At 39.8% G+C, this 115,343-nt stretch carries 109 protein-coding genes (2 of these 109 cut by a window edge); 65 read left to right on the top strand and 44 right to left on the bottom strand.

Going from position 1 to position 115,343, the window contains the following annotated elements; translation table 11 throughout:
- From IV512_RS04400 to IV512_RS04370, 7 genes are all read left to right on the top strand, one after another.
- Positions 1 to 1,231, top strand: partial view of a regulatory iron-sulfur-containing complex subunit RicT gene (locus tag IV512_RS04400; RefSeq protein WP_209401014.1) — the 3' portion only. It extends 26 nt beyond the left edge of the window; only the last 1,231 of its 1,257 coding nucleotides appear in the window; its start codon lies beyond the left edge, outside the window; the stop codon is at positions 1,229 to 1,231.
- Positions 1,224 to 1,706 (top strand): gliding motility lipoprotein GldH, encoded by a 483-nt coding sequence (locus tag IV512_RS04395; RefSeq protein ID WP_209401011.1) that lies wholly within the window; start codon positions 1,224 to 1,226, stop codon positions 1,704 to 1,706. The genes IV512_RS04400 and IV512_RS04395 overlap by 8 nt, the downstream gene beginning before the upstream one ends.
- A 6-nt stretch (positions 1,707 to 1,712) precedes the next feature.
- The gene (locus IV512_RS04390; protein ID WP_209401008.1) at positions 1,713 to 4,064 is read left to right on the top strand and encodes a penicillin-binding protein 1A; all 2,352 of its coding nucleotides are present in this window, start codon (positions 1,713 to 1,715) and stop codon (positions 4,062 to 4,064) included.
- Between the two features lie 114 nt (positions 4,065 to 4,178).
- The gene (locus tag IV512_RS04385) at positions 4,179 to 4,880 is read left to right on the top strand and encodes a CoA transferase subunit A (protein WP_209401005.1); all 702 of its coding nucleotides are present in this window, start codon (positions 4,179 to 4,181) and stop codon (positions 4,878 to 4,880) included.
- 28 nt (positions 4,881 to 4,908) lie between these two features.
- Positions 4,909 to 5,262 (top strand): four helix bundle protein, encoded by a 354-nt coding sequence (locus tag IV512_RS04380; RefSeq protein ID WP_209401002.1) that lies wholly within the window; start codon positions 4,909 to 4,911, stop codon positions 5,260 to 5,262.
- Between the two features lie 41 nt (positions 5,263 to 5,303).
- Positions 5,304 to 5,957, top strand: a complete 654-nt coding sequence (locus IV512_RS04375; protein WP_209400999.1) for a CoA transferase subunit B — start codon at positions 5,304 to 5,306, stop codon at positions 5,955 to 5,957.
- 403 nt (positions 5,958 to 6,360) lie between these two features.
- Entirely contained in the window at positions 6,361 to 6,879 is a 519-nt protein-coding gene (locus IV512_RS04370; RefSeq protein WP_209400996.1) for an N-acetyltransferase, read from the top strand.
- A 4-nt stretch (positions 6,880 to 6,883) separates the two neighbouring features.
- Here IV512_RS04370 and IV512_RS04365 read toward each other — a convergent pair whose 3' ends face one another.
- Positions 6,884 to 8,041, bottom strand: coding sequence for a methionine aminotransferase (locus IV512_RS04365; RefSeq protein ID WP_209400994.1), 1,158 nt, complete (start codon positions 8,039 to 8,041; stop codon positions 6,884 to 6,886).
- A 94-nt stretch (positions 8,042 to 8,135) separates the two neighbouring features.
- On the opposite strand from IV512_RS04365, the gene IV512_RS04360 reads away from it, so the two are divergent.
- Positions 8,136 to 9,119, top strand: a complete 984-nt coding sequence (locus IV512_RS04360; RefSeq protein ID WP_209400992.1) for a ThuA domain-containing protein — start codon at positions 8,136 to 8,138, stop codon at positions 9,117 to 9,119.
- Between the two features lie 3 nt (positions 9,120 to 9,122).
- Positions 9,123 to 9,512, top strand: coding sequence for a DUF2721 domain-containing protein (locus IV512_RS04355; RefSeq protein WP_209400989.1), 390 nt, complete (start codon positions 9,123 to 9,125; stop codon positions 9,510 to 9,512).
- 223 nt (positions 9,513 to 9,735) lie between these two features.
- On the opposite strand, the gene IV512_RS04350 is transcribed toward IV512_RS04355, so the two are convergent.
- A complete protein-coding gene (locus IV512_RS04350) occupies positions 9,736 to 10,704 on the bottom strand; it encodes a succinylglutamate desuccinylase/aspartoacylase family protein (protein WP_209400987.1) in 969 nt (322 codons plus the stop codon).
- The gene (locus IV512_RS04345; RefSeq protein WP_209400985.1) at positions 10,695 to 11,588 is read right to left on the bottom strand and encodes a RimK family alpha-L-glutamate ligase; all 894 of its coding nucleotides are present in this window, start codon (positions 11,586 to 11,588) and stop codon (positions 10,695 to 10,697) included. The genes IV512_RS04350 and IV512_RS04345 overlap by 10 nt, the downstream gene beginning before the upstream one ends.
- A 307-nt stretch (positions 11,589 to 11,895) precedes the next feature.
- On the opposite strand from IV512_RS04345, the gene IV512_RS04340 reads away from it, so the two are divergent.
- The 3 genes from IV512_RS04340 (at position 11,896) to IV512_RS04330 (ending at position 15,391) form a co-directional block, all read left to right on the top strand.
- Positions 11,896 to 12,564 carry a succinate dehydrogenase cytochrome b subunit gene (locus tag IV512_RS04340; RefSeq protein WP_209400983.1) on the top strand — a complete coding sequence of 223 codons (669 nt, stop codon included), beginning with the start codon at positions 11,896 to 11,898 and terminating at the stop codon, positions 12,562 to 12,564.
- A 1-nt stretch (position 12,565) separates the two neighbouring features.
- Complete coding sequence (locus tag IV512_RS04335) at positions 12,566 to 14,569, top strand: fumarate reductase/succinate dehydrogenase flavoprotein subunit (protein ID WP_209400980.1); 2,004 nt, start codon at positions 12,566 to 12,568, stop codon at positions 14,567 to 14,569.
- A 75-nt stretch (positions 14,570 to 14,644) separates the two neighbouring features.
- Positions 14,645 to 15,391 (top strand): succinate dehydrogenase/fumarate reductase iron-sulfur subunit, encoded by a 747-nt coding sequence (locus IV512_RS04330; protein ID WP_100870402.1) that lies wholly within the window; start codon positions 14,645 to 14,647, stop codon positions 15,389 to 15,391.
- Between the two features lie 76 nt (positions 15,392 to 15,467).
- Here IV512_RS04330 and IV512_RS04325 read toward each other — a convergent pair whose 3' ends face one another.
- Positions 15,468 to 16,061: a hypothetical protein gene (locus IV512_RS04325; RefSeq protein ID WP_209400978.1), complete on the bottom strand. Its 594-nt coding sequence runs from the start codon at positions 16,059 to 16,061 to the stop codon at positions 15,468 to 15,470.
- A gap of 107 nt (positions 16,062 to 16,168) precedes the next feature.
- The gene (locus IV512_RS04320; protein ID WP_209400976.1) at positions 16,169 to 17,554 is read right to left on the bottom strand and encodes a P-loop NTPase fold protein; all 1,386 of its coding nucleotides are present in this window, start codon (positions 17,552 to 17,554) and stop codon (positions 16,169 to 16,171) included.
- 71 nt (positions 17,555 to 17,625) lie between these two features.
- Between IV512_RS04320 and IV512_RS04315 the strand changes: the two genes are divergently transcribed.
- Positions 17,626 to 18,117 (top strand): very short patch repair endonuclease, encoded by a 492-nt coding sequence (locus IV512_RS04315; RefSeq protein WP_209400974.1) that lies wholly within the window; start codon positions 17,626 to 17,628, stop codon positions 18,115 to 18,117.
- Between the two features lie 85 nt (positions 18,118 to 18,202).
- Positions 18,203 to 18,748, top strand: a complete 546-nt coding sequence (locus IV512_RS04310; protein WP_209400971.1) for a type 1 glutamine amidotransferase domain-containing protein — start codon at positions 18,203 to 18,205, stop codon at positions 18,746 to 18,748.
- 359 nt (positions 18,749 to 19,107) lie between these two features.
- Here the strand turns inward: IV512_RS04310 and IV512_RS04305 are convergent, their stop codons facing one another.
- Positions 19,108 to 21,954: a sialidase family protein gene (locus IV512_RS04305; protein WP_209400969.1), complete on the bottom strand. Its 2,847-nt coding sequence runs from the start codon at positions 21,952 to 21,954 to the stop codon at positions 19,108 to 19,110.
- A gap of 304 nt (positions 21,955 to 22,258) precedes the next feature.
- Here IV512_RS04305 and IV512_RS04300 point away from each other — a divergent pair, with 304 nt between their 5' ends.
- Positions 22,259 to 23,551, top strand: a complete 1,293-nt coding sequence (locus IV512_RS04300) for an aminopeptidase P family protein (RefSeq protein WP_209400968.1) — start codon at positions 22,259 to 22,261, stop codon at positions 23,549 to 23,551.
- A gap of 32 nt (positions 23,552 to 23,583) precedes the next feature.
- Positions 23,584 to 24,354, top strand: coding sequence for an exodeoxyribonuclease III (locus IV512_RS04295; RefSeq protein ID WP_209400967.1), 771 nt, complete (start codon positions 23,584 to 23,586; stop codon positions 24,352 to 24,354).
- A 23-nt stretch (positions 24,355 to 24,377) separates the two neighbouring features.
- Here IV512_RS04295 and brnQ read toward each other — a convergent pair whose 3' ends face one another.
- Complete coding sequence (gene brnQ / locus IV512_RS04290; protein WP_245224674.1) at positions 24,378 to 25,655, bottom strand: branched-chain amino acid transport system II carrier protein; 1,278 nt, start codon at positions 25,653 to 25,655, stop codon at positions 24,378 to 24,380.
- Positions 25,656 to 26,042: 387 nt separating this feature from the next.
- On the opposite strand from brnQ, the gene IV512_RS04285 reads away from it, so the two are divergent.
- Positions 26,043 to 26,261: a hypothetical protein gene (locus tag IV512_RS04285; protein WP_100870411.1), complete on the top strand. Its 219-nt coding sequence runs from the start codon at positions 26,043 to 26,045 to the stop codon at positions 26,259 to 26,261.
- A 204-nt stretch (positions 26,262 to 26,465) separates the two neighbouring features.
- On the opposite strand, the gene thiL is transcribed toward IV512_RS04285, so the two are convergent.
- On the bottom strand, positions 26,466 to 27,515 hold the full coding sequence (gene thiL, locus IV512_RS04280) for a thiamine-phosphate kinase (protein ID WP_209400965.1): 1,050 nt from the start codon (positions 27,513 to 27,515) through the stop codon (positions 26,466 to 26,468).
- A gap of 181 nt (positions 27,516 to 27,696) precedes the next feature.
- Here thiL and IV512_RS04275 point away from each other — a divergent pair, with 181 nt between their 5' ends.
- Genes IV512_RS04275 through IV512_RS04260 form a run of 4 tightly spaced genes read left to right on the top strand, consistent with a single transcriptional unit; the run spans position 27,697 to position 32,252 of the window.
- Complete coding sequence (locus IV512_RS04275) at positions 27,697 to 28,962, top strand: choice-of-anchor B family protein (protein ID WP_209400964.1); 1,266 nt, start codon at positions 27,697 to 27,699, stop codon at positions 28,960 to 28,962.
- 51 nt (positions 28,963 to 29,013) lie between these two features.
- A complete protein-coding gene (locus IV512_RS04270) occupies positions 29,014 to 30,363 on the top strand; it encodes a hypothetical protein (RefSeq protein WP_209400963.1) in 1,350 nt (449 codons plus the stop codon).
- A 31-nt stretch (positions 30,364 to 30,394) separates the two neighbouring features.
- Positions 30,395 to 31,168 (top strand): MbnP family protein, encoded by a 774-nt coding sequence (locus IV512_RS04265; RefSeq protein WP_209400961.1) that lies wholly within the window; start codon positions 30,395 to 30,397, stop codon positions 31,166 to 31,168.
- Between the two features lie 13 nt (positions 31,169 to 31,181).
- The gene (locus IV512_RS04260; protein WP_209400959.1) at positions 31,182 to 32,252 is read left to right on the top strand and encodes a cytochrome-c peroxidase; all 1,071 of its coding nucleotides are present in this window, start codon (positions 31,182 to 31,184) and stop codon (positions 32,250 to 32,252) included.
- 3 nt (positions 32,253 to 32,255) lie between these two features.
- Here IV512_RS04260 and IV512_RS04255 read toward each other — a convergent pair whose 3' ends face one another.
- Entirely contained in the window at positions 32,256 to 33,209 is a 954-nt protein-coding gene (locus IV512_RS04255) for a glycosyltransferase family 90 protein (protein ID WP_245224673.1), read from the bottom strand.
- Between the two features lie 199 nt (positions 33,210 to 33,408).
- Between IV512_RS04255 and IV512_RS04250 the strand changes: the two genes are divergently transcribed.
- The 10 genes from IV512_RS04250 (at position 33,409) to IV512_RS04205 (ending at position 41,873) form a co-directional block, all read left to right on the top strand.
- Positions 33,409 to 33,738, top strand: coding sequence for an iron-sulfur cluster assembly accessory protein (locus tag IV512_RS04250; protein WP_100870415.1), 330 nt, complete (start codon positions 33,409 to 33,411; stop codon positions 33,736 to 33,738).
- A gap of 9 nt (positions 33,739 to 33,747) precedes the next feature.
- Positions 33,748 to 35,193 carry a Fe-S cluster assembly protein SufB gene (sufB, locus tag IV512_RS04245; RefSeq protein ID WP_209400957.1) on the top strand — a complete coding sequence of 482 codons (1,446 nt, stop codon included), beginning with the start codon at positions 33,748 to 33,750 and terminating at the stop codon, positions 35,191 to 35,193.
- Between the two features lie 82 nt (positions 35,194 to 35,275).
- Positions 35,276 to 36,028 carry a Fe-S cluster assembly ATPase SufC gene (gene sufC, locus IV512_RS04240; RefSeq protein WP_209400955.1) on the top strand — a complete coding sequence of 251 codons (753 nt, stop codon included), beginning with the start codon at positions 35,276 to 35,278 and terminating at the stop codon, positions 36,026 to 36,028.
- 59 nt (positions 36,029 to 36,087) lie between these two features.
- Positions 36,088 to 37,404 carry a Fe-S cluster assembly protein SufD gene (gene sufD, locus IV512_RS04235; RefSeq protein ID WP_209400953.1) on the top strand — a complete coding sequence of 439 codons (1,317 nt, stop codon included), beginning with the start codon at positions 36,088 to 36,090 and terminating at the stop codon, positions 37,402 to 37,404.
- A 128-nt stretch (positions 37,405 to 37,532) separates the two neighbouring features.
- Positions 37,533 to 38,156: an outer membrane protein gene (locus IV512_RS04230; protein WP_209400951.1), complete on the top strand. Its 624-nt coding sequence runs from the start codon at positions 37,533 to 37,535 to the stop codon at positions 38,154 to 38,156.
- 75 nt (positions 38,157 to 38,231) lie between these two features.
- Positions 38,232 to 39,446 carry an aminotransferase class V-fold PLP-dependent enzyme gene (locus tag IV512_RS04225; RefSeq protein WP_209401884.1) on the top strand — a complete coding sequence of 405 codons (1,215 nt, stop codon included), beginning with the start codon at positions 38,232 to 38,234 and terminating at the stop codon, positions 39,444 to 39,446.
- A 75-nt stretch (positions 39,447 to 39,521) separates the two neighbouring features.
- Positions 39,522 to 39,944, top strand: a complete 423-nt coding sequence (locus IV512_RS04220; protein WP_209400949.1) for a SufE family protein — start codon at positions 39,522 to 39,524, stop codon at positions 39,942 to 39,944.
- 44 nt (positions 39,945 to 39,988) lie between these two features.
- A complete protein-coding gene (locus IV512_RS04215; RefSeq protein WP_100870422.1) occupies positions 39,989 to 40,321 on the top strand; it encodes a DUF59 domain-containing protein in 333 nt (110 codons plus the stop codon).
- A gap of 24 nt (positions 40,322 to 40,345) precedes the next feature.
- Positions 40,346 to 40,861, top strand: a complete 516-nt coding sequence (locus IV512_RS04210; RefSeq protein WP_209400947.1) for a DUF2480 family protein — start codon at positions 40,346 to 40,348, stop codon at positions 40,859 to 40,861.
- Between the two features lie 79 nt (positions 40,862 to 40,940).
- The gene (locus IV512_RS04205) at positions 40,941 to 41,873 is read left to right on the top strand and encodes a DUF3078 domain-containing protein (protein WP_209400944.1); all 933 of its coding nucleotides are present in this window, start codon (positions 40,941 to 40,943) and stop codon (positions 41,871 to 41,873) included.
- Between the two features lie 583 nt (positions 41,874 to 42,456).
- On the opposite strand, the gene hflX is transcribed toward IV512_RS04205, so the two are convergent.
- Complete coding sequence (gene hflX / locus IV512_RS04200; protein WP_209400942.1) at positions 42,457 to 43,668, bottom strand: GTPase HflX; 1,212 nt, start codon at positions 43,666 to 43,668, stop codon at positions 42,457 to 42,459.
- Positions 43,669 to 43,745: 77 nt separating this feature from the next.
- Between hflX and IV512_RS04195 the strand changes: the two genes are divergently transcribed.
- Complete coding sequence (locus IV512_RS04195) at positions 43,746 to 44,723, top strand: endonuclease (RefSeq protein ID WP_209400940.1); 978 nt, start codon at positions 43,746 to 43,748, stop codon at positions 44,721 to 44,723.
- A 25-nt stretch (positions 44,724 to 44,748) separates the two neighbouring features.
- Here IV512_RS04195 and IV512_RS04190 read toward each other — a convergent pair whose 3' ends face one another.
- The 15 genes from IV512_RS04190 to hemA all read right to left on the bottom strand — a co-directional run bounded on the left by IV512_RS04190 (position 44,749) and on the right by hemA (position 60,115).
- The gene (locus IV512_RS04190; RefSeq protein WP_209400939.1) at positions 44,749 to 45,222 is read right to left on the bottom strand and encodes an FKBP-type peptidyl-prolyl cis-trans isomerase; all 474 of its coding nucleotides are present in this window, start codon (positions 45,220 to 45,222) and stop codon (positions 44,749 to 44,751) included.
- A gap of 40 nt (positions 45,223 to 45,262) precedes the next feature.
- On the bottom strand, positions 45,263 to 45,976 hold the full coding sequence (locus IV512_RS04185; RefSeq protein WP_209400937.1) for a 3'-5' exonuclease: 714 nt from the start codon (positions 45,974 to 45,976) through the stop codon (positions 45,263 to 45,265).
- The gene (locus IV512_RS04180; protein ID WP_209400935.1) at positions 45,960 to 47,774 is read right to left on the bottom strand and encodes a DUF4153 domain-containing protein; all 1,815 of its coding nucleotides are present in this window, start codon (positions 47,772 to 47,774) and stop codon (positions 45,960 to 45,962) included. Before IV512_RS04180 ends, IV512_RS04185 begins: the two co-directional genes overlap by 17 nt.
- Before the next feature lie 242 nt (positions 47,775 to 48,016).
- The gene (locus tag IV512_RS04175) at positions 48,017 to 48,493 is read right to left on the bottom strand and encodes a methylated-DNA--[protein]-cysteine S-methyltransferase (protein ID WP_209400932.1); all 477 of its coding nucleotides are present in this window, start codon (positions 48,491 to 48,493) and stop codon (positions 48,017 to 48,019) included.
- Positions 48,494 to 49,615 (bottom strand): CNNM domain-containing protein, encoded by a 1,122-nt coding sequence (locus tag IV512_RS04170; RefSeq protein ID WP_209400930.1) that lies wholly within the window; start codon positions 49,613 to 49,615, stop codon positions 48,494 to 48,496.
- 51 nt (positions 49,616 to 49,666) lie between these two features.
- A complete protein-coding gene (locus IV512_RS04165; protein WP_209400928.1) occupies positions 49,667 to 50,998 on the bottom strand; it encodes a serine hydrolase in 1,332 nt (443 codons plus the stop codon).
- Positions 50,999 to 51,029: 31 nt separating this feature from the next.
- Entirely contained in the window at positions 51,030 to 52,019 is a 990-nt protein-coding gene (gene hemB, locus IV512_RS04160; protein WP_209400926.1) for a porphobilinogen synthase, read from the bottom strand.
- Positions 52,020 to 52,131: 112 nt separating this feature from the next.
- Positions 52,132 to 52,734: a hypothetical protein gene (locus tag IV512_RS04155; protein ID WP_209400924.1), complete on the bottom strand. Its 603-nt coding sequence runs from the start codon at positions 52,732 to 52,734 to the stop codon at positions 52,132 to 52,134.
- The gene (hemF, locus tag IV512_RS04150; RefSeq protein WP_209400922.1) at positions 52,725 to 53,627 is read right to left on the bottom strand and encodes an oxygen-dependent coproporphyrinogen oxidase; all 903 of its coding nucleotides are present in this window, start codon (positions 53,625 to 53,627) and stop codon (positions 52,725 to 52,727) included. Before hemF ends, IV512_RS04155 begins: the two co-directional genes overlap by 10 nt.
- The gene (locus IV512_RS04145) at positions 53,628 to 54,254 is read right to left on the bottom strand and encodes a hypothetical protein (RefSeq protein ID WP_209400920.1); all 627 of its coding nucleotides are present in this window, start codon (positions 54,252 to 54,254) and stop codon (positions 53,628 to 53,630) included.
- Positions 54,254 to 54,790: a GNAT family N-acetyltransferase gene (locus IV512_RS04140; RefSeq protein ID WP_209400918.1), complete on the bottom strand. Its 537-nt coding sequence runs from the start codon at positions 54,788 to 54,790 to the stop codon at positions 54,254 to 54,256. The genes IV512_RS04145 and IV512_RS04140 overlap by 1 nt, the downstream gene beginning before the upstream one ends.
- Before the next feature lie 3 nt (positions 54,791 to 54,793).
- Positions 54,794 to 56,146: a TrkH family potassium uptake protein gene (locus tag IV512_RS04135; protein ID WP_209400916.1), complete on the bottom strand. Its 1,353-nt coding sequence runs from the start codon at positions 56,144 to 56,146 to the stop codon at positions 54,794 to 54,796.
- A 9-nt stretch (positions 56,147 to 56,155) separates the two neighbouring features.
- Complete coding sequence (hemE, locus tag IV512_RS04130; protein ID WP_209400913.1) at positions 56,156 to 57,181, bottom strand: uroporphyrinogen decarboxylase; 1,026 nt, start codon at positions 57,179 to 57,181, stop codon at positions 56,156 to 56,158.
- Between the two features lie 106 nt (positions 57,182 to 57,287).
- Entirely contained in the window at positions 57,288 to 58,862 is a 1,575-nt protein-coding gene (gene hemC, locus IV512_RS04125; protein ID WP_209400911.1) for a hydroxymethylbilane synthase, read from the bottom strand.
- Entirely contained in the window at positions 58,859 to 60,115 is a 1,257-nt protein-coding gene (gene hemA / locus IV512_RS04120) for a glutamyl-tRNA reductase (protein WP_209400909.1), read from the bottom strand. Before hemA ends, hemC begins: the two co-directional genes overlap by 4 nt.
- A gap of 204 nt (positions 60,116 to 60,319) precedes the next feature.
- Here hemA and IV512_RS04115 point away from each other — a divergent pair, with 204 nt between their 5' ends.
- Both IV512_RS04115 and IV512_RS04110 read left to right on the top strand, forming a co-directional pair.
- Entirely contained in the window at positions 60,320 to 61,210 is an 891-nt protein-coding gene (locus IV512_RS04115; RefSeq protein ID WP_209400906.1) for a helix-turn-helix transcriptional regulator, read from the top strand.
- Positions 61,211 to 61,397: 187 nt separating this feature from the next.
- Positions 61,398 to 64,193, top strand: a complete 2,796-nt coding sequence (locus IV512_RS04110) for a fibronectin type III domain-containing protein (protein ID WP_209400904.1) — start codon at positions 61,398 to 61,400, stop codon at positions 64,191 to 64,193.
- A gap of 175 nt (positions 64,194 to 64,368) precedes the next feature.
- Here the strand turns inward: IV512_RS04110 and IV512_RS04105 are convergent, their stop codons facing one another.
- Complete coding sequence (locus IV512_RS04105; RefSeq protein ID WP_209400902.1) at positions 64,369 to 65,205, bottom strand: N-acetylmuramoyl-L-alanine amidase-like domain-containing protein; 837 nt, start codon at positions 65,203 to 65,205, stop codon at positions 64,369 to 64,371.
- A gap of 113 nt (positions 65,206 to 65,318) precedes the next feature.
- Positions 65,319 to 66,389, bottom strand: a complete 1,071-nt coding sequence (locus tag IV512_RS04100) for a mechanosensitive ion channel family protein (RefSeq protein WP_209400899.1) — start codon at positions 66,387 to 66,389, stop codon at positions 65,319 to 65,321.
- 220 nt (positions 66,390 to 66,609) lie between these two features.
- Here IV512_RS04100 and hemH point away from each other — a divergent pair, with 220 nt between their 5' ends.
- Positions 66,610 to 67,641, top strand: coding sequence for a ferrochelatase (hemH, locus tag IV512_RS04095; RefSeq protein WP_209400897.1), 1,032 nt, complete (start codon positions 66,610 to 66,612; stop codon positions 67,639 to 67,641).
- A 78-nt stretch (positions 67,642 to 67,719) separates the two neighbouring features.
- On the top strand, positions 67,720 to 69,105 hold the full coding sequence (locus tag IV512_RS04090; RefSeq protein ID WP_209400895.1) for an MATE family efflux transporter: 1,386 nt from the start codon (positions 67,720 to 67,722) through the stop codon (positions 69,103 to 69,105).
- On the opposite strand, the gene IV512_RS04085 is transcribed toward IV512_RS04090, so the two are convergent.
- From IV512_RS04085 to IV512_RS04065, 5 genes are all read right to left on the bottom strand, one after another.
- A complete protein-coding gene (locus IV512_RS04085) occupies positions 69,106 to 70,416 on the bottom strand; it encodes a dienelactone hydrolase family protein (RefSeq protein ID WP_209400893.1) in 1,311 nt (436 codons plus the stop codon). It abuts the gene before it with no gap.
- An 84-nt stretch (positions 70,417 to 70,500) separates the two neighbouring features.
- Positions 70,501 to 70,926 (bottom strand): nuclear transport factor 2 family protein, encoded by a 426-nt coding sequence (locus tag IV512_RS04080; RefSeq protein ID WP_209400891.1) that lies wholly within the window; start codon positions 70,924 to 70,926, stop codon positions 70,501 to 70,503.
- A 20-nt stretch (positions 70,927 to 70,946) separates the two neighbouring features.
- A complete protein-coding gene (locus IV512_RS04075; RefSeq protein WP_209400889.1) occupies positions 70,947 to 72,170 on the bottom strand; it encodes a sorbosone dehydrogenase family protein in 1,224 nt (407 codons plus the stop codon).
- A gap of 86 nt (positions 72,171 to 72,256) precedes the next feature.
- On the bottom strand, positions 72,257 to 73,270 hold the full coding sequence (locus IV512_RS04070) for an AraC family transcriptional regulator (RefSeq protein ID WP_209400886.1): 1,014 nt from the start codon (positions 73,268 to 73,270) through the stop codon (positions 72,257 to 72,259).
- A gap of 59 nt (positions 73,271 to 73,329) precedes the next feature.
- On the bottom strand, positions 73,330 to 74,136 hold the full coding sequence (locus tag IV512_RS04065) for an EcsC family protein (RefSeq protein ID WP_245224672.1): 807 nt from the start codon (positions 74,134 to 74,136) through the stop codon (positions 73,330 to 73,332).
- A 159-nt stretch (positions 74,137 to 74,295) separates the two neighbouring features.
- Here IV512_RS04065 and IV512_RS04060 point away from each other — a divergent pair, with 159 nt between their 5' ends.
- From IV512_RS04060 to IV512_RS04035, 6 genes are all read left to right on the top strand, one after another.
- Complete coding sequence (locus IV512_RS04060; RefSeq protein ID WP_209400882.1) at positions 74,296 to 74,847, top strand: CopD family protein; 552 nt, start codon at positions 74,296 to 74,298, stop codon at positions 74,845 to 74,847.
- A gap of 147 nt (positions 74,848 to 74,994) precedes the next feature.
- The gene (locus tag IV512_RS04055) at positions 74,995 to 76,407 is read left to right on the top strand and encodes a PAS domain-containing sensor histidine kinase (RefSeq protein WP_209400880.1); all 1,413 of its coding nucleotides are present in this window, start codon (positions 74,995 to 74,997) and stop codon (positions 76,405 to 76,407) included.
- Positions 76,408 to 76,452: 45 nt separating this feature from the next.
- A complete protein-coding gene (locus IV512_RS04050; protein WP_100870452.1) occupies positions 76,453 to 77,232 on the top strand; it encodes an enoyl-CoA hydratase/isomerase family protein in 780 nt (259 codons plus the stop codon).
- A gap of 22 nt (positions 77,233 to 77,254) precedes the next feature.
- Positions 77,255 to 78,805 (top strand): hypothetical protein, encoded by a 1,551-nt coding sequence (locus IV512_RS04045; RefSeq protein WP_209400878.1) that lies wholly within the window; start codon positions 77,255 to 77,257, stop codon positions 78,803 to 78,805.
- A gap of 58 nt (positions 78,806 to 78,863) precedes the next feature.
- Positions 78,864 to 79,937 (top strand): PA0069 family radical SAM protein, encoded by a 1,074-nt coding sequence (locus IV512_RS04040; protein WP_209400876.1) that lies wholly within the window; start codon positions 78,864 to 78,866, stop codon positions 79,935 to 79,937.
- 82 nt (positions 79,938 to 80,019) lie between these two features.
- Positions 80,020 to 80,574 (top strand): porin family protein, encoded by a 555-nt coding sequence (locus IV512_RS04035; RefSeq protein ID WP_209400875.1) that lies wholly within the window; start codon positions 80,020 to 80,022, stop codon positions 80,572 to 80,574.
- A gap of 80 nt (positions 80,575 to 80,654) precedes the next feature.
- Here IV512_RS04035 and IV512_RS04030 read toward each other — a convergent pair whose 3' ends face one another.
- From IV512_RS04030 to IV512_RS04015, 4 genes are all read right to left on the bottom strand, one after another.
- Positions 80,655 to 82,079, bottom strand: coding sequence for a Gfo/Idh/MocA family protein (locus IV512_RS04030; protein ID WP_209400874.1), 1,425 nt, complete (start codon positions 82,077 to 82,079; stop codon positions 80,655 to 80,657).
- 72 nt (positions 82,080 to 82,151) lie between these two features.
- On the bottom strand, positions 82,152 to 82,832 hold the full coding sequence (locus IV512_RS04025; RefSeq protein ID WP_209400873.1) for an HD domain-containing protein: 681 nt from the start codon (positions 82,830 to 82,832) through the stop codon (positions 82,152 to 82,154).
- Entirely contained in the window at positions 82,829 to 83,575 is a 747-nt protein-coding gene (locus IV512_RS04020; RefSeq protein WP_209400872.1) for a 1-acyl-sn-glycerol-3-phosphate acyltransferase, read from the bottom strand. Before IV512_RS04020 ends, IV512_RS04025 begins: the two co-directional genes overlap by 4 nt.
- Before the next feature lie 154 nt (positions 83,576 to 83,729).
- Complete coding sequence (locus IV512_RS04015; protein ID WP_209400871.1) at positions 83,730 to 84,143, bottom strand: BrxA/BrxB family bacilliredoxin; 414 nt, start codon at positions 84,141 to 84,143, stop codon at positions 83,730 to 83,732.
- Positions 84,144 to 84,314: 171 nt separating this feature from the next.
- On the opposite strand from IV512_RS04015, the gene IV512_RS04010 reads away from it, so the two are divergent.
- The 5 genes from IV512_RS04010 (at position 84,315) to IV512_RS03990 (ending at position 88,294) form a co-directional block, all read left to right on the top strand.
- Positions 84,315 to 84,671, top strand: a complete 357-nt coding sequence (locus tag IV512_RS04010; protein ID WP_209400868.1) for a hypothetical protein — start codon at positions 84,315 to 84,317, stop codon at positions 84,669 to 84,671.
- An 80-nt stretch (positions 84,672 to 84,751) separates the two neighbouring features.
- A complete protein-coding gene (locus IV512_RS04005; RefSeq protein ID WP_100870461.1) occupies positions 84,752 to 85,489 on the top strand; it encodes a TerB family tellurite resistance protein in 738 nt (245 codons plus the stop codon).
- A gap of 62 nt (positions 85,490 to 85,551) precedes the next feature.
- Positions 85,552 to 86,136, top strand: coding sequence for a HupE/UreJ family protein (locus tag IV512_RS04000; protein WP_209400866.1), 585 nt, complete (start codon positions 85,552 to 85,554; stop codon positions 86,134 to 86,136).
- Positions 86,137 to 86,220: 84 nt separating this feature from the next.
- On the top strand, positions 86,221 to 86,658 hold the full coding sequence (locus IV512_RS03995) for a dCMP deaminase family protein (protein WP_209400864.1): 438 nt from the start codon (positions 86,221 to 86,223) through the stop codon (positions 86,656 to 86,658).
- 10 nt (positions 86,659 to 86,668) lie between these two features.
- Complete coding sequence (locus IV512_RS03990; protein ID WP_209400862.1) at positions 86,669 to 88,294, top strand: S41 family peptidase; 1,626 nt, start codon at positions 86,669 to 86,671, stop codon at positions 88,292 to 88,294.
- Here IV512_RS03990 and IV512_RS03985 read toward each other — a convergent pair.
- Together IV512_RS03985 and IV512_RS03980 are read right to left on the bottom strand one after the other, a co-directional pair.
- Positions 88,291 to 88,494 (bottom strand): hypothetical protein, encoded by a 204-nt coding sequence (locus IV512_RS03985; RefSeq protein ID WP_209400860.1) that lies wholly within the window; start codon positions 88,492 to 88,494, stop codon positions 88,291 to 88,293. The two genes, IV512_RS03990 and IV512_RS03985, sit on opposite strands and share 4 nt — an antisense overlap.
- Before the next feature lie 18 nt (positions 88,495 to 88,512).
- Positions 88,513 to 89,091 (bottom strand): MarC family protein, encoded by a 579-nt coding sequence (locus tag IV512_RS03980; protein ID WP_100870466.1) that lies wholly within the window; start codon positions 89,089 to 89,091, stop codon positions 88,513 to 88,515.
- Between the two features lie 119 nt (positions 89,092 to 89,210).
- Between IV512_RS03980 and IV512_RS03975 the strand changes: the two genes are divergently transcribed.
- Complete coding sequence (locus tag IV512_RS03975; RefSeq protein WP_209400858.1) at positions 89,211 to 89,783, top strand: DUF3109 family protein; 573 nt, start codon at positions 89,211 to 89,213, stop codon at positions 89,781 to 89,783.
- Here the strand turns inward: IV512_RS03975 and IV512_RS03970 are convergent.
- Positions 89,773 to 91,638 carry a tetratricopeptide repeat protein gene (locus IV512_RS03970; RefSeq protein ID WP_245224671.1) on the bottom strand — a complete coding sequence of 622 codons (1,866 nt, stop codon included), beginning with the start codon at positions 91,636 to 91,638 and terminating at the stop codon, positions 89,773 to 89,775. The two genes, IV512_RS03975 and IV512_RS03970, sit on opposite strands and share 11 nt — an antisense overlap.
- Before the next feature lie 84 nt (positions 91,639 to 91,722).
- Positions 91,723 to 92,457 (bottom strand): LytTR family DNA-binding domain-containing protein, encoded by a 735-nt coding sequence (locus tag IV512_RS03965; RefSeq protein ID WP_209400856.1) that lies wholly within the window; start codon positions 92,455 to 92,457, stop codon positions 91,723 to 91,725.
- 356 nt (positions 92,458 to 92,813) lie between these two features.
- On the opposite strand from IV512_RS03965, the gene IV512_RS03960 reads away from it, so the two are divergent.
- The 9 genes from IV512_RS03960 (at position 92,814) to IV512_RS03920 (ending at position 104,099) form a co-directional block, all read left to right on the top strand.
- Positions 92,814 to 92,996 carry a hypothetical protein gene (locus IV512_RS03960; RefSeq protein WP_209400854.1) on the top strand — a complete coding sequence of 61 codons (183 nt, stop codon included), beginning with the start codon at positions 92,814 to 92,816 and terminating at the stop codon, positions 92,994 to 92,996.
- A 46-nt stretch (positions 92,997 to 93,042) separates the two neighbouring features.
- Complete coding sequence (locus IV512_RS03955; RefSeq protein ID WP_209400852.1) at positions 93,043 to 93,567, top strand: hypothetical protein; 525 nt, start codon at positions 93,043 to 93,045, stop codon at positions 93,565 to 93,567.
- An 863-nt stretch (positions 93,568 to 94,430) separates the two neighbouring features.
- Positions 94,431 to 94,778, top strand: a complete 348-nt coding sequence (locus tag IV512_RS03950; RefSeq protein ID WP_209400850.1) for a hypothetical protein — start codon at positions 94,431 to 94,433, stop codon at positions 94,776 to 94,778.
- Between the two features lie 115 nt (positions 94,779 to 94,893).
- The gene (locus IV512_RS03945) at positions 94,894 to 95,250 is read left to right on the top strand and encodes a DUF4870 domain-containing protein (protein ID WP_209400848.1); all 357 of its coding nucleotides are present in this window, start codon (positions 94,894 to 94,896) and stop codon (positions 95,248 to 95,250) included.
- Between the two features lie 281 nt (positions 95,251 to 95,531).
- Complete coding sequence (locus IV512_RS03940; protein ID WP_209400846.1) at positions 95,532 to 96,011, top strand: T9SS type A sorting domain-containing protein; 480 nt, start codon at positions 95,532 to 95,534, stop codon at positions 96,009 to 96,011.
- A 5-nt stretch (positions 96,012 to 96,016) separates the two neighbouring features.
- Positions 96,017 to 98,146, top strand: a complete 2,130-nt coding sequence (locus IV512_RS03935; protein ID WP_209400844.1) for a hypothetical protein — start codon at positions 96,017 to 96,019, stop codon at positions 98,144 to 98,146.
- 299 nt (positions 98,147 to 98,445) lie between these two features.
- Complete coding sequence (locus IV512_RS03930) at positions 98,446 to 99,432, top strand: ribonucleotide-diphosphate reductase subunit beta (RefSeq protein ID WP_209400842.1); 987 nt, start codon at positions 98,446 to 98,448, stop codon at positions 99,430 to 99,432.
- Positions 99,433 to 99,559: 127 nt separating this feature from the next.
- Positions 99,560 to 102,055: a ribonucleoside-diphosphate reductase subunit alpha gene (locus tag IV512_RS03925; RefSeq protein WP_209400840.1), complete on the top strand. Its 2,496-nt coding sequence runs from the start codon at positions 99,560 to 99,562 to the stop codon at positions 102,053 to 102,055.
- Between the two features lie 679 nt (positions 102,056 to 102,734).
- Positions 102,735 to 104,099, top strand: a complete 1,365-nt coding sequence (locus IV512_RS03920) for a TrpB-like pyridoxal phosphate-dependent enzyme (RefSeq protein WP_209400838.1) — start codon at positions 102,735 to 102,737, stop codon at positions 104,097 to 104,099.
- A gap of 67 nt (positions 104,100 to 104,166) precedes the next feature.
- On the opposite strand, the gene IV512_RS03915 is transcribed toward IV512_RS03920, so the two are convergent.
- The 3 genes from IV512_RS03915 to IV512_RS03905 form a co-directional block, all read right to left on the bottom strand.
- Positions 104,167 to 105,084 (bottom strand): hydroxypyruvate isomerase family protein, encoded by a 918-nt coding sequence (locus tag IV512_RS03915; RefSeq protein WP_209400835.1) that lies wholly within the window; start codon positions 105,082 to 105,084, stop codon positions 104,167 to 104,169.
- Positions 105,085 to 105,188: 104 nt separating this feature from the next.
- Positions 105,189 to 105,836, bottom strand: coding sequence for a gluconate 2-dehydrogenase subunit 3 family protein (locus IV512_RS03910; protein ID WP_209400833.1), 648 nt, complete (start codon positions 105,834 to 105,836; stop codon positions 105,189 to 105,191).
- Positions 105,836 to 107,545, bottom strand: coding sequence for a GMC oxidoreductase (locus tag IV512_RS03905; RefSeq protein ID WP_209400831.1), 1,710 nt, complete (start codon positions 107,543 to 107,545; stop codon positions 105,836 to 105,838). The genes IV512_RS03910 and IV512_RS03905 overlap by 1 nt, the downstream gene beginning before the upstream one ends.
- 140 nt (positions 107,546 to 107,685) lie before the next feature.
- Here IV512_RS03905 and IV512_RS03900 point away from each other — a divergent pair, with 140 nt between their 5' ends.
- From IV512_RS03900 to IV512_RS03890, 3 genes are all read left to right on the top strand, one after another.
- Positions 107,686 to 108,681: a sugar phosphate isomerase/epimerase gene (locus IV512_RS03900; protein WP_209400829.1), complete on the top strand. Its 996-nt coding sequence runs from the start codon at positions 107,686 to 107,688 to the stop codon at positions 108,679 to 108,681.
- A 33-nt stretch (positions 108,682 to 108,714) separates the two neighbouring features.
- A complete protein-coding gene (locus IV512_RS03895; protein ID WP_209400827.1) occupies positions 108,715 to 109,158 on the top strand; it encodes a DinB family protein in 444 nt (147 codons plus the stop codon).
- A gap of 392 nt (positions 109,159 to 109,550) precedes the next feature.
- The gene (locus IV512_RS03890) at positions 109,551 to 110,690 is read left to right on the top strand and encodes a Gfo/Idh/MocA family protein (RefSeq protein WP_209400825.1); all 1,140 of its coding nucleotides are present in this window, start codon (positions 109,551 to 109,553) and stop codon (positions 110,688 to 110,690) included.
- Between the two features lie 72 nt (positions 110,691 to 110,762).
- Here IV512_RS03890 and IV512_RS03885 read toward each other — a convergent pair whose 3' ends face one another.
- The gene (locus IV512_RS03885; protein WP_209400823.1) at positions 110,763 to 111,227 is read right to left on the bottom strand and encodes an ASCH domain-containing protein; all 465 of its coding nucleotides are present in this window, start codon (positions 111,225 to 111,227) and stop codon (positions 110,763 to 110,765) included.
- A gap of 352 nt (positions 111,228 to 111,579) precedes the next feature.
- Between IV512_RS03885 and IV512_RS03880 the strand changes: the two genes are divergently transcribed.
- The 5 genes from IV512_RS03880 to nadD form a co-directional block, all read left to right on the top strand.
- Positions 111,580 to 112,632 (top strand): sugar phosphate isomerase/epimerase, encoded by a 1,053-nt coding sequence (locus tag IV512_RS03880; protein WP_209400821.1) that lies wholly within the window; start codon positions 111,580 to 111,582, stop codon positions 112,630 to 112,632.
- Positions 112,633 to 112,706: 74 nt separating this feature from the next.
- Positions 112,707 to 113,459: a DUF1080 domain-containing protein gene (locus IV512_RS03875; RefSeq protein WP_209400818.1), complete on the top strand. Its 753-nt coding sequence runs from the start codon at positions 112,707 to 112,709 to the stop codon at positions 113,457 to 113,459.
- 164 nt (positions 113,460 to 113,623) lie between these two features.
- The gene (locus tag IV512_RS03870; protein WP_209400816.1) at positions 113,624 to 114,481 is read left to right on the top strand and encodes a YicC/YloC family endoribonuclease; all 858 of its coding nucleotides are present in this window, start codon (positions 113,624 to 113,626) and stop codon (positions 114,479 to 114,481) included.
- A 31-nt stretch (positions 114,482 to 114,512) separates the two neighbouring features.
- Positions 114,513 to 115,103, top strand: a complete 591-nt coding sequence (gmk, locus tag IV512_RS03865) for a guanylate kinase (protein WP_209400814.1) — start codon at positions 114,513 to 114,515, stop codon at positions 115,101 to 115,103.
- Positions 115,104 to 115,106: 3 nt separating this feature from the next.
- A protein-coding gene (gene nadD, locus IV512_RS03860) for a nicotinate (nicotinamide) nucleotide adenylyltransferase (protein ID WP_209400812.1) crosses the window boundary here: on the top strand, positions 115,107 to 115,343 show its start. The gene runs 348 nt beyond the window's last position; only the first 237 of its 585 coding nucleotides appear in the window; the start codon lies at positions 115,107 to 115,109; the stop codon falls past the right edge of the window.

The following is a 115,343-nucleotide window of genomic DNA, read 5'->3' as shown; positions in this document are numbered from 1 at the left end:
TAAGGACGGACAACCTCGTGGATGCAAGAATAACGGAACTTGTGGTACCGATGGTTGTAATAAATTAACGGTCTTTGATTGGCTTTCCAACATGTCGCTTCCTAGTGGCCAAAAACCTTTTGATTGTGTAGAAGTCCGTTTTAAGAACAGTCGAAAAGAGTTTTTTCGCAATACTGAAAATCTATCCCTTTCGATTGGAGATGTCGTAGCGACACAGGCCCAATCCGGTCACGATATCGGTATGGTCACTCTGGTCGGTGAATTGGTTAAGGTACAGATGAAACGCAAAAAGGTAGACTTCAAAGATGAAGCGCTTCCAAAGGTGTACCGTAAAGCGTCACAAGGTGATATCGATAAGTGGCAGAAATGTCGTGACAGAGAAGAAGAGATAAAAAAGCGGGCGCGTGAAATTGCCATTATTCTCAAACTTCAGATGAAAATTTCTGATGTTGAATTTCAAGGCGACGGGTCTAAGGCTACATTTTTTTACACCGCTGAAGAACGGGTCGATTTTAGACAGTTGATCAAAGATATGGCCAAAGCTTTCGGTATTCGTATCGAGATGCGACAAATTGGTTATCGTCAAGAAGCGCAGCGTTTGGGTGGTATCGGCTCGTGCGGTCGTGAACTTTGCTGCTCGACCTGGCTTACCGATTTCAGGTCTGTTTCTACCTCGGCAGCGCGATATCAGCAACTGTCTTTGAACCCACAGAAACTGGCCGGTCAATGCGGAAAGTTAAAATGTTGCCTCAACTATGAGCTAGATATGTACCTCGAAGCGTTAAAAGACTTTCCTTCCCAAGACACTAAGCTCTTTACCGAAAAAGGGCTGGCATTTTGCCAAAAGACCGATATTTTTAAAGAGATGCTTTGGTTTTCCTACAAAGATGACCCATCGAATTGGCATGTGTTATCGAAAGACCAAGTAATTGAAATTCTTCAAAAGAATAAGAAAAAAGAAAAAGTTGCCAGCTTAGAGGAATATACGGTCGATAACTTCGTTAAAGAAGAAAAGGTGTTCGAGAATGTCGTGGGTCAAGATAGTTTGACACGTTTTGATAGGCCCAAAAAGTCAAGAAATCGAAAGCGTAACCGCAATAAACAAAAAGCCAGTGCCAACAGTGGTAACGGTAGTGCCGATTCTAAAGTTCAGAACAACCAAAAGACTCAAAGCGGTCAACGAAATAAGAAAAGGAGAAACAACAATAAAAGGCGACAAAATAATGGGTAAATATTGGGGCGCTTTTTGTGCGACAGTCTTACTTTTTTCCTGCAACGATAATTTAATCAAATCAGAATTTCGAGCTACCGATGGCGGGGCTTGGAACAAAGATAGCATCTACCAATTTACTTTCGAAAAACTTGATACCGTTCAAAAGCACAACATGTTCATTACGGTTCGTAATGATGCTTCATTTCAATATAACAACTTATTTTTAATTGCCGAGCTTGAATTTCCGAACGGCGAAACCGTGAAAGATACCTTAGAGTATGAAATGGCATTGCCTGACGGCACTTGGCTGGGCAAGGGGTATGGTAGCATTAAAGAAAATAAATTATGGTATAGGGAAAACATCGTTTTCCCCGGCTCTGGCGTATATAATTTAAGTTTATCGCATGCCATGCGTAAGAATGGTAGCGTAAACGGTGTTGAAAACCTTAAGGGTATTACCGATGTGGGTTTCCAAATAGAAAAAAGTAATTAATAGAATATGGCAAAGGCTGCTAAAAAGAAAAAGCCGACTACAGGGTTTTTCAAATACATCAAATGGTTCTGGATCCTATTTGTGGGAGGTGTGCTTACCGTGGCACTTATTTTTCTACTGGCCTCTTGGGGGCTTTTGGGCATTGATATGCCAGAGTATGAATACCTCGAAAACCCGCAGACCAATTTAGCTACTGAAATTATTTCTTCTGACGGAAAGACTCTAGGTAAATTTTATTTGGATGATAACCGTACCCCGGTGCCTTACGATAGTCTTCCGAACAATTTGGTAAATGCTTTGATTGCCACTGAAGATGCACGTTTTTATAGCCATTCAGGTATTGATGCTTACGGATTTATGCGAGCACTTGCTTATTTAGGCAGTAAAGGTGGGGCAAGTACCATCACCCAACAGTTGGCAAGACAATTGTTTGTTGGTGTACGTTCGAAAAATAAAGTTGAGGCCATTCGTCAGAAAATCATGGAATGGGTTCTGGCAACTCGTCTAGAACGACAGTATACCAAAGAGGAAATTATTGCCATGTACCTTAATCAGTACGATTTTTTGAACAATGCAGATGGTATTCGGTCAGCGGCGAAAATCTATTTCGGAAAGGAACCTCAAGAGCTAAAGGTCGAAGAATCGGCAGTGCTGGTGGGCATGCTTAAAAATTCCTCTTATTTCAACCCGATTCGAAGAGAAGAATTGGTGACCAATCGTAGAAATACCGTGTTGGGCCAGATGGCGAAATATGATTATATCACCGAAAAGGAGAAAGATTCATTACAGGCATTGAAAATGGATATTAATTATAATCCGGAATCGCATAGAGAGGGTCTAGCAACTTATTTTAGAATGTATTTGCAGGGTTTTATGAACGATTGGATTTCTAAAAACCCAAAACCGGCACTAGAAGGTGGTCGTGACAAGTGGAGCCTTTGGTTAGACGGACTCAAAATTTACACTACTATCGATTCTCGCATGCAGGCCAATGCCGAAGATGCCGTACGTAAGCATATGACAAAACTTCAGGCTGAATTCTTCCATCAAAATACGCCCGATAGAAACCCTACCGCACCCTTTCTTGATTTGGATAAATCGGAGGTTAATTCCATTATGGAAAGGGCAATGAAGAGCTCCCCCCGATGGCGTAAAATGAAAGATGAGGGCAAATCGGAAAAAGATATACGGGCCTCGTTTACCAAAAAAACGGAGATGACCGTTTTTGATTGGAATAGTGACGGTCGTGAGCGCGATACGATTATGACACCTATGGATTCAATCCGTTATTATAAGACTTTTCTAAGGGCCGCCATGATGTCTATGGAGCCCCAGACAGGCCATGTAAAGGCATGGGTTGGCGGTATAGATTATCGACACTTTCAATATGATAATGTTATTCAAGGGTCACGACAAGCTGGTTCTACTTTTAAACCTTTTGTTTATGCCGCGGCAATTGACCAATTGCGGTTATCGCCCTGTGACGAATTGCCCGATACCCAGTACTGTATAGAGGCCCATAAACATGGTAACCCAGAGTCCTGGTGCCCAAAAAATGCTGTGGGGCAATATTCCGGTAAAATGTACACGCTAAAAGATGCCCTGGCGAATTCGGTCAATACGGTTACGGCACAGCTGATAGACAGAGTAGGCCCCCGATCCGTGGTGTCGATTGTGAAGAATTTAGGACTTACGAGAGAAATTCCTGAAGTACCATCCATTGCTCTAGGTACGCCAGATTTTAATGTATATGAAATGGTGGGGGCCTATGGTGCTTTTGCCAATCAGGGCGTATACGTTAAACCGGTCATGGTAACTCGAATAGAAGATAAGAATGGTACGGTGCTTTATGAGTACGTCCCTGAGACAAAAGATGTGTTGAGCAAAGATGTGGCTTACGCCATGGTCAATCTTATGGAGGGTGTTACCCATGGGGGCTCAGGCACCAGATTACGACATAGTTATCAAAAGAACGAAACGGAGTATAAAGAAATAATTACTGGTTACCCTTACGGTTTTACGAACCCTATTGCGGGTAAAACGGGTACTACTCAAAACCAAAGTGATGGTTGGTTCATGGGTATGGTGCCTAACCTTGTCACAGGTGTTTGGGTAGGTGGCGAAAATAGGTCTGTTCATTTTAAATCGATTACCTATGGTCAGGGTGCTTCTATGGCCTTGCCTATTTGGGGCCTTTATATGAAAAAGAATTACGAGAATGAAGATTTGGGTATTTCGGACGGTGCTTTCGAGAAACCTGAAAATCTTTCGATTAGGGTCGATTGTAGTATTGTTGAAGACGATAAAGAGGAAAATGATATAGAACCTGAAGATGATTTAGAGGATATTAATTTCTAAACCGACATTTTAAGGATAAAGTTTTAGTGCCCTTGGCTTTTTAAAAAAGTCAAGGGTTTTTTTGTGTAGAAAATTGTAAATTGATCACAACGTAAATCTTTCAAGGCAAACAGTATGATTTCAAAAAAGGTAGATGGTGTTCAAGTGGCTCTACAGGGCATAAAAGATAATATGACCTTTATGTTAGGTGGTTTTGGTCTCTGCGGAATTCCTGAAAATGCCATTGCTGAATTGGTAAGAATCGGTGTTAAAGAAATAACATGTATTTCTAATAATGCAGGAGTTGATGATTTTGGTTTAGGACTTCTGTTACAAAAACATCAAATTAAGAAAATGATATCTTCTTATGTGGGTGAAAATGAAGAATTTGAACGTCAGATGCTTAGTGGCGAATTGGAGGTCGAGTTGACTCCGCAAGGTACTTTGGCCGAAAAATGTAGGGCGGCCCAAGCTGGTTTCCCCGCATTTTATACCCCGGCGGGCTACGGTACCGAAGTGGCTATAAACAAGGAAACTAGGGAGTTCAATGGAAAAATGTACGTTTTAGAGGAAGCTTTTAAAGCCGATTTCTCTTTTGTAAAAGCTTGGAAAGGTGACGAAGCCGGTAATCTTATTTTTAAAGGAACAGCGAGAAACTTTAACCCTTGTATGTGCGGGGCGGCTAATATAACTGTTGCCGAAGTAGAAGAGCTGGTGCCTGCCGGAGAATTGGACCCCAATCAGATTCATGTGCCCGGTATTTTCGTACAACGAATATTTCAGGGTAAAAATTACGAGAAAAGAATTGAGCAGCGTACCGTTAGAGAAAGGTCATAATACAATTTGGAAATTACTCAATTTGAAGATGAGAAACGACAAAGAGAATTTAATTGTAAAATTGACTTTTGACTTAGCTCTTGAAGTCGTAACATTTTCAGAAAAAATTAGGGCTGATAATCGCTTTGAAATGGCCTCGCAAATTTTCAGAAGTGGAACTTCGATAGGTGCAAATATCAGAGAGGCTCAAAACGCAGAAAGTAAAAGAGACTTCATTCATAAATTTAAAATTTCAGCTAAAGAAGCAGATGAACTTAAGTATTGGCTTGAGATATGTAATTCTTCGGAGTTTTATCCAAATCCGAAAGAAAGCTTGATGAAGAATTTAAATTCTACGATTTTAATTATTTCGAAAATTATATCAACAAGTAAAAAATCTTAATTGTCATATTTTCAAATCAATCCATTTTCAAATAAACCATTATGTTAGATAAAAACGGAATTGCAAAACGAATTGCCAAAGAGGTAAAAGATGGCTATTACGTTAACTTAGGTATAGGCATACCCACGTTGGTGGCTAATTTTGTCAGAGACGATATCGATGTTGAATTTCAAAGTGAAAATGGTGTTTTGGGCATGGGCCCCTTCCCATTTGAGGGCGAAGAAGATGCTGATATTATTAATGCAGGAAAACAGACGATTACGACCTTGCCGGGCGCTTCTTTTTTCGACTCGGCAACCAGCTTTGGAATGATTCGGGGCAAGCATGTCGACCTAACAATTTTAGGTGCTATGGAAGTTGCTGAAAACGGTGACATTGCCAATTGGAAGATACCGGGAAAAATGGTCAAAGGTATGGGTGGCGCTATGGATTTAGTAGCATCCGCAGAAAATATCATAGTGGCTATGATGCACACCAACCGAGCGGGCCAATCAAAACTTCTAAAAAAATGTAGTTTGCCGCTTACGGGAGTGGGCTGCGTTACCAAGATTGTCACCAACCTTGCAGTACTTGAGGTTACAGCTGACGGATTTGTTCTAAAGGAACGTGCGCCGGGCATCACTGTCGAAGAAATTCAAGGGGCGACCGAAGGTACATTGATTATAGATGGTGATATACCTGAAATGGTCATTTGAAACCTTTCACATGGTTCCGAAAGAAAGGTTGGTCAATGTCGTACGTCGATAAAATTGGCCATTCATAATTTTCACAACATTTTAAAGTAGGTTCACAACAAGAATTTTATTCCTACGGGTATCAAGTGTACTTTTATATTGTTATTAATTGCAAAGACCACGAGTCCCGAACCGAATCATATTTTTGAACTAAACCTACAGACTATGGAAGCCCAAATGAACCAAACACAAGAAGATATTCAAGTGTACCGAAACGAATTCTTTAGCGGAATCGTTATGCTGACCAAAAAGTTATTTATGCTATAATACCTTTTTGAAAAATATTTAAAAAAGAGCAACTTCCCCAAAGGTTGCTCTTTTTTGTTGGTCCATTTCTTTAAATTTAGGGTTACAATACCCTAATATGGCGCTATCGCTTGAAATATGCACTTCCGACCAGCTTAAAATCTTAGCTGATATTTCTAGAAAAACGTTTGTTGATGCTTTTGAGAAGCAAAACAATCCGGAAGATTTCAAAGCCTATGTAAATTCGGCATTCTCGGAAGAAGTGCTTGCCAAAGAGTTGTCAAATAACGATTCTACTTTCTTTTTTGTCTATAAGGATGATAAGCTCGCCGGATATATTAAAATAAATGAAGATCAGGCGCAGACCGATATAAAAGATCCAGAAGCTCTTGAGCTTGAACGCATCTATATTTTAGAAGCTTTTCAGGGTCAAAAAATTGGGAGGTGGTTGCTCGAGAAGGTGAAGAACCTAGCTTTAGAAAAAAGAAAAGGTTTTATTTGGCTCGGGGTTTGGGAAAAGAACACTGACGCCATTAAGTTCTATCAAAACTATGGCTTTTCAAAGTTCGGCACACACCCGTATATTATAGGTAGTGATAAGCAAACCGATTGGTTGATGCGCTACAAATTAGATTGAAACATTACAGCTGACATAAAATTTCAGCGGCCTTTTCTAAAGTTTCCCGTTTTTTGGCAAAACAAAAACGCAAGACCCCATCCTGGCGATTATTCATATTAAAAGACGAAATAGGAATACAGGCCAATTTATTTTCCGTTATCAAACGCAGGGCGAGGTCTTCATCTTTTTCATTTGATATTTCGGTATAGTCTAACAACTGAAAATAAGTGCCTTCAGAAGGCTTGAACTTAAACCTTGAAGTTTTTAGCGAACTCAAAAAGAAATCTCGTTTTTCTTGGTAAAAGTCGTTGAGCTGCATATAATGTTCTTCATTTTTCAGATATTCTGCCATGGCCCTTTGGGTGGGATGGTCTACACAAAAGACTGCAAATTGATGGGTTTTTCTAAACTCGTGCATCAAATCTTTAGGGGCAGCACAATATCCCATTTTCCAACCCGTAACATGAAAGGTCTTGCCGAAAGAAGCACAAATAAAACTACGTTGGGCCAAGTCGTCAAAACGTGAGGCACTTTGGTGTTCACATCCGTCAAAAACAATATGCTCATAAACCTCGTCACTTACCAAAAGTATGTTCGTATCTCGTAAAATCTCCTGTAATTGAAGCATATCGTCTTTTGTAATAATTTTTCCGCTTGGGTTGTGTGGGGTATTTAAAACTACCATGCGTGTTTTTGAGGTTATTTTGTTCCGAAATTCCTCCCAATCAACCTTATAATTATTAGCATTCAATTGAACATACACCGCTTTGCCTCCATTAAGTGCGATGGCCGGCTCATAGCAGTCATAAGCAGGTTTTATCACAATAACTTCATCACCAGGGTGAACGAAAGCGGTAATTGCGGTAAAGATGGCCTGAGTGGCGCCTACGGTAACCGTTATTTCATTTACCGGATCATAACTTCGGCCGTGCAATTGTTCTATTTTTTCTGAGATAACCTCTCTTAGGCCATAATAACCTTGCATGGCAGCATATTGATTGTGGCCTTGCTTCATGGCTTGTGTAACCAACCGCATCAGTTTTGGGTCTGCTTCAAAATTTGGGAAGCCCTGCGAGAGATCAATGGCCTTATGTTTTCTTGCCAAGTTGCCCACGGTGGTGAAAATGGTGGTTTTGACATCGGGAAGTTTCGATTTTGATTGTAAAATTTGAGGTATCATTTTTTGTATTTGTAGTAAGCATCAATTTACAACAATGTTGAAGATAGTTTTTACTTCATCTGAATCACTTATATTTATAAAACAAAATCAAATTATGAGAACACTTAAAATTATATTCTCGCTTATATCGACACTCTTATTGAGCGTGCCTTCTTTTTCCCAATCAAATAAAAATATGTCGAAAGATAAGATAAAGACCTTGATCGTAGATGGTCAAAACAACCATGAGCACTGGCCTAAAATCACGTATATGTTGAAGATGGAAATGGAGAAGTCAGGTCTCTTTACCGTAGATGTAGAAAGGTCTGCTTTTACTTGGAAGGGAGAAGAATTTCTTTCTGATTATGCCATAGTAGGAATGGATAAGACAGAGGCGATGAAAGACCCCAAGGCCGACCCAGATTATAGTCCTGACTTTTCAGCATATGACTTGGTAATCTGCAATTTTGGATGGAATGCAGCCCCATGGCCTGAGAAGACCAAGAAAGATTTTGAAAAGTTCATAAAAAAAGGCGGGGGACTCGTAGTTTTTCATGCAGCGGATAACTCCTTTCCTGAGTGGAAGGCGTACAATCAAATGATCGGCATCGGTGGATGGGGCGACCGAACCGAGAAAGACGGCCCTTATGTGTATTATGATGATAATGGTAAACTAATTAGAGATAATAGTGCCGGAAAGGCGGGTTCACATGGCCCTCAACACGAATACCAAATTCAAATTCGTAATTCGAACCACCCGATTACCAAAGGCATGCCTGAAAAATGGCTTCAAACCAAGGATGAGCTGTATGACAGGTTACGAGGTCCAGCTGAAAATATGGAAGTATTGGCCACCGCTTATTCTGCGGAAGAGCAAAAAGGTACAGGAAGGCATGAGCCGGCATTAATGGTATTGAATTATGGTAATGGACGTATTTTTCACAACATTATGGGCCATGCCGATTACTCGGTTGAAAGTGTAGGTTTTATGACTAGTATGCTTCGAGGTTCAGAATGGGCGGCTACGGGTAAGGTAACTCAAGAAATACCAGAAAACTTTCCAACGGCTGACAAATCGAGTTCAGTAAAATTCGATTAAACAATGGAGCTCACGCTAAGCATACCTGCATTACTCTTCCCGGCAATTTCATTGACAATGCTGGCCTATAATGCTAGATATTTGGCCATAGCGGCATTGATTCGGCAACTGCACCAGAAATATCAAGAAACGGAATCTGCTGCAATAGCCCTTCAAGTTAAACAGCTTCGAAAACGTTTATCCATTATTAAAAATATGCAGGCCACCGCCATCTTCAGTTTTCTGCTGGCGGTTATTACCATGTCATTAATTTACATAGAACTCACTTTTTGGGCCAACCTGGTTTTTGGTATTAGCCTTCTTGCGCTAATGGTATCTTTGATACTTTCATTGATTGAAGTTCAGCTATCTACAAGGGCTCTTTCCATTCAATTGGAGAATATGGAAAGTTAAAGCTAAGTTTTTTGAGCTTTTTTGAAAACAGACCAGCTGGTCTGTTTGATTGCAACTGGGGTGATTGGCTCAATTCTTTTCTCTAGATTATCGAAGTCATAAATCAGGTAAACAGCAAATATTAGCGGCTTATCAATTGTCATGAATCTGAAACCGACCGCCTGGTCGGTTTATTTCTTGGTTGACAATGATAATTGTTGGGGCTAAGGGTTTTAAAAATGCCTCAATTTCGCATGCCTACATGAAATAGAGCTTCCCCTTGGTTGATTACAGCTTGGTGGTTAATGCAGAAAACCACTCCGTCGAACGGAGCTTTAATATTCTTTGTTCGCCTGCCAAAAGTGTCTGAGACAATACCAATAATTTGTCCCTTTTTGATTTCACTTCCGTTCGTGATTTTGGGAATGAACATTCCGGCGGTGGGTGCACGAAGCCATTTTCTATTCTGAAGACGAACAGAAACTTGACCATTGAACTTCTCATTATCCGAAGGGGGCAACATTTCAAAATGCTCGAGAACATTTAAAATGCCTTTTGTGCCCTCTAAAATCGAGTAATCATCAAAACGCATACTTTCACCTGCCTCGTACACAATCATGGGTTTGTTCATTCTATAAGCTGCATTACGAAACGAACCCTTAATTAAGGATGAAGGAAAAGAAATTGGGGCATTGAAAATTTCCGCCAATCGGGCGCTATTTTCATCTTCTTCGGTAAAACGTATCTGCGGGTAATTGTGCCGTTGACCTCCTCCCGTATGTAAATCGATGCCCATATCGACATGCGGAAGTATTTCTGAAGTATAATGATAGGCTATGCGACTCGCCATCGACCCAGATTTGGTGCCCGGAAAACTGCGGTTCACATCTTTACCGTCAGGTACATCTCTAGAGAAATGTATAAATCCGAATATATTGAGAATGGGTACCGCTATAACTGCGCCTTTTATAATATTGAGTTGTTTTTCGGCTAGCAGGCGACGAACAATTTCAATTCCGTTAATTTCATCACCGTGCAGCCCTGCCTGTATTAAAATGGTAGGCCCTGGTTTTTTTGAATTGAATACATACACCGGTATGTCGATCATCGTTCCGGTTGGTAAACGATCAATGCCGATTTGCACCAATTTGTGTTGCCCGGGTTTTACCGTTGTTCCACCGATGGTAATATTTTTGTTGGTTTCTACTTCCATCTTCTTTTGCTACAATTGCGCTCTAAGTATAGAATAATTTCTTTGGCTACATTAACCCCCGTCGCAGCTTCGATACCCCGCAGGCCTGGTGATGCATTGACCTCGATAAGTAACGGGCCTTTTTTAGAACGAATTAAATCTATACCTGCCACACCAAGACCAATGTGTTTGGCGGCACCAAGGGCTATTTCTTTTTCTTTTTTTGACAATTTCACTTTTTCGGTAGTACCTCCACGGTGCACATTAGATCTAAATTCTTCGAGGGCACTGGTACGCTTCATGCTCGCCACTATTTTATCGCCAACGACCAAAATACGAATGTCTTCACCGTTGCTTTCCTCAATATATTTCTGAAGAAGAATGCTGGTGTCCATTTTATAGAAAGTATCGATAATCGATTTCGCCGATTTTTTCGATTCGGCAAGTATAACCCCGAGTCCGTGGGTGCCCTCCTGAATTTTAATAATGACCGGTGTACCCCCTAAAATCTCGATTTGCTCCTCGATGTTATGAGGGTTGATCGAGAAAAGGGTTTCGGGTACGGGTATGCCTTTTTGCGACATGATTTGAAGGGTACGCACTTTATTTCGTGCCCTTGCGATACTTAGAGATCGTGCTGCACTGAAAACCCCGTTAATTTCAAATTGCTTGACTATAGCGACCCCATGACGTGTAACTTTCGCACCTATTCTGGGAATAATGGCGTCAAATTCGTTGGTGATATTCTCTTCCCTTAGATAGATTTCAGGCTTAGGGCCTCCGAGCTTTACCGAGCATTGGGTATGGTCGATTTGCTCTATGTAATGACCAAGGTTCTTGGCCTCTTCGGCTATCCGTTGTGTAGAATAAACACTATTACTTACCGATAGTAAGCCAATATCCATCGTGCTGAAAGGGGTTTAAGTTTTCGAATGCTAAAAATACAACTTGTTAAGAAAGTTATGCTAAAAAATTGAGGAGCTTGTTTTTAGCTTTACAACTCACTGATAATGAATATGATTTTGTGTTTTTGGATTTATCTGGTTCAAGAAAAACCGGGTCAGATATTGATTTTGGAATCCGAAGTTCAAACAAGATATTCCACTTCCTTAAAATGGGTCTAAATACTTGAGTAAAGAGTTGTAAAGTTTGTTAAAGCCAAGCCTATACCCTAATTTTGTAGACCGTCTAAAAACTAATTGATACATTATAATGAGCGGATTGATAAAATCTTCGATAGCCCGAAAAGTCGTAATGGCCTTATCGGGTCTTTTTTTGGTCTTCTTTCTGGCCCAACACTTTACCATTAACATAACTTCTGTTATAGCTCCCGACACTTTCAATGAGTGGTCACATTTTATGGGTTATAATGGGTTAGTGCAGTTTATTCTTCAGCCGATATTGATTGCTGGGGTTATTGTGCATTTTGTTATGGGTATTGCTTTAGAGATTAAAAACAACAAGGCTAGGGCGATCAAGTACAAGAAATACAGTGGTGGCGCCAATGCCTCTTGGATGTCGAGAAACATGATCATTACCGGTCTTGTCGTTTTGGCATTTCTTGGTCTTCATTTTTATGATTTTTGGATCCATGAAATGGATTATAAATACATAGCTGGCAATGCCGAGGACCCAACGCGATATTATCAGGAAACCGTAGAAAAGTTTGAGCCTTTCTGGCGTACTGTTATCTATGTTATATCTTTTGTGTTGTTGTCTTTGCACCTGTGGCATGGCTTTGCCTCTTCTTTTCAGAGTATGGGGGTGAACAACAAATACACTCCGGCAATACAGACTTTTACTAAAATCTACGCGATAGGTATTCCTTTGGGGTTCATATTTATTGCAGTTTACCATCATCTTAACCCAATAACACATTAATATGGGCATATTGGATTCTAAAGTTCCATCAGGGCCGTTAGCCGAAAAATGGACTAAGCATAAGAACAAAATCAACCTGGTTAACCCTGCCAACAAGCGTAATATAGATATTATCGTTGTAGGTACAGGTCTTGCAGGGGGTTCGGCCGCAGCAACTTTGGCCGAGCTGGGTTATAATGTAAAAACATTCTGTTATCAAGATTCTCCTCGTAGGGCACACTCCATTGCAGCTCAAGGTGGTATCAACGCAGCAAAAAATTACCAAGGTGATGGCGATAGCGCCTACCGCCTTTTTTACGATACGATCAAAGGGGGCGATTATCGCTCACGTGAGGCTAACGTTCACCGTTTGGCTGAAGAATCGGCAAATATCATTGACCAATGTGTAGCACAAGGTGTTCCTTTTGCAAGAGATTACGGGGGTCTTTTAGATAACCGTTCGTTCGGAGGGGTTTTGGTATCTAGAACATTCTATGCCAAAGGCCAGACAGGGCAACAATTGCTATTGGGTGCTTACTCAGCTATGAACCGACAGATCAATAGAGGTAAGATCAAGCCTTACAACCGTCATGAAATGATGGATATGGTTTTGGTGGATGGAAAAGCCAGAGGTATTATTGCCCGTAATTTGGTTACCGGTGAAATCGAACGACATTCGGCACATGCCGTAGTTTTGGCTACTGGCGGTTACGGAAATGTGTTCTTTCTGTCAACCAACGCTATGGGAAGTAATGTAATGGCGGCCTGGAGAGCGCATCGAAGGGGAGCTTTCTTTGCTAACCCATGCTTTACACAAATTCACCCTACATGCATTCCGGTTTCAGGAGATCATCAATCTAAATTGACCTTGATGTCTGAGTCGTTGCGTAATGATGGGCGTATTTGGGTACCAAAGAGAATTGAAGATGCACAAGCCATTCGTGAAGGAAAATTAAAGCCTACCCAGTTAAAAGAAGAGGATAGAGATTACTACTTGGAAAGACGTTACCCAGCGTTCGGAAACTTGGTGCCGCGTGATGTTGCATCGAGAGCCGCAAAAGAACGTTGTGATGCCGGTTTCGGAGTAAACAAAACAGGAGAAGCCGTTTATTTGGATTTTGCTTCTGCAGTTCAACGTTACGGTAAAGAAGAAGCCTTGACCAGAGGCATGAAAAATGGCGATAGCAAAACTATCACCCAATTAGGTAAAGACATTATCGAAGCCAAATACGGAAACCTTTTTCAGATGTACGAGAAAATCGTAGATGAGAATCCGTATGAGACGCCAATGATGATTTACCCAGCTGTGCACTATACGATGGGCGGTCTTTGGGTAGATTACAACTTACAGACGACCATTGAGGGTTGCTACTGCGCCGGTGAGGCGAATTTTAGCGACCATGGTGCGAACCGTTTAGGGGCTTCTGCATTAATGCAAGGTCTGGCAGATGGGTATTTCGTGCTTCCGTATACTATTGGTGATTACCTCTCGAACGATATTAGAACCGGTGCTATCTCTACAGATTCGCCCGAGTTTGAATATGCTGAGAAAGAAGTAAAAGACCGTATCAATAAACTAATGTCCGCAAAGGGGCAGCATTCCGTTGATTATTACCATAAGAAATTGGGTAAAATTATGTGGGATAAATGCGGAATGGCAAGAAACGCCCAAGGTCTTGAAGAAGCGATTGTAGAAATATCTGCTTTAAGGGCTGATTTCTGGGAGAATGTAAAAATTCCCGGTGGTACAGATGGTATGAACGCCGAGTTGGAAAAAGCGGGTCGAGTGGCCGATTTCTTGGAGTTGGGTGAACTTTTTGCTAAAGATGCATTGACCAGACAAGAATCGTGTGGAGGCCATTTCAGGGAAGAATACCAAACCGAAGAAGGTGAGGCCCTTCGTGACGATGAGAACTTTAAGTTCGTTTCGGCATGGGAATACAAGGGAGAGCCAAAAGACGCTGTTCTTCACAAAGAAGATTTGGTCTACGAGAATATTGAATTAAAAACAAGAAGTTATAAGTAGTTTATAGTTGAAGGTTTATGGTCACTGTCGAAAGCAGTTTACTATTAACAGTCAACCCCAACTAAAATAAAAACTATGAAATTAAACTTAAAAATATGGCGTCAGAAAGATGCCAACACCAAAGGGGAAATGGTCGATTACACTATTAACGGTGTAGAAGGAGATATGTCTTTTTTGGAAATGTTAGACGTGCTTAATGAAGACCTTATAAACAAGGGTAAAGAACCGGTACAGTTCGATCATGACTGTCGTGAGGGTATCTGCGGGTCTTGTTCGTTACAAATCAACGGTGAGCCGCACGGTCCAGACCGATTGGTGACCACTTGTCAGTTGCACATGAGAAAATTCAACGATGGCGATACTATCGTAATCGAACCTTTTAGAGCGACCGCTTTTCCGGTTATCAAAGATTTGGTGGTCGACCGTACCGCTTTTGACAGAATTCAGCAAGCAGGGGGTTATATATCGGTGAATACCTCTGGTAATACTGTTGATGCCAATGCAACACCGATAGAAAAAGATAAGGCTGATGATTCTTTCTATGCCGCTACGTGTATCGGTTGCGGAGCCTGTGTTGCAGCTTGTAAGAATGCCAGTGCGATGTTGTTTACATCTGCTAAGGTTTCTCAGTTCGCATTGCTTCCCCAAGGTAGGGTCGAGGCTACAGAACGTGTTGAGAATATGGTTCGTCAAATGGATTTGGAAGGTTTTGGAAACTGTACCAATACCGGTGCCTGTGAGGTTGAGTGCCCTAAAGGTATTTCATTGGAGAACATTGCACGTATGAATCGCGAATATCTTAGCGCTACCGTAAAAGGATAATTTATTCTAAGCAATGAGACTCAAATCGAGTTATCTTTCCTTTTAATTGAGATAAAATCAATCCCAAGCTCTTTATTTAGAGTTTGGGATTTGTATTTTGGTCTTTTTCTCTTATATAGATATAAATAAATTGCTCAATACATTCTTCAATTTTATTTATTCCATTATCTGAAAACGTATTCATTTTCTTGACTTTTGTTATCAAATCTGGATAGTATATTTCTGTCTTTTCATATAATAAATCTAAATTTAATAAGGATTTCATGTAGTTATAATTCTCCCTGTCAATAGAGCCAAATCCTTTGTTTATATAATGGATAGGAAAATACTGGAGCAAAGCTCCCAAAACCTCTTTCTTTGATATTGAGTTAGAAATATACTGTTCAAATTCTTCTCTATCGTAATCGCTCCAAACTGACATGACCATTTTATTTTCGGGAGCATATGGGACGAAGAATGGAAGCTCCTCATGTCTTGATTTGACCTTTTCAATTATTAATTTTTCCAATTCATTCTTGTGCGAGTAATCGCTAAAATTTCTAGTGAAATAACATAATTCTTTATAATCCAGTTGGCCTGCTAAGTTATTTATTTGCTCCTCAACTGGATACTTATTTAAATATTCTCCGACCAATTCAATAATTCGAATTTTTAAATCATCACCGAACATATCCTTTTCAAGAGTTTCAAATATGCCTTTATTTTTAAACCAGAACTGAAAAAAATTATCCTTATTAGAAATTTCAGAATCGTAAATAATACTTTTTATTTTATCCTCTAGAAAGTAGATACTAAATTCTTTAATAAGTTTTTTTGCTCGACTAATGCTGTTTCAAAGTCATTTTCATTAATAGCTTTTATAAATGTAACAAGTATGTTTTTAGAGATTTTTCCTACCATGTGATACGAAAAATATTTATCGTAGTGTTCTTTATGATTTATTCTAAGTTCTTTATTTAGCTTTTCAGATTCAATATCTCTACCCCCAATTGTCCCTTGGTTTTTGGGAAATAAGTATTCGATTATTTCAGTTTTTGAGGAAAAGTCTATTTTGTCCGATAAATCTTTATAGTATATTCTATGAGTGATATTGTAGATGCCTTTACTGAAATTTTGAATTTTGAGTTTTTCATATATTTCATCTTGAGTTACTTTCAAATACTCAACTAGAAATAAATCATTAAGATTCACTTCGTTGCCAATTGAGAATGCGGAAACGAAAAAACTGTTCAAGACTCTTATTATCTCTCTTGGACTTATAAATGACACTAAATTGAAACTTTTATGTAGAATTTCTTGGAACTCCTGCTCCTTAGAGTGGTTCATTCCGTAATTTAGTAAGGTTCTGACCTTATTTAATTTATGCTGAAAGAATACTTTTAAATCCGACTTTTCAACTTTTGGTAGGTAAATTGGAATATTAACAATTTTTTCAAGAAATTTTTCGCCGTCAATTTTGTTGTCCCCAAACCGATTTTTAATTGCTTTGGATACCTGCTCTTTATCTAGAGCCACAATATAGATGACATTCTTAAAGTCTGCATTCAATTTTATAATCTTTAATACTCTATAAATTTCTTCTCTGTCCAACCTATCTATATCGTCAATGGTAATTACGATTTTAAAGTCGGCTTGGGATAGCAACTGATTAATTTCTGTTTTTAATTCTTCGATACCCTGATTTTCACCAATTAAGTCTTCACCCATTAACCTAAGTATTTCTCCGGGCTCAAATGTCACTTCGGTATTGTAAGATTTTGGAATACCTATGGTGGCAGAAAGTTTTACTGCCTTCATATACCGGCTCATGGATTTTATAAACTGACCAGCCTTTTTTAGAGAATTTTCTTGCGATGCCTTTAATTTTTTAGATAACCCTTCGAAGAATTCAAACAAGATTTCATCTTCTGAATTATATCTCCACGGGTTAAAGTGGAATTTCATAATTCCTTTACCTTTTCCTTTAGGAAATAAATCTAAGTTGCGATTGATCAAATTTAAATAAGAAGTTTTTCCATAACCCCAACTACCGTATATGCCAATTATTAAGTTTTCCTCGATATCTGAAGTGTTTTGAATGAGTTTTTGAACTTTTTTCGCATGATGTTTATAGTTAAGTAAATCATCATCATCTTTTTCAATTGGTAAATCGGGTAAATTCATTAAAATAGGTAGATTATAGTTAATTAACTGAATTCATCTTTGAAGAATTTGTTTTAAAGTTACAGTATTATATGAGAAAGTTAATTAAGCCAAAAGAGTATTCCGAAGAACGTATAAAGGTTCCCCGTTTCAACGAAGAATCGGGCTTCTACACCACTCCAAAACGTTCTAAGATTATGAGCAAGATACGCGGCAAAAACACCAAGCCTGAGCTTGCCTTTCGAAAAGCTCTGTATGCCGCGGGTTACCGGTATCGAATAGACTATAAAAAACTTATTGGCAAACCCGACATCCTCTTTAAAAAGTATAAGACTGCCATTTTCATAGACGGTGAATATTGGCATGGACATAATTGGGATGAACGAAAACCCAAAATAAAAACGAACCGTGAATTTTGGATTGCCAAAATCGAACGAAACATGCAACGTGACAGCGAAGTAAATAAAGAACTGGAACGTTTGGGCTATAAAGTTTTTCGATTTTGGGAAACGGAAATCAAAAAGGAACTTGGCCGTTGTCTAGCTGAAGTTACCGAATACCTTCAATCTCTTCAAACGAGCTAAGATCTCCCTGAATTCCGTCAATTGAAGCGTTCGATTGGTGGTATATTGCGAATGAATCAATTAATAATCATTTAAAAATATATATATGAAGAAGGTAGCAATATTAGCCACAAACGGATTTGAAGAAAGTGAATTGAAGTCACCTAAAGAGGCGATGGAGAAAGAAGGCTTTCAAGTAGATGTCGTGAGTTTTGAGGCTGGTGAAATAAAAGGATGGGCCGATGGAAATTGGTCAAATTCTTATAAAGTAGATAAAACATTAAATCAAGTAAGCGCATCTGATTACAATGCATTAATGTTACCGGGTGGGGTTATCAATCCTGATTTGGTAAGACGTGAAGAAAAGGCACTAACTTTTGTTCGTGATTTCTTCAAGCAAGAAAAACCGGTAGCCGCTATATGCCATGCACCACAAATTTTAATTAGCGCAGGTGTAGTGGAAGGTAGAAAACTAACTTCATTCAAGTCTATTAAAGATGACTTGGTTAATGCCGGTGCTAATTGGGTAGACCAAGAAGTAGTAGTAGACCAAGGTTTCGTAACCAGTAGAAACCCTGATGATTTACCTGCATTCAATAGCAAGTTAATCGAAGAGGTAAAAGAAGGTAAGCATGAAGAGCAACATGCATAATACTTAAAGAACCAAATCGAAAAAATCCTGATAAACATATCAGGATTTTTTTTTGCCCTATGATTTTGTAGGCAATTCATCGATAAAATTGACCCCTTGTATTTTTCACCACAGTAAAGGATCGGTTCACAACAATAATTTAGAAAGTTGAAATGAGCAGCGTAGATTTACATTGTAATTAAGTGATAGTGTTGACCCCAAATCGCCCCTTGAACTTGACCGAAAAAATTTCGACCCCAAATCGAAAATTCTACCTACAAAATATTACACCGACCCCAATCGGTAACCAAATTAACAGTGTACCTACTTAACAAGAAAAGCCCTTTTATAGGGCTTTTTTGTATTTGTTCGTCTTCATGTTATTTAATGATGAATTCTTTTTCCATTTTATCGTCACCTGAAATACGAACAAGATAATCCCCTTTCGGTAAATAGGTCTTGCCGTCTTTAGCGGTTTTAAGTTTTACTTTGTTTTTCTTAAGATAGGCAGCTTTTCCAGCTTTTGAAAAAGCTAGATCATAAGAAAGAATGTTCATGCCTTTATCAGCTTTGATTTCAGTGCTACTTACGATTATGCCATTTTTGGTTTGAATTTCCGCAGATATAGATTGTTCTTTTTTACTGTAAAAGAACACATCGAGCCCAGGTGTACTGGGCTTGCTCCATGGGCTGGGGGCGTTGCCCCAATCTTTTGAGTGTGTAACGTCATCCAACTCGAAAACAACAAGATTCTTATCGAGAATATCAGTAGTTATTTGTTGTAAATATTTGATATCTGCTTGGTAGATGCTTCTGCCATGTGTGCCCACAAGTAAGTGTTTTGCTTCTGGCTGAATAGCCAAGTCGTGTACGGCAACATTGGGCATACCACTTTGAAAAGCCTCCCAAGAAGAACCTTGGTTAAAGGAGAGGTAAAGTCCGTTATCGGTACCTACGAACAAGAGATTTTCATTGACAGGGTCTTCTATTATCGTATTAACGGGTGAAGCAGGAATATTTCCAGCAATGCTCTGCCAAGTTTTTCCGTAGTCGTCACTTTTATAGAGATAGGTAGTAAAATCGTCCCAGCGATATCCATTTAAAGCTAGATAAACCCGTTCTTTTTTATGTTTTGATGCAATCACCCTACTCACCCAGTTATTTTTTGGTAGCGAAGACGAAATAAGCTGCCAATCAGCCCCCCCATTTTGCGAAATATGCACCAGCCCGTCATCACTTCCGGTATACAAAAGTCCGAATTTTAAGGGTGATTCTGAAATGGTCGTGAGGGTACCATAGGCGACATTGCCTTTTTTACCACCCTGGGTTAGATCATCTGAAATAGTTTCCCAATCGTCACCTTTATTTAAAGAGCGATGTAATTTGTTGCTACCTAGATAGAGAATATCTTGATTGTGCGTAGAAAGTGATATAGGGGTCTGCCAATTGAAACGAAAGGGTTTTTCACCAAGGTTATGCTTGGGTTGAATGTATTTTTTCTTGTTGTTTTTTCTATCCAATCGATAATAATTTCCGAATTGGTACCCCGTATACACTGTATGGTGGTCTCTGTTATCGATTTCTATTTGCATGCCGTCACCACCCATGATTGATTTCCAGGGGTATTCGCCCATTTGGTGCCAACTGCGGTCTTCTTTGGCGTTGTGAGCACCTTCCCAGACACCGTTATCTTGCAAGCCACCATAAACATGATAAGGCTCTTGACGGTCTACGTTGATGGCATAAAACTGACCGACGCTCGGTGAGTTGTTTTTTATCCATGTTTCTCCATCATCGTAGGTGATATTCACGCCACCATCGTTACCATTGATCAAATGGACGGGCATTTTTGGGTTTATCCATAGGGCATGGTGGTCGGCGTGTACGTTTTCTTGACTTATAGAGGTAAAGGTTTTTCCGCTATTTGCAGATTTTAACAAGGGCACACCACCTACATATACTTTTTCGCTATCGTTAGGGTCTACTCGAATTTCACCAAAATAATAGCCATAGCTGTAGTAGAGCGCATCGATATAATCGGTATTTTGCTTTGCCCAACTGGTGCCGCCATTATCACTGCGATACACCTCGGCGCCTATGACAGGGGTATCGAAAAGCATCGAGTTGGCATCTTCAAGGTGTTTTGCCAAATCTATAGGTTTGGCCACGTTACTTCGTATAAGTTGTTTGACATTTTCAGCTCGATATTTTTCTTGGAAACCGTTCTTTTTAAGGAATGCATTCAATTTTTTATCCTCTAGTTCGAGAAATTCAGACGTTGACATTTTCTTAAAGTCAGAAGCGGAAAGAATCTCAGGGTCTTTATCTTTTTCTTCGGATGCTTCGCGACGGTCTTGATTATCGTGCAAGGCGTAGACGATGTTCTCGTCATAAACGGCCAGACCAATACGACCTACGCCGTAACCTGTGGGGAAACCACTGCCCTCTGTTGAAATCTTCTTCCACGTACTACCGCCATCGACACTTTTGTAAATGCCAGACCCGAATCCACTACCTAGAAAATCCCAAGCCTTTCGGTCTTTTTCCCAAGCAGCGGCGTACATAATATCAAAGTTTTTTGGGGCATGCGCCACATCGATTATTCCGGTATCGAAATTAATAAAAAGTGTTTTTTTCCAAGTTTTGCCTCCATCCGTAGTTTTATAAATGCCTCGTTCGTCATTAGAAGAGTAAAGATGGCCTGTAGCACCCACTACTACTTCGTTAGGGTTTTCTGGGTTGATTACGATACGACCGATATGATGCGAGTCCATTAGCCCCATATGCATCCACAATTTGCCCTTGTCAATCGATTTTAAAACGCCGATGCCGGCGTATGAAGACCGTGAAGCGTTGTTTTCGCCAGTACCGACCCAAATAGTGCCCGTGGGCCAGTCGACCGCAATATCCCCTAAATTTTGGGTTTGAGACTGGTCCATTACCGGAGTGAAAGAAGTACCATTATTCTTGGTGTACCAGAGTCCGCCAGAGGCATAGGCCACATAAAATTCAATGGTATTTTCGGGGTTTACATCTAAATCGACCACCCGACCGCTCATAACCGTCGGCCCGATATTTTTTAGGGGAATATTCTTCACCAAAGATTCAGTTTCCATACGCTGCTTCTGAAGCAGTGCACTTTTCACCTGTTCGGTACCGGTGGGTACAATTTGAGAGGTTCCTGTAAAATAAAGGGAGAGAACAAGAAAAAAAGAAAGGTACTTCATGGTGCCTGGTGTTGGACTTTTAACAGAGGAAAGTTAATAATTCTTAGCGTGGCAATTTAAAATTAACAGCCTGCATAATTGCGCATCAACTTAATATTTTGTTAATTTATGCCATACTAAAGTTACGCTCACTCAAACTACAAGAGTAACATAACCAACTTTAATTGAGGAAGAGGCCTAGAAATGGGTCTCTTTCTTTTTGTTCTTAATTTGGCGAGGAAGCCAATCGTTTCTTAGGATTATAGCCTATACCGCACGACTATTTTTAGTAGAATCGCTATTTTTGAAAAAACGAAGAAACTAGATGAAATACGAGCAGATCAGTAATACACTTTTCACTAAAAACCGTAAAAAATTTATGGCTCAAATGCAGCCGAAAAGCATAGCGGTATTTAACTCTAACGACATATACCCCATAGGTGCAGATAGCGTTCTGCCTTTTGAACAGCACAGAGATATATTTTATTTAAGTGGGGCCGACCAAGAAGAGACACGCTTGCTTCTTTTTCCTGATTCCATCATTAAAAAACATCGAGAAATACTTTTTGTTCGTGAAACGAACGACCACATTGCCATTTGGGAAGGGGAAAAATTGACCAAAGAAAAGGCGACCGAAGTCTCAGGTATAGAAACCATTTATTGGCTTCAAGATTTCGACAAGGTCTTTTTTGATTTAATGACCGAGGCAGAAACTATTTACTTTAACACGAACGAGCATTACCGTCAGGCAGTGGAGACCCAGACGCGTGAGGATCGTTTTATTTTGGATTGCAAGAGCAAATTTCCGGCGCATAAGGTTGCCAAGAGCAATCCGATTTTACAAAAGATTCGTGGTGTTAAAGAACCCGAAGAAATAGAATTGATGCAAACCGCCTGTAATATTACAGAAAAGGGTTTTAGACGGGTACTTGAATTTGTCGAGCCTGGGGTTTGGGAACATGAGATAGAAGCCGAACTGTTACATCAGTTTGTACGAAATCGCTCGAAGGGTTTTGCCTATCCACCGATTATTGCCGCGGGTAACAATGCTAACGTTTTGCATTACCTGGAAAACAACAAACAATGCGAAGCAGGAGATTTGATTTTGATGGATACTGCTGCCGAATACGCAAATTACTCTAGTGATTTGACCCGAACCATTCCCGTGAGCGGAAAATTCAACAAACGCCAGAAAGAGGTGTATGAGGCGGTGCTACGCGTGAAAGACGAAGCCACCAAAATGTTGGTGCCAGGCACCATTTGGGCCGATTATCATGTAGAGTGCGGTAAACTGATGACCTCTGAGCTTTTGGGTCTCGGACTTCTAGATAAGGCCGATGTTCAAAATGAAGATAAAAATTGGCCCGCCTATAAAAAGTACTTTATGCACGGCACTAGCCACCATATCGGGTTGAACACCCATGATTATGGCGAATTGAAAAAGCCCATGGAACCTAATATGGTATTTACCGTTGAACCGGGTATTTATATTCCCGAAGAGAAAATGGGAGTGCGTTTAGAAGATGATGTAGTCATTCAAGAAACAGGAGAGCCATTCAATCTCATGGCCAATATTCCTATTAAAGTAGAGGAAATTGAAGAGTTGATGAATCAATAACCATCATTGCAATAAATTTTAAAATTACTATCATGAAAATAGTTTCTTGGAATGTGAACGGAATTCGTGCTTCCATAAAGAAAGGTTTTGGGGAAGTGGTTTCCAACTTTGATGCGGATGTCTTTTGTGTTCAAGAGACCAAAGCTCAAGACGACCAAGTTTCGGAAGCGTTAAAGGAAATCACTGGCTACGAAGTTTTTAGTAACAGTGCCGAAAGAAAGGGGTATTCCGGTACGGGAATTCTATCAAAGAAAAAACCACTTTCATTCTTTGCCAATATTGGCGTTGAAGACCATGATGTCGAAGGCAGGGTTACTTGTGCAGAGTATGATGCTTTTTATTTGGTGAACGTATATGTGCCCAACAGTGGTAACGGACTCAAAAGGTTGGATTACCGTTCGGTGTGGGACAAAGACTTTACCAATTATTTGTTGAACCTGCAAAAAAAGAAACCGCTTATAGTTACGGGTGATTTTAATGTGGCGCATACGGCGAACGATTTGGCGAACCCGAAATCGAATTACAATAAAACATCTGGTTTTACCCAGGTGGAAATCGATGGTCTAGATCATATGCTTCATACTTTGAACTTGGTAGATAGTTTTAGAACCTTGCACCCCGATGAATTTGACAAATACACTTTTTGGAGTATGCGTGGGGGTGCGAGATCCCGAAATGTGGGTTGGCGTATCGATTATTTTTTGGTGAGTGAATCGCTTTGGCCTAAAGTAAAGTCGGCAGAAATTCATGACCAGGTTATGGGTAGTGACCATTGCCCTATTAGTATGGAAATTGATATTTAGATGATGAATTATTCCGACAGGGATTAGTTTTTAGAACTGTATTTTATAAAGAAATTAGAAATAACAAAAACTACCCCTGCCGGTAAAACCCATCCTAAGCTGAACTTGCTTAGAGGAATATAGCCTTGAAGGCTAATTAAAGATTCTTGGAGCCCTAAACTGCCCAAAAAGTCAGGAATGCTAAAAATAATGGTGGTCAAGACCACGGCTTTAAATACTTTCGAAGAAGCATATTTTTCAGGTACTACATTTAAAAGAATCAAGATAATGGTAATTGGGTAAATGAACATTAACGCGGGTAGCGCCACAGCAATGATGTAGGCAACATCAAATTGCCCCATTAGAACCCCAAGCACACATCCTATTAATGCGGTAATTATAAATACGTTTTTTGAATTTTCAAACCGCGATTGTAAAAAGTCCGATGTGCCGGTAACAATGCCTACGGCAGTAGTGAAACAGGCCAGGCTTACCAATACACTTAAAAATAGCTGCCCTGCATTGCCCAAAGTTTCTATACTAATTCCATTCAATAAAGCCGTACGAGTACTATCGGCCTCGAACATACTATGAGTAATCGCACCGGTAAAAATGAGTCCGGCATAGAGTAAGAAGAGGCCAGAACCGGCTAAGAATCCGGCTCGTCTAATCAGTAGCTTTTTTTCTGCATAAGTCGCATTTTTCTTTTTCAAGTTGATGGAAATAATAATAACCCCGCCTACCACCACGGCACCTATGGCATCAAAAGTTTGGTACCCCTCAAGTATACCTTTTGAAAACGGACTAGCCATAGTCACGTTACCATAATCGAACTCAAAAGAAAAAGCGGCTATTATTATGATGCCTAGCAGAATGAGAATGATTGCAGGGGTGAGTGCCTTACCTAGAATGTTCAATAGTTTTGATCGATTGATGACGAAAACAAAAACCAGCGTAAAATAGATTACACTCGTTAACCACGACGGCGAATCAAAAATGGGAGCAATGGCCATTTCATGGGTGACCGATGCCGTACGTGGTGAGGGAAGGCTAACTGAGATAATATAAATCAGCGATGAGTAGACCAAGCTAAAGGTAGGGGAGACTTTCTTGCCAAAGTCGAAAATAGTGCCCTGTAATTTGGCATGGGCCAGTATACCTAATATAGGAATCAAGACCGCAGAAACACAAAAGCCTAATGCGACCAACCACCAAAGGTTTCCCGATTGAAAACCTAACAATGGGGGGAGAATCAAATTTCCGGCTCCGAAAAATAAAGAAAAAAGGGCAAAGGTTGTGACAAGGGTCTCTTTTGCTTTCAATTTGTAAGGTCTAGTTTGGGCATCATCCATACTTAAAAGAAAAATAGCAATTCAACAAATTACCATTAAAAGGGTTGTTATTCATCGAATTCGATGAACTGCCTCAAGAATGGAATATGGGCAGTTCTTTTTTTAAAATAACGGAAAGATACCGCAAATTCACCTGATAACAAATGAAGAGATGAGGGTCGAAAAAGTGGTCTTTCATCGAAAAAAGTGTATTTCGTCGAAAAAAGACCCCTATTGATAAAGCACACCCAATAAACAAAGAGGTGTGTGCGTTCAGATATGGAAAGTGGTTTAAATCACTTGAGTTTTTCACCCAATTTATCATCTAGCAATTTGCGGTTTCCCAAATGACCAATGATGCGTTAAAAACCTACAACCATGAAAAGATTCTTTTGCAGCCTTTTTGGCCACCACTACTCAGTTTCAAAAAAAGTGACCCATCATATCAAAGAATATAAATGCATTCATTGTAGCAAAGAAGTAACTACAGATGTTAGCGGTAACCTGTCTACGCTTACACCAGAGCTACAGGACATAAATAAAACTCTAGAAAATATATTTCAGAAAAGACATAGAGCGGCACAACATGCTGCCTAACCCTGAACTTGATTCAGCGTTAACTATGCTTTGGCAACCAAATCCTGAGCCCTAGGGGCATCAGGATTTAAATTATATTCCCGAAAATTAAGTTGCAACCTCGTTCTCCACTGTCGTTCGCCCCACAACAGTAAAGTTAGGTTTGCCTTTTTCGGGAATTTTTTTGTTCGAAACCGAACGATGCTCGAGGCGATGGTTTAGAACCTAATCGTCAGAAAAAGAATTCCAACCCTGTGCGGTCAAAGGTATTTTAGTATTCGCCCGTGTAACCAAATTGGCACCTTCGCTCACTTCTGTCATGTGGCCGATTACCGTAAGATTGGGGTTTCCCTTTATGTTGTCAAAATCTTTTTGATCAATGGTAAATAGAAGTTCATAATCTTCACCACCACTGAGGGCTACCATCGTACCATCCATCTTGAACTCTTCACAACTAGAGATAACTGTGGGATCTAAAGGTATCTTTTCCTCAAAAAGATTGCAGCCCACATTACTTTGTTTGGTTAGATGCAAAATTTCAGATGATAGTCCGTCACTAATATCGATCATTGAAGTGGGTTTCACCTCAAGTTTCTCCAAGAGTTCAACGATATCTTTTCGTGCCTCTGGTTTAAGTTGACGTTCGACAATATAAGAGTAGGGTGAAAGATCAGGTTGATTGTTGGGGTTCACCTTGAAAACTTCTTTTTCACGCTCTAAAACCTGAAGGCCCATATATGCGGCGCCCAAATCACCGCTAACGACTAAAAGGTCGTTAGGTTTTGCACCACTACGATAGGTGAGTTTTTCATCGGTAGCTTCCCCTAGAGCGGTAATGCTAATGAGCATACCTTTAGTAGATGAGGTCGTATCGCCACCTACCAGATCGACATTGAACATTTTACAGGCCAGTGCGATTCCATCATAAAGCTCTTCCAAGGCCTCCAACGGAAATCGGTTAGATACGGCTAGCGATACAGTAATTTGTGTAGCCTTCGCATTCATTGCGTACACATCGGAAAGATTGACCATCACCGACTTGTAGCCCAAGTGTTTTAAGGGCATATAGCTGAGGTCAAAATGTACACCTTCTATCAATAGATCCGTGGTAAGAACGATCTTATTAGAGGAGTAATCTAATACGGCGGCATCATCGCCTATGCCCTTTACCGATGATTTATGATTGAGGGAAAAGTTTTGGGTCAAATGTTCAATAAGTCCGAACTCTCCCAATTTTTCCAAAGCGGTTTTCTCTTGGTTCTTGTCTTCTAGCATTCCGCAAAAATACGGGTATTTTCTGTGATAGGCACAAGCTCTCATTAACTGGGTCGAAGAATCGATATTTAAATTGAAAATAATAATCGGTATAATTTTTGATGTGTTTTCTTACAGGTCCACGGGTCATTTGTTCATTCTCAAGTAACTAAGTGATATATTTACATAAAAACTTATAGTTATGAAAAACAGTACCTTGCTATATGCTATCGGCATTAGTTTTTTAGTCGCACTATCATCTTGCTCATCAGATGAATCGGTCGATGATGTTGTTATCGATGACGTTGATATGGAGGAAGAGATGGACACCGATGAGGAAGCGGTTGGTTTTATGCCTTGCGAAAACGGAATGGCCGGTAACTACCCCTGCGCTGGCTATGACCTTATGGCAATTATGCCCCTTTCTGACTTTGATGCAAATTCTACCAATGATATTTGGGGGTGGACAGATGTCACCACAGATCGCGAATATGCGATATTAGGTCTTGATAACGGCACTGCGTTTATTGACATTACCGACACCGAAAACCTGGTTTACTTAGGTAAATTGCCTACTGCTACCGACCCTAGTTCTTGGCGAGACATAAAAGTATATAATAATCATGCATTCGTAGTCGCAGAGGCTAGCTCACATGGCATGCAGGTTTTTGACCTCACCCGGTTGCGAAATGTAGATAATGCGCCGGAGACCTTTGATGCCGATGCGCGTTATACCGGTTTTGGTAATGCACACAATATTGTGATCAATGAAGAAAGCGGATTTGCCTATCCGGTAGGTACAGCTCGCAATGATGCTTTTTTAGGAGGAGCACATTTTATCGATATTTCTGATCCTACAAACCCAATAGGGGTAGGTGGTTATGCACAAAACGGTTACACCCATGATGCCCAAGTCGTAAATTATAAAGGGCCCGACACCGATTATACCGGTCGGGAGATTTTTATTGGTGCCAATGAAAACCAAGTGGTAATTGCCGATGTGACCGATAAGAACAACCCTTTTGAAATCAGTACGATTGAGTACCCAAATTTTAGGTACACCCACCAAGGATGGTTTACAGAAGACCAGCGCTATTTTATATTAGGTGATGAATTGGATGAACAAAACTTCGGATTCAATTCAAGAACCTTGTTTTTCGATTTTGCGGATTTAGACAACCCGGTTTTACATCAATCGTATTCTGGCCCTACTGCTGCAATTGACCATAATGGGTATGTGAGGGGTGATGAATATTTTCTATCGAATTATACAGCGGGTCTACGGGTCTTGGATATTTCCGATATTGAGGGTGGGGCTATTGTTGAGACTTCCTATTTCGATACTTACCCCAGTTCTGATAACACCAATTTTGATGGGGTATGGAGCAATTACCCTTATTTCTCAAGTGGAAATATTGTGTTGAGCGATATTGGTTCAGGACTCTTCATCGTTAAAAAAAGTAATTGATTTTTTAATCTTTTACACGAATAGGCTATCCAATATTTGGCAGAAGTATTCATGAAGAAACGTATACGATTTAATGGTAGAGCTATATGCAATTGGGTTTTGGGTATCTTGATTATTTCTAGTTGCTCTGAGAATGATAATAGTCCAGATAATGTCGTTCCGATCAATTTTAATGTGAAAGTGGCAACTTACGGAGGTAGCTTGAATGATAATGCAAATTCTGTTGTAGCCACTTCTGATGGAGGTTATGCTGTACTAGGGTATACACAAAGCAATGATGGGGATGTTTTGGGTAAAACCACTACAGATTTCGATTTTTGGATGTTAAAATTCGATAGTACGAGTAGCTTACAGTGGCAGAAAAGTTATGGTGGTAGCGGAAATGATAGGGGCAATGCTTTGATTCAGACTTCGGATGGAGGTTATGCGCTGTTGGGTTTTAGTGAAAGCAAAGATGGCGATGTTACTGAAAATGCCGGGGCTCAAGATTATTGGTTGGCTAAAACGGATAGTAACGGAAACCTCGTTTGGCAGAAATCTTTCGGGTTTAATGGGCGAGATGAAGGCATCTCTTTAATTCAGACCAACGATTCGGGTTTTCTTTTAGTGGGAGTTTTAGATGTTACTGCATCCGAGGGTCAGGGTAATGTAACGGCGAAAAATCATGCTGGAGGCGATTATTGGGCCATTAAACTGTCAGAAGATGGTGTTTTGCAATGGAGCCAATATTTTGGTGGAACTTTTACCGATACTGCTTATGGTGTCGTCGAGCTTGACGGGGGCGGATTTCTTATTGCAGGTTCTTCCGATAGTTTTGATGTTGACATTAGTAATAATAAAGGCACTTATGATTTTTGGGTAGTGCGCATTTCCGATACCGGGCGGTTATTATGGGAAAAAAATTATGGCGGTAACGAAATTGATGAACCCCATGACATCGTTCCAACGATTGATGGTAATTTTTTGATTGTTGGCGATACCAGAAGCACAGATATCGATATAGCTTCGAACAATGGTGCTGCCGATGTTTGGGCGGTAAAAATAAATTCTGAAGGGGAAATTCTTTGGGAGAGTGCTTACGGGGGCAGCAGCTTTGATGCTGGTAGGGGAGTTGAAGCAATTAGCGATGGGGGTTTTTTGCTTGTAGGAAGCTCAAGAAGTGGTGATATAGATGTTATAGAAAATAAAGGCCAGAACGATGCTTGGCTTATCAAGATTGATGCGGATGGAATTCTAGAGTGGGAGCAATCGATAGGTGGATCTGAAATTGAAGTGGGTTATGGTGTTGTAGAACTCGCAAACGGAACAATAGTTGCAGTAGGAGAGTCGGCAAGTTCGGACTTTGATGTGTCGGTGAACAAAGGTTTTACAGATGTTCTGATAATTTCCGTTGAACAATAATTTTTAAATACCAATTGTTATAAAAATTAACATGAAGTGCATATTTCCTTTTCTTTTACTGTTGGCGACTTTAGGGGTGAGTTGTTCCGATGACGATGTTTCTGGTCAAGTTGCAGCACAGGTGAGTTTACGGTTTAATCATAATTGGGATGGAGAAGAGTTTCAGACATCCAATTTTAATACCGTTGGGTATGCAAATCTAAATGGAGAAAAAATGAGTGTTGAGCGACTTCGCTACCTTATTTCAGACGTTACTTTCGAAAGTTCGGATGGTAGTAGTTTTACAGTAGAAGGCTATAACCTCGTTGACCTGACCAATGAAACGGGATTGTCTTATCAACTTTCAGATAGCGTGCCAGTCGGTAATTACACCAATGTATATTTTACGTTTGGTTTTGATAACGAAGATAATCAAAACGGAATCTATCCTGACTTGAACACCGCCTTATGGAATGTTCCCGAAATGTTGGGCGGAGGTTATCATTATATGCAATTGGAAGGTAAGTTCATAGACTCTACCCAGACCGAAACGGGCTATCAATATCATGCCATTAGAGCTGTAGATAACTCTGGCGAAGAGCTAGTATTTGAAGACACTTTTTTTCAAGTTGATTTAGGGCCGGTGGAAATTCAACAAAATTCGACTATTGCAATTTCAATGAATATTGCAGAATGGTTTAAAAATCCGAATCAATGGAATTTGAACCAATTACATTCGATGATGATGCCAAATTTTGAGGCTCAAAAAGCAATTTCACAGAATGGTAAAACCGTTTTCAGCTTAGAAGGGGTCTTCCAAGAATAAATCATTATTACTGATGAAGCGGCCTATTATAATCGTATTATTTCTTATGCTACTGGTTGCTTGCTCTAAAAGTGAGGGCGGGGAAGCACCTGAATATACAGCCACGCCTCTTTCGCTCGATGTACCTGCTTTTTTTCAAGAGAATATTTTAGCCCCGGTTATACCGATTACCAATCCGCTGACCGAAGAAGGGGTGGCTTTGGGCAAAAAGCTGTTTTTCGACCCTATTCTCTCTGCTGATAATTCAATATCATGCGCCGAATGTCATGCGCCATCAAGTGCTTTTACCGATACTGACCGCTTCAGTGATGGAGTTAATGGTGTATTGGGAAATAGAAATGCGATGCCCCTTTTCAATCTTGCATGGAATTTTGATGAACGTTTCTTCTGGGATGGCTCTGCGACCAGTTTAGAAGACCAGGTTTTTCACCCCATTACCGATGCTACTGAAATGGCTAATACGTGGGAGAAAGTTATAGGCGCGCTGGAAGCAAACAGTGAATATACCGATATGTTTTTAAGCGCTTTTGGAGAAGGTGAAATTGATAGCCTCAAGGTAGCTCGAGCCATAGCCCAATTTGAGCGTACCTTGATTTCCGGAAACTCAAAGTTTGATAGGTTTTTGGCCGGAGAATTAGAACTCACCGAGGCCGAACTCAACGGTCGTGATGTTTTTATGGATGAGACTCGTGGCGATTGCTTTCATTGCCATGGCAACCCCAACAACCCTTTATGGACCGATAACCTCTTTCACAATAATGGTTTAGATAGCACCTTTGTAGATTTAGGTCTGGGCAGGGTAACGGGTGACCCGGCCGATAACGGTAAATTTAAGAGTCCTTCATTGCGAAATCTTGCCTTTACCCCTCCATATATGCACGACGGCAGATTCGCTACCTTAGAGGAGGTGATCGATCATTATAGTGAAGGTTTGCAAAATTCTGATACTGTAGACCCGTTGATGAAGAAAGTGGCCCAGGGCGGGGTTCAGCTCACTGAACAAGATAAGGCCGATTTAAAGGCTTTTTTATTGACCCTATCCGATGATGAGTTTATTTCAAATACTGCATTTCGAGAGCAATAGCGGTTAAGCAAACTTTAAAAAATCTTTTTGTCCTGAAAGCCTAGCATATTTTTCTAGCACCAAGAAGCAGAGTAAATCTTCCCTCTTTCGATTTTTAAACTGTACTACATGTCGATGAGCGTTATCTATGATATGTTGGGCTTTCTGGGGGTGCTGAATATAATAGTTCATCTTTTCTTCCATATCCGAGAAATCGGACTTTACTTCAACATAATGTTTTTCGGCTTCGAGAACCCCTTCCATGAACCAAGTTTCCCGAGTCGGTTTGGGCATGATACACAATGAATTACTAGACATGGCCCATTTCAGGTTGGTGGCTACATCAAAACCTTCGAGACATGCAATGAACTTGTACCCAAGTTGAGTGTTAATGCCCATAAATTCTTTTTGAAACTGCCCATTGGTATTTATACCATCCGATAGGCCAACATCAAAGCTAGGGTTGTCCCAGAATTTAATAACGAAATTTCTTCGCTGCTCTTGGTGCGACCTGCCCCGCCAAACGACCGAATCCATTTTATCTGTGAAAGATTTAGTGTCTTTCACCCATCGAAAATGCCGGCGCTTATTCAGTTTAAAAAGTACCGAATTGGCATTCGTATCGGTCAAGGGTCTAGCCTTGAAAAGTGTGGGATTGGGGTTGATATGTAGTTCATCTCCAAAATGATATGCAAATTTGGTATGCGGAGAGAAGTAATGTAGAAATTCCTTTAGGTCTAAATAATAGCCCGTGCCCTTGGTCCGCTTATAATCTTTTACCGCAATGGCATCTTCGGATAGTTCGAAATAGGAGTTCAATTTTAAATAATAATCCACTCTTTTTTGCAGATACTCGGCGTCACATTTGGCTTGGTAGGCCTTTAATTTTTTGAACTTGTTTTTGAAATAGAACTCGGGCAGCGCGTTTTTTCCAAAGTTCTTGGCATAGTAATAGGCGTTTATGTCGTCTAGTCGCATGTGTCGTATAACTGATGAAATGGTTGTCAAAGTTAAGAAATCTACGTATCGAAAAGAGGCATAATAACTCGAGTTGAGTTTGTGCCTCACAAACTATAGAAAGCGCTTATTAACGCATTCGTTATAATAATGTTAGTATTCATGGTTAAACACTACTAATGACGTATATTTGTGAACTATTTAGATAAACTAAAATGCAATGATACAAGTATCTGAAACAGCTAAAAAGAAGGTCGTAGACCTGATGACAGAAGAGGGTTTTGATGCTACTAAAGACTATGTTCGTGTCGGCGTTAAAAGCGGCGGTTGTAGTGGTCTGTCCTATGAATTGAATTTTGACAACAATGTCGGTGATGCCGATAAGTTGTTCGAAGATAACAATGTGCGAATCATTGTAGATAAAAAGAGCTTTCTATATTTAGTGGGTACGACTCTCGAGTACTCTGGGGGACTAAACGGAAAGGGTTTTGTTTTTAATAACCCAAATGCACAGCGTACCTGCGGATGTGGAGAAAGTTTTTCACTGTAAAACGAAAATATGGCATATACTGAGGAAGAGTTAAAGAAAGAGCTCGAGACCAAGGAGTACGAGTACGGATTTTATACCGATATAGAATCTGATACCCTACCCGTGGGATTGAACGAAGATATAGTTATTGCTATCTCGAAAAAGAAAGAAGAGCCTGAATGGATGACCTTATGGCGTCTAGAGGCTTTCAAGTATTGGAAAGAGATGGAAGAGCCGGAGTGGGCAAATGTAAATTATAAAAAACCCGATTTCCAGGCCATTTCATATTATTCGGCACCTAATAGTAAGCCGAAGTACGAAAGTCTTGATGAGGTAGACCCAGAGTTGCTGGAAACTTTTAAGAAGCTGGGTATCTCCGTTGATGAACAGAAGAAATTGGCGGGTGTAGCGGTCGATATTGTAATGGATTCCGTTTCGGTGGCCACTACCTTTAAAAAGACCTTGGCGGAAAAGGGCATTATTTTCTGCTCTATATCTGAAGCGATAAAGGAACACCCGGAGTTGGTGAAGAAATATATCGGTTCGGTAGTTCCGAAGAGAGATAATTTTTATGCAGCATTGAACTCAGCGGTATTTTCTGATGGGTCTTTCTGTTACATTCCAAAGGGTGTGAAATGTCCAATGGAGCTTTCAACATATTTTAGAATTAATCAGGCAGGTACCGGGCAGTTCGAAAGAACCTTGGTGATTGCAGATGAAGGTAGCTATGTAAGTTACCTAGAGGGCTGTACGGCACCTTCACGAGATGAAAATCAATTGCATGCGGCCGTTGTAGAGCTTATTGCGCTTGATGATGCAGAGATTAAATACTCAACGGTGCAAAACTGGTTTCCTGGCGATAAAGAAGGAAAAGGCGGTGTTTTTAATTTTGTGACCAAAAGAGGAATTTGTGAGAAAAACGCTAAAATTTCTTGGACACAGGTAGAGACCGGATCGGCCGTTACGTGGAAATATCCTTCATGTATCTTGAAAGGTGATAATTCTATAGGAGAGTTTTATTCGATTGCGGTTACCAATAATTATCAGCAAGCCGATACGGGTACAAAAATGGTACACTTGGGTAAAAATACCCGAAGTACCATTATATCAAAAGGTATTTCTGCGGGTAAATCACAGAACAGTTACCGTGGTTTGGTGCAGGTGAACAGCAGGGCCGAGAACGCTAGAAACTTCTCTCAGTGTGATTCGTTATTGATGGGCAATGAATGTGGTGCACATACCTTCCCCTATATCGAAGCCAAGAACAAGACCGCTCAAATAGAACACGAAGCGACTACCAGTAAAATTGGTGAAGACCAGATTTTCTATTGCAACCAGCGGGGTATCGATACTGAAAAAGCTATTGCCTTGATTGTTAACGGCTTCAGTAAAGAAGTGTTGAACAAACTGCCAATGGAGTTTGCGGTAGAGGCCCAAAAATTATTGGAAATTAGCTTAGAGGGTTCAGTAGGTTAATTGTTCACAGTAACAGGTATTTAAATTGATATATGAAAGTCTTTAAGGCTTTCGATTAGTAGAGACTTTAAGAAAAGAATATATGCTTAAGATTAAAAATTTACACGCTAGTGTAGAGGGTAAGGAAATATTAAAAGGAATTAACCTAGAGGTGAAAGCCGGCGAGGTACATGCTATCATGGGCCCGAACGGTTCAGGTAAGAGTACGTTGTCTGCGGTAATTGCAGGTAAAGAAGAATTCGAGGTTACCGAGGGCTCTGTTGAGCTTGAAGGCGAAGATTTAGAAGAGGTTTCACCGGAAGAGCGTGCTCATAAAGGTGTTTTTCTTTCTTTCCAATATCCTATTGAAATCCCAGGGGTGTCGGTAACTAACTTTATTAAAACCGCCATCAACGAATCTAGAAAGGCCCGTGGTCTTGAAGATATGCCCGCCAATGAGATGTTGAAACTCATTCGTGAGAAATCTGAAATGTTAGATATAGATCGCAAATTTATGTCTCGTTCTTTGAACGAAGGTTTTTCAGGGGGTGAAAAAAAGCGTAACGAAATTTTTCAGATGGCCATGTTAGAGCCAAAACTGGCCATTCTTGATGAGACTGACTCCGGTCTTGATATTGATGCCTTACGTATCGTATCGAATGGCGTAAACAAATTGAAAAGTAAAGATAATGCCGTAATAGTGATAACACATTACCAACGATTGCTGGAATACATTGTGCCTGATTTTGTACATGTATTGCACAATGGTAAAATTGTGAAATCTGGAGGTAAGGAATTGGCAGTTGAACTTGAGGAGAAAGGGTACGACTGGTTGAAGAATGAAGCGGTAGTTTAATAGCAGTACTTTGTATATATCATAGGAGATTAAGAAAAGGTACAAGCAATTAGAAAAATATGGATTTAAAAGATAAACTGATATCATCATTTATGGCATTTGAAAGTAATGTCGACATCGAAAATTCGGTGCACGACGTTAGAACCGAGGCCATGAAAAACTTTGAGCTTAAAGGTTTTCCAACTAAAAAGGAAGAAGCTTGGAAATACACTTCGTTGAAGGGCTTGCAGAAGATTGATTTTAGTATTTTTCCTAAAGAGGAGAATGCGCTCGAATATAAGGACGTAAAAAAATATTTTTTACACGAAATCGATTCTTATAAAATCGTTTTCATTGATGGTATCTATAGTTCATACCTTTCGGAAACCACCCACGATGGTGTCGATATCTGTTTGATGAGTTCTGCATTGACCAAACCGATGTATAAGCCGGTAATCGATGTGTACTTCAACAAAGTGGCTTCTAAAGATGAGTCACTTACCTCATTGAACACTGCGTTTAGTAGAGAAGGTGCCTATATCTATATTCCAAAGAACAAAATGCCTAAGAAGCCGGTTGAGATAATACATTTTGCTACGGGTAACGAGGCTTCTTTGTTGTTGCAGCCACGTAACTTAATTGTTGTTGAAGAAAATGCGGAGTTACAAGTAATCGAGCGGCATCAGAGCTTGACCTCTAATGAGGTGCTGACCAATTCGGTAACCGAAATTTTCGCTGCTGATTCTGCTATTGTAGATTACTACAAAATTCAGAATGATTCTGAAAGCGCGTCATTTATTGATAATACGTACATCGATCAGAAGAACAAAAGTGTGGTCAAGGTTCATACCTTTTCTTTTGGTGGTAAATTGACCCGTAACAACTTGAACTTCTATCAAAATGGCGAGTATATAGATTCGACTATGAAAGGGGTTACTATAATCGGTAACAAACAGCATGTAGATCACCATACTTTGGTGCATCATATTGAGCCCAATTGCGAAAGTCACCAAGATTATAAAGGTATTTACGGTGAGAATTCGACAGGTGTCTTCAACGGTAAGATTATCGTTGATAAAATTGCCCAGAAAACCAATGCTTTTCAGCAAAACAATAATGTTCTGGTGAGTGATAAGGCTACCATTAATTCAAAGCCTCAATTAGAGATTTTTGCAGATGATGTAAAATGCTCTCATGGTTGTACTATTGGGCAGTTAGATGAAGATGCTCTCTTCTATATGCAATCTCGAGGTATACCGAAAAAGGAGGCTCGTGCCTTGCTGATGTACGCTTTTGCCAATAATGTTTTGGCGAGTGTTCGTATACCGGAATTGAAAACACGTATCAACAAAATTATCGCAAAGAAATTGGGTGTAAACCTTGGATTTGACTTGTAGTTCGATTCTTAATTTGTTGTAGGTATTTTTGGCAATACTTTGGGGGCTTTTAACAGTTCCTTAAAAATTATGGTGCTGTATTTAGTATAATTTGGTCGGAGTTAAAATTCTAACCAATAATATACAGCATGAATTCAAAATTACTTTTTTGCACCCTGTTCTTAGCTACGTTTAGCCTTTTCGCCCAAGACAAGAAATGGAGTATCGAAGCCAATTACCCTCACACTCTAGGAGGGCATGAAAGTGATATCGATGCTTTAAATTCAATAATCGACGTTGGGGTCAAGTATAGATTTCTCAAGTTAGGTCCTGCTCGATTAGGAACCAGCATCAGCTCTAGCCTGTTTTCAAAATCAGAAAACTTTTTATACGGTAATTCAACTGCCAATGATTTAGAGTTCGACTCTAAGTTTACAAAAGTACTTCTACAACCAAGGGTTTTCGCAGAACTTGATATTCCCGTAATACCAAGGCTTAAACCTCAAGTCGGCGTGGGTTATTCGATCATCTTTAGCGATTTTCAATTTAGTGATGGTAACGGTAGCAGCACGGATGACTACAACACCACGGGAGGCGTTAATTTGAATGTTGGATTAGCATATAATTTTACCAAAAGGTTTTTTGTGCAGATACAATACGATTATACCCGTGAGAAAGGAGACGTTATATATGAGAACAACAACGCTATGGAGGAATTTAATTTTAAGAGCAATATAGACATGCTGAAGATAGGTGTCGGTTTTCGGTTTTGAATGTATAAAAAAGCGTGGTTTCTAAGCTAAGGGTCTATAGCTAAACTGGTATCTTTGCAGTTCAATAAGAATGCTATGTTAGATGTACTTAAAATCCGTAATGATTTCCCTATATTAAATCGTGAAGTAAACGGCAAACCCTTGGTTTACTTAGATAATGCTGCTACCTCGCAGACCCCTCAGCAGGTAATTGATGTCATTGTCGATTACTATTCAAGGTACAATGCGAACATTCATAGAGGAGTGCACGCACTTTCGCAAGAGGCGACCGATATGTATGAACAGGCGCGTCTAAAAATTCAGGCCCATTTTAATATGGAGAAGTCTCATGAAGTTATTTTCACTTCGGGTACGACTCATGGCATCAATTTAATAGCGAACGGCTTTTCATCCATAATAAAAGAGGGAGATGAGATATTGGTCTCGGCAATGGAGCATCATTCTAATATTGTGCCTTGGCAAATGTTGGCAGAACGTACGGGAGCTGTTTTAAAAGTGATTCCAATGAACGATGAAGGAGAGCTTTTAATGGACGAATATGATCAACTTTTGTCGAATAATACCAAATTGGTATTTTGCAATCACGTTTCCAATGCTTTGGGCACGGTAAACCCAATCGCTGAAATAATCAAAAAGGCACATGAGGTAGGGGCCGCTGTCTTGGTAGATGGTGCGCAGGCTTCGCCACATATCAAAGCGGATGTTCAGCAGTTGGATGTTGATTTTTATACGGTTTCAGCCCATAAGATGTGTGGGCCAACTGGGGTCGGCGTCTTGTACGGAAAGGATGAATGGTTAAACAAGTTGCCACCCTATCAAGGTGGTGGTGAAATGATTGCGGAGGTGACTTTCGAGAAAACTACCTATGCCGATTTACCCCATAAATTTGAGGCGGGTACACCTAATATCTGCGGAGGCATTGCTTTTGGTGCGGCTTTAGATTATATGAACAATTTGGGCTTCGATGAAATAGCGACCTATGAAAATGAGTTGCTTGAATATGCTACGCAAAAGCTTTTGCAGATTGAAGGGTTACGCATTTATGGTACGGCCAAAGAGAAGACTTCCGTAATTTCCTTTAATATAGAAGGTATTCACCCTTACGATATCGGTACTATTCTGGACAAATTGGGTATTGCCGTTCGAACCGGGCATCATTGTGCACAACCGATTATGGATTTTTACGGCATCCCCGGTACGGTAAGGGCAAGTTTTAGTTTCTATAATACCAAAGAAGAAGTAGATAAGCTTGTCGAAGGTGTCGAACGTGCCAGAACGATGCTTGTCTAAATAAGCGTTCTTAACTTTCCCCCAAAGAATTGATAAGCAGCAAGACTTATCGTATTTTTGTTGAAAATTGATACAATGGGTATTAAAGCTATACAGGAAGAAATTGTTGACGAGTTTTCAATGTTCGAAGATTGGATGCAGCGCTATGAATATATGATAGAGTTGGGCAAATCGCTTCCGTTGATAAATGAAAAATATAAGACTGAAGATAATATCATCAAAGGGTGTCAAAGCAAGGTTTGGGTGCATGCTGAATTAGAAGAAGACAAGTTGGTCTTTACTGCAGATAGCGATGCAATTATAACAAAAGGTATAATTGCAATTTTGATTAGGGCTTTCAGTAATCAAAAACCCCAAGATATTATTGATGCAGATACCGAGTTTATTGATGAAATAGGGCTTAAAGAGCATCTCTCGCCAACACGGGCGAATGGTTTGGTAAGTATGGTTAAGCAACTAAAATTATACGCAGTTGCCTACCAAACGCAATTAAATTAGTTTAGGGGCTCAACCGATGTGAGCCTCGATATAAATGAATTACTATGAGCGAAGAAACAACTACAGTAGATACAAGCGAATTAGGTGAAAAGATAGTGAAGGTTTTAAAGACCATCTATGATCCTGAAATTCCTGTTGATATTTACGAATTGGGCTTAATTTACGATGTGTTGGTCAATGAAGATAACGAAGTTCGTATTTTAATGACATTGACTTCACCAAACTGCCCGGTTGCCGAAACTTTGCCTGTTGAGGTAGAGGAGAAGGTGAAATCTTTAGATATGGTCAAAGATGCAGAGGTTGAGATTACTTTTGATCCACCATGGACACAAGATTTGATGAGCGAGGAAGCCAAATTAGAGCTTGGTCTGCTCTAAAGAGGTAAACTTATAAAATACACCATGTCAGAAAACATAGAACCAATCGTTAATAGGGTTGCCCAGAGCAAACTTATCACCTTTGATCTTGAGGATTACTATCCTGACGGTAAAAGAGTGCTGTTCGACATCGCTGATTGGCTTTACGAGGGTATCATACTTAAAGAAAAAGAGTTTAGGGCTTCAGCAGAAGCTCACGATTGGTCACAATATCAAGATAGTTATGTTGCACTATATTGTTCGACCGATGCGATTATACCCGGTTGGGCCTATATGTTCTTAGCGGCTAAATTGGCCTCTTATGCAAAACTTACTGTGCAGGGCAATCTAGAAGCCCTGGAAACTTCACTGTACCAATCGGTATTGGAATCACTTGATTTATCGCCCTTTAAAGATAAACCTGTCATAGTAAAAGGGTGTAGTAAAAAACCAGTGCCTTCAAATGCTTATTTGTTGATAACCCAGCGGTTACAACCTATCGCAAGGTCTGTAATGTACGGTGAGGCATGTTCTTCGGTACCACTTTTCAAAAGAAAATAATCGTTGATAAACTTGTTTATTAAATGTTAGCATCGTTAAATTTGCAGTTAATAAACACTTAATCACTAACATTAACATTATGAAAAGATTAGTAATTTCTTGCTTTGCTATGCTTGCATTTTCAGCAAGTTTTGCACAAACGATTGACGATCTTAAAGCCGAGCAAGCGGTTAAAAAAGATTCGATCAAAGCCATTCAAGGTAGAGTGAATGCACTTCAATCTCAAATTGACGCTTTCCCAGGTTGGAAAACAGGTGCTTTTGGTACTATTGGGGCCAACCTTTCAAAATTTAATAACTGGTATTCGCAAGGTACCCCTAACAATTCTTCAGGAAACATTGGTGTTACCGTAAACGGATTTGCCAATTTGGATAGAGAAAATTATTTCTGGAGAAACTCTGCAAACATCAACCTTCAGTGGGTGAAACTTGATAACAAAGATGATCCTACCGATAAAGAAGGCTTCAACGGAACGACTGACGTTTTCAACGTAACTTCATTGTATGGTTATAAACTGAGCCCTAAGTTCGCTATCTCGGCTTTAGGTGAGTATCGTACTTCAATCATCAACAATTTTAATGATCCTGGTTATCTTGATCTTGGTGTTGGTGCTACTTGGACCCCGATTACCGATATGGTAGTGGTGATTCACCCGTTGAACTATAACTTTGTTTTTGCCGATAATGATGCTGCTTACGAATCTTCGACCGGTGCCAAAATTGTAGTTGATTATACCAAACAATTAGGTGCCATTAATTTCAAAACCAATTTCTCTACATTTCAGAGCTATAAAGATGGAGATCTTTCAAACTGGACGTGGATCAACTCTTTCGGTTACACCTTATGGAAGGGTATTGGTGTAGGTTTTGAATTTGGTCTAAGAAGTAACAAGCAAGAAGCATTGGGTAACGCTTTAGGGCTAGTACCGGTACCAACTCCTACTCCAACGCTTGACAATGTTGATAATGACTTGCAAAGTTATTACCTATTAGGTTTGAACTACTCGTTCTAAACTATTTTAAGTAGTATAAAATGAAATGCCCTGACGACAGTCAGGGCATTTTTTTTGTTAAGTAGGTCAATTAGTTTGGTACGATCAAATAATAATCACATTATAGGTTAAGAGGCTTTAATTTGGGCTCTAACACTAAATTTCAAATACAATACTAATGTATGGGCGAAGCTTTTATTCTCGAAAAATTTGTTGCGAAGTGCTTCAAAGTTGTGGTAAAATAAGTTAAAATGCTCTTTTTTTCGATGAACGGGTACAATAAGTGCTATCGTTAGAATTTTAATAAATCTAATACGCATAAAAAAAACCCTCCTTGTGGGAGGGTGATTTTATCAAGTAGGTTTGGATAAGGTTGAGGTTAAGCTTTTCGTAGGTCAAGTTCCGATTTGGGATTCGTAACTTTTAATTTCGGTTAAGTTCAAGGGGCGATTTGGGGTCAACACTATCACTTAATTACAATGTAAAACTACGGCGCTAGTTCACATTTTCTAAATTATTGTTGTGAACTAGCGCCGTACTGTTGTGAAAAATACAAGCTGTTTTATTTCTTCGACGAACTGCGCAGGTACGCTACGAAAAGGGCTTAATATTCATCTAAATGCTCGGGATACAAAAAATTGTTATACGGAAAACGTGTTACATGAATGTCGCGAACCTCATTATATACCCGTTTTCTAAATTCATCTAGATTTTCTTTATTAAGGGCAGAAATGAAAAGTGCCTTGTCGCCAACTCTCTGCATCCAAGTTCTCTTCCATTCTTCAATTGTGAAATGTCTTTCCGTTTTTTCAGTTACAAGATCGTCAGACTCGATTTCTTCATGTTTGTACTGATCGATTTTATTGAACACCATGATGGTGTTTTTTTCGGCACTTCCTATTTCATCTAAAATTTTATTCACTGAATTGATGTGTTCTTCGAACTGCGGATGCGAAATGTCAACTACATGTAACAATAGGTCAGCTTCCCGCACTTCATCTAAGGTACTTTTAAAGCTTTCGACAAGCTGTGTGGGCAGTTTGCGAATAAACCCAACGGTATCACTCAACAAAAATGGTAAGTTGCCTAAAACGACTTTACGAACGGTAGTGTCTAAAGTTGCAAATAGCTTGTTCTCGGCAAAAACCTCACTTTTACTGATGACGTTCATAAGGGTCGACTTGCCGACATTGGTATAACCGACCAAAGCCACACGTACCAAAGCGCCACGGTTGCCTCTTTGGGTTTCCATTTGACGGTCGATTTTTTGCAATTTCTTTTTTAACAAAGTAATACGGTCTCGTACGATACGTCTATCTGTTTCAATTTCGGTTTCTCCTGGCCCTCTCATGCCGATACCACCACGCTGTCTTTCCAAGTGTGTCCATAACCCGGTCAGTCTTGGCAATAAATATTCATATTGTGCCAATTCTACTTGTGTACGCGCATAGCTGGTCTGTGCCCGTTGGGCGAAGATGTCAAGAATAAGACTGGTACGATCAACAATTTTACACCGTAGTTGTTTTTCGATATTTCGTTGCTGGGCGGGTGTAAGTTCATCATCAAAAATAACCGAGCCCACTTCATGCTCTTTGACGAATTCTTGTACCTCTTCCATCTTACCACTACCGATAAGGGTTTTGGGGTTCGGTACATCCATACGTTGTACAAAGCGTTTGACCACTTCGCCCCCTGCCGTATAGGTCAAAAATTCAAGCTCGTCTAGAAACTCGGTAACTTTCTCCTCATTTTGTTCACGATTCAATACGCCTATAAGTACGGCCTTTTCGTGCTCTATGGTATTCTTTTCTATCATATAGGTTGTAAATTGCAAAGTTAAACAATACTGGCCGACCTATTTTGGTAATATTAGTGGCCCAAAACGTAAATGCCATGATTTTTTCGTTCCGAAAGAAAAAAAAGAAAGAAAGTACCCTCAATACCGTAGCATTTTACAATCTAGAGAATCTTTTCGATACGCATAACGATAATTATACATTAGATGAGGATTTCACGCCGCAGGGGGCAAAGAGATGGACACCCAAACGGTATAAGAGCAAACTCAAAAAAATAGCCAAAACCGTTGCCCGCTTAGGTGAGGGAGAAACGAGCAGCCCACCGGTCATTGTCGGTGTGGCCGAGGTTGAAAATAAAAAAGTTGTACAAGACTTAATCACCATTGATCCTCTACATAAAATTGACTATGGGTTCGTTCACTACGATTCACCAGATGAGCGAGGTATTGATTGCGCACTTATCTACCACCGCAAGCATTTTATTGTTGAGCATTCTGAACCAATTAATTTGTTGGTTTATCAAGAGGATGGAACCCGCGATGCCACACGTGACATTCTCTATGTTAAAGGCCTACTGAACAATGAACCGGTACATATTTTTATCAATCACTGGCCTTCGCGAAGAGATGGAGACGTACAGACCGAATATAAACGTATAAAAGCGGCGGAGACCCTGCTTACTTTTATGTCAAAGATTGAAGAGACGGAGCCGGACCCAAACTATATTATAATGGGAGATTTTAACGATGATCCCAAATCGAAGAGCATAAAAACACTGATGGAAAATAAAGGGCTCTACAACCCCATGGAAAAACTATTAACCCCTGAGAGAGGTAGTGCGAGCTATAAAAGGGCATGGTTACTCTTTGATCAAATCATGATTTCACATAGCTTTTTAAATTTTGAAAAGGGCACCCATAGTTTTGCCCATGCAAATATTTTTGATGAGCATTTTCTAAAAGAATACAAAGGCAAATATAAAGGTTCGCCCTACCGCACTTACGCCGGAAAAAAGTATTTAGGTGGGTATAGTGACCATTTTCCGGTTTATATACAGCTTAGGTACAATTTTTAATAGTAGTTGTTCTCTGTTGATCGGGTTAGTTCACATCGATTAGATTGACCTCAAAGATAAGAACCGAACCGCCCGGTATACCATTATAGTCGAAGCTGCCGTAGCCAAGGTGTGCCGGCACTAAAAGCAGTCCGTTGCCGCCTTCTTTGAAATAAGTAATACCTTCTGTCCAACCTGCAATTACCTGTTGAAGATTAAAAGTGATACCGTTAGAGTCACTTTCGTCAAAAACAGATTCATTTAAAAAATAGCCTTTATAGGCTACTGTAACATCTGAAGAGCTTGTTGGCTGTTCACCGGTGCCCTGTTCGTTAATAATGTAATGTAGCCCCGTTTCACTGGTCTGAGCCTGTAAATCGTTCTCTTCAAGGTAGATTTGAATGTCTTCTTCGTTCCGAGCACTATAATCGATGGCCTCGGCAGGTTCAGGGTTAGCATTGTTATCGTCTAAACACGAAACTAGCGAAATGAACATCAGGGGAATTAAAAAGTATTTCATAGCATAATTTGGTGTAAATATAAAAAAGAAGAGGGTTACATCATACTTTTTTAATTTCATCCTCATGCAGAAGATTATCGCCGCGTAAGCGTAAAAAGACTTGGGCAGTGGTAACAACATCAAGCTCGCAATAGGTAATTATACGATCCAAGTCTTTTTCTTCGTAATAGACTTGTCGAACCATACTACCGTCAATATCTTGTTTGGGTGAAGGTATTCCCAAAATATTGGCCAACAACTTTAATGAGGTAAAGTGTTTGTAATCTCCGAATTTCCACAGCTCCATGGTATCCAAATGGGGTACCTCCCATGGTTTTTTTCCGAATAGATTGAGTTTGTAGGGTAGTTCTATACCATGAATGATCATTCTTCTGGCGATGTAAGGAAAATCAAATTCTTTTGCATTGTGCCCACAGAGCAGATATTTTGAAGCATTAAAGTGTCCGTCGAGTAAATTTTTAAACTCTTTTAAAAGGTGAGGTTCTTTACCGTGAAAAGAGGTGGTGCGAAAGGTTCGTCCATCTCCTTTCATGTGAAAATATCCAACAGAAATACAAACGATTTTTCCGAACTCTGCCCAAATACCCGCTCTTTCATAAAATTCTTCAGGGGTATATTCTTCTTTACGCTGATATCTAGACTTTTGTTCCCATAGTTCTTTTTTATCGTCATCGAGAAATGAATAATCTTCTTGTTCCGGTACAGTCTCAATATCTAAAAAAAGTATGTGCTCTAGACTAATCTTGTTCAACATGATCGATTGTTTTAATCAACATATAGGCAGATGCGTTATGAAGGCTTACCGAATCTTTTTTGCGAATGTTAAATGAAAGCTCTGTAAAAATAATTTTCGTTTTAAGAGAATCGTTCTCTAGCTCAATACTTTTTTCATCTTCTGGCAAATCATTTAGATTCGGGCCACGTTCGGCCAATTTCAATAAATATTCTTTCAAACTAATTTCTAATAGTACTTCTTTAGCTTTGGATAACTTCAAGCTTTCATCATCACGACTATACATCAAGTCAAAATCACCAACTTTCACGCTCTTTTCGGTATAAGTGCCAAAGTATATGGGCGTAAAATATGAAAATTTAGAAATATCATAAGTTTGAGACTTGTTTCGGTTATCATAAAATGAAAAATTCGTTCCATAGTTTAGAGCATTATTTTCATCGGCGGGGTCTAATTTTATCCTCAACGAATCCATCACGGTACTTGTATCTACCCATTTATTACTTTTCCACTTACTTTTTACGGTATCGTGCATTGCCGCTTGCATCGAAATACCTGTTATAGGATCTAGTTGAGATATAGCCTCTCTTTTATCTAAATAATTGATGATGGAAGTAAGTTGGTTGAATTCGGCATAAGTAGCCAAGCGGTCATTGCTTATGCCCTTTTCATATACCTTTTTAAATTGATTGGCCTGGCTGCGGTTCGATACCGAAAACACTCCCCAAAACCCAAAAGAAGATAATAGTGCCAAGCCAAAGAGAGATAACGGCAACACGATAAGTCTTCTTTTTTTCGCTAATAAGAGGTATAGGGCCATACCTAATATCCATAAAGCAATAAGTACTATGAAATAACGGTTTTCAGTAATGCCGTAATCGTTTATTCTTCTGAATATTGCCACAAAAAGCAAAGCAACCAAAGGTAGCAGTGCTAGATAGAACCATGGGTAAAATCTTTTTATGGTCCAAGCTTGTGCCGTTTTTTGAATAGGATTGATAATTACCTGCACTAAAAACCCCATTAGTGCCAAAGCGGTAACGAGATATGAGACCCAGCCTTTTGGTAGTTGCCATTCAATGAGAATCTTGGTGCCATATGCATACAGAATAATGATATATAGAATGACCAACGGAATCAAAATGAACTTTACGAAAACCTCTAGGGCCTTGTCGAAGTAGATTTGGGTTTGGCCATGAATTTTGCTTGGAAAGTCAGATAAATAAATCCAAGTGTTAACAATGCCCAAACAGAATATAAACAATTGTCCGTAGCGCTCACCTTTAATTTTAACATCAAAAAGAGCGCTAATAGCTACAAGAGCGAGTACCAAACCCAAGTATAGAAACCCTGAAAAGAGAATACTTCTGGTAATGGAAACACCGACTGATTTTAAGTAATTCCAGTAGGCTATTTTACTCCATTTCTTGATAAATGGTGCGAATAATAAAAATAAGTGGCCCGCAATTAGATAAAGAAAAAAGCGTGCGAGATATATAGGGTTTTGATCCAATTCTTTTGAATCGGGTAGGTGCCAAAAGAAGATGAAAAGAAGCAAGACGATCAAGCCCTTTATCCATACCCATTTGTTTGCTTTTGTCTGCTGCTCGATAAAGAATTGAGCACCAATAAACCAACTAATTCCTAAAACTAGGGTAAGAATTATATCAAGGTTTTTCTCAAATTCTTGGGAAGAATCGAGACCTATTACGTGCATTATATAGAAGCTGCCTAATATGGCCCATATAAGAGTTACTGGAAAACGCTTAAAGGCATTTTCAGCCTTACTTGTAATTTCTCTAAGTGAGGGTAACTGCATAATGCTTTATTTTCTTTACAAAACTAGGCGGATGGTTTATCGAATGCATCACTGAAAACAGGGAAATTGATTCAATCTTATTCTGATATCCACAAACGCTGAAACCGACTGCGCAGTCGGTCTAGTAGTTGGCTTCTATCTTTCACCCCATTATGAAATGCTTAATTGTTCTATAAGATGTAAAAAGGAAACATTTTTTATGCAATAATATTGTTGCTACAGACCGAACAGTCTGTAAATGGCTAAAACAGGCTTTGTTGTTTTACGGGATTTTCATGCTCTAACAACCATTTTTTACGGGGTAGGCCTCCCGCATAACCTGTTAGCGAACCGTCGCTGCCGATAACTCTGTGACAGGGTACAATAATCCAAAGTGGATTCTTTCCGTTTGCCGATGCTACGGCACGAATGGCCTTCACATCACCCAGGGTTTTTGAAAGGTCTAAGTAAGATACCGTTTTACCAAAAGGAATTTTCGATAGAGCATTCCACACCCGTTTTTGAAAATCTGTACCCAGTGGATTTAATTTCAGAGTAAATTCTGTACGCCCGCCATTAAAATATTCAATCAATTGACCAACGGCATTTTTAAGTGTATCGGGCACCTGCTGTGAAGGTAAAATATCGGTATCATCTAAAACAGTTATCGACGATATACCATCAGAATCTCCTTCTAATTTGGCCACGCCTAATGGCGTTTGTATATAAGCGATGTCCACTTACTTCTTCTTTATTTTTTGGTCAAGAATACCTACTCGCTGTGCCCGGTTTTCCCAATTTTTCCGGGCCAGATCTTGCAAATCGGCAACACTATCGCTTTCGTCCATAATTTCTAGGCCTAACAAGGTTTCGATAACATCTTCCATAGTAACAAGTCCACTAACCGAACCGTATTCATCGACTACCAAGGCGATATGCTCGCGTTTTGCAATCAAGGTTTCGAATAATTTGGGTATGGGAGTATTTCTTTCGGTCACCAATATATCACGCTTGATTTCAGAAAGTGGCACTTGGCCATTTTCATTGACCATTTCTTCAAGTATATTGTCTTTTAGAACAAAGCCGTCAATATGGTCCATTTTTTCGCCATGTACTGGTATCCGCGAAAAGCGCATTTTCGGATTCGCTTCAAAAAATTCACTGATGGTCTTCTTTTCCGAAGCAATTTTCATCACGGCCCTTGGGGTCATAATGTCTTTTACCAAGACCTCATCAAAACGGAGCAGATTTTTGATGATGGTAGATTCTGATTTTTCGAAAACTCCCTCTTCATGTGCAATATCGGTCATGGCGGTAAAATCTTCACGACTTAATACACTGCCTTCGTGCCCTTTGCCACCTACCAGTTTCGTGAACAGCTGTAAAAGCCAAAGTAGCCCTGTGTATTTGAGGGCAAGCACCATAATTCTTAAAGTTTTAGAAGTAAAGTTCGCCAACGATCTCCAATAGGTCGCACCAATGGTCTTAGGTATGATTTCAGAGGCAACCAAAATTAAAATGGTCATTACGGTAGAAACTAGCCCCACCATTAAGTCTTCAGTGAACTGAATACCAAGCACTGTTCTTTCGGTCGTACCATAGATTTGGGCATATGCCGCTTTTGCCTGAACCCCGACTAAAATAGCCCCTACAGTATGGGCAACAGTATTCAGTGTTAGAATAGCTATTAACGGCTTGTCTACGTCTTTTTTTAATTCTTCAAGAACAATGGCATAAGCCTTTCCTTCCTTCTTTTTTACATTGATGAAGGTTGGTGTAATACTTAATAGAACGGCCTCCAATACAGAACACAGAAAGGAGAAAAAAATGGATATTACGGCGTAAAAAATAAGCAGACCCATATATTGGTTGTTTACGCACGAATATACCAATAATTGAACAACCTTTTGATCTTATTCGCTAGGCAAAGTGGCTTGATAGAATACTTGTTGTACCGCTGAGCGAATATTCAGACGGTATAGGTTTCGGTGGTCTCTAGTAGGGTTAACACGATTGGATAAAAATATATATACCATTTGGTTTTTTGGGTTTGCCCAAATAAAAGTGCCCGTAAAACCAGCATGACCAAAACTATCGGCGCTTACCTCAGGTGCAGGGTAGCTATCTTCTAAACTTAATTCTGAATTATTGAGCAAGGGCTTATCGAACCCTAGACCTCTTCGGTTTTCGTTTTCAGGAAACTGAACTTTAGTAAATTCTTTTACGGTTTCTTCAGATAGGTAACGTTTGCCGTCGTAAACACCAAACTGCATATACATTTGCATCAACTTTGCTAAATCGGTTGCCGTAGCAAAAAGACCCGCATTACCCGAAACACCACCAAGCAACGATGCATTCTCATCATGTACCCAACCGTGGGTGAGTGTATGGCGAAAAAGAGTATCTATTTCTGTAGGAACAATTTTATTGGCGAACTCCTTAGCTTTAGGTTTAAACCCCATGGTAGGTGTTCCCAAAGGCAGGTAAAAGTTTTTTTCTAGATAATAATCATAAGAATCACCCGTCAATTGTTCTACCAATTCGGGAAAAATCAAAAAAGTAAGCCCAGAATACTTATATTTTTTTTCTTTAGATACTTCAGAGCGGTCAATCAGTCTATACATTTTTTTGTTGAACTTGTTTTTAATGTACAGACCATCGTAAGCCTGATTTGAAAATCGGCGTTTTGCAGAAGGTTTGACAAATCGTTTTTTAACCTTACCATTTTTTTTCATAACCTCATTAAGAAAAATGATATAGGGTACCAGCCCTGCCTGATGTGCTAAAATCTCTCTCAACGTCAAATCTTTCTTGTCGTCAATGTTCTGCCATCTGGTCCAGTACTTACTGAAAGGTTCATCAAGATGAAGTTGCCCCTCATCGACCAGTTTCATTACTGCGGGAAGGGCGGCTGTAATTTTTGTTACGGAAGCTAGATCATAGATGTCATCCAGAGCGACCGGTTGAATACTATCATAGGTGTGAAAACCGTAAGCTTTGTGAAATATTATTTTGCCGTTTTTGGCTACCAGCACCTGTGCCCCCGGGAAGGCTTCTTTTTTTATACCATTAGTTATAATATCGCCTACTTTTCTATCAATAGCTTCTGAGTCTAGCCCCACTTCCTCGGGCTCGCCGTACGACAAAGCATCTGTTTTGCCGAAATTTAAATCTACAGGTGAGTCTTCCTGTGCATAGGGAGTGATAACTGTAAACGCGAATATTATAAATAAGTATAATCTCATTGGTAATCGGTATGGGTTGGTTATTTTATTTTTAGCCTAGCAACTTGACTGCATCTTTGGCAAAATAAGTGGCGATGATATTGGCGCCTGCTCTTTTAATTGCCGTTAATTGTTCCATCACGACCGCATCATGCTCAAGCCATCCTTTTTCGGCTGCAGCTTTGACCATGGCGTATTCACCAGAAACTTGGTAAACAGCAACGGGCACATCGACCTCATTTTTTATCTCCCGTACGATATCTAGGTAGCACAGCCCCGGTTTGACCATGACGATATCGGCTCCTTCATCTATATCCATCTCGGTCTCCTTAATGGCCTCAAACCGATTGGCATAATCCATTTGATAGGTTTTTTTATCCTTAGGAATGTTCTGTATATCTACGGGTGCTGAATCGAGGGCATCTCTAAACGGGCCGTAAAAAGCACTGGCATATTTGGCGCTATAGCTCATAATGGCGGTATTCAAATGACCCTCATCTTCGAGTGCCTCGCGAATGGTAAGTATACGGCCGTCCATCATATCACTGGGCGCTACCACGTCCGCACCCGCATGGGCATGTGATACACTCATTGCTGCAAGAACATCGGCTGTTTCGTCGTTTACTATTTGTCCGTTTTCGATAATACCGTCATGACCGTATGAAGAAAACGGGTCTAAGGCCACATCGGTCATCACTAACATTTCGGGGCATGCATCTTTCACGGTTTTAATGGCCCGTTGCATGAGGCCGTTCGGGTTGAGAGCTTCGCTGCCTTTATTGTCCTTCAAACTGTCATCGACTTTCACAAAAAGCAACACCGATTTTAGGCCCATTTTCCAGAGTTCTTTTACTTCTTTCTTTAAATTATCAAGGCTCAGACGAAAGTAATCGGGCATAGATGCAATCTCTTCCTTAACAGCCTTCCCTTCCACCACAAAAAGTGGGATCAAAAAATCGTTAGGGGTCAAGAAAGTTTCTTGCACCAATTTGCGCATACTGTGAGAAGTTCTCAGACGTCGGTTTCTTCGAAGTGGATACATAAATTACCTGTTCAATTTATCAATTAATTATCTCAAAATTTTCAATGTTGAAAATTACCGTCAATGACCGTAATATCAAAGTTTGAATACTTAAAAGTAATACTAGTTTTAGTTAAAGTGGATTTTCTCTACACCGAATATGTTGAGCTAACTTTTCGCCAAAACCATAAGCCTCCCAAAGCGTGCTGTCTTTTTCTATGGCTAACGGGTCTTGGTTTTCGTGAATGTAGGTTTTAATCGATTTGACCAAGGGGTGTTCTAGACCGCCAATGTCAAGAATGGAGGAGCCCCCCGCAATACTGAAGCCGCCTTCGTACTCGTAGCAAAATACTAGCACTTTATCACCTACGGTTAAATCAAGACCGTAAAAGCAATCGGTAGTTACGTAACCTTGACTGATATATTTTTGAGCGTTCGGATTGTCGATTTTCAATACTTTTTCTACGGCAATGGTACCTCGTTTAGAATGGTACAAAGGGCCTGCATCTTTATTTTCAATTTCTAGGTCAGTAATTGTGCCTACAAAGACTAGGCTGTAATTTTCTCCGCAATACCCGATAAAGGGGCCTGATTCTTCCCACCAGTATGTAAAGGGTACTTGAAGCGTATCTTGGGTAAATTCGATATCTATATCGGTATTCGATTTCGGATTTTTACAAGCGGTAAGGCATAGACATCCAAAGAGAAATGATAGCAACAGAAATCTTACACCCACGCCTTCGGGTTTTTTAATATCTCTATTATGCGCTCTTCTTCACTGCCTTTTTCCGCTTGGTGGTCGTAACGCCATTGCACATGAGGGGGAAGACTCATCAAAATGCTTTCGATACGACCCTTGGTTTTTAGACCGAATAAAGTGCCCTTGTCATGTACAAGGTTGAACTCGACGTAACGACCACGACGAATTTCTTGCCAATCTCTCTGCTTTTGCGTGAAATCGGTATCCTTTCTTTTTAAGACAATCGGAACATAACTATCGAGAAAACTATTGCCTACACCTGTGACAAAATTATACCAGTCTTCGATAGACATGGTATCGGTAATTTTACAATAATCGAAGAAGAGGCCGCCTATTCCTCTAGCCTCATTTCTGTGGGCATTCCAAAAATATTCATCGCACTTTTTCTTGTAAGTGGAATAAAAATCAGGATGATGCTCGTCGCAAACATTTTTGCAGGTTGAATGAAAGTGCGTTGCATCTTCATCGAACAAATAATACGGCGTTAAATCTTGACCGCCACCGAACCATTGATCAACGAGTTTACCTTGCTTATCGTACATTTCAAAGTAACGCCAATTGGCATGTACGGTCGGCACCATGGGGTTCTTCGGATGCAGTACCAAGCTAAGCCCACATGCAAAAAAATCGGCATCATCAACCCCGAAATACTGCTGCATGCTTTTGGGTAGTTCGCCATGAACGCCTGAAATATTTACGCCTCCTTTTTCAAATACGGCACCGTTTTCAATCACTCGGGTTCTTCCACCCCCACCTTCGGGCCTGGTCCATTGATCTTCATGAAATGTGGCCTTTCCGTCAACTTCTTCAACTTTGGAAGTAATGGTATCTTGTAGTTTTTGAATATAATTGAAGAATTTATCTTTCATTTAATTGTGCTTAATAAATGGAGCGCCGAAATTGGCCCGCATGGCAAAGGCCTCGATAATCGCCAATATGCAATGGTAGGCAAAACCGAAAGAAATAGCAACATGGGGCATTTCAACAAAAAGACCCGATGCCCCTGTATCACCAGGATAACCGATAGCGTTCATCTTTTCTGATTGCATACCTCCAACTGGGACATATTCTGCACCGAATGCAAAGGGAAAAATAAGAACAAAATAAGCTAATGCCGCCAATACCGATTTAAAAATGTTCTGTTCCTTTATTTTTTTTGATACATCGGCAAAAGCAAAACGCATTCTATTAAAAATAGCCACTAAATATAGAATCAATATGCTATTGTCTTCCGTAGCAAAATTAAAAGCTAGGGCAAACAGAAGGTAAAAGGGAAAAAGAAAATACAATGAAATCTTTTTTGGCATTACGGCCATAAATACTCCGGAGTGAACCATAATGAATTCAAAAGCCATTAAAAGACTCATTGTAGCTATTTTTGAACCATCATCAATTTGGGGGTATTGCCAAAGTCGATAAAACTGAAAGGCAATGATGATGGTTATCAGTAAACCAGCATATTCAAATTGCCTGTTGAATTTTTCAATAATACGCATTACTCTTCTCTTGAAAGTTCATACAACTGCATATCTAACGGTTTTTCATTAGGGGGTGTATGCTCAGCTTTTAAAACTTTTGTATGGGTAAATCCACATTTTTCGGCTACTCGTATACTGGCATAATTGCTTTCATGGACCAAAATCTCAAGTGTTTTTAGCTGTAATTCCTCGAAGGCAAATTGTGAAATTTGGGTTACGGCCCGACTGGTCCAACCTCGGCCAGTGTATTTCTCTCCTATGCAGTAGGCAATCTCGGCCCGACTCTTTTCTCGGTCAATATTTTTTATAATGATAAGTCCGCAAACTATGCTATCAACACTTTTTCGTAGGGCAAACGTGAATTCAGATTTGTACTCGAACTCTATATTTTTTAGAAGGATGAAGGCTTTCGAAGCTTCTTCGGACTGATTCTGCGCCAAGGTCATGGGAAAAAAGCGAGCAAATCGCTCTTGATTATCGACCATTAGCCGTGAAAGTGTTTGGGCATCTTCAGCAGTAAGCTGATTTAGAAGAAATAACTTGTCTTGAGTCATGGGTTAAACGGCAATATCTTCTTTGAGAGGCTTGTTTTCGGGTGAGTGTCGGTGTTTTGCCCAAATGGCCAGCCCGAAAGTAAGTACACCCAAACGGCCAATGAACATAAGTATAATGATAACCAACTTACCCCAATCTCCCAAATTTCCAGTAATTCCGGTACTGAGTCCGACTGTGCCCAAGGCAGAGGCTACTTCGAAAAGCAAATCTTCTAAATGAAAATCTTCAAGAAAAGAAAGAACAAAAGTTCCTAGGGCAATTAAACTGGTATAGAATATAAAAGATGAGGTAGCCACAAACAGCCTTTCATAAGGAATAATTCTACCGAAAAACGTAATACGGGAATGGTTTCTTAAACGACTTTTCATTATGGCGATTATAGCGGTTAGTGTCGTAATCTTCATTCCCCCGGCCGTACCTGATGGTGATGCGCCGACATACATTAGAAAAATGGTAACGAGAAGCATGGGCATAATGAAATTCCCGTAGTCGACAGTGTTGAAACCAACGGTGGTCATGGCCGACATGCCTTGAAAAAAGGCGGCCCAAATGCGGTCAGTACCTTTCAAAGAACTGATTGTAGGCTCGTAAACATAGAAAAAAACGAAGCCCGATGTCAGCAAAACCAAAGAGCCCATTAGAATAATTTTCGTGGTAAAACTTAGTTGATGCGTTCTTTTCTTTAAGAACAGTGCAAAATCGGTTACTACAATAAAACCCATAGAACCGGCAATGGCCAATACCGAGGTTGTGGTATTGATAAGTCCATTGCCCGTGAAGTTGGCAAATCCGTTTTCAAAAAGACTGAAGCCTGCCGTACAAAATGCGCTAACACTATGAAAGATTGCAAACCAGAGTGTTTCAAACGAACCGAGATTTAGATTTTTGAACGCGAAAAAATAGAGAACAGTGCCCAATGCCTCCATAGCCAAGGTGAAAAAAACCACCGCCTTAAGAAAATCTTTAATTTCAATCGTTTTGGGCAATGTAAACTCAGTTTTGAGTAAATTTTGATGCCAATGGGTCATTTTTCTTGTGGTAGAAAGAATCATGAAAGTGGTAAAGGTAAGGTAGCCGATACCTCCCAATTGAATAAGCACTAATATGATCAATTGCCCAAAGAAGTTATAAGAATCAATAACAGAAACGGTAGCTAGCCCAGTTGTTGAAACGGCTGAGGTAGCTATAAAAAGATTGTCTAAAAAGGCAACCGAGTTTTTATGAAACCATGGTATGCATAATAGTAAGCTACCGATCAACACATAGGTTAAGAAACCGTAGAAAAGATTCTGCTGAGGCGTCAGGCCCAGTTTGAACCGTAGATACTTTCCTGAGATAACACTATAAAGGCTCATATGCTGAGCTTATTGATGGTATTCTTTAACAGCATCAACAAAGGCCTTTGCATTTTCTACTGGAATGTTGGGCAATATACCATGACCCAAATTGACTACGTATTTGTCTTTCCCGAACTCATTGATCATTTGGGTGACCATTTTTTTGATTTCTGACGGAGGCGAGAGTAGTCGTGAGGGGTCAAAATTACCTTGTAACGTGATGTTGCCACCGCTAAGGTAACGGGCATTTTTTGCTGAACAGGTCCAATCTACACCGAGTGCCGACGCTCCTGATTTGGCCATATCACCCAAGGCGAACCAACAGCCTTTTCCGAATACGATAACGGGAGCATCATCTTTCAAGGCATCAATAATCTGCTGAATATATTGCCATGAAAATTCTTGATAGTCAACGGGTGATAACATGCCGCCCCAAGAATCAAAAACCTGAACGGCATTCACACCGGCCTTTACTTTAGCTTTTAAATAGGCGATTGTAGTATCGGTAATTTTCTGAAGTAGGGCATGCGCGGCTACGGGATCGGTAAAGCAGAATTCTTTAGCTTTATCAAAGGTTTTGCTGCCTTGGCCTTGTACACAGTAGCACAGAATGGTCCACGGTGAGCCCGCAAACCCGATTAAAGGAATATCATCGTTCAACTTTTCTTTGGTAGCCTTTATGGCCTGCAACACATAATCTAAGGCTTCATCTACATCGGGAACTATAACATTATCTACATCTTTCTGCGACCGGATAGGATTTGGAAGGTAGGGCCCGAAGTTGAGTTTCATCTGTACTTCGATATTCATTGCTTGTGGAATCACCAAAATATCGGAGAATAATATGGCGGCATCCATACCATAACGTCTAATGGGCTGAACGGTAATTTCAGAAGCCAGTTCGGGGGTTTGACAGCGCGTAAAGAAATCATATTTTTTTTTGATTTCCATAAACTCCGGAAGATAACGACCTGCTTGACGCATCATCCAAACGGGTGGTCGTTCAACAGTTTCCCCTTTTAACGCCCTCAGGAATAAATCATTTTTTATCATGGTTCTTTAGTTACTAGTGCTTAGTTAGAAGTCAATAGTTTTAAGTTGGTAGCAAAGTGCTGTTTCTCATACCCATCAATACGCTGTTTACTCTGCTAAACCCTCGTTAGTAGGCAGAGTTTACCAACTCAACCACACTTTCGACCGTTGGAATCTTGGCCACACGTACATCGGCAAAGTGCTTTCGTGCTTCAGTTGCCGTAGTTTCCCCTATACAGTATGCTACCTTATCAGATGTGTTTTTCAATAAGTAACTTTCAACGGTAGACGGACTAAAAAACAGGATGCCCTCTACATCTTCATCTACTTCTGCAGGTGCATGTTTTGTCGTATAGGCTTCCACTTCATTGACCGCGATATTATTTTCTTCCAACACATCTGGAAGGTCATCTAGTCGCAAATTGCTACAAAAATAAGTGACCTCTGTACCGTCGATAAATTCTACCAAGTGCTCCGCTAGTTTTTTGGCACTCTTTTCTTGATGTTTCACGGGGCCTATTCTACGTTCAATAAGACGCTTGGTTTTTCGGCCTACGCAATATATGTTTTCAAATTGAAGTTCATCGATAGACACTTGCGTCAAAAGTGATTCTACAGCATTCTTACTGGTCAGAATTACATTCTGGTGTTTATTTTTCAAAATCTTTTTGGAAATCCGGTTCGGAGACACCTTGATAAAATCTTCACCCTTGACCTTTATATCATTTTTGAACAATTGCATTTGGTTGGGAGTCAGGTTCTTGGTAGAGAATATATGGGTTCGAAGTGTGCCTTCATGAGTTTGGCTTACCAATAGTTTTCCGCCACGGGCGAGAATACTGTTGGCACAATCTCTACCCAATTGTTCATGCTTACCAAGTGGAGCGGAGAATTCTGCTTCCAATTTTTTCTTTCCATCCACAGAGAGCAAGACACCTTTGAGGGTAACCTTGTTATCTTCGTCGATAGTAGCGTGAGCACCTATAGGGGCGGAGCAACCGCCCTCTAGAACACGCAAGAATTCACGCTCTAATTTTGTACAAACATCGGTTGTTTCATGATTTAAGGTGGCACAGGCATCAAGAACAAAATCATCATTTTCTAGAGCTACGACCATTACTGCACCTTGTGCCGGTGCGGGTACCATCCAGGTAAGTCCGATCGTATTTTCAGGTTCTAGCCCGATGCGCTCGATGCCTGCAGCGGCAAAGATAGCACCGTTCCATTCGTTGTTTTGAAGTTTTTCGTAACGACTGTTGACGTTACCACGTAAATCCACAACGGTATGGGTCGGGTAGCGGTTGAGCCACTGAGCTTTTCTTCGCAAACTTCCCGTGGCAATTATGCCTTCACGTTCAGCAAGAAATTCTTCGTTGTTCTTATAAGCTAGAATATCGAAATGATTTCCGCGCTCAAGAACAGCAGCTTGAACGATACCTTTTGGTAAGGCGGTAGGCACATCTTTCATGCTGTGCACGGCGATGTCAATTTCGCCCTTTAGCATGGCGACATCTAGCGTTTTGGTGAATATGCCAGTAATGCCCAATTCGTACAAAGGCTTGTCAAGAATAAGGTCGCCAGTTGATTTTACGGGTACAAGTGTAGTGCTAAAACCTAAGGCTTCAAGCTTGTCCTTTACGGTATTGGCCTGCCATAACGCTAATTCGCTATCGCGGGTACCGATTCGGATGACTTTGCTCATGGAGTTTCTATTTCGAGTTGAAAAACTTTTTGAATAAGTTCAAGACTGGTGTCTGCATCGACATCACCGTCTTTGAGGTGATTGGCAAATTGTTTGGTAATTTTTTGAATGATGCGGGTAGAGATTACCTCGGCATGTTGTTCGTTAAAGTCAGATAATTTTTTAGATTGATAATCCATCTCTTCGTCTTTCATCGTCCTTAGCTTCTTGTTGAGGGCCTTAATGACGGGTGCGAACTTTCGGGTTTCGAGCCATTGGATAAAATCATGCTTTACCTCTTCGATAATTTCCTCAGCTTCGGGTATAAAACGCTTTCTACGCTCTAAAGTGTCATCGGTAATCTGTGAAAGATGATCTAAATGAACCAAGGTTACATTTTCCTTTTCCGAAACATTGTCCGCCACATTTTTAGGAATGGAAAGGTCTAGGATCAAAAGTGGTTTTTTGGTGTAAATGAGTTCTTTTGATATAGTAGGTGACTGGGCACTGGTGGCCACGATCAGTACATCGGTATTTCTTATTTCCGTTTGAAGATCGCCATAATCTTTGACGATAAGATTGAACTTGCCCGCAATTTTTTCCGCTTTGTTCTTGGTGCGGTTAATCAGGGTAATGTGATTGTTTTTAGTATGCTTGATGAGGTTTTCACAAGTATTACGCCCAATTTTACCAGTGCCGAATAGTAAAATATTCTTTTCTGATACCTCAGGAACGTTTTCCATAATATACCTTACCGAAGCAAAAGCGACAGAGGTGGCACCCGATGATATTTCGGTTTCATTCTTAATGCGCTTACTGGCCTGTATCACCGAATTGCACAGTCTTTCTATAAAAGGATTGGCAATGCCGAATTTTTTAGAACGTGCGAAACTTTGTTTTAGTTGGCTGATAATTTCAAAATCACCTAAGATTTGACTGTCTAGCCCTGTGCCAACTCTAAATAGGTGGCTAATGGCATCTTTGTTCTTGAAAACATACGCTACCTCTTGAAATTCTTCAACAGAGCCAATGGCATTGTCACAAAGAAGCTTAATCAATTGAAATGGGTGCTGGGCAAAACCGTGTAGTTCGGTACGATTACAAGTAGATGTAACTAAAAGACCATCAATGCCTTGGGCCTTGGCCTGCATTAAAACCTGATCTATAGCGGTAGGGTCTAGGCTAAATTTGCCGCGGACTTCGGCATCGGCCTTTTGGTAACTTAGACCAATGGTGTAGAACGAGTTATGTTTTGAAATGTGGTAATCTTTCATGAAAGCCTTCAAAGCGGGAACAAAAATAAAGGGCTATTGCCTATAAAAATAACGTTAGCGGTACAATTAATGTCGTTTCGGGTTTTTTTAGATGTATTAAGATGTAAATCCGCTGAAAACCAATATTTTTGTAGTAAATACTACGCTTCACGAATTATCTATTTAGAAGCGTTCTAAATAAATTGATCTTAAATTGTTTGGCTTATGGCTGATAAAAATGTCGCTGAAGGTTCGTTTCAAGAAGTTTTAATCGAAGATGGTTTTTTTGTGCTGAAGATTCAAAACGATGGGGCGCAGATACAGAAGGTAGTACGAGATATCAATAGTTCGTTCATTCAATTTCATTTTTGTCTAAAGGGCAGTGCCAAATTTATTTTCAATGATGGGCGTTATGCTCTAGACGTGTCGGAAGAGAATTCACTTTTGCTGTATAATACTCAAATGGATTTACCGATGAACCTAGAACTTAATCCCAATTCATGGTTGGTTTCAGTGGTGATGACCATACGTAAATTCCATTCGCTTTTCTCAAAAGAAGCCGATTATATCCCTTTTCTTAGTGCAGATAATAAAGACAAGAAATACTATTCTCAAGAGGGTGTGAGCCCTGCTATTGCAGTGATCTTAAGTCAGGTGATGAATTACAACCTGCATCCATCTATAAAAGAACTATACATTAAGGGCAAAGTGTACGAACTTATCGCTCTTTATTTTAATAAAAGTGACGATGCCGATATAGAACAGTGCCCTTTTCTTGTGGACGAAGATAATGTAAGACGTATCCGCAAAGCAAAAGAAATTATTATTTCGAGAATGGCAGAACCACCAACACTTAGCGAACTATCGGAAGAAATAGGGCTGTCGCTCAAAAAACTAAAAGAGGGCTTTAAACAGATTTACGGTGATTCGGTCTTTAGTTTTCTTTTTGATTATAAAATGGAGTATGCCCGAAAAATGCTGGAAACTGGTCAGCATAATGTTAATGAAGTGGGACTAAAAGTGGGGTATAGTACGGCGAGCCATTTTATTTCGGCTTTTAAAAAGAAGTATGGTACTACACCCAAGAAATATTTAATGGCGCTGGCGAATGGCTAAATCTTGAAAAAAAGTTATATGTTCACTTTTTTTGATGATTAGTTGCTGATTTTCAATTATTTCAGCGCCAAATTATTTTTTCGTCAAAAAAATTCGCTATAAGGTTCATTTTTATCGATGAAATTCAGACCTTCGTATTCCGAGAAACTATAGCTTGGTATTTATCCCCTAAACCCTCCACTTGAGAATGAAAGAAAGACCTTTCTTTGGCCTGCTTTCCCTAACACTTATTTTATTGTCCATACTTTTTTTTGCCGCATGCGAAAAAGACGAAGAGGTAGTTCCTGAGTCGGTAGTCAAGCCCGATAGGGTTGCCCCTGAGCCTCCAAGAAAATTGATAGCCACAGATATTACCGATTCTTCGGCAGTCGTATCATGGCAAAGGGCAAAAGACAATATCAAGGTAAAAGATTACGTAGTTTTCCGCGATAGCACCGAAGTTTTCCGTGATACGGTTACTACTTATCTAGCTAATAAATTAGAGCCTGAGACGTCATACATGTTTTCAGTTCGTGCTACCGATGATGCCGGTAACATCTCTGATTTCAGCGAAGCGGTCGAGATAGTAACTAAGGCGGCGGACACTATTGACATTGATAGTTTAAACCCTTATAGTTTGATATTGTTAAGACCGAAACTAGAACTGGATAGTGTTTCTTCTACATCTGTTTATCTGAGCTGGAAATCGCAATCAAGTACCTCGGCAATCGAAGAGTATCGAATCTACCAAGACAGCACCCACTCGGTTTCTTTGGTCAAGAACAATTATTCCGTTGAAAATTTAACTCCTGAAAAAGCCTACTCTTTTTGGGTTGTGGCTGTTGATGCGGAAGGAAAGGAAACAAAACCAAGTAATGTTATAGATGTTTTGACCTTGGCGGAAGAACAGAAAGATACGATTGCACCTCCTGCGCCTACGGGATTAAAATTTGATGAGATTACGACTCATACGATAGATTTATCGTGGCAGCCTTCGGCAGATAGTTTAGAGGTTGTAGCCTATGGCATTTATAATGATACGCTGCTGCTGACCACCACTGAAGAAAACGCTTTTCAAATTCAAGATTTGGAGCCTAATACTGAATATAATTTTAGTGTTACCGCTTGGGACGAAGCTGAAAATGAATCTAAACCTTCCGATATTTTAACGGTTACGACTGAAAAGGAAGATGAGATGGACAACGATTCGTTATCGCCCGGCCCTCCCATAAATTTAAAAATTATCGAGGTCACAAGCGACATAGTGCACTTTGAGTGGGAAAGCCCTTCGGATAGCATGAAGGTTGATGAATATCGAATTTATCAAGATGAAGTACTTGTTGGCAATACTACCGAAACGAAATTTCAAGTATCTGAATTGATTGCCAACACAGAGTATCACTTTGCCGTGACCACGGTAGATGAGAAAGACCAAGAGTCAATTCTTAGCGAAGCCTTAGTAGTAACTACGGATGCTAATGAAGAACGCCCCGCACCTCTTACGGTTCCCAAGAATTTGTCTACTTCTGATATCTCACCTACCTCTCTAGAGCTAAGTTGGGAAATAGACCAAGACTCGATAAGTTCTATTGAATTTAAGGTCTATCAAGATGGAACATTTTTCGCAACAGTTTCTGAATCTCGAATTGAGGTTTCAGGGTTGTCACCGAACTCCGAATATAGTTTTTCAGTTTCTACGATAGATGAAAATAACAATGAATCGGAGAGAAGTAATCCACTGACCGTATCAACAAAGGAAGAAGACAAACCCGCAATCGACACAACCGCCCCTAGCGTGCCCCGAGATTTGGTAGCGGGAGAGGTTACTGAAACTTCAATCGATTTAAGCTGGAGCCCTTCAACGGATAGTGTAGGCGTTACCGGTTATAAAATCTATCAGAACGGAAGTTTTATAGCTTCCGTCAAAGAAGTTAATTACGGGGTTGATGGCCTCGCAAGTAGCACTGAATATTCTTTTTCGGTTTCGGCTTTTGACGCTGCAGAGAATGAATCTCAACTTAGTGAAGCGTTGATTGCTTCTACACGTAAAGAAGTTGTGGTAGATGACACGCCGCCTTCTGTACCTCAAAATTTAAGTGTGCAAGAAACTACCCAAACTACCGTAAGTTTGGTTTGGGAGCCGGCTTCTGACGATTTTGGGGTCTCAGGCTATATTGTCTATCAAGATGGTGAAAGCATTTTGACCACGACATCTACAGCATATCAGGTCACTGGATTGACTCCTCAAACTACCTATCGGTACAAAGTTTCGGCATTTGATGGAGAAAATAATGAGTCTGGCCAAAGTTTGGGCGTATCGGCCTTGACCCTAAAAGAAGAACCTCAAGAAACATCAGATAAAATTTTGGTATTTACCAAAACAGCAGCATTTAGGCACGGCTCTATTGAAAAAGGCGTGGCTACTTTTCAAGCTTTGGGTCAAACCAATGATTTTGAAGTGGTACAGACGGAAAATAGTGGAGATTTCAACATAACTAACCTTTCTCAATATAAAGTAGTGGTCTTTTTAAATACAACAGGAGATGTACTAAACATTACCCAGCAAGCAGCCTTTGAAAATTATATTCAATCAGGAGGGAGTTTTATGGGAGTGCATGCCGCTACTGATACCGAATACGATTGGCCTTGGTACGGAGAATTGGTCGGTGCCTACTTCAACGGGCACCCAAGTATTCAAGAAGCCACTTTGAATGTGGTCGACCAAAATCACAAATCTACTACCCATTTACCAAGCATATGGAATCGAAGTGAAGAATGGTATAATTTTAAAGATATCTATTCAGGTATTATTCCATTAATCATGCTTGATGAAAGCAGTTATAATGGTGGTACTAATGGAGAAAACCATCCTTTTTCATGGTATCATGAATTCGATGGTGGAAAATCATTTTATACGGGCGGAGGGCATTCTAATTCGTCTTATGACGAGCCTGAATTTAGGCAGCACCTCTTAGGCGGGCTCTTCTATTGTTTGGGTCGATAAAACTCAGTGCAAAAGTAAAAAACCGACTTGTGAGTCGGTTTTTTAAATCTGAATAATCCATCTTTTTGAATTACTGATGGATGAGATTACCCATTCTTTCGGTATATGGTGAAATTTATTGGTTTTGATGGATTATCTAATCTACGAATAGACTACTTGGTTTAATAAAGTGGACTTACAATGGCCGGGCAACCATAATGCCGGTATTCTTTTTGATGCCTTTTAGGTATTCTGCTAGGGGCTTTTTAGATACTTCTACTTCCATGGGTCCTGTAGAGGCATGCAGCAAATGAATCCGGCCATCTTTTTCTCTGGTAGCAAACCCGGTATGGGTGATATCCAATCCGTTAATGGATGTTGTCAAAGCAATAATATCTCCACTTTTAATAAGATGTTCGTTAGCGACAATTTGGTCCTGAGGTAGAATACAAATACTTTGATCGTTCAGGTAAGCTTCGGATGCTTTAATTTTTTCAAAGTTCTCATCCTCCGAAAGGAAAGGATATAAACCTCTATGAGTGCTCATAAAGTTGATATCCTTTTTAATTTCTTTGCCTCCGATTTCAGAGGTAATGTCTTTTATCAGACCTTTCTTTTCGTTGTTGGCAATCCATTCTGAAAAGTAATGTAGTCGGGAGGCATATCCTACCAATTCCCCATCTTTATATCGAATGGTTTCAAGAGTTCCAACAAAGTCATCAAAGTTGGTTTTACCTTGCCTCAAAAGTGTTCCAAAGGCCAATACGTTTTCTACATAAGTGGTGCAGTCCAGTCCCTGTAGATTTACGACCAAGGTTTCGGTATCGCCAATTTCAAGAGTTTTGGCAACATAGGGGGTTTTAAGAAAGGTTTTGCCAATGGTGATTAACGTCTTGCCAAAATCATCTTTCAGAAGCCCATCGATTTCTTTCATTTTTTCCTCTACGGCCTTCTTATCAGCTGGTGAACAGGTAATTTGTTGGGCGCTCGATAATTGAATAACAAGAAGCAATAAAAAGGTGGCTATCCTCATTGATTGGATGTTTGCGTAAAAATAAGCAATTCCACAACGAAAGTTTTATATGGTTTTTAAAACAGACTGAATTCCGTTAGTATGGATTATCGCTTCTTCAATACGCTATCAATTTATTTTTCTTTTTCCACAGCCAAAGAGCTTTCAAAACTGACTCGGGTACGAGCTAAACTCTGGGGGTAATTTTGCTGCAAAAAAGTGATTAATTTTTCTCGCACATGTACCCTAAGATCCCAGGCAGTAGATGAATCTTTGGCACTAACAAGCGCCCTAGTTTCTACATAGTTGGCTTTTGTATCGGTTACCTGTAAAACATTCACCTCTTTATCCCATAGGTCTGTTGACTCTAAAATTCGAGTCAGCTCTTTACGCAGAGCATCGAACGGAACATTATAATCGGTGTAGAGAAAGACCGTTCCGAGTATATCGGCAGATGATTTGGTCCAGTTTTGAAAGGGTTTTTCGATAAAATAAGTGGTGGGTACTATTAACCTTCTCTTGTCCCATATCTTAACCACAACGTAGGTAAGCATTATTTTTTCGATGCGGCCCCACTCACCCTCCACTATCACGACATCATCGATTTTGATGGGTTGGGCAATGGCAATTTGAATACCTGCCAATATGGTGCCTATCAATTTTTGGGCGGAAAAACCGATAATGATACCTGCAACCCCTGCCGAGGCAAATATGCTCACGCCGATTTCCCTGATACCCTCAAAGCTCATTAAGGCGATACCTATTGCAAGAATAATAACTATAAAAATTATGATGCGCTCTAGAATATTGAATTGCGTAGTGACTTTTCGGGCCTTAAAATTATCGCTTGATTGTAAATCGTATTTACCAACAACATGATGCTTAATTACTTTAATGGCACTTAAGATTAACCATGTGAAAGCAAAAATGAACAGTAGCGTACTCGATTTTCGAAACCAGTACATATAATCTTGTAGCCCAAGAAGGTTGCGAAGTGATTCTAACCGAATAAAAATAGAAAACAAAATAAGTGCTATTGGGGCACTGACCGTTTTTACTGTTTCTAAGGGAATCAGGTATTTAGGATTCTTGCCTAATCGTTTAATTACTCGCAGGAGCACAAAATATGCGATAAAAAGTACAGCAAGGGTACTTAACAAATACAAGAATGAGTTGCTGTTTATATCGATATATTCATTCAACATATTGTTTTCTTTTGTGCCTAAAGAATACTAAAAATCTTGCGTTTGTGTACCACATTTATCTTAAAATTGATGTTAACTATGGTATCATCAAAAAGTATTTCCTTATTCTGTCAATATGATTGACAATCAACCATTATTTTTGCAGTTGGAAACAGCATTTTCTTCGTTTGTTCGTATAGAAAGGGTTTGATGTAAAAGGAAGTGCAGTATAATTCAAAAGATGAAAGGAGTTTTACTCGTTAATTTGGGTTCCCCTGATAGCCCAACGCCAAAAGATGTTAAGCCGTATCTCGACGAATTCTTGATGGATGAGCGTGTGATCGATGTAAACAAGGTTTGGCGAAATATATTGGTCAGAGGCATTATTTTGCAGTCCAGACCAAAGAAATCGGCCGAAGCATATGCTAAAATTTGGTGGGATGAAGGTTCTCCACTAATCGTTATATCTGAACGATTTACAGAAAAACTGAAAACCCAAACCGAGATGCCAGTTGCATTGGGTATGCGCTATGGCTCTATGACTATAAAAAAAGCGCTTCAAGAGTTACATGATAAAGGTGTAGATGATGTGCTATTGGTACCTTTGTACCCGCATTACGCTATGTCATCTTTTGAAACGGTAGTGGTCAAAGCGATGGAAGAACAAAAACAGTTTTTCCCTCATATTAAACTGACCACCTTACAGGCATTTTATAAAAATCCAGATTACATCAAAGTGCTATCGCAACTGATTGCCGAAGAACTCAAAGACTTTGAATACGATCATATTCTGTTTTCTTATCACGGTATTCCCGAGCGGCACGTGCGCAAGTCTGACCCGACCAATTTTCACTGTAAAATCGATGGTAGTTGTTGTAGTACGAACTCCGTGGCACATAACACATGCTATCGACACCAAGTTTATGACACCACAGAATTGGTCAAGGCTGAACTTGGCCTATCTGAAGAAAAGGTGAGTTCTTCATTTCAATCAAGATTGGCAGGCGATCCATGGTTAAAGCCCTATACCGATTATGAGTTCGAGCGTTTTCCGAAGGAAGGAAAAAAACGATTGGCGGTCATAACTCCCGCTTTTGTCTCCGATTGCTTAGAGACTTTGGAGGAGATAGCTATGGAAGGAAAAGAACAGTTTCTAGAAGCTGGTGGTACCGATTATAAGCATATTCCATGTTTGAACGATAACGACGCATGGGTAGAACTTATGGGTAAATGGGTCAATAATTGGCAAGAAACCGGTGCGTTGCCCAGCTAGTGTAAACTTTTTTGTAAAGTAAAATAAAGTCATAGTCTTTTTATGAAAACCAAGCATTAAGTACGATTCAAGATATAGATGGCAAAAGTTTCTGCAGAACAACTCGGGTCTGAACCTATAGGTAAACTTCTGGTTAAGCAGGCCGTACCTGCCTCTATCGGTATTTTGGTGATGTCGCTCAATATTTTGGTCGATTCTATTTTTGTAGGTAATTGGATCGGTGCCATTGCCATTGCTGCCATCAACGTAGTTCTGCCCGTTTCTTTTTTTATTGGGGCCTTGGGCATGGCCATCGGTATTGGTGGGTCTAGTATTATTTCAAGGGCCTTAGGTTCGAACAATCATGCAAAGGCCGTCAAAACGTTTGGTAATCAAATTACGCTGACCTTTTTGATTACGATCACGATGGCGGCACTCGGACTCTATTTTACCGATAATTTGATTCCTGCTTTTGGTGGTAAGGGGTCGATTTTTGACCTGGCCAAGATATATTATACTATCGTACTATATGGCATTCCGTTTTTAGCTTTTAGCATGATGGGAAACACCGTGATTCGTGCGGAGGGCAAACCTAAATTCGCCATGATCGCCATGATCATTCCTTCGGTGGGCAATCTAATTTTAGACTATGTATTTATATACATTTTCGATTGGGGAATGCATGGGGCAGCTTGGGCAACCACGGGCGGATATATATTGTGCTTTGCGTATATCGCTTACTTCTTTTTCTCTAAAAAATCAGAACTTAAGTTCACCGCTCAAAGTTTAAGGCTTGACCTACCGATTATTAAAGAAATTGGGTCTTTAGGTTTTGTGACCTTGGCCCGACAGGCCACAACTAGTGTGGTTTATCTCTTAATGAACAATATTCTTTTTGGCTTTGGAGGAGAGTCGTTGGTCGCAGTGTACGGTATTATCGGTCGTATGCAGATGTTCGCACTATTTCCCGTGTTTGGGGTGACCCAGGGTTTTTTACCTATTGCAGGGTTTAATTATGGCGCTAAAAAATACCAAAGAGTACGAAAATCGATTAATACGGCAATAAAATATGCTTCACTGTTGGCTGCCATTGTATTTATTCTACTAATGGTTTTTCCACAAGAGATAGCGTCTCTTTTTTTAAGTGACAGGGCAGACCAGTCTGCAGCCGATCTGGCCATGAATACTTTCGTGCTCGAAAATATTCCAACGGCCATGCGGTTGGTTTTCGCCGCCGTACCAATTATAGCTTTACAATTAATAGGGTCTGCTTATTTTCAGGCCATCGGAAAGGCAGTACCTGCGTTTCTTCTAACCCTAACACGACAAGGCTTCTTTTTTATTCCTTTGATATTGATTTTGCCCAACTATTTCGATGAACTTGGGGTTTGGCTTTCTTTCCCGATTGCCGATGCTCTTGCCACCATTGTTACCGGTATTTACTTATGGAGGGAAGTGAGAAGAACCCTCGTGCCTAAATCTTAATTAATTTGCTTTCTCGGCATATATTAATTCCATTCCCGTAGATGACCTCGGCTTAAAGCCCGGCCAGTCTTTTTCATTGGAGTTTTTCGAAATATTCAAATATTCAGTATAATCCTTTCCTTTTAAATAGGTACCCAAAAATGCGGTTACAAAATGTTGGTTGATATTATTGATTTTACGTTGATCCCAAGAAGGTTCTGCATACCGATAATATTCATCAAGACTTAGACCGGGCTGCAGCGCTTCGGCGGGTGGTGGATTGGGCGCTACATTATGCCTGGCATTTTTATAGGTCAGCAGATAACGGTCTGTATTTACACTTCCTTCATATATTGCCTTTATTCCTTTTTCATAACCCGAAATGTCATCTTGGTCCCCTGCTACAAAGAATGTGGGTGTTTGTAACCCTTTTAACCCATCTAAATCCCAAACCCCACGCTCCATGCCCCAAGGTGCAAAAGCCACTACGGCCTTGATTCTTTCATCTTTTTGACTCTTGTATTCTGGGTTGCTGGCAACCAAATCAGTTATAGCTTTACTACCTCCTGTCATTTGGGCAAAAAATGCGGTAAGTCCGTCACTATACCCAGCTCCGGCCACGTTGAGTACACCGTAACCGCCCATAGAATATCCTACAATGCCAATAGTATTGCTGTCTATGTTTTTGGCCCAAGCTTCATTTGGCTTTTTCTTCTTCAAAGCTGCCATTTCATTGATTACGAATTTGATGTCTTTAGCTCTGTTCAGTAGTGTACTGTAAAAAGCATTTGCATCTCTGAAAGTAGAGTCGGTGTGGTCGATAGCGACCACTATGTAGCCTTTCGAGGCTAAATTTTCGGTCAAATAGGTCATTAAGTATCTAGACCCGACATAACCATGCGAAACGACAATTAATGGATAAGGTTGAGAAGTTTTGGTGGGTTCTGCATCCCTAAAAGCCCTTCCTTTAAACTGAAAAGGAATGATAGGGCGCAAAGAATCACCACGGGTACCCATAACCTCTTCATAAGTAATATCGGCTGTAGTACTTGATGAATCATCCGCCGGATACCAGACTTCTACGCTCAACGGTCGGTCATATCTTACTTCTTTACCATCTTTTGAATTAAGTATGTCTATTTGGTTCGGGTTCACAAGTTGCAACGTTCGTACGCCAACCTTAAATTCACCTCGAGCGGATAGAACAGGGGCGTCGGGTAATGGGTCTCCATAAAGAAATTCTTGACTACTTACGTGAAGTGTAGTTAGAAAAGATAAGAAAACTAAAAATGAACTAACCCGACCGGGGTTTATTGGAACTTTGATTTTCATAAGCGGTAGAATTGAGTTGATTTTAAATGTACATAATAAAAACTAATGACCGCCGTAACTTTTGACCAACCTCCTTTGACCTTATTAATTAGGCATTAGGGTAGCTGCCTTGCTGATTATTTTCCAATTGCCTTCTAGCTTTTTTAAAAGAAACAGGTCTATGAATCGTAGGTTTTGATCTTTAATCAAGATTTCTACCTTGGCCGTAGCTATATCATTGGCAATATCAATTGACAATATCGAACCTTTACGCCCATTGAACTTTCCTTTTTCTCTTTTCTCGAATAGCTGGGCGTATTCTTTTGCTGAAAGCATATATATAGGCTGCCCCTTTTTTGACAGAAACATACGGGCGTCTTCATAGAACGGAGCAATAATTTTATTTGGTTCACTATATGTGGTGCCATCGATATACATTTGAAGATTTTTTCGAATATCATCTTCCTCATTTTGTGCATGACAGGCACCAACTAAGAATAATGATACTAAAGTAAGATAGATGATTTTCATAAGACTTGATATTTACTAATTTATAATTGTGGTTTTATCCTAATGATTTTGCCGTTTTTTGGGTGTTCAAGATTTTCGGTTAATAGATATAGTTTACCCTCAGGACTCATTATCGCTTTGCGGGAGCGGTGACGTTCGTCGATGAAAAGCTCTTCCATGCTTTTTACGGTCTCTCCATCTAAGCGAATTCTCCAGAGACTTCCACGCGAAAGTCCTGGTACTATAAGATTGCCTTTCCAATCGGGAAACTCGTTGCCCGTGTAAAATGTAAGTCCGGTAGGGGCAACGGTTTGAGGCCAAGACCAGGCCGGATCAGTATAATTATCATCTAGGTTTTTTTTAGGAAAAAAATTAACTCCCCTGTATTTACCCGTTGTTATTATGGGCCAACCATAGTTGGCTCCGGGGCGTAAGATATTGATTTCGTCACCTTGGTGAGTGCCATGTTCGCTAAACCAAATCTTACCTGTTTTGGGTTCCATTTTTATGCCTTGTGCGGCGCGTATGCCGATTGCATAAAGTCCTTCGACAGCTTCAGGACCAAAGTCAGGGTTATCATCAGGTATCGTACCATCTGAATTTATACGATAAATTTTTCCTCGTTTGTCCGTCTTATCTTGGGCAATAGGCGTTTCGGGTTGATTATCTTCGTTAAAGAGTCTTTCTCCAACAGTGATGTATAGTTTACCATCGCTACCGAAAGTCATTCCGCCCCCGTAATGATAAAGACCATGTGAATAGGGTAGAGCTAATAGTAACGGCTTGATATTTTGTAGCGAATCGTTTTGAAGTTCGGCACGTATAACTTTGGTCGTCGAACCTTGTGGGGCTTTGCTGACATAAGAAATATATACATGATGGTTTTTTTCAAATTTGGGATCTAGAAGTATTTCAAAAATACCTGCGTTGAAAGTGTATTTTTTATTGTCGGTTATACGGCTCGGGAATGTGCCCAATCTATAATCGGACTTACGGTACAGAAGACTATCTAACCTATCGTTAGGAAAACCTTTGATAATGTGCTTCGTTTTGGTGCTGAGGTTTATTCGTAAAAGGTCACCATCCTTTTCAGAAAGCAATACTTCGTTTTCAGAAATAAAGGCCATACTCCAAGGGCGGGCCAAGCTATCTATTATGGTTTCTTTTTGAGGAAGAGTTATGGAAGCGCGGTTTTCTTCACTTTTCGGTTTTGTGGGAGTGCATCCGACGATAGACGCAATTACCAAGAAGATTAAGATTTTCATGAAAGGGTTTTTTTATTTCTGAGGACAAATTCCCAAGAAATAACTCAAAATCCTTTAAAAATCACGTTTCTTAAAACGAAAGTTTTCTAAACAGGTTTGAATTGATTTCTATATTGTGAAGGGGTTAGCTGGGTTTCTGCCTTAAAAGCGAGATTGAACGAGGTAACATTACCGAAACCACAATCATAGGCAATCGTAGCTATTTTCTCTTTAAGATAAGCGGTATCTGCTAACAGGGCCTTTGCCTTTTGAATTCGGTAGGCATTAACAAATTCTGAGAAGTTTTTCCCTTGGTTTTCATTTATAGCTCTAGAAACATCACGAGGAGAACATTCAATTCTTTTGGCCACTTTTGATAAAGAAATGGTAGAATCGAGATATAGTTCTTCTACTTTGAATAATTGTTTTAAGGTAATAAACAGTTTTTTAGATGTGGCTACGTCAATATTAGAGGTACTATATTTTTCGAGGCTAAAATCGTGTCGTTGTAATAGAAGAAATGAAAAAGTATATACTAAAAAAGAAAAGAAAATTGCTCCGCCGATGTAAAGGGGAATTATACCCGTGATATTCCCGATATAGAATAACCAGATGAGACTTGTGCCAAAAATTAGATTTCGGTACCATTTTGAGATGCGGTGGTGAATTTGATCTCTAGTTTTTGAGAGCACCTGTATTGAAAGGAAGATGTAGATACTCAAATGAAAAAATACACCCAAGTAAATAAAATACGCCCAATTACTACCGTCATTGGGAACAAAAGCACACAAGGTGGCAAAGAGAAGAAAAGGGAGAAGGTGAATGTAGGTAATAGTATTGAATGTTTTTGGTTTTTGCAATAGTGCTTTCCCATAAAACCATAGGCAAGGCCCGGCGAGCAACACCCCTGAGATACCAAGATTACGTTGCCAAGGCGATAAATCTAAATATACATTGAGAATCGATTTTCCGATACGAATAGTCAAGCCTAGAAGTAAAAGAGCCAAGAAAATATTGGCCCTTCGGTTTCCTTTTCTAAGAGTGAAAAGATAAAAGCAAAGAAATAATGCTTGGGCGATACCCAAAGAACTTATTACCAGTATCACGGCATTTCCTTCCATGAATTAAAAATAGAAAGAATCAATCGATCTTTGAGGCCTAATTATTTATTAAAGTCAATCTAACGCACGGATAAACCTTCATAACTGTCCCTGACCAATGCTTCTCCATATTTGCGTTCCAATCTTCTGATACTAAAATGGGCTTGGGCCATATTCTGAAAATGCTGAATAAAGGCAAGATTGATAGATGCCCCACCAACGGCACCCACCACCGGAATAGCTTGGGCAACAAATTTTTCCGATACTTGAACGCTGAACCGTGAAGCTACGATGGAAACCAATCTTAAAAGGGGGTTAGCAGAGGTCACTAGAAGCCCCTCGATTAGCTTGCTCGACGACCCTTTGACAGCAGCATTAAGAGCTATTCTTGTGGCAAAATACCCAGTATCTAAGCTATCGTCATGTTTGGTTTTACCGCCAAGAGCAAATACCTGCAAACAGGCCAATTGAGTATCTAATTCGTTTAAATCTTCCCCTTCGCTTCGACCGATGTCCATAATTGAGCGCATCATTAATTTGGTGGTAAGCCCCAAATCTACTGCGAAAGCGGTGGCCCCAAAGGCACCTCCAATAGCGCCCGAAGAGGTGACCATCGCTTTATAAAGCAAGTTCGAAGGTACTTTAGGCTGCTTATTTTTCATTGATATTAGATTGGACTTTACCACGGTGTGTAAAACGTTATAAGAAATTTGTTGCAGCCACTTTTGCTGTTTCTGAGGTAGTAAATCTATTCGCTTATCGATAATATTACCTACCTGGTTAAGGCCCTGCATAGCCCAACCGATTTCTTCCATTTTTATTTTTGCGTTTTGAAGCACTAATTCGTCTTCTACACTAAGTTTCTCTGTGAAGGTATTACTGACCATAACAACTTTTATTTGTTGATAAGTAAGATAGGGGAGCATTTTGTTACGAAAAAATGCTCAACATAATTTTTTTAACTCGATTGGGTAGGTATAGATTTGCTGAACAGCTTATTTTTCTAGTTTGACCTTTTGACTAACTTTGAACTTAAATAAAAACGGGTGTCAGAATACTACAATTATATCAAGGCTCTTCATCTCATTTTCGTGATTACTTGGTTTGCCGGCCTTTTTTATATTCCCCGTTTATTTATTTACCACATTGAGGCTTCTCAAAAGCCATCTCCCGAAAAGGAAATCCTTACCAATCAACTACAACTGATGACCAAACGTTTGTGGTACATCATCACATGGCCCTCTGCCGTGCTTGCTGTGCTGTTTGCAGTATGGTTATTAATTTTGGCCCCGCATTTTCTGCAACAACCATGGATGCATGTCAAGCTCGGTTTTGTAGCGCTTTTGATAGCCTACCATCTTAAAAACCATCAGATATTCAATCAACTACAGCGCAATGAGGTAAAATACACCTCAAATTATATGCGTATTTGGAACGAGGGAGCCACCATAATTCTATTTGCTATTGTTTTCTTAGTTATCTTGAAAAGTGCTTTTAATTGGATTTTCGGAGTCGTGGGTATTATTGTATTGGGTATTCTGCTCATGCTTGGCATTAAGCTGTATAAACGTATCAGAAACAAAAACCCGAAAGCTTGACGAATTGCTGTCCGAACAATCACATAGTAACCCTAATTTTTGATTACAAACCGCCCAAAAGTTTTGGTGTGATATTTGCTACCTTTGATAGCAAACCTATTTCCATTGCTTACCAAATTATCGCTTAGGTCTCGAATATTCGTGTCAATGATACTTTTAGTGGTCATTGCGTCTATATTGATAGCGGGGGTTCTTGTCTTTCAATATCACGAGCAATCAAAAGATTATCATAAGGGCCGTTTAGAGCGTAAAGAAGAACAGGTAAGGCAGAGTGTAGAATATGTGCTTAGAGAAACTACCTACCCGGTAACCACTGAGAATTTGCACAATATTTTTCATATGGAAATATACCGTATAGCGAATGTGCAAAATCAGCGATTGAACATTTATGACCTAGAAGGGCAGTTACTTAAAAGTTCTAGACCGAAATTCGAGGTCGATTCCGTATCAAATTGCCTTCGCCCTTATATTCTCAATCAACTTGAAGCAAGCCCGACCAAACGTTTTGTCGACGAAAAGGCGGTTGCAGGTGATAATTATAGGGCATCTTACACTTATATCAACGATAATAAATTCAAACCCATTGGTATATTGAATTTGCCTTATTACGAAGATGATTCTTTTAGTAATATGGAGCTTCGAGAACTTTTGACACGTTTGGCAGGTGTCTATCTGCTGATGTTGCTTATCGCCATTAGTTTGGCCTATTTTATTTCTACTTACATAACGCGTTCTTTACAGACGATTTCAGATATGTTGGGTAGAACGCATCTTACTAGGCGAAACGAGAAAATTTTGATTCAAAACCCCAGTGAAGAGATAAAAAAATTGGTCACTTCTTACAATGCCATGATCGATGAGCTTGAACAAAGTGCAGTAAAACTGGCTAGAAGCGAACGGGAACAGGCTTGGCGTGAAATGGCCAAGCAGGTAGCCCATGAAATAAAAAACCCGCTGACACCAATGCGACTGAGTATTCAAAGTTTTGAACGCAAGTTCGACCCTCAAGACCCTGATATTGTGAGAAAGGTTCATGAATATTCGAAAACATTAATACAACAAATCGATACCATGAGCAGTATCGCTTCTGCATTTTCAAATTTTGCAGAAATGCCTGCGCAGCAGAACGAGACCTTGAACGTGGTCAAAATTGTAAAATTGGCCCTTGATATTTTTAATGAAGATTATATTCATTTTCTTTCTGAAGAAGATGAGGTCATTGCCAAAATGGACCGTACACAACTTATACGTATAGTTACCAATTTGGTGAAAAATGCGATTCAGGCGGTACCCGAAGTAGACTCGCCCCGAATTTTAGTGTCCGTTGCCACAGATAAAGATTTTGTGAAAATTTGTGTTGCCGACAATGGAATCGGTATCGAAGATGAATTCCGAGAGAAGATTTTTGAACCTAAATTTACTACCAAATCAAGCGGTATGGGCCTTGGGTTGGGAATGGTCAAGAATATTGTCGAAACATACAAAGGCAGCATCGATTTTACCTCACAACCTGGTAAAGGCACTGTCTTTTCGGTGAAGTTGCCCAAAGAAAACAACTAATTATTTAAGCCTAAATATTATTTTAATCCCTTAGTCCGATAACAAATGAGCTACACTAATATTCTTGTCACTACCAAAAACAATATTGCACAGGTCACCATTGCCCGACCCAAGAAATTAAATGCTTTAAACCGAGATACCCTTCAAGAACTTCATGAGGCATTTACCGATTTGGAAACTAATACTGAGGTTCAGGTAATCATACTTACCGGTAGCGGTGAAAAGGCCTTTGTCGCTGGTGCAGATATCTCTGAATTCGCCGATTTTTCTGAAGAAGAAGGAGGGCAATTGGCAGCGGAGGGCCAAGAACTTGTTTTTAATCTCGTTGAAAACCTGTCAAAACCTGTTATCGCAGCTGTTAACGGATTTGCCTTAGGGGGCGGACTCGAATTAGCAATGGCATGCCATTTTAGAGTGGCCAGCGACAACGCTAGAATGGGTTTGCCCGAAGTATCATTAGGTGTAATACCCGGCTACGGAGGCACACAGCGTCTGCCGCAATTGATTGGCAAGGGTCGAGCTTTGGAGTTGATCATGACCGCTGGTATGATCGATGCCGATAAGGCTTTGAGTTATGGTTTGGTGAACCATGTAGTTTCTCAAGAAGATCTTTTAGGGTTTTGCGAACAGCTGGCAGGTAAGATATCGAATAATTCACCGGTAGCGATTAGCTATGCAATAAAAGCGGTAAATGCTGGTTTTAAGAATAGTAATGGATATGCTGCAGAGATTTCCGCATTCGGTGCCTGTTTTGGTACTGCGGATTTTGAGGAAGGAACGACCGCTTTTTTAGAAAAGCGGAAAGCCAATTTTCCGGGCAAGTAGCATACTCGCAAAATACCTACTTATGCGAATTCGAAGAAGCGTGGTAGCCCTTGTCTTTTGGGCTTCCCTGACCAGTGTTTGTGCTCAGGAAATTCCTGTTGATTATAGCTTGGGCGAAAACTATTCCGATAGACATAAATATTCAACCGTACTTTCGATAGAGAGTGCTACCAAAGGGGAAACCGTGTTAATACGTACGTATTATGGTGGTTTTCCGTTACGGCCAAAAGGGCATTTTATTGAAGTTTACGATGCCGATTTAAACCTAAGGGCTGATTTTAACTACAAGCAAGCGGGTGACCACATGGTCGATGGTTTTGTGAAAAATGGTCAGTTGTACCTGTTAGAATTAAGATACGATATCAACAGTGAAGCTTATTCGTATATCGTACATCAGAGTCCGATCAGTGAGTTCAACTTTACCGAACGTCGACTATTGTCCATTCCTTCCAAAGAAGTAATCAATCCACTGGCGGTAAATAAGTACAGTCGCAATTTCGGTAACGGCTTTTCGACTGCTACACATTTTAACGATGAGCGTTCGGCTTTTGCGATTACCGTTCATCATCGAGAGGGTCGGGAGCAAAAATATAGGGTCTTTCTCTTTGGAACGGATTTAAAAAAACGGTTGGAATACAATTTCACCGAGGCAATCGAGGAAAAGAATTATGCATTTGAAAATATTGAGGTTTCCAGAGATTTATCATCACTGTACTTAATGGGCAAAGCTTATTTTAAAAAGCGGAGGTCTGACCTTAAAGAACGTAGATTTCAGTATGAATTGGTAAAGATTTCTGCTTCGGGCCATAAAACACAGGAATTCGTCGATGCCGGAAGATTTCCAGAATCACTTAAACCTATATTGGTCAACAATAACCTGAAGGTAGTGGGTTTTTATGCGGATAGAAAGGATAATCGTTATAACGGACTCGTCTATTTTAACTTAGATGCAAATTCTTTGGATGTACGCTCAAAAAAGTACAATCCTTTTTCAGACCAGTTCATGCTAGACAAATTTGGGCGTGAGGTCGATGCGGAAATCAAGAACTTGATTTTTAAAAGTGTACATATAACTCCTGATGAGAATATTCTCTTCAGTGCCGAAGAGTATTTTGTGACCAAGGGTGAAGATATTAGCTCTGGGGGTACACAAATCACTGATCGTTATCACTATAATGATATTGTCTTGGCTAAACTCGATGCACTCGGTAATATGGCTTGGGCCCGCAATATCAATAAGACCGAAGTTACCCAAGGCGATGCTTCTTACGCCTCTTATACGGCTTACGGGCATGGCGAAAACATGTATTTTTTCATTAATTCAGGTGAAAACCCACAGAAATTGAGCAACGAACGTATACTGTTCAAACAGGGCTTTAGCAGAAACCCCAACATGTTCGTAATCAAGGTTGATGCTTCAGGAGACCTCTCTTATAAAAAATTGGTCGACGATAAAGAATTACGCTTGCCGGTCATGGTCTCTCGACCATTGATTGATAATACGGGCGATAAGCTATTGTTCTATGCTAAAAGGGGGACGAAAAAACAAATGCTTCAGGTGACTGTTAATTAAGATTTCTTAGTTCATATTATTGGAATTAATCCATAAATTTGGATAAAATCCAATATTTGTGAATGATGATAATTTTATCAAAGGTCGTGGTGCGCAGCAAAATGTACCGAACAAGTTTCTAGAGCATAGCTATGAAACTCGAGATGACTTTTTGGAGTTTTGTCGAATAGAGGGGGAAGAGGCCGATAAGAACAAGACGCAATACATTTCTATTTTCCCGAAAACGATTGTAAACAAGGTCACAAGCCCAGATGTGGAAATGACGTTTTCAATGAATCCCTATCAGGGGTGTGAACATGGGTGTATTTATTGTTATGCTCGCAACACTCATGAATTTTGGGGTTACGGTGCCGGTCTTGACTTCGAACGGAAAATTTTAGTGAAAAAATCAGCTCCACAACTTCTCGAAGAAAAATTAAAAAGCAAAAGGTGGCAAGCCCGAACAATTGTACTTTCAGGAAATACCGATTGCTATCAACCTGCAGAAAAGAGGTTCAAAATTACGCGGGCGTGTCTTGAGGTATTTCTGAAATATAGACATCCCGTAGGTATCATAACAAAAAATGCCCTAGTGCTTCGTGACCTTGATATTCTAAAAGAATTGGGAAAATATGGGCTTATAGGGGTTAACGTATCGGTAACTTCTTTGTATGAAGAAACACGCAGAATTCTAGAACCTCGAACAACGACCATAAAAAAGAGATTGGAAACTATTCGCATTTTGTCTGAAAACGGCATTCCTGTAAATGCAATGCTCGCTCCTATAATACCCGGTATTAACAGTCATGAAATTTTGAATCTGGCCAAAGCGGTCTCAGAAAATGGAGCGCTTTCTTTTGGTTTTACAGTGGTGCGGCTCAATGGTGCCATTGGTCAGGTTTTTTCTGATTGGATTAGAAAAGCATTGCCAGATAGAGCCGATAAGGTATTGCATCAGATTGAAGAATGTCATGGTGGTAGCTTGAACGATAGTCGCTTCGGGGTGAGAAACCGTGGGGAAGGCAAGATTGCCGCTCAAATTCATGATTTGGTCAAATTAGCCAAACAAACTTATTTTAAAGAAAAAACTTTTCCAGTCTTGAACCACGATATGCATGCCGAATATAAAGAGGGGCAGCTTAGTCTATTTTGATAGAAAATAATTTTTTCATACCCCTTGTTAACCTTTTTGTTCTTCCGGTATCAATAGGTGAAACAATCCAATGAATTATAGTATGAAAAAATTAGTATGCATTTTTACGTTGGTACTGACCGTTTATCAAATGAATGGCCAAGAATTTAGTTTTGGTGCAAAAGCAGGTATTAATATCGCCAACGTAGGCGGTTACAATTATGGCGGTTTAGGCAGCCTAGGGTCTAAAGTAAGTTTTCATCTTGGCGCGGTGGCTGAAGTGCCCATTTCAGATAAAATGGCAGTACAGCCCGAATTGCTGTATTCTTCACAAGGTTCAAATTGGAGCTTTGGTACCAATGGTGATAACCTGAAACTTGATTATGTGAACCTGCCCGTGCTAGCGAAATATTATTTCATAGAAGGGCTTAGTGCCGAAGCAGGGCCATTGGTCGGGTTTTTGGTATCTACGAACGCTGATGACGACCTATTTAAAAGTCTTGATCTTGCTTTTGCCATAGGAGCGTCTTACAAACTGAATGAGAACATTTTTTTCAGTCTTAGGTACAACAAGGGAATATCGAACATCAATACAGATGATGTTGGTGGCAGTAGCCAGAACAACGTAGTGCAGATTTCGGCAGGGTATGCCTTTTAACGATTGTTAGTGTTGGTTGAAAACTGAAGGCATAGAAAAATAGGAAATATTTTTTGTCGACGCCTTCAGTTTTATATTTGTTAAGATAGCTCCCAGCCCTTTCGGTAACTTCCTTTGACCCATTCATTGGCCATGTCCCAATTGGTGACTTTCATATTTTCACCATCCCAAAGAATTTTTCTTCGTCCCGGATATTCAAAAGGATCCCAATCTCCCAATTTTTTTCCTTCTTTCAACTTTTTATATTGAAAGGCTTTTATAGCCAAATTGCCCATAAGAACGGCTTCCGTAAGAGGCCCTGAACGTTTGAAATCAGATGAGGTTTCTACACCGTTTAAACAGCCTTCAACAAAATTCGCTTGATGTCCGCCTACATCACCATCAATTCTTTTCAAATATGGAGCTGGAGCTTTGAACATATCCATATTCTTGCTCGGTAGCAATCTAGCATTTCTAGAATAGGTATCCGCTACTAAAATACCTTTGGTTCCGTAGAATACAGATCCCCCACCACTATCGCCAATGGCTTCTCCATCGGCAAGTTCATCAGGTAAATCGGGCATTAAGCCGCCATCATACCAGTTTAAAGCTATGTCACCGTGTTCTTCGGTGTTGAATTTTAAGCGAACAATCGATGAAGCGGGGCAAGATTCACTATAATCGGCTTCGACGAAATCGCCTATCCAATTGGTCGTACAACTGGCCTCGGCCTCGGTAGGGTAGCCTAAATCAAGAACACCGAACGGAGTTTCCATAATATGGCAACCCATATCACCTAAAGCACCGGTTCCAAAATCCCAAAAGCCCCTCCATTTGAAAGGTAGGTATGCGGCGTTATAATCGCGCATTTTGGCGACACCGAGCCATAAGTCCCAATCCAACCCCTTAGGTACGGGTTGTTTTTCTGTAGGTAAGGGCACGCCTTGTGGCCATACGGGTCTGTTCGTCCAGCAATCAACCTTATAAACCTTGCCGATAATACCTGATTGAATCCATTCTTTGGCCTGGCGACTACCATCACTTGACGCACCTTGGTTTCCCATTTGGGTAACAATGCCGTTTTGTCGGGCTACCGAGGTCATTAGACGTGCTTCATTGATATTGTGTGTTAATGGCTTTTCTACATAAGCATGTTTTTTGGCCTTCATAAAAGGTAAGGCGATAGAAGCATGCATATGGTCAGGCGTGGCCACCATAATAGCGTCGATATCTTTGATATGCTTATTATAGACTTTTCTAAAGTCTTTGTATTGCTTTGCCTTCGGATATTTCTTGTAAGAATCTGCCGCTCTACGGTCATCTACATCACATAAGGTTACGAATTTGACCTTGCCGGTTTCGTTCAGACCGTTCATAACGCTAGAACCTCTTCCCCCGACACCAAAAGCTCCCATGTACAAGGTGTCACTAGGGGGTACATGAGTTTTGCCCATAACATAACTGGGTACGATTGAAAATGCGGTAGATGCTGCAGCGGCGTTTTTAATAAATTTTCGTCTTTGCATAGTATTTAAGTGAGTTTAGTATGAGCCTAGGAAGGTACAAAAAATATAAATTTTGTTGGGCTCGCCCGCTTACTATTCAATCGTTGTAGAGATGGCTAATGGATTCCACTCTCTGTAAAATTGCTCAAGATAGTCTAACATATATTTATGCCGTTTTTCCGCTATTTTTTTTCCCGTCGTGGTGTTCATTTTATCTTTAAGAAGAAGCAATTTTTCATAAAAATGATTGAGTGTAGGTGCGCTCGAATTTTTATACTCTTCTTTACTCATTCTAAGATTGGGTGGTACTTCTGGGTTATAGAGTTCTCTATTCTTAAACCCACCATAGTTAAAGGCACGGGCAATACCAATGGCACCCAAGGCATCTAACCTGTCGGCATCTTGTACGACTTGAAGTTCTTTTGAATTAAAAGGTCGACCAGGTTTTTTTTTGAGAGAGTTCTTAAAAGAAATATTCTCGATAATTTTCACTACATGTGCAATAGTTTTCTTTTTTACCTTGAGTTCATTCAAAAAGGTTTGGGCCAATTGGGGGCCGATTGTTTCGTCTCCATCGTTGAATTTGGCATCGGCTATATCGTGTAGAAGAGCGGCTAGACTCACTGTGAGAATATCTACCTTTTCTTCTTTTGCGATCAAAAGCGTATTCTTGAAAACCCTTTGAATATGAAACCAATCATGGCCACCCTCTGCACCTTGCAGAGTTTCTTTAACGAAAGCTATGGTCTGTTCTACTATTTCTGCGTCGTTCATAGGGGTGTTCGAAAAGAGGTTAGCTCAGAAACTATGGCTTTTTCAGTTTGTGCTATAACTTCATCTAAATTTTGTTTGACTTCGATCGGCTCATGTACGGTAAATGTGAGATGGTTGCCTATACCACTTGGAAATTTACCATAGCGCAGCATTTTCCAAGAATTATCAATAGTAATGGGTACTATAAGTGCCGATGGTGCATTTTTCACTAGTATTTTAAGACCCATTGTTTTAAAAGGTTTTGTATGCCCAGTTCTACTACGGGTACCTTCGGGAAAAATTACGGCGCAGCGATTGTGTTCTTCTATATACCTGCCTAGTTTGGCAATTTCAACAAGAGCCTGTTTGGTATTTTTTCTATCGATCAGGGCAGAACCACCCTTTCGGAGGTTGTAGGAAACGCTCGGTATACCCTTGCCCAACTCTTTTTTGCTCACAAACTTTGGATGATGGTCACGCATATTCCAAATAATAGGTGGTATATCGTGCATGCTTTGATGGTTGGCAACGATAATTAATGGGCGTTCTATAGGTATGTGATGAGGATTTTTAAATGTATAAGTAGTGCCCAAAATATGGGTACACCGCATCAAGCTAAGATTCAATAGGCTAACACTCGCCTTATGGGCGTGGTAACCAAAAACATTGTAGCAGACCCACTGAATGGGGTGAAAAACCAACAGCGTTAACCCGAAAAAAATCTGGTAGAGCAAGGTCAGTGGGTAAGCTAAGAGTTTTTGCATAGGGCAAAAATAAGACTATTCACAATTTTGTTAAAAACAAGACTGTATTTTAATAGGCTAGAGAGTTGATTTTAGTGGGAGGAAGTACATAAACCAAAAACGGACTTCCTATTTCTGGGAAGTCCGTTGTATAATTTTGCAATCGTAATCGGTACTAAGTACAGAACTCTTCGTAAGCACCAATCAAGTTCTCTGCAATCAATTCTGCAGGTCTGCCTTCAATATGATGACGTTCGATCATATGAACCAACTCCCCATCTTTAAAAAGGGCCATACTAGGTGAAGAAGGAGGAAAAGGAACCATTAGGTTTCTTGCCTTGTTCACCGCTTCGGTATCGACACCCGCAAAAACCGTTACGGCATGGTCCGGTCTTTTAGCGTTCTGAAGACTCAATTTAGCAGCAGGTCGAGCATTGGCAGCGGCACAGCCACAAACCGAATTGACCACAACCAAAGTGGTACCTTCTTTGTTGATTGCATTTTCGACCGCTTCGGCCGTATATAATTCTTCAAACCCGGCTGATGCCAAGTCTTGTCTCATAGGTTTTACCAATTCTTCCGGATACATAAATATCAATTTAATTTAGGATAACAAAGATACTTAATTTGTCGCATTTTATTGGTGCACTTAACATTACCTTATGGATAGGTTGTAGGAGGTTACTTGAAAATTACTATATGAAAAGGATATGGTTAGAAAAAGAATTAAATTTCTTGTGTAAACATTCATTTTAATATCATGAAACCTATTAAGAGAATTGAGTTAATAATCACTCATTACAAAACTAATATTAGCTCTTTTGAAAAGAAGGTTGGCCTTAGCAATAATAGTATTGGAGCTGTAATAAGAAGGAAAACAAGTGTTAAGGATGAGACGTTGAACAGTATTCTTCATGCTTATCCAGACATAGATCCAACATGGCTGTTAATAGGGGAAGGTAATATGTTAAAAAGTGAAACCTCACTTCAATCCAACCCAAATAAAATGGTGCTCTCTGATTTTTCAGACCTAGAAATAACAGAATATATCGCGCAAAACTTAAACAGGTTTAAGTCATTTGCCACCTTTAGAATAGTTGTAGGTCTTAAGATTTGATTTTAGCCGCGTAAACCTGTTTTTGCAAACCCCGTCATTCTAAGTGCTTTTAATATCTTTGCCAAAATTTTTTACACGATATGATTAAATGGTTCGCGGCCATTCTTGGGTATTATCTCTTTCGGTTTCCGGGGGCTATCTTAGGATTTTTAGTTGGCAGTTTTGTAGATAACCTAAGTGGGGGCGGTAGAAACGCCCAGACCATTTTTCAAGACATGACCCGGCAGAATGTTTCGCCTGCCGATTTCGAGTTGAACCTTCTTTCGCTCTGTTCCATTGTGATCAAGGCCGATGGTAAGGTGAGCCAGCGTGAGATGGATTATGTTCGACAATATTTTGTCAGCACCTATGGTAAAGATAGAGCGAATGCTATTTTTCGTACGTTTAATGAGGTTAATAAGAAACACGAAATTTCTGCCCAGCGTATTTGCACTTATTTGAACCAACGCACACGATACGAGGTGCGCTTGCAGTTGTTGCATTTTCTTTTCGGTATAGCCCAGGCCGATGGTTCGGTGAGTGGCCCTGAGGTCAATAAAATTAAAGAAATATCCGGCTATCTAAGGGTGAATCTCCGTGATTTTGAAAGTATCATGGCCATGTTCATTAAATCGGCCAATAACGCGTATAAAATTCTAGAGATTGAAAAATCGGCTACCGACGATGAGGTGAAAAAGGCGTATCGTTCTATGGCTAAAAAGTATCATCCTGATCGAGTAAATACAGAGAACGAGGCCATTAAAAAGGGTGCCGAAGAGAAGTTTAAAGAAGTACAAAAGGCTTACGAAGAAATTCAGTCAGAGAGAGGTATTGGATAAAATATGTTGCTGGTCTGCATATCGCTATTTAAGAAGGTTTATGATAATAATTAACTGATGAAATGCAAGATTTTTGGTTCTATTTACAGCTTGGGCTAGGGCACGTGCTCGACATCAATGCTTATGACCATGTTCTGTTTTTAGCAGCATTGGCTCTGCCTTTCACGTTTAAAAGCTGGAAGAGTGTGCTGATGCTGGCCACAGTTTTTACACTTACCCACTGCCTTTCATTGGCGCTAAGCACATACGAATTAGTTCTTATGGATGTTGGATTGATCGAGTTTTTGATTCCGGTTACCATAGCAATGACCGCCATATTTAATTTATTGTTTATTAAGCTGCCCACTGATAAGAAAAACATTGGACTGCACCTGATAGCAACGGCTTTTTTTGGTCTCATACATGGCTTTGGCTTTAGTAACTACTTTAAAATTTTAATGGCAGAGGAAGAGAATAAGGTGGTTCCCTTACTGGGTTTCGCCACAGGCATCGAGTTTTCTCAAGTGTTGATAGTTCTTCTGGTTTTAACCATATCATACATCTTTGTTTCTATGATTAAATTTGAAAAGAAACGCTATGTAATTATCATCTCTACTTTAATACTGCTGCTTACAATACCTATGCTAGTTCGTACGTTTCCTTTATAGCAAGCCCTTGTTTTTGCTTAATATTAACTTCAAAATAATTGTTGGGCTTTTTTAAAGCAGGTATCTTAGTACTTTTCTAAACGAATGAAAGACAGCAAACAAGAGAAATATGATAGGGCTTATTTGAGAATGGCCCAAGAATGGGGCAAACTTTCGTATTGTAAACGTAAACAGGTAGGTGCTATAATCGTAAAAGATAGAATGATTATTTCCGATGGATATAATGGTACACCTACGGGCTTTGAGAATATTTGTGAAGATGATGAGGGCTACACAAAATGGTATGTTTTACACGCTGAAGCCAACGCAATCAGTAAAGTAGCTTCTTCAACACAGTCTTGTGAAAATGCCACGCTTTACATTACATTATCGCCATGCAGAGAATGTAGTAAGCTTATTCACCAGTCTGGCATCAAACGTGTAGTATATCAGACGGCTTACAAAGATAATTCGGGCTTGACGTTTCTGAAAAAAGCCGGTATCGAACTGGTTCATATGCCAGAAATCGAAGCTTTGGTTTAAAATTCAATAAATGAAGGGTAAATTCAGTTACATATGGCCTACAATAATTGCTGCGGCACTCGCCTTGGGTATTTTTGTTGGTGGAAAACTGCATTTTAACGACACGCCAGAAAAACTGTTCTCTACCAATTCAAAAAAAGATAAGTTGAATAGGCTTATCGATTATATCGATTACGAATACGTAGATGAAATCAATACAGATAGCATCGTCGATGTGACCGTTAATCAGATTTTAGAAAAATTAGATCCACATTCGGTATACATTCCTAAAAACGAAATGAAACGGGTCGCCGAAAATATGAAGGGCGATTTCGTAGGTATCGGCATCAATTTTTACGCATACAACGATACCATTGCGGTTATACGAACCATACCCAACGGGCCCAGCGAGAGTAAAGGTATTAAAGCTGGGGATCGTATTTTAATGGCCGGTGTAGATACACTTTATGGCAAGAACCTAAAAAGTGATGCTATCGTTCAAAAGCTGAAAGGTGAGAAGGGCAGTTCAGTCAAGCTCAAGGTATATCGCAAAGAAGATAATGAAACTTTTTCGGTGAACGTAAAACGTGGGGTAGTGCCTATTAAAAGCGTTGAGTCATATTATATGTTGACCGATGATATGGGCTATATAAAAGTGAACCGCTTTGCCGAATCAACCTATAAAGAATTTAAAAAGGCTTTACGGGAATTAAGAAAACAGGGTGCGCAAAAATTGACTTTAGATTTAAGGGATAACCCTGGCGGATATTTAGGCGTTGCGGAAAAAATGGCCGATGAGTTTTTAGAAGAGGGTAAGCTTATACTGTTTACAAAGAACAAAAAGGGAAAAATAGATAACATTTACGCAACGGATAAGGGTACATTTGAAGATAAGCCTATTTATGTGTTGATCAATGAACGGTCAGCTTCTGCCAGCGAAATAATAGCTGGCGCCTTACAAGACAATGATATTGGTACTATAGTTGGCCGTCGCTCTTTTGGAAAAGGTCTGGTACAACGCGAAATGGAGCTGGGTGATGGTTCCGCAGTTCGGTTGACAGTTTCTAGGTATTATACGCCTACCGGAAGAAGCATTCAAAAAACTTATGAAAATGGTACTAAAGACTATTACAAAAGATTTACTGAACGCTATCATAATGGTGAGCTGGTATCGGTAGACAGTATCAAGGTAGCCGATTCTTTAAAATTCACCACGCCTAAAGGAAAGGTGGTTTACGGAGGAGGTGGCATCATACCCGATATTTTTGTACCTATTGGAACCAACGAAGAAGAGGCAGTTGAAAGTATGGATAGCTATGGATGGTTGTCTTACTTCATTTTCGAACATTTAGATGGTGAACGTACTAAGTATCAAGACTACACAGAGACTGATTTTGTAGAGAATTATACCGTTGACGATATTCTTTTTCAAGAGTTTGTGGAGTATTCACTCAACAGAAATCTAAAAATGGATTTCTATGCACATGAAAAAAGTATAAAGGTGTATCTAAAGGCTGCACTTGCCGAACAACTCTTCGGAGCGAATGTGCATGCCAAAATAAAGAGTAGCGAAGACGCCATGCTTCGTGAAGTACTCGAGCTAGACGACCCAATCGTTAAACAAACGGAAGCCAGCGGCATCGATGCCAATAATTAATTTCGACTTATTTTATCTTGGATCTTTCTGCTAGTTCTATAGATCAGAAGCAATAGTATGGCACAGAGCGGGGCTAGTATTCCGATGATGGCAACGCTGCTATCTCCCACTAAAGGGTTTTCAAAATCGATTTTAGTAGTGTTGTAAGCCATCAATGCTATGGACAATACGACTAAAATAATAGTGAGTGTTTTGCTCATTTTTTCTCTATTTTTTTCTTAGAAGAGTTCATTTATGTTGGCAGCGAACAGTTTTACAGCTATCGCCAATAGAATTACGCCAAATACTTTTCTAATAATGTTGAGTCCGTTCTTACCAAGCACTTTTTCAATCTTTTTTGAGGATTTAAGTACAAGGTAGACGAAAATTGTATTGACAAAGATAGCGATTATGATATTTTCCACGTGGTATTCGGCCCTAAGTGATAAAAGAGCGGTCAACGTTCCTGCACCAGCAATTAAAGGAAACGCAATAGGTACGATCGAAGCACTTTCGGGTTCGTCTTCTTTGTAAAGTGTTATGCCCAAAATCATTTCAATCGCCAAAAAGAAAATTATAAACGAACCGGCCACGGCGAATGAATAAACATCGATACCGATCAGGTTTAAAATTTCTTCACCGACGAACAAAAATGCGACCATTATTATCGATGAAACGAAAGAGGCCTTTTCAGATTCAATGTGCCCTACTTTTTTACGTAAACCTATAATAATAGGTACACTGCCCAAAATGTCAATTACGGCAAAAAGAACCATTGTAGCAGTCGCTACTTCACGAAAATCAAAATGGAATTCCATGTCTTCAAATTTTCGGCAAAAGTACATTTATTCGAAGAGGTTTTTGGCATAGAGCTTCCGATAAATTACTGTTAAATAAATACTATTTAAAAGTATCTTTGTAAGGGTAAAACGTAGTCATGTTTCAATTAGGAAAAACCATAGTATCCGAAGAGATCATAGAGAATGATTTTGTATGCAACCTCAGTGCCTGTAAGGGCGCTTGCTGTGTCGATGGTAATGCCGGTGCGCCGCTAGAAGATAATGAAACAACCATTTTAAATGATATTTATGAAAGGGTAAAACCGTTTCTTCGCGCTGAGGGTATAGCGGCTATAGAAGATCAGGGTACATTTATAAAGGGTGAAGATGGAGAGTGGGAGACCCCGCTGGTGAATGGTAGTGAATGTGCCTACGCTACTTTTTCAAATAACGGAACTGCTAAGTGTGGAATAGAGGAAGCGTATAATGAAGGAGCCATCAACTGGAAAAAACCTGTTTCGTGCCATATGTATCCCGTTCGAGTTCGAGAATATACCGAATTGACGGCTGTCAATTACCACAGATGGGAGATTTGTGATGCAGCCTGTGCATTGGGCGAAGAATTGCAAGTGCCAATCTATAAGTTTGTGAAAGAGGCCTTAATCAGAAAATTTGGCACAGCGTGGTACGAACAGTTAGAAGTAGTGGCCAAAGAGCATCTTAGGCAGTAGGTATGTGCAGGATCACTTGTGTTCCAGAAGCATTATCATTCGAATCATAAAGGTCAACAATTTCTACGTCGAACGAGTTCAAATAATCTTTAGAGAAATTGGCCAATCGTTCTTTGGTTATTTCAATACCTACCGATTTTCGTTTTAATACTTTATTCTGCTTGATTCTTTCAGCAGCTGCTCGCCCAATACCGTTGTCGATAATAGATATGTCGATAAAGTCTTTGACTTTCTTCGTGATGTTGAGCTCAATTCTCTTTTCACCCAGTTTGGGAGAGAGTCCGTGCCACAAGGCATTTTCAAGAAAGGGCTGTAGAATCAATGAAGGTATACGAATGGTATGGGGGTCTATATTTTTATCGATATTTATTTTGAAATCTATTTCATTCGAAAATCGAATATTTTCTATATTCATGTAGAGTTCCACCGTCTCCAATTCTTCTGCTAATGGAATTTCTCTCATTGATGAAGATTCCAATATTTTTCGTACCAGTTTAGAGAATTTGTTCAGATAATGAACTGCATTTTTCTGCTCATTATTTATAATATATAACTTGATAGAATTTAGAGAGTTGAATAAAAAATGAGGATTCATTTGACTTCTCAGCATACTCTGTTCGAGCGTCAACAGCTTCTTGTCATTTTTCAATTGATATTGACGATATAGAATATAGAATATACCGGCGAGCAACGCTATCGCTATACCTGACACCAGAAGTCTGGTATTATTTTTTCTCAATTGTTGATTGATCGTCGTGACACGGGCCTCATTATCTTTTTTTATTATCGAACTGTATACATAGCGAACATTCTTATTGTTTCGTATTTGCGATTCAACATCAAGAGATGTCTTAAAATATTTAAGGGCCTTTTCATAGTCCCCTTTAGCGATTGAAAGATCAGAGAGATAAGAATAGGCTTCTGCCCTAGTGTGTAGAAGGTTATATTTTTTAGCTAATTCAAGTCCTTTAAAAAGGTGTTTTTCTGCTTCCTCAAACTTCTCAAGGTCGGTTAAGGCCCAGCCTAATGTAAGATGAACTGATGAGATAGGACCAGGCTCACCTAGGTCCGTGGCTTGAATGAGGGCCTCGTCTAGTATGAGTATGGCTTCATTAACTTTTTTATCGTGAACATAGATATGTGCAATGCCATTTTCACATAATATTCGACCGCGTTTGTTTTTTAGCTCTTTATTATATTCCAAGGCAATATTATAATTTTCTAAGGCTGTTTTTAGCTTACCTTGGGCTTCGAGACATTCGCCTATATTTTGGTAGTTACTGGCAAGCCCCAACCTATTGTCTAAAGCTTCTTCGAATTCCATTGCTTTTTTGAATTGCTCTATAGCTAAATCATACTGCCCCAAAACCCTGTAGATTTGACCAATATTATTTAAAGATGTGCTTATGGCACTTTTAATTGCAAAGTTTGGGTTTTCGACTTTTTCAGCTATATCTAAAGCTTGATAAGTGTGGTCAAGAGCTGCGGTAATGGCATCGATTCTTCTATAGAGAATGCCTAGCATATTTAAGCTCAATATTTCGAGCTCGATGTTCGATGTGGTTTTCGCTATTTCTAAAGCTTTTGTATGTTTCTCAAGGGCTTGGTTGAAATGGGAAAGAAAGCGAAGTCGTTGCCCGATATGGTTCAAGGCATAAACTTGGCCGTCTTTGTAGTTTTGAACGGCAGCTGTTTTTGCCAAATAAGACATTTTAATGGTGTCGGAACTATAATTGCCGATAGCGGTGTGTATTTCGTGGTACGTCTTTGGCGCATGATTAATTAAGCTATCGACCGTATTTTTGAAATTTTCTTCAAGTTCTTGAGCATTTACTGAATGTAGTGATAGAGCCAAAAAAAACGTGACGAGACACATTAAGCGTAGGGCACACGCAAATGGGGAACTTGGAGTGTATGTAATTTGGAATTGCATTTAAGGTTAGAGCATATCCAGAAAGTCAGATTTTTTCTGTCGTGATACAGGTATTTTATGGTTCGACTCTAAAATTACGTATCCATCAGTTTTTAGAAATTCTTTTATCTTGTTTAAGTTGATTATATAAGAATTATGAATTCTAAAGAAGGAACTTTCTGGAAGAAGTTCATTTACCTCTTTAAGTTTTTTGGTGAGAACGATTTTATGTCCATCATTTAAAAAAACCGTGCTGTAGTTGCCATCAGATTCGGCATATAAAATATCATCACTATTTAGAAAAACCAATTTTCCATCGGTATTAAGTGTTATCTTCTTGTGCTTGGGGTTAGCATTGAAACTGAGCAATATTTTTTCTAAACGTTCAGCGGTATAATTCTTCGCATTGAACTTTCTGATTTTTACAATAGTGTCTTTGAGGTCATCGGTGTCGATCGGTTTTAAGAGATAATCTATGGCCTCATTTTTTAAAGCCTTGATGGCATATTGATTATAGGCAGTTGTGATAACTACGGGAAAATTTTTATTGGTCAATTTTTGAATAAATTGAAAACCGTCCATAGTAGGCATTTCAATATCTAAAAAAAGACAATCGGGCGTATTTTTCTCTAAATAAGTCAGAGCTTCAAAGGGATCTGTAAACGAAGCATTCACATTAATTTCATCACTAAAGTTGGTGAGTTCCCAAGTGAGGCTCTGTAAGGCCTTGATTTCGTCGTCTACGATTACTGCATCTAACATAATACATTGCTTTATGGTAAATTAATCAAATTTAATTGTATGGTTCAGATTACGAAAGAAACATGTGCCGATTGTGAGGTTAACCGTATAAATGGTAAGAAATGATGATATTTTGGAAATTGAAATTTAAATACTACAATATGTAAAAGAAAAAAGCTACAAAAATTATATTGATATCGGTTATTTAATCACCTTAGAAAAGGGTTTGGCAAACTATACATGAAAAAAGACCATCTACACATAACGACCATCAAATGTGGGGTTCTCAGATTACTTTTAATTCGTAGTTAGAATAGCATAGAAAAGTTTCTCCATCATTAAACAATTAAAACTCTTGTAGTAAACTAATTCTTATTATGATGAAAAAGTGCGCGATTATGTTCTGCATATTGATTGTTGTTTTAGCCCTAGCGGTAATTACCGATAACAAAGAAGAGTTCTCTACAGTAGATGAATTGGCCATTATTGAAAGGGAAGAAGAAAATATCGTTTATGGAGAATCAAAAAATGAAAATTTAAGAGGTTATAGTCCTGACTGAAATAATTTTAGTAGCAATGAAGATTTTTATGCGAACTACCAAGAATATGTTTTGGCTCTTTCTGTCGATGGTCTTTATATCAAATACGGCTCCAATCGACAAAATGCTTTTAGTTGATAACTATGTCGAAATTGGTAGTTACAATTTTAATTCAGAAGATATTTCGGCCGATAGCATTGAAGGTTGTGCCGTTTTCAAATCAATGCCGCCTGCTTATAATGCCAATCAAAAATACTCAAGTACTGAACTCATTTTCAAGCCTAGTGACAATAGCCACGGTGTACGTCTGGTACTTACAAAAGTAGATAAAGAAAAGGGTAATTGGGTCGGTTCTTATGAGGTTAGTCAAGAGGCCTTGGGTATTTACACTAAGGAGGGTGTCTTTGGTTTTGTTGATATCAATGAGTTGGGAGAGCTACCTTTCTATACTGAAAAAGGTGCTGTCGAAATAATACGAATGAACGGGAGCCAGGTTTATGGTCTTATTGATTTTAGCCTAAGAAATTTTAAGGGTAAGATAATTAACGTGTCAGGTCATTTTATTGCTAAGAAAGAAAATATTATAGACTAAATCGATTAATTAAACAGGGTGATTTAAAAGAGGTGTAACGCACTATTTTTGATGGGGTTAGGTTACATTATTATAATGTCTTTATAGTGATGGTTTTCAGGAAAATATTTATTTTTACCTTCCCCGATCGGTTCATCCGAAATACAAGTAAACTTGACTACTGATAATTTTTGTTCAATACGAGTACAAAAACCATACATGGGGAACAAGCAAAAAATGTAATGAAACTGCCAATCCATAAGGTGCGGCTCTAATCAAAAATGCCATTTTAATGGTAATTTTGTAAATCTGAAGTAGCCTTGAGGACACTTCACCAATCTATTGGAACGAGTGATATGCTCGATTATAGGTTTCGGGGGAACTACCTGAATCAGCACCCTTGGTAATATCGATTTTGATACATCAGTGGGGTCGTACGGTTTGGCGGTATCATTACATATTTATAGGATCATTGATTAAGTGACTGATGAATTAATATTCTTGTACACATCAAGACTCAATGATTAATTTCTGAAATGAACACTTTCTTCATCATATTCCGCAAAACTGAGATTTAAGAAAATTCTTGGTTTTTTAAGAATCTCGTCGATTTATATCAGACTTCATAAACCCATCTTTACCGTTCAGATAATTGGTCTGACTTCTACAAACGAGGTTGCCTACCTCTCCTTCTGTTCTCAATCGATTTAACCATACCATTTAGATTGAAAACAATGTGCTCATCGCCTTTCAAAAGAGATTGTTCAAATTTTACTGTTAACCTTTTAAAACGAATGCCATTAAAGGGCATAGTCCGTTTTAAACTAGGAGCATTTCCAATCGATAACGGTAAGAAAACTAATTGATTAACCAATAAAATCATCATGAGAACTATTAAAAAAATAAAGCTATTTTTTTTCGTATACGTTGCCGGTATCGGCTTATTAACGCAGGGCTGTCAAAAAGACAATCCATTGAGCCCGGCAGGAAACTGTTTTGGCGGTAATTGGGCGCAAGGGTATGCAGATGAGTTACAAGCATGGTCAAATGCCGCTACCGCTTATTCTGAAAACCCCAGTTCTAAGAATTGTGCAGAATATAAGAATGCCGCCAAGGGCTATTTAGACGCGCTTGATAACATCTATGATTGCGTGCCCACTACGAATAGGGCAGAAATTGACCAGGCTATCAAAGAAGCAAAGACAGAAATAGATAGCGAAAGTTGTGGTTAAGAAATAGTAAACATTTACTCAATGGTACTGGGTAGGTTGCAAGAATAAAATTACCATGTTCAAGTGAAAGGTAGAGGAGAAAAGAGAATAAATATTATAAGAAAAAAAGGAAGTGATGAGTACAGAAATTAAGCACGAAAGAACGGAACAGTTAGTTGGCGAAGAGGCTAAGCGAATAGCTGTAATTAGCTATATCACCATTATTGGAATGGTCATCGCTTTTGTAATGAACAACGATAAAAAACTTGGGTTTGCAAGTTACCACATTCGCCAGTCTATAGGTCTTTGCATTACCGGCTTTGCATTAGGAATTGTTGGAATAGTGCCGATAATAGGTTGGTTGATTAACATAGCAGGTATTTTTGTACTTCTTTATATGTGGATAATGGCCTTTATGAACGCTGTTAATGGAAAAGAAACGCCAGCCCCGATTTTAGGCAAGAAGTATGAAGAGTGGTTTAAGGGCATCTAATAGAAAATTTGATTTCAAATAATAAGGGTTCTTCTTTTGGGAAAAGCTCTTTTTTTTTTGATAATTCTCAAGGCAGTTCTGCTAGGAGGTTACGCTATTAAGAGATTTTTGGACGCTTTTTCGGAAGCGGTAGAAATAAGCTTTGAAAATATAGTAGTGTTTGTGTATAGATAGAAAAAACAGCTCTATAGTTTTAGGCTGATATGGTATTATGGCCTATAGGCTCATCTTCGATGTTAACCTTCTTTCAACAACTTCATTAACTGATAAAACCACCATTTATGAAATCGGTCTTTCATGGTTTGTTTCTGATTTTTTCTCATTGCCTGTTCGCTCAATCTATCGACAAGAGTATTATATCAAGTGCCGGAGGTTTATTGGTAAGTGCAGATATAAGTATGGGCTTCACCATTGGGGAGTCGGCTGTCGGCTACCTTCTAAACAACAACTCGGTCGATCAAGGTTTTTGGGCCGGAAAGGGAATTTTGGTTATTCCCTTGAGTATAGAAGAAGAACATATCGATATTGTGGTGTATCCAAACCCGGTAGTAGAAGAGTTGACCGTTTTTTCTGGCAATAGTGAGGTCTTGGCCATACAACTCTTTTCGGTCAATGCTCAAAGGGTTTTTATACAAACTTCAAATGCTTCTGAGGTAGAACATATAATTGACATGAGCTACTTGACAAAAGGGGTTTACATTCTTCAGCTTTTGATAAAAGGAAAAGGTGAATTGAAAGAATACAAGATCATTAAGAACTAGAAATTATGAAAAGAAATTACTTTTTTATTTTATGTACCGCTGCAATGATTAGTAGTGTCTGCTGTTTTGGACAAGCCAAACAGAAAAATTTCATCAATTATCAAGGCGTGGCCCGTGATGCGGAAAGCAATTTGATGGAGCAAGAAGAATTAACTATAGGTATAGGGCTTCGATTTGGCAGTGCTACGGCTACCATTTTATATGAAGAATCACATAATGTAACGACCGATGCAAATGGTGTTTTTAGCCTGAGAATTGGCGAAGGTAATTTGGTTAACGGTAATTACGCTACCCTGCTTTGGGATGGGGCAACATTTATGACCGTTTGGTTGAATGGTATTGAAGTTGGCACTACTGAGTTGATGGCCGTGCCTTATGCCATATCATCCGGTGATAAACAATGGGAATTGAACGGGTCTGATATCGAAAATGTCAACGAAGGAAATGTTTTGGTGCAAAATGATTTTAAAGTCAATGGCGGGTTTAACCTTAGCGCGGGTAATCAGGTCAACGAGATTTCCGACAATGGTACACTATCGGAAAATAGTAATGGTATACTTCCGACTCAAAGAGCGGTCAAGACTTATGTCGATAACCGTTTTTTTAGTGGAGGTGGTATAGAACAGACAGCTGCCGAGGTTCCCTACGACAATACGGCCTCTGGTTTGGTAGCTAATAATACCCAAGAAGCCATCGATGAGCTGGCCGCTGGAACTGGGGGTGCCGATGCTGATGCCGATCCGGCCAACGAAATTCAAGATATTAGCCTGTCGGGAACCGATTTAAGTATTACAGATGGGTCAACTATAGATTTATCCGCAATTTTACCACCTGGGGGTACAGACGACCAGAATGCTTCTGAAGTGCCTTTTGACAATACGGGAACGGGCCTTGCAGCTAGTGACGCCCAAGCGGCAATTGAAGAATTGGCTGCTGCTGGGTTAGTAGACACAGACGATCAAGATTTATCGCTTTCGGGTACCACACTACAAATTACAGATGGCGCAAGTGTAGATTTTTCTACAATAATTCCACCGGGAGGGACCGATGACCAAGAGGCTTCCGAAGTACCTTTTGACAATACGGGAACAGGTCTTGCGGCTACAGATACACAGACAGCTATCGAAGAATTAGCAGCTGGTGGATTAGTAGATACCGATAATCAAGGTTTGGTTCTAACAGGTGATGTACTTTCTATCGAAAATGGTGTCGGAAGTGTTGACCTAAGCGATTATTTTAATAGAACTACCAGGCACGGTCTTCTTGTAGGTGATGACGGAATAGTCGATGGCCTTGTTGGAACAGCTGACGGTCAAGTGGCCAAATGGGATGCAGCACTAGGCAATTGGGTTGCCGGCACCGATGAAGTTGGTGGTGGAGGAAGTTCTTTATGGGAAGAAAATGGAGATGATATTTATTTTGACAGTGGTAATATTGGTATTGGAAACTTAAACCCGGGTACCGAAACTGGTGCCGGAAAATATCTTACAGTAGCTACTGGTACAAGCCCCGCCGACAACAGTTTTGCCTCTATAGAGATTCAAGGAGGTCAAGGAACACAAAATCGACCTGTTGGAAGATTGGATTTCATTTCTAACTCTGCACCTGGTAATTCGGCGATTGGGCGAATTGAGTCACGTACAAGTAGTGGTGCACAGTTTCGGGGTGACCTTGCCTTTTCTACACAGGAAGGAGATGCTTTCGCAAGTCGATCTTTAAAAGAAAGGATGACAATTAAAAGTAATGGTAATGTAGGTGTTGGAACGATAAATCCCACTGCAAAATTAGATGTGAATGGAGATATTAAGATTTCGGGGGAAATGAGAAGAGAAAATACAGGTACTACAGATATGTTGCCTATTGCCTATGGCTATGTTGATGATAACGCTGACATACTCTCAGGAAGTGGAAATTTTACTGTAACAAATTCCGGAACAGGGCTCTATACCATTACAATACCAAATGAAGAAGATCCTGAAAACTGGACGGTTTTAACGACTATTAACCATACTGTGCCAGCGGTTGCATCAGTTTCACATTTCGCTTCAGGAGCAAAAAAGTTCATTGTAAATACTTGGTCACTTAATTCTACCCGTAGTGATTTCAGCTTTTCCTTCGTTGTTTATAAAAAATAATAGGCGATTTATTGGTAAGGCCTACCAAAATGGCTCTGAATAGTTTAAACCAAAAAGTATATTAAAAAACATACTTTTTGGTTTAAATTCTTTTGTAGATTTTCCTTCGTTTAAGCCCAATTTCCCTTAGGGCAATGTACATCACTACTCAACCTAGATTTCAACAATTGGTGTTAAAAACTTTGTAGTTGAAAAGATGGTGTAGTCTTATGAAACCGCCACTTTTTTATACATCTTTGTTAACCTGTCACTAGGGAAGTTTTTCATCCCCTCACAAGAATTTATTTAAAAATATAGATATGTCCACAGCTGTAGAGCCTATTTTGGAAGAAAATGATGACCGCTTTGTAATTTTCCCTATTGAACATCACGATTTATGGGAATGGTACAAAAAATGTGAGGCTTGTTTTTGGACAGCCGAAGAAATAGACCTGCATGAAGACCTCAACGATTGGAATAATAAACTTAACGACGATGAGAAATATTTCATCAAACATATTTTAGCATTTTTTGCTGCTTCCGATGGTATTGTCAACGAGAATTTGGCCGAAAATTTTGTGAGCGAGGTGCAATATGCCGAAGCCAAATTCTTTTATGGTTTTCAGATTATGATGGAAAACATCCATTCTGAAACCTATTCTTTACTTATCGATACTTATGTAAAAGATGAAAAAGAGAAAGGCATTCTATTTAAGGCTTTGGAGAATTTTCCGGCTATTAAAAAGAAAGCCGATTGGGCACTAAACTGGATCGAGTCACCGAGTTTTGCAGAGCGATTGATCGCATTTGCCGCCGTAGAGGGTATTTTCTTTTCAGGGGCATTCTGTTCTATATTTTGGTTAAAGAAAAGAGGTTTGATGCCTGGTCTTACATTCTCAAATGAGCTGATTTCAAGAGATGAGGGTATGCACTGCGATTATGCTGTACATCTACATAACAAGCATCTAGTGAACAAAGTGCCAAAAGAGCGAATCACTGAAATTTTGACGAACGCGTTGGATATTGAAAGAGAGTTTATTACAGAATCATTACCAGTAAGTCTTATTGGAATGAACGCTAAACTGATGACACAGTATTTAGAGTTCGTAACTGACAGGTTATTGGTCGAACTTGAATGTGATAAGGTATATAATGCAACGAACCCGTTTGATTTTATGGATATGATCTCTCTTCAGGGGAAAACCAATTTCTTCGAAAAAAGGGTGTCTGAATATCAAAAAGCAGGGGTGTTGAATAAAGATAAAGACGAAGATTCACAAAAAATTAGTTTTGACGCTGATTTTTAAGTGATTTTATTGAAATAGGCAGAACCCCTTTTCGCAAAAGGGGTTTTTGCGCCCAACATTTAAATTGTTAAAAAAATTAACAGTATCACGATTCACAAAATAATTATCATCTTAAAAAAAGTAGCCAATGTTTGTAATTAAAAGAGACGGTAGAAAAGAAATGGTCATGTTCGATAAGATCACGGCCAGAGTAAGAAAATTGTGTTATGGGCTAAACAGCCTGGTCGACCCTTTAAAGGTTGCTATGCGAGTAATTGAAGGGCTATATGACGGAGTTACGACATCAGAGCTAGATAATCTAGCTGCGGAAATTGCCGCTACGATGACTACTACCCATCCAGATTATGCTAAATTGGCTGCTCGTATTTCGGTTTCGAACTTGCATAAGAACACGAAGAAGTCGTTCTCTGAAACGATGAAAGACCTTTATGAATACGAGAACCCGAGAACCAATAAAAAAGCTCCTTTGCTTTCCGATGAGGTTTACAAGGTGATAGAGGAGAACAAAGATAGATTAGACTCTACCATCATTTATAATCGTGATTTTGGCTATGATTATTTCGGATTTAAAACTTTGGAGAGGTCTTACTTGTTGAAAATTAACGGTAAAATCGCCGAGCGTCCTCAGCACATGTTAATGCGTGTTTCGGTAGGTATTCACCTAAACGATATCGAATCTGCTATAGAGACCTATGAATTGATGTCTAAAAAGTATTTTACCCATGCTACGCCGACGCTATTCAATTCTGGTACTCCCAAACCGCAAATGTCGTCGTGTTTCTTGTTGGCTATGCAAGATGATAGTATTGATGGTATTTATGATACTTTGAAGCAGACTGCTAAAATTTCCCAGTCGGCTGGGGGTATAGGCCTCTCTATTCACAATGTTAGGGCTACCGGCTCTTATATTGCAGGTACGAACGGTACATCAAATGGTATTGTACCGATGCTTAAGGTCTTTAATGATACAGCTCGGTACGTAGATCAAGGTGGCGGTAAGCGTAAAGGCAGTTTTGCTATTTATATGGAGCCTTGGCATGCCGATATTTATGACTTTCTAGATTTAAAGAAAAACCATGGTAAAGAAGAAATGCGTGCTAGAGATTTATTCTATGCCATGTGGATTTCCGATTTGTTCATGAAAAGAGTTGAGGCCAACGAAGAGTGGACGTTGATGTGCCCTAACGAGTGCCCGGGTCTTTTCACCAGCCATAGTGAAGAGTTCGAAAAACTCTATACGAAGTATGAAGCCGAAGGTAAAGGTCGTAAAACGGTGAAAGCGCGTGACCTTTGGGAGAAAATATTAGAATCTCAAATAGAGACCGGTACGCCTTACATGTTGTACAAAGATGCGGCGAACCGTAAGAGCAACCAGAAGAATTTGGGTACGATTCGTTCTTCCAACTTATGTACCGAGATTATGGAGTATACCTCACCTGATGAGGTCGCGGTATGTAACTTGGCGTCGATTGCATTGCCCATGTTCATTAAAAACGGAAGTTTTGATCATAAAGAATTGTTTAGGGTAACCAAAAGGGTGACCAGAAACTTGAACCGTGTAATCGATAGAAACTACTATCCGGTAAAAGAAGCTGAGAATTCAAATATGCGTCACAGACCAATCGGTCTTGGGGTACAGGGGCTTGCAGATGCTTTTATTATGTTGCGCTTACCTTTTACGAGCGAAGAGGCTAAAAAGTTGAACCAAGAAATTTTTGAAACACTTTATTTTGCCGCTGTTACTGCTTCTATGGAAATGGCCAAAGAGGAAGGTGCATATTCGACCTATGAAGGATCGCCAATCTCACAGGGCGATTTTCAGTATAACTTATGGGGTATTAAAGACGAAGAACTTTCCGGGAGATGGGATTGGGCAAAACTTCGTAAAGAAGTTCAGAAAAACGGGGTTCGTAACTCGCTATTGGTCGCCCCAATGCCAACGGCCTCTACTTCACAGATTTTAGGTAATAACGAATGTTTTGAGCCTTATACCTCGAATATCTATACCAGAAGGGTGTTGTCAGGTGAATTTATTGTGGTGAACAAACACCTTTTAGAAGACTTGGTCGCTTTAGGAATGTGGAACGAAAATATGAAGCAAGAGTTGATGCGTGCCAATGGTTCCATTCAGCATATTGAAACGATACCCCAAGAAATTCGTGATTTATACAAAACGGTCTGGGAACTGAGTATGAAAGACATTATCGACATGAGCCGTCAAAGAGGGTATTTCATTGATCAAAGTCAATCTCTGAACTTGTTCATGGAGAACGCGAACTATTCTAAGTTGACCTCTATGCATTTTTATGCGTGGAAGAGCGGACTTAAAACGGGAATGTATTACTTACGCACCAAGGCGGCAGTCGATGCCATCAAGTTCACCTTGGATAATAGTAAAAAGAAAGGAGCTCCGGTCAGTGTAGCAGCCGAAGCAGAGGCCGAGGCTACCATGGCGAAGTCACCAGCTGTAGAAACAGAGGTGACGATGGAGGTTAAGGAAGCTCAGGTAGCGACTCAACAAGAGATTGATATTCAACCAATGAGTCCTCAAGAAATGAAAGAGATGATAGCTAGGGCAAAAGAAGGTCAAGCAGATGACGATTGCCTAATGTGCGGATCATAATAAGAAGATTGTAAGATGTGTTTTTTTGAACCCTGGTCTAATGACCGGGGTTTTTTATTGGGTAAAACATAAAAGTAAGTTTTATCCTATATATTCTACGTGGGTGAAAATTTAAAAAATAAAAAGAAGAAATTTAAAATAATAAGAATAGCGCAAGGCAATTCAGCCCTATTTTTCGATATAAGGTCTTGCTATGGCTGAAAAAAGATAAGCCAATATATATAAGATTAGTATAGCGATATATTTATCCATTGCCCTTATAATGTCTATTACATACGTTGTAAAGTTAGTATAAAGATTACGTCAAGTACTTAAAAATGACTGTTTTGACATAATTTTAGCATTTAAATTCTAACATTTATAATCTAACGGAGGCCTAAAGTAAAAATAGGGCAATTTAAATGCTATGAGAAATTAGCGCTTTTGTTTCTTCAAATGCATGCGATATATCACTTTTGATAAAACCAAAAGTAAAATATAGGTGAAGAGCAAGTAGATATAAGAAATCATACTTCAATAACATAGTTTGTAGCCTATATCTTACATTTAATTTCAATATTTAGACAAGTAGCATACAAATTTTCGATAAAGGGTTAAATGTCCGATAAAGGGTCGATTTCATTCTCGGGTAGAGAGGTTCTTTTCCTTATATTTAGTGATACATCAATGTTAGAACCTTATGAAACAACGAAAATTTACACTTGAAGAAAATGAGATTCCGGAAAATTGGTACAACATCGTGGCAGACATGCCGAATAAACCACTTCCTCCCCTAAACCCTGGTACTTTAGAACCTATTGGGCCCGATGCCTTGGCTCCCTTGTTTCCTATGGCATTGATCGAGCAAGAAGTAAGCACCGAAAAATGGATTACGATTCCCGATGAGGTAAGGCATATATATTCAATGTGGCGGCCAACTCCGCTTTATAGAGCTTACGGACTCGAAAAAGCATTGGATACTCCAGCTAAAATTTACTACAAATATGAAGGTGTGAGTCCGTCCGGGTCACACAAACCGAATACTGCCGTTCCGCAGGCCTACTATAATAAAAAGGAAGGCGTAAAACGCATTACGACCGAGACCGGAGCTGGGCAATGGGGCAGTGCTTTGAGTTTTGCCTGTCAACATTTCGATATTGATTGCGATGTCTATATGGTAAAACTGTCTTACCATCATAAGCCCTATAGAAAATCTATGATGAATGCATGGGGGGCCAACGTCTATGCTTCGCCCACTAATTTGACCGAAGCCGGAAGAAAGATTTTGGCTCAAAATCCTGACAGTCCAGGTTCTTTGGGTATTGCCATCAGTGAGGCGGTAGAAATGGCCGCACAGCGAGACGACACCAAATACGCCTTAGGTAGTGTTCTTAACCATGTAAAATTGCACCAGACCATTATTGGTCAAGAGGCCATTAAACAAATGGAAAAGGCGGGTGATATGCCCGATATCGTTATTGCACCTTTTGGTGGAGGTTCTAACTTCGCCGGGCTGACATTTCCGTTTTTACGCTTGAATCTCGAGCAAGGGAAGAATATTCGTTGTATCGCCAGTGAGCCCACCTCATGCCCAAAATTGACTCGAGGCGTATTTCGATATGATTTTGGTGATACGGGCGGTATGACGCCCTTGTTGCCTATGTACACACTAGGTCATGATTTTGTGCCGGCACCTATTCATGCCGGGGGTTTAAGATATCATGGGGCCGGGGTAATCGTAAGCCAATTATTGAAAGATAATCTGATTGAAGCGGTAGCCCACGATAATCTTGAAGTTTTTGACGCTGGCGTGCTCTTTGCCAAAACAGAAGGTATTATTCCTGCACCTGAAGCTACTCATGGTATAGCTACGGTCGTCGCTGAAGCAAAAAAATGTAAAGAAGAAGATGTTTCAAAAACTATACTTTTCAACCTCTGCGGCCATGGTAATTTCGATATGAAGGCCTATGATGATTATTTCGACGGAAAAATTGTTCGTCATGAATTGTCCCAAGAAGAAATAAACGCTTCTATTGCCAAATTAGATACTCCGGAGATAACGTAAATGATGAGTAGATAATTAAAAAAGCAGCCGCTTAAAAACGGCTGCTTTTTTTTATAAATTCTATAGCCTATAAAAAACTATCTTCTTGTTTGTAGGCATCAATAACAGCTTGCTCTCCGGCTTTACCCTCTTTTGAATTACCGTGTTCCATACCTAAAACTCCATCGAATCCTTTTTCGTGAATCCATTTGAAGACATTTTTGTAATTGATTTCGCCTGTTGTCGGTTCTTTACGTCCCGGGTTGTCACCAATTTGAATATAGGCGATCTCATCCCAAGTGAGTCCCATATTATGAATCAAATGACCTTCTGTCTTTTGCAAGTGATATACATCGTACAAAATTTTACATGACGGGCTATCAACACCCTTACAAATCATATAGGTCTGATCTGAATTCTGTAAATATAGATCGGGTGAGTCAGATAACGGTTCTAAAACCATAACTAGTCCGTGGGGCTCTAAAATTTCAGCTCCTCGTTTTAGGGCCTCGATAACGTTTGCATCTTGAACACCGATAGGTAATCTTCTTTCATATCCACCAGGTACAACGGTCATCCATTTGGCGTTACAACGCTTAGCAACGTCAACGGCTCGTTTGCAGCCATCTAAAAAAATATCAATATATTCTTGCTTGCCCGCTGCTAGGGTATTGGCCATATTACCCCCTTTATCTACGACAAAAACACCCATGGTCATACCTCGTTTGGCCAAAGTTTCGCCCATTTTGTTTTGCATAGCAACATCCCTCTTCATCATACTATTATCCTCAAAGGCGGTAAAACCTTGGTCGGCCATAAAATTGATTTGGTCAATAGGATCTTCACCAGCCAATTCTTTGAACATGCCTAAATGTGGGGCATACTTCAAGTTGAATTTATGAGGTGCTGAACTTGAAGCTGTTCCGTTGGCAAAGGCAAACGAGCTGCCTAGCGATAGGGCTCCACCGGTAAGAGCTGATTTCTGTATAAAATTTCTTCTTTTCATCTTGATGTAAGTTTGGTTATAGTTTAAAGTTGAAGTTAAAAAAAAGAGTTGAGGGCATTTTAAACGACAGCCCTCAACTCTTTAATATATTGTTGAAAAATTTTTTAAAGCGACCATGCCTTGCCGCCCGTCAATTCTTGTGGGTCTGCACATGCAATATATTCACCAGGTATAGGTAAATAGGCCAACACTTCTTCGCCGACATATTCTGAACTCTTGTAACCCAAAATGGTCAACCCTCTAAGGTTATTCGCAAATGCAAAACGTGAAATACCATCATCTAAAAGAGGTTCTTTACCTTCTGCAATCGCTTCGTGGTATTGCTTTATGGCCTCAAAATTTTGAGCTTCATTATCTTTTGAAATTTTTAAGGCTTCCGCTAAAACTGGTTCAAGCTCTTCAATGGTCAGTTCTCCGGCTTTTTCTTTTCCGGCATCCTTTAGTGCCTTTTCCATAAATCTGCCCATTGACATTTTCACGAAATTTTGCTGGTCTTCTTTCATCACCTGATCCGCAAAACGGTCAATAAAAAGATGTACTTGCGTCTCGGAAGCCGAAGGGGTATCTGTTTTAGGAAGAATAATATCTACCAACTTAGTTAGAACTGCTCCCTCATCTTTGCTGAAAAAATCAGGGGTCCATTCAAAAACGGTTTCCTCTTTACAACTTTGAACGATACTGATCAAAGTGGGGGTGGCAACGGTATAACCGAGCGCCAGCCCCATATTTTTGAGTGCTTTTCTTCTATCCATTATATATTTCCTTTTTTGAGTTCTTTTACCGCATGATCTGCTGCTCTAGCGGTAAATGCCATATAGGTCAATGATGGGTTCACACAACTTGCCGAAGTCATAAAAGACCCGTCTGTAACGTACACGTTAGGTACATCGTGCAGCTGATTGTTAGCGTTTAGAACAGATGTTCTTCTGTTTCTACCCATGCGGGCGGTGCCCATTTCGTGAATGCCCAGACCAAGAGCACCAGGGTTATCATAAGGGGTAACATCTCTCATGCCGGCAGCTTCGAGCATTTCAACCGCAGACTCTTTCATGTCTTCACGCATCTTCCATTCGTTCTCTTTGAACTCTGCATCAAAGGTGGCGGTAGGAAGACCCCATTGGTCTAATTTTTCATAATCAAGGGTAAACCTATTTTCTTCGTAAGGCAACACTTCACCAAAACCGGTCATACCAAACGACCAGCCCCCTGGTTTAAGAATCGCGTCTTTAAGATCGGCACCGTACGAAAGTTCGGCAACGGTTTCTTCCCAGTTGCCTCTAGAGGCCCCACCTTGGTAACCGAAACCACGCTTGTACTCCCGATTAGAATCTCCTCCGAGGTTTCTAAATCTTGGAATGTAAAAACCACTTGGCTTTCTTCCTTTGTAATATTTATCTTCAAAGCCATCGAATTTACCACGTGCACCTACACCTAAGTGGTGATCCATAATGTTACGGCCTAACTGATCTGAGTCGTTACCCATTCCGTTTGGGAAACGGTCCGATTTCGATTGCATCAATATTGACGTCGAAGCTATAGCTGAGGCACAAAGGAAAATGACCTTGGCCTTGAATTCATAATGTTCTTTGGTGACCCTGTCGATCACTTTTACACCAACGGCCTTTTTTGTATCGGCATCGTACATAATTTCGTGAACGATCGAATCTGGTCGCAAAGTCATATTACCTGTCGCTTCAGCAGCGGGCAAGGTAGAAGATAGACTGCTGAAGTAAGCCCCAAAAGGACACCCTCTGATACATCTATTTCTAAATTGACATTTAGTTCTGCCATCAAACTCTTTGGTACCTGTAATATGAGCAGTTCTACCCGGAGTTACGACACGACCTCCAAAACTATCTGAAACCTTTTCCCTAAAATGTTGCTCAAGGCAGTTGAGCTCCATAGGGGGCAAGAAGTCACTGTCGGGTAGTTGAGGTAAATTTAAAGCCTCACCACTAACGCCGATATAGTTTTCAACCTTGGCGTACCAAGGTGCAATATCTTTATATCGAACCGGCCAATCGATAGAGATGCCTTCTCGGGCATTCGCACCGAAGTCTATATCGCTCCACCGATAACTTTGTCGGCCCCATTGCAATGAACGGCCGCCGACATGGTAACCTCGCATCCAGTCGAAACGTTTGGTTTCATTGTACGGATGTTCTAAATCGTTTACAAACCACATGTGACTAGCTTGGCTTGTAGTATAGCCTGTTCTATTTTGTTTGGGCTGTTTTTCTATAATTTCTTTTGTGGCGGCTCCTGCATTGGGAAAATCCCACGGGTCTTTATTCGCGGTTTCGTAATCATCGATATGTTTTACCATTCTTCCGCGTTCCAATACCAAGGTTTTCAGTCCGCTCTCACAAAGTTCCTTTGCGGCCCATCCGCCACTAATTCCAGTACCGACCACGATAGCATCATAAGATTCTTGCTCTTCGTTGTAATAAAATTTGCTCATTTACAAGATTGTTTAGTCCATAAATTTATTAAATATTAAATTAATTTTCTACATTTATTCGCCATATACCTTAATAGTATCGCATATTCGCATGCGATGAGACTCCAAATCCTTTAAAGACAATTAACTAATCAAAACAAATGAAAAGAAGAAGGTTTATTCAAAATAGTTCAAAAGCAGGTGTTGCCTTATCGATAATGGGTGTTTACGCTTGTAAGGAAACTAAAAAGAAAGAAGGTGAAAGCGCAGAAAGTTCAGAGACGGAAATGGAAGCTGCCGATCCTTTTTTCAAACTCTCTTTAGCTCAGTGGTCAATTCATAAAATGATTCGTGAAGACGGTGTAGATCCTTACACATTCGCTGAAAAAGCGAAAAATTGGGGCTTTACCGGTCTCGAGTATGTGAGTCAGCTTTACCCTGCTGATTTAGAAAACGATGACTATTCACCGGAAGCTATGGCCGCTTTTGTTGAAAAGTCTAATGCGGAAGCTGAAAAGCACGGTATGCAGAACGTTCTGATCATGATCGATCGACAGGGGAATCTTGCGGTTAGTGATGAGAACGAGAGAAATGAAACTGTAGAAAAACATAAAAAGTGGGTCGATGCTGCTCAGGCGATGGGATGCCATGCCATTCGTGTGAACCTGAACGGAAGCGATAATCCCGAAGAATGGAAAAAGAATTCTATCGATGGTCTTACCAAGTTAAGTACCTATGCCAAGACCAAGGGGATTAACGTACTTGTAGAAAACCACGGCGGACTATCATCTAATGGAGCTCTTCATGCCGAAGTAATGAAGGCCGTTAATATGGACAATTGTGGTACACTTCCTGATTTCGGTAATTTCTGTATCAAGAGAAAAGAAGGTACTTGGGACTGTGAAGATATGTACGATATTTATAAAGGAGTAGAAGAACTGATGCCTTATGCCAAGGCGGTAAGTGCTAAATCACATGATTTTGATGCAGAAGGCAATGAAACAGAAATCGATTATGTGAAAATGCTTGAAATCGTCAAGGATCACGGTTATACCGGCTACGTGGGGGTAGAATATGAAGGTAGCGCATTAGATGAAGAGGCCGGTATAATCGCAACCAAAGAGCTCTTGATCGAGGCGGCTAAGAAACTGGACTAATATTTATACCAAAACCAAAGACCAAAATCTCTAGTGAAATCATTTTTCAACCAACTGTTCGATTACAATTTCTTTTGTAACAAGAAGATTATTGAGTATTGTGAAACGCTCGATGCTGTGCCCGAAAAAAGTATTTGGCTATTTAGTCATTTGCTCAATTCGCATCATATTTGGAATGCAAGATTACTTGAAGATCAACCAGAATATGAGGTTTTTCAAATTCATGAGTTGAATGCTTGGCACGATATACATTATGAGAATCAGCGAAGTTCTTTTCATATTGTCTCGAACATAGATGACTTTGAGAGACGTTTAGATTACGAAAACTCGAAAGGTCGGCTGTACACGAATACTGTTCAAGATATGCTCTTTCATATCATTAACCACTCTACCCATCATAGAGGTCAGATTGCCACGAATTTTAGAATGAATGACATTGAGCCCTTGGTGACTGATTATGTATTTTATAAGAGATAGTGGGTTTAAAGCAACAGGGTAGCTTTTAAAATAAAACCTCTCAAATTTAAATTTATGTGTTGAACTTCTGGTTCGACATAAGCTTAAATAATATAATTATATCAGGGCGCTTTAGAAGCGCCCTTTGCAATAGACCCGATTATTAAACTGTAGTGCTACACCAGTTGGTTTGTAGTGATTGAAAAATCGGCGACGATTATATATTGCCCGAGGCAACGCAGATAGGAAAAACTATTCTATCGAGCTTATTGTTCGGCTTTTGTACTTATAGTATTAGTTTTATATTTCATTTTGTTCAAAAACGAAAAAATAGCCCATAAATCGTAGCTATTTTATTAAATTGTTACCCTTAAATCAAAAACAACTTTTCACTCATTAAATAGGATTTACAAATGCCAAAGAAAATTAGATTAGGAATTTTAGGAGGTGGAGGCGATTCACTTATAGGTGTGCTTCACCGAGTGGCTTCACACATTAATGACAACTATGAAATCGTAGGTGCGGTATTCAACCCAGATTATAAAGAAAATATAAAATTTGCAGAGGAAATCGATGTGCCTACGAATAGAATATACACCGATTTCGATACAATGGTCGAGGAAGAAATGAAACTTCCGGAAGATGAGCGAATCCAAGTGTGCTCTATTCTTACGCCTAATTTTCTTCACTTTCCGATGGCCAAAAAGTTATTGGAGAACGGTTTTCACGTAATCTGTGAAAAGCCGATGACCACTACCTTGGAAGAGGCTAAAATATTGGAAGAGACCCATAAAAAGGCTGGAACCGTGTTTGCTCTTAGTCACACGTATACGGGTTACCCGATGGTACGCCAAATGCGTGAAATGATCAAAGAAGGGGTTTTGGGCAAAATACATAAAATCGATGCAAGATATTACCAAGGTTGGATCAACCCAATTATTCATGATAAAGAAAAGAGATCAAGTGTTTGGAGGTTAGACCCCAAAAAGGCAGGTATAAGTTCTTGTATGGGTGATATCGGGGTGCACGCTTTCAATATGGTCGAGTACACTACTGGGCTTGAGGTAAAATCGCTTTTATGTGATTTCAATTATCTGTATGAAGACAATCAAATGGATGTTGATGGTACAGTGTTAATTCGTATGGGTGACCATGTTAAAGGGGTTATTCGCGGCAGTCAAGTAGCTACAGGTGAAGAAAATGGTTTGGCCATTGCAATTTATGGAGAGAAGGCCTCATTCAGATGGGAGCAAGAAAAACCGAACTTTCTGTATGTAATGAGCGATACCGAACCTACTAAAATTTACAAACCAGGCCATGCCTACAATAGCGAATTCTCTTTAGATGGCACGAAGCTTCCGGCAGGCCACCCTGAGGGTATTTTTGACTCTATGGCCAATATATATTTGGGGGTTGCACGAGCTATTCGAGGTGAAGATCAAGGCGATGGCGCATACCCTACGATGAAAGATGGGGTAAGGGGAATGAATTTTATTGAGGCCACTGTAGAATCTCATAAAAATGGCAACACATGGGTAGAAATGGAAGATTAACAATCTACCTAAATTATTATAATTGATATGATGACCCCGAAAATTTTCGGGGTCATCTTTTGTGTAAGGTTTTTATCGCTCAAAAACTTTCTCAAATTCTTGACAGACCACAATCATGCTTTCATTAGGCTTGCGATGAAAGGGTTCCAGTTCTTTTTTGTAATATTCCCAATGCACTTTTTTCCAAAAGGATAAACTTTTGTCGCCTTCTCCCTCAAGTTGCGCATAGGCCTCGTCGATGCTGAAAAAAGGTTTGAGCCGAACTGATTTGGTACGTACAAGACATTGAGCTTCCCCTTCCCAATCGGTTACAATCATAAAATCTCCTATTCTAGGTAAACGTTCGTTACGATATTGAAGCCCTAGAAGAGAGGGTGAAGTGGCTTTTTTTATGCCCTTTTTTACAAGGGTGGCGCATTCGTTGGCATCGAGCTGATTATTACAGAAGTGTATGACCTTCGGTGCTTCGACAAAAGCATACTCTAAATGTTTGTCTAAATAATCTCCCCAGAGATTTCGAGCTGAAGCGTTTTCCATACGTCAATATACTTTTTGAATTTCTCTTGTATAGCAATTAATTGATATAGAGTCGGGTTTATCGGTTATGAGGTGATTGTTCTTGATAAAAATCAGGGTGAGGTCGGTATTTATTTCTGAGGATGGGACATGAATATTTGAACATTGCTGTCATACTTAAGTGTTGAAACATCTTGTAACTACTGGTATTCCTGTGCATATTTCTTGTTTAAATACTAACGGATTTCCTATATTTATAACTTCCCAAAAATCTATGGTTTAAGGGAAGTTAATAGTATTAAATATAAGGTTTATTCTCAAATTGGTCTCTATTAAGACTTAAGAGCCGTATTAAAGAACAAATAATAATAAAATGAAAACAATTAAAGGACCGGCCGTATTTTTGGCCCAATTCGTAGACAATAAGGCACCTTTCAATTCTTTGGATGGAATGTGCAAATGGGCCTCAGATTTGGGGTATAAAGGAATTCAAATACCAACTTGGGAAAGTTTTCTGATCGATTTGGATAAGGCGGCCGAGAGTCAAGATTATTGTGATGAGCTAAAAGGCAAAGTGAACTCATACGGATTGGAAATTACTGAGCTTTCAACGCACTTACAAGGGCAATTGGTAGCCGTGCATCCTGCCTATAATCTTATGTTCGATAATTTTGCGCCCGATGCTGTAAAAAACAATCCGAAAGCGAGAACAGAGTGGGCCGTAGATGTAGTAAAGAAAGCTGCTACGGCAAGTAGAAGGTTGGGCATATCGGCCCACGCCACATTTTCAGGCGCACTTCTTTGGCACACTTGGCACCCTTGGCCACAGCGTCCAGCGGGACTTGTGGAAATGGGATTTGAAGAATTGGCCAAAAGATGGATGCCCATTTTGAACCATTTTGATGAAGAAGGCGTTGACGTATGTTATGAAATTCACCCCGGTGAAGATTTGCACGATGGGGATACTTTCGAACGTTTTTTAAAGGCTACGGGCAACCACAAGCGTGTGAACATATTGTACGACCCGAGTCATTTTGTATTGCAACAATTAGATTATATTACTTATATAGACCATTATCACGAGTTTATTAAGTCTTTTCACGTAAAAGATTCTGAGTTTAACCCTACCGGAAAGAAAGGAGCTTTCGGAGGTTACAATGATTGGGGCGATAGAGCGGGCCGTTATCGTTCTTTAGGCGACGGTCAAATCGATTTTAAAACCATTTTTTCTAAACTGACCCAGTATGGCTGTGATGTTTGGGCGGTAATGGAATGGGAGTGTTGCATTAAAAGCCCGGAACAAGGTGCACGAGAAGGCGCCAAGTTTATTCAAGACCATATCATCGAAGCTACCGAAAAGACTTTTGACGATTTCGCAGGTGCGGCAATTGATAAAGAGGTACTAAAAAAGATTTTAGGAACTTAAACAGATAAGGGGCCTTTTGGCCCCTTAATTATATTTAGCAATTAAATTCAAACAACAAGTAAATCAAAACCCTAATGAAAAAACTAACCCTAATGGCATGCTGTGCACTATTGGCTTTCGCATGTAAAGAAAAAGCTGAAAAGAAGACTGCAGAAGAGGCAGCACCGGTTGCAGAAGCTAAGGTGAACAACGAATCATCGGATTGGACCATGCTTTTTAATGGTTCGACTTTTGACGGTTGGAAAGAATATATGAAAGACGGTGTTTCCGACAATTGGAAAATTGAGGATGAAGCCCTGGTTTTCTATCCACCCGAAAACCGTGAAAAAGGAGAGATTTTTGACTTGGTTACCGAAAAGGAGTATACCGATTTTGTTCTTTCCTTAGATTGGAAAATTTCTGAAGGTGGCAATAGCGGAGTGTTTTGGGGGGTAAATGAAAATGTAAAGCAAGGTAAGCCTTATGCTACTGGCCCAGAGGTCCAGGTTTTAGACGATGAGAGGCACCCAGATGCTAAAAACGGAGAGTCTCACCAATCGGGCGCATTGTATGATATGGTGGCACCTTCTGAAAAGGTGGTCAACCCTGCTGGGGAGTGGAATACAATGGTCATTACCATCAATCATAAAGAGGAAAAGGGAAGTGTAGAGCTCAACGGAACCAAGGTGGTCGATTTTCCACTTGCCAATGAAGCTTGGAAAGAAATGGTCTCTAAATCGAAGTTTGCCAATTGGGAGCATTTTGGGAAGTATGCTACAGGCCGATTGGGTCTTCAAGACCATGGTAATCAGGTAGCTTTTAGAAATATTAAGATTAAAGAACTTTAAATATAATTTGGCCGCTGTAAGCTTACAGCGGCTTTTTATTTTACTTGAGACCAGTCTTATCGTTTTTTCTGAAAATGTCTTTAAAATCTTTCTATTTAGCAAGCAATAGGTAATTACCACACTTCATCCAATTAAGTTACCTTTGCCAAAATTCAAAAAAAACTATGATTCAATCTATGACAGGGTTTGGCAAGCACGTGATTCAGCTTCCGACTAAGAAAATTACTGTTGAACTTAAATCGTTAAATAGTAAAAGCTTGGATCTTAATGCCAGAATGCCTTCTGCTTACCGCGAAAAAGAGCTCGAAATTCGTAAGAATATTGCCAGTTCTTTGGTCAGGGGCAAGGTTGATTTTGGCCTTTATGTAGAGTTTACAGGCGATGAAACTTCTGCAGAGGTTAACGAACCGGCAGTCAAAAATTATATGAAACAGCTCAAAGCTATCGCAGATGGTGATGATCTTCGCTTGTTAGATATGGCGCTGAGAATGCCAGATGCATTACGAACCGAGCGAGAAGATATTGATGAAAAAGAGTATGCCCATATTCAATTAGCTGTCAACGAGGCATTAAAAGAAATAAATAATTTTAGATCAGAGGAAGGTAGTGTGTTGGAGAAGGATTTTCTACAACGCATAAACAATCTTCAAAGCTTGTTGGACCAAGTTGAAAGAATGGATCCTGATCGTCAATCTGATGTGCGAGAGCGGTTGAACAAAGCAGTTGCCGATTTGAAAGCAGAATTAGATGCAAATCGATTCGAACAAGAATTGATCTACTATTTAGAGAAATATGATATCACAGAAGAGAAAGTGCGTCTTGCCAATCACTTAAAATATTTTGCAAGCACACTTGATTCTTCAGATTCTAACGGAAAGAAACTCGGTTTTATCTCTCAAGAAATCGGTCGTGAAATAAATACTATCGGATCAAAGGCGAACTATGCACCCATGCAACAATTGGTTGTACAGATGAAAGATGAACTGGAAAAAATTAAAGAACAGATGCTCAATGTTCTTTGAAAAGCAGGGTTGATTATTTAATAAATTAATAATGAAAGGCGGTAAACTTATAATATTCTCGGCACCATCAGGCAGTGGCAAGACCACTATAGTTCGGCATCTTTTAGAAAAATCTGATTTAAATTTGGCGTTTTCCGTTTCTGCAACTTCCCGTCCTCGAAGAGCGAAGGAAAAGAATGGTGAGCATTATTACTTCATGTCTATTTCAGAATTTAAGAACCACATTAAAAGTGATGACTTTTTAGAGTGGGAAGAAGTATACCGTGACAACTTCTATGGTACCTTAAAAAGTGAAATTGAGCGTTTATGGGCAGAGGGCAAGAACGTTATCTTTGATATTGATGTTGCCGGAGGACTACGTATCAAACGCAAATTTCCTGATGTTACCTTGGCCGTTTTCGTTAAACCACCAAGTGTTGACGAACTTAAAATACGTTTGAAGAAACGAAGTACCGAGAGTGAAGATAAAATCAATATGCGCATTGCCAAAGCTTCTGTAGAACTGGCAACTGCACCCCAGTTCGATAAAATAATCAAGAACTACGATCTCGATACGGCCCTCGAGGAGGCCTATCAGCTGGTTGCCGATTTTGTAGGTGGTGAAAATGGGAACGGAGCATAGATCATGAAAAAAGTAGGACTTTATTTCGGCACCTTTAATCCCGTTCATATTGGTCATTTGGTGATTGCCAATCACATGGCCGAGCATTCAGAACTCGATGAAATTTGGTTCGTCGTTACTCCTCAAAGTCCGTTCAAGAAAAAAAAGTCCTTACTCGATAATAACCATCGTTATGAAATGGTATATGAGGCAACGAAAGAGTATCCAAAACTAAAGCCGAGCAAAATAGAATTTGATTTG

Source organism: Pseudozobellia sp. WGM2, assembly GCF_017810075.1.
Lineage (GTDB): Bacteria > Bacteroidota > Bacteroidia > Flavobacteriales > Flavobacteriaceae > JADNYK01.
Note: the sequence above shows the minus strand (reverse complement) of the source record. Positions and strands in the feature narration are given on the sequence as shown.

What these genes read in the sequence shown, in the direction of transcription:
- IV512_RS04395 (WP_209401011.1), top strand. Translation starts at nt 1,224, where the DNA reads ATGGGTAAATATTGGGGCGCTTTTTGTGCGACAGTCTTACTTTTTTCC.
- IV512_RS04390 (WP_209401008.1), top strand. Translation starts at nt 1,713, where the DNA reads ATGGCAAAGGCTGCTAAAAAGAAAAAGCCGACTACAGGGTTTTTCAAA.
- IV512_RS04385 (WP_209401005.1), top strand. Translation starts at nt 4,179, where the DNA reads ATGATTTCAAAAAAGGTAGATGGTGTTCAAGTGGCTCTACAGGGCATA.
- IV512_RS04380 (WP_209401002.1), top strand. Translation starts at nt 4,909, where the DNA reads ATGAGAAACGACAAAGAGAATTTAATTGTAAAATTGACTTTTGACTTA.
- IV512_RS04375 (WP_209400999.1), top strand. Translation starts at nt 5,304, where the DNA reads ATGTTAGATAAAAACGGAATTGCAAAACGAATTGCCAAAGAGGTAAAA.
- IV512_RS04370 (WP_209400996.1), top strand. Translation starts at nt 6,361, where the DNA reads ATGGCGCTATCGCTTGAAATATGCACTTCCGACCAGCTTAAAATCTTA.
- IV512_RS04365 (WP_209400994.1), bottom strand. Translation starts at nt 8,041, where the DNA reads ATGATACCTCAAATTTTACAATCAAAATCGAAACTTCCCGATGTCAAA.
- IV512_RS04360 (WP_209400992.1), top strand. Translation starts at nt 8,136, where the DNA reads ATGAGAACACTTAAAATTATATTCTCGCTTATATCGACACTCTTATTG.
- IV512_RS04355 (WP_209400989.1), top strand. Translation starts at nt 9,123, where the DNA reads ATGGAGCTCACGCTAAGCATACCTGCATTACTCTTCCCGGCAATTTCA.
- IV512_RS04350 (WP_209400987.1), bottom strand. Translation starts at nt 10,704, where the DNA reads ATGGAAGTAGAAACCAACAAAAATATTACCATCGGTGGAACAACGGTA.
- IV512_RS04345 (WP_209400985.1), bottom strand. Translation starts at nt 11,588, where the DNA reads ATGGATATTGGCTTACTATCGGTAAGTAATAGTGTTTATTCTACACAA.
- IV512_RS04340 (WP_209400983.1), top strand. Translation starts at nt 11,896, where the DNA reads ATGAGCGGATTGATAAAATCTTCGATAGCCCGAAAAGTCGTAATGGCC.
- IV512_RS04335 (WP_209400980.1), top strand. Translation starts at nt 12,566, where the DNA reads ATGGGCATATTGGATTCTAAAGTTCCATCAGGGCCGTTAGCCGAAAAA.
- IV512_RS04330 (WP_100870402.1), top strand. Translation starts at nt 14,645, where the DNA reads ATGAAATTAAACTTAAAAATATGGCGTCAGAAAGATGCCAACACCAAA.
- IV512_RS04325 (WP_209400978.1), bottom strand. Translation starts at nt 16,061, where the DNA reads ATGTTCGGTGATGATTTAAAAATTCGAATTATTGAATTGGTCGGAGAA.
- IV512_RS04320 (WP_209400976.1), bottom strand. Translation starts at nt 17,554, where the DNA reads ATGAATTTACCCGATTTACCAATTGAAAAAGATGATGATGATTTACTT.
- IV512_RS04315 (WP_209400974.1), top strand. Translation starts at nt 17,626, where the DNA reads ATGAGAAAGTTAATTAAGCCAAAAGAGTATTCCGAAGAACGTATAAAG.
- IV512_RS04310 (WP_209400971.1), top strand. Translation starts at nt 18,203, where the DNA reads ATGAAGAAGGTAGCAATATTAGCCACAAACGGATTTGAAGAAAGTGAA.
- IV512_RS04305 (WP_209400969.1), bottom strand. Translation starts at nt 21,954, where the DNA reads ATGAAGTACCTTTCTTTTTTTCTTGTTCTCTCCCTTTATTTTACAGGA.
- IV512_RS04300 (WP_209400968.1), top strand. Translation starts at nt 22,259, where the DNA reads ATGAAATACGAGCAGATCAGTAATACACTTTTCACTAAAAACCGTAAA.
- IV512_RS04295 (WP_209400967.1), top strand. Translation starts at nt 23,584, where the DNA reads ATGAAAATAGTTTCTTGGAATGTGAACGGAATTCGTGCTTCCATAAAG.
- IV512_RS04285 (WP_100870411.1), top strand. Translation starts at nt 26,043, where the DNA reads ATGAAAAGATTCTTTTGCAGCCTTTTTGGCCACCACTACTCAGTTTCA.
- thiL (WP_209400965.1), bottom strand. Translation starts at nt 27,515, where the DNA reads ATGCTAGAAGACAAGAACCAAGAGAAAACCGCTTTGGAAAAATTGGGA.
- IV512_RS04275 (WP_209400964.1), top strand. Translation starts at nt 27,697, where the DNA reads ATGAAAAACAGTACCTTGCTATATGCTATCGGCATTAGTTTTTTAGTC.
- IV512_RS04270 (WP_209400963.1), top strand. Translation starts at nt 29,014, where the DNA reads ATGAAGAAACGTATACGATTTAATGGTAGAGCTATATGCAATTGGGTT.
- IV512_RS04265 (WP_209400961.1), top strand. Translation starts at nt 30,395, where the DNA reads ATGAAGTGCATATTTCCTTTTCTTTTACTGTTGGCGACTTTAGGGGTG.
- IV512_RS04260 (WP_209400959.1), top strand. Translation starts at nt 31,182, where the DNA reads ATGAAGCGGCCTATTATAATCGTATTATTTCTTATGCTACTGGTTGCT.
- IV512_RS04255 (WP_245224673.1), bottom strand. Translation starts at nt 33,209, where the DNA reads ATGCGACTAGACGACATAAACGCCTATTACTATGCCAAGAACTTTGGA.
- IV512_RS04250 (WP_100870415.1), top strand. Translation starts at nt 33,409, where the DNA reads ATGATACAAGTATCTGAAACAGCTAAAAAGAAGGTCGTAGACCTGATG.
- sufB (WP_209400957.1), top strand. Translation starts at nt 33,748, where the DNA reads ATGGCATATACTGAGGAAGAGTTAAAGAAAGAGCTCGAGACCAAGGAG.
- sufC (WP_209400955.1), top strand. Translation starts at nt 35,276, where the DNA reads ATGCTTAAGATTAAAAATTTACACGCTAGTGTAGAGGGTAAGGAAATA.
- sufD (WP_209400953.1), top strand. Translation starts at nt 36,088, where the DNA reads ATGGATTTAAAAGATAAACTGATATCATCATTTATGGCATTTGAAAGT.
- IV512_RS04230 (WP_209400951.1), top strand. Translation starts at nt 37,533, where the DNA reads ATGAATTCAAAATTACTTTTTTGCACCCTGTTCTTAGCTACGTTTAGC.
- IV512_RS04225 (WP_209401884.1), top strand. Translation starts at nt 38,232, where the DNA reads ATGTTAGATGTACTTAAAATCCGTAATGATTTCCCTATATTAAATCGT.
- IV512_RS04220 (WP_209400949.1), top strand. Translation starts at nt 39,522, where the DNA reads ATGGGTATTAAAGCTATACAGGAAGAAATTGTTGACGAGTTTTCAATG.
- IV512_RS04215 (WP_100870422.1), top strand. Translation starts at nt 39,989, where the DNA reads ATGAGCGAAGAAACAACTACAGTAGATACAAGCGAATTAGGTGAAAAG.
- IV512_RS04210 (WP_209400947.1), top strand. Translation starts at nt 40,346, where the DNA reads ATGTCAGAAAACATAGAACCAATCGTTAATAGGGTTGCCCAGAGCAAA.
- IV512_RS04205 (WP_209400944.1), top strand. Translation starts at nt 40,941, where the DNA reads ATGAAAAGATTAGTAATTTCTTGCTTTGCTATGCTTGCATTTTCAGCA.
- hflX (WP_209400942.1), bottom strand. Translation starts at nt 43,668, where the DNA reads ATGATAGAAAAGAATACCATAGAGCACGAAAAGGCCGTACTTATAGGC.
- IV512_RS04195 (WP_209400940.1), top strand. Translation starts at nt 43,746, where the DNA reads ATGATTTTTTCGTTCCGAAAGAAAAAAAAGAAAGAAAGTACCCTCAAT.
- IV512_RS04190 (WP_209400939.1), bottom strand. Translation starts at nt 45,222, where the DNA reads ATGAAATACTTTTTAATTCCCCTGATGTTCATTTCGCTAGTTTCGTGT.
- IV512_RS04185 (WP_209400937.1), bottom strand. Translation starts at nt 45,976, where the DNA reads ATGTTGAACAAGATTAGTCTAGAGCACATACTTTTTTTAGATATTGAG.
- IV512_RS04180 (WP_209400935.1), bottom strand. Translation starts at nt 47,774, where the DNA reads ATGCAGTTACCCTCACTTAGAGAAATTACAAGTAAGGCTGAAAATGCC.
- IV512_RS04170 (WP_209400930.1), bottom strand. Translation starts at nt 49,615, where the DNA reads ATGGGTCTGCTTATTTTTTACGCCGTAATATCCATTTTTTTCTCCTTT.
- IV512_RS04165 (WP_209400928.1), bottom strand. Translation starts at nt 50,998, where the DNA reads ATGAGATTATACTTATTTATAATATTCGCGTTTACAGTTATCACTCCC.
- hemB (WP_209400926.1), bottom strand. Translation starts at nt 52,019, where the DNA reads ATGTATCCACTTCGAAGAAACCGACGTCTGAGAACTTCTCACAGTATG.
- hemF (WP_209400922.1), bottom strand. Translation starts at nt 53,627, where the DNA reads ATGAAAGATAAATTCTTCAATTATATTCAAAAACTACAAGATACCATT.
- IV512_RS04145 (WP_209400920.1), bottom strand. Translation starts at nt 54,254, where the DNA reads ATGCGTATTATTGAAAAATTCAACAGGCAATTTGAATATGCTGGTTTA.
- IV512_RS04140 (WP_209400918.1), bottom strand. Translation starts at nt 54,790, where the DNA reads ATGACTCAAGACAAGTTATTTCTTCTAAATCAGCTTACTGCTGAAGAT.
- IV512_RS04135 (WP_209400916.1), bottom strand. Translation starts at nt 56,146, where the DNA reads ATGAGCCTTTATAGTGTTATCTCAGGAAAGTATCTACGGTTCAAACTG.
- hemE (WP_209400913.1), bottom strand. Translation starts at nt 57,181, where the DNA reads ATGATAAAAAATGATTTATTCCTGAGGGCGTTAAAAGGGGAAACTGTT.
- hemC (WP_209400911.1), bottom strand. Translation starts at nt 58,862, where the DNA reads ATGAGCAAAGTCATCCGAATCGGTACCCGCGATAGCGAATTAGCGTTA.
- hemA (WP_209400909.1), bottom strand. Translation starts at nt 60,115, where the DNA reads ATGAAAGATTACCACATTTCAAAACATAACTCGTTCTACACCATTGGT.
- IV512_RS04115 (WP_209400906.1), top strand. Translation starts at nt 60,320, where the DNA reads ATGGCTGATAAAAATGTCGCTGAAGGTTCGTTTCAAGAAGTTTTAATC.
- IV512_RS04110 (WP_209400904.1), top strand. Translation starts at nt 61,398, where the DNA reads ATGAAAGAAAGACCTTTCTTTGGCCTGCTTTCCCTAACACTTATTTTA.
- IV512_RS04105 (WP_209400902.1), bottom strand. Translation starts at nt 65,205, where the DNA reads ATGAGGATAGCCACCTTTTTATTGCTTCTTGTTATTCAATTATCGAGC.
- IV512_RS04100 (WP_209400899.1), bottom strand. Translation starts at nt 66,389, where the DNA reads ATGTTGAATGAATATATCGATATAAACAGCAACTCATTCTTGTATTTG.
- hemH (WP_209400897.1), top strand. Translation starts at nt 66,610, where the DNA reads ATGAAAGGAGTTTTACTCGTTAATTTGGGTTCCCCTGATAGCCCAACG.
- IV512_RS04090 (WP_209400895.1), top strand. Translation starts at nt 67,720, where the DNA reads ATGGCAAAAGTTTCTGCAGAACAACTCGGGTCTGAACCTATAGGTAAA.
- IV512_RS04085 (WP_209400893.1), bottom strand. Translation starts at nt 70,416, where the DNA reads ATGAAAATCAAAGTTCCAATAAACCCCGGTCGGGTTAGTTCATTTTTA.
- IV512_RS04080 (WP_209400891.1), bottom strand. Translation starts at nt 70,926, where the DNA reads ATGAAAATCATCTATCTTACTTTAGTATCATTATTCTTAGTTGGTGCC.
- IV512_RS04075 (WP_209400889.1), bottom strand. Translation starts at nt 72,170, where the DNA reads ATGAAAATCTTAATCTTCTTGGTAATTGCGTCTATCGTCGGATGCACT.
- IV512_RS04070 (WP_209400886.1), bottom strand. Translation starts at nt 73,270, where the DNA reads ATGGAAGGAAATGCCGTGATACTGGTAATAAGTTCTTTGGGTATCGCC.
- IV512_RS04065 (WP_245224672.1), bottom strand. Translation starts at nt 74,136, where the DNA reads ATGGTCAGTAATACCTTCACAGAGAAACTTAGTGTAGAAGACGAATTA.
- IV512_RS04055 (WP_209400880.1), top strand. Translation starts at nt 74,995, where the DNA reads ATGATACTTTTAGTGGTCATTGCGTCTATATTGATAGCGGGGGTTCTT.
- IV512_RS04050 (WP_100870452.1), top strand. Translation starts at nt 76,453, where the DNA reads ATGAGCTACACTAATATTCTTGTCACTACCAAAAACAATATTGCACAG.
- IV512_RS04045 (WP_209400878.1), top strand. Translation starts at nt 77,255, where the DNA reads ATGCGAATTCGAAGAAGCGTGGTAGCCCTTGTCTTTTGGGCTTCCCTG.
- IV512_RS04035 (WP_209400875.1), top strand. Translation starts at nt 80,020, where the DNA reads ATGAAAAAATTAGTATGCATTTTTACGTTGGTACTGACCGTTTATCAA.
- IV512_RS04030 (WP_209400874.1), bottom strand. Translation starts at nt 82,079, where the DNA reads ATGCAAAGACGAAAATTTATTAAAAACGCCGCTGCAGCATCTACCGCA.
- IV512_RS04025 (WP_209400873.1), bottom strand. Translation starts at nt 82,832, where the DNA reads ATGAACGACGCAGAAATAGTAGAACAGACCATAGCTTTCGTTAAAGAA.
- IV512_RS04020 (WP_209400872.1), bottom strand. Translation starts at nt 83,575, where the DNA reads ATGCAAAAACTCTTAGCTTACCCACTGACCTTGCTCTACCAGATTTTT.
- IV512_RS04015 (WP_209400871.1), bottom strand. Translation starts at nt 84,143, where the DNA reads ATGTATCCGGAAGAATTGGTAAAACCTATGAGACAAGACTTGGCATCA.
- IV512_RS04010 (WP_209400868.1), top strand. Translation starts at nt 84,315, where the DNA reads ATGAAACCTATTAAGAGAATTGAGTTAATAATCACTCATTACAAAACT.
- IV512_RS04005 (WP_100870461.1), top strand. Translation starts at nt 84,752, where the DNA reads ATGATTAAATGGTTCGCGGCCATTCTTGGGTATTATCTCTTTCGGTTT.
- IV512_RS04000 (WP_209400866.1), top strand. Translation starts at nt 85,552, where the DNA reads ATGCAAGATTTTTGGTTCTATTTACAGCTTGGGCTAGGGCACGTGCTC.
- IV512_RS03995 (WP_209400864.1), top strand. Translation starts at nt 86,221, where the DNA reads ATGAAAGACAGCAAACAAGAGAAATATGATAGGGCTTATTTGAGAATG.
- IV512_RS03990 (WP_209400862.1), top strand. Translation starts at nt 86,669, where the DNA reads ATGAAGGGTAAATTCAGTTACATATGGCCTACAATAATTGCTGCGGCA.
- IV512_RS03985 (WP_209400860.1), bottom strand. Translation starts at nt 88,494, where the DNA reads ATGAGCAAAACACTCACTATTATTTTAGTCGTATTGTCCATAGCATTG.
- IV512_RS03980 (WP_100870466.1), bottom strand. Translation starts at nt 89,091, where the DNA reads ATGGAATTCCATTTTGATTTTCGTGAAGTAGCGACTGCTACAATGGTT.
- IV512_RS03975 (WP_209400858.1), top strand. Translation starts at nt 89,211, where the DNA reads ATGTTTCAATTAGGAAAAACCATAGTATCCGAAGAGATCATAGAGAAT.
- IV512_RS03965 (WP_209400856.1), bottom strand. Translation starts at nt 92,457, where the DNA reads ATGTTAGATGCAGTAATCGTAGACGACGAAATCAAGGCCTTACAGAGC.
- IV512_RS03960 (WP_209400854.1), top strand. Translation starts at nt 92,814, where the DNA reads ATGATGAAAAAGTGCGCGATTATGTTCTGCATATTGATTGTTGTTTTA.
- IV512_RS03955 (WP_209400852.1), top strand. Translation starts at nt 93,043, where the DNA reads ATGTTTTGGCTCTTTCTGTCGATGGTCTTTATATCAAATACGGCTCCA.
- IV512_RS03950 (WP_209400850.1), top strand. Translation starts at nt 94,431, where the DNA reads ATGAGAACTATTAAAAAAATAAAGCTATTTTTTTTCGTATACGTTGCC.
- IV512_RS03945 (WP_209400848.1), top strand. Translation starts at nt 94,894, where the DNA reads ATGAGTACAGAAATTAAGCACGAAAGAACGGAACAGTTAGTTGGCGAA.
- IV512_RS03940 (WP_209400846.1), top strand. Translation starts at nt 95,532, where the DNA reads ATGAAATCGGTCTTTCATGGTTTGTTTCTGATTTTTTCTCATTGCCTG.
- IV512_RS03935 (WP_209400844.1), top strand. Translation starts at nt 96,017, where the DNA reads ATGAAAAGAAATTACTTTTTTATTTTATGTACCGCTGCAATGATTAGT.
- IV512_RS03930 (WP_209400842.1), top strand. Translation starts at nt 98,446, where the DNA reads ATGTCCACAGCTGTAGAGCCTATTTTGGAAGAAAATGATGACCGCTTT.
- IV512_RS03925 (WP_209400840.1), top strand. Translation starts at nt 99,560, where the DNA reads ATGTTTGTAATTAAAAGAGACGGTAGAAAAGAAATGGTCATGTTCGAT.
- IV512_RS03920 (WP_209400838.1), top strand. Translation starts at nt 102,735, where the DNA reads ATGAAACAACGAAAATTTACACTTGAAGAAAATGAGATTCCGGAAAAT.
- IV512_RS03915 (WP_209400835.1), bottom strand. Translation starts at nt 105,084, where the DNA reads ATGAAAAGAAGAAATTTTATACAGAAATCAGCTCTTACCGGTGGAGCC.
- IV512_RS03910 (WP_209400833.1), bottom strand. Translation starts at nt 105,836, where the DNA reads ATGGATAGAAGAAAAGCACTCAAAAATATGGGGCTGGCGCTCGGTTAT.
- IV512_RS03905 (WP_209400831.1), bottom strand. Translation starts at nt 107,545, where the DNA reads ATGAGCAAATTTTATTACAACGAAGAGCAAGAATCTTATGATGCTATC.
- IV512_RS03900 (WP_209400829.1), top strand. Translation starts at nt 107,686, where the DNA reads ATGAAAAGAAGAAGGTTTATTCAAAATAGTTCAAAAGCAGGTGTTGCC.
- IV512_RS03890 (WP_209400825.1), top strand. Translation starts at nt 109,551, where the DNA reads ATGCCAAAGAAAATTAGATTAGGAATTTTAGGAGGTGGAGGCGATTCA.
- IV512_RS03885 (WP_209400823.1), bottom strand. Translation starts at nt 111,227, where the DNA reads ATGGAAAACGCTTCAGCTCGAAATCTCTGGGGAGATTATTTAGACAAA.
- IV512_RS03880 (WP_209400821.1), top strand. Translation starts at nt 111,580, where the DNA reads ATGAAAACAATTAAAGGACCGGCCGTATTTTTGGCCCAATTCGTAGAC.
- IV512_RS03875 (WP_209400818.1), top strand. Translation starts at nt 112,707, where the DNA reads ATGAAAAAACTAACCCTAATGGCATGCTGTGCACTATTGGCTTTCGCA.
- IV512_RS03870 (WP_209400816.1), top strand. Translation starts at nt 113,624, where the DNA reads ATGATTCAATCTATGACAGGGTTTGGCAAGCACGTGATTCAGCTTCCG.
- gmk (WP_209400814.1), top strand. Translation starts at nt 114,513, where the DNA reads ATGAAAGGCGGTAAACTTATAATATTCTCGGCACCATCAGGCAGTGGC.